This window comes from Yersinia kristensenii (assembly GCF_900460525.1).
Lineage (GTDB): Bacteria > Pseudomonadota > Gammaproteobacteria > Enterobacterales > Enterobacteriaceae > Yersinia > Yersinia kristensenii.
Genome location: NZ_UHIY01000001.1, coordinates 4,435,412 through 4,550,754, shown reverse-complemented (window position 1 = coordinate 4,550,754; position 115,343 = coordinate 4,435,412). Strand labels below are relative to the sequence as shown.

The following is a 115,343-nucleotide window of genomic DNA, read 5'->3' as shown; positions in this document are numbered from 1 at the left end:
ACCCACCAGTACGGTAAGACGCGGGTCATTGTGGTACTGCACCGGAATGCAGGTGCGGATCAGGTCGGCGGCCATGGCATCCAGTCCCAGATAATCCCCCCCTTCACCCAAGGTGACGGCGTCCGTCAGAATGCGGGAGGTGTTACCTTCCTGTTCGCCCCACTGTCTGGCGATTTCATGCCAGCCGATATTGACATCTTCGCCGTTCGGGTTTGTTTCCGGGTCAGAGTTTTCTGCCGCTTTCTTACCGTTGAAGCCGATGCGCAGCATGTCCAGCGCAAAGTTGGTGACAGCGGCGGAGTTCATCAGGTTAAAGAATTCCTGTGGGCTGCCCGCATTTGCCCAGATGGCAAGTTGTTCCCAGGTGATCACGCAACAGGAGTCGGTTTCTGCCAGTTTAAATTCGTTACCACTGATGCCGGAGCCCTTTGTAAAGCGTCCGCTTTTGACGCGACCAGTACGCAGCGTGGACTCGCCCACGATAACGACCTGCCCCTGCGGGTGGGGAACGTCAAGGCAGCTCAGGAACCCCAGCAGTTCCACGCTTTCCAGCATCGCTTTGCGCAGGGCGGTGGTTTTGGGTTCTGTCAGCGAGTAATACCTGTCTTGAGATACCTGGCAGTCACTGAATGCTTTTTGTAGTGCGCCGATATATTGATTAACCAGCTTCTGCGCTTCTGGTGTCATGTTCATTGTGTACTCCCCTCATTACACCAAGTTAAAGGTTTCGCCGCCCGCCGGGTTGTTGCCGGGGAGTTGTGTGGCATCCTGAGTCAGTTCAGTGAACGCCGCTTCCATTTTGTCGACCTTGCCAGCAATGGCGTTTATCGTGGAAAACAGTTTTTCGCCTTGTTCCGTCGTCAGCGTGAAGGTTTTAGTGTCCTTATCGCTATTGTCAGTGGTGTTGCTTTCCGGCGTGTTGTCGCCAGCGCTTTCCGGTTCTTTCTGTTCACTGAACTGCGCGACTTTTTCTTCCATTTTGTCCAGACGTTCGCTGGTTTGGTTGATGGCATCCATCAACTGGTTAAATTGTTTTTCGTTCATGCTGTTGTCGTTTTCCTGTTCGTGGGGAGCAGATGAAAAGAAACGAGAGAAAAATCTGCGTTTTGCCTGTTCGTCGTCAGATTGCAGGGTGAAATTCAGCTCTTCCGTATTGCCCATATGGAGGACTTCGCCTTGCGAAAATTGCAGGCGAGTCGTGTTAATGCTGGCGGGTGTATCAGTCACGGCAATGCCAGACAAAAAGAATTTGCCTGTGCCCATGTAATTTTCCTTCACTTCAATGGAGGTAAAGAGTTTTTGCCCGGCCTTGTTGGCTTCCAGCAGAAAACGATTGGGGATCAGGCGGGCTTTAAGCTGCACTTTGTCACCCACTTTCTCTGCTTTCAGGGCATCAATGAGACCGTAGTTGTTAGTGAAGGCGCGCCACGCGGAATCGGCATGAAACGGCCAGAGCATGGCGGTACGTTCATCCGGGTTGTAAACCTCGGCAGCATCTGTCAGCCACTTTGGGTCAATTTCCCGACCATCAATGGTGGGCCCCGAAGTCGCCACCACCACCCAGTCTGTTTTCTGTTTCGCCATCTGAATTAATCCACTGATAAAAACATCTGGCGTTATTTAACGGCGGGATAAAAACGGCGTCATCCGTTGGGTTTCGGGTACTTTCGGATATCGGGCAATATCCGAAAATAGCCGAAATCTGCCGTTCGTTTTTACTCAAACCTTTGCTGAGAATGAGAGGGGAATCATACAGTAGAGGTTATTTATGGCTTATTCAGATGAGGTGATTGCCGCTGCAAAATCGCTGTACCTGAAAAGGCATACCCCCAAAGAGATACAGAAAAAACTCGGATTAAACAGTCCGCGCATTATTTATTATTGGGCGACCAAATTTGAATGGTACACGCAGCTCAGCACGGAAGGCGTGGAGGAGGTGATAGCCCGGCGCTGTAAAGTGCTGCTGGAGCGTGACCTTAAAACTCAGGAGGAGCGTGACGAACTCGACCGCCTGATTGGGCACCACGTCAAACTGATGTCGGTGAGAAATAAACACACTGAACGCATGGCGGAGATTGAGCGGACAGAGGCCGGTACGTCTGGTTCTGGTCACACCGTTCGAGGTGAAAAAGGGGAGCAGAAAGCGCGCCCTCGCAAGGCAAATGATGTCTCAGGGCTGGCGGCAGAAAGTTTTGAGCCCTTTATCCAAAAACTCTTCAGCTACCAACAACACTTGCGGAACAATAAGTTTCGGCGTGTGCGTAATCTGCTTAAATCTCGTCAGATCGGGGCCACGTATTATTTCGCATTTGAAGCATTTGAAGATGCGGTATTAAGTGGCGACACACAGATATTTTTATCGGCCTCCAAGCGTCAGGCAGAAGTCTTTCGCACCTATATTGTCAAAATAGCCCAGACGGAATTTGGCATTCCCATCAAGGGCAATCCGATCAAATTAAGTAATTTGGCCGAGCTTTATTTTCTGGCCACAAACAGCAACACCGCACAATCAAACAGCGGTCACCTCTATATCGACGAATACCTGTGGATCCCGAATTTTCGTCGCCTTAATGAAGTGGCTTCCGGGATGGCCACGCATAAGCACTGGCGTATTACCTATTTTTCCACACCGTCAGCTAAAACCCATCAGGGCTATCCGTTCTGGTCAGGTGATGAGTGGCGTAAAGGGGATACCAAACGAAAAGATGTGGTGTTCCCCTCGTTTGATGAGATGCGGGACGGTGGCCGCGAATGCCCGGATGGCCAGTGGCGTTATGTCGTGACACTGGAGGATGCCATTGCCGGTGGTTTCAATCTGGCTGATATCAATGAGCTGCGCGAACGTTACAACGAAAGCGCATTCAATATGCTGTTTATGTGCGTATTTGTGGATGATAAAGAGAGTGTCTTTAAGTTCGGCGATTTGATGCGTTGTGGGGTGGATATTCGGACGTGGGAGGATTTTCACCCTGACGAACCCATGCCGTTTGGTAATCGGGAGGTGTGGGGCGGGTTTGACCCTGCGCGCTCAAATGATAATGCCACTTTTGTGGTGGTCGCACCGCCACTGGTGGCGGCTGAACGTTTCCGGGTGCTGGAAAAGCACCACTGGCGCAGCATGTCATTCCAGTTTATGGCTGAGCGTATCCGTAGTATCAAGGCGCGTTACAACATGACCTATATCGGCATTGATGTGACAGGGCTTGGCTATGGCGTCTTTGAGCTGGTGCAAGGCTTTGCGCATCGTGAAACGGTGGCCATTCACTACAGCGTGGAGTCTAAAAATCGTCTGGTCATGAAAATGCTGGATGTGATTTACGCCAACCGCATTGAATGGGACGAAGAAGCTACCGATATTCCCGCCTCTTTCCTCGCCATTCGTCAGGAAACCACCAACAGCGGTAATAAAGTCACTTTCACCGCAGAGCGTAGCGAGGAAACGGGGCATGCGGATGTGTTTTTTGCTATCGCCCACGCGTTGAGTAATGAGCCGCTGAACTACCAAAACAAACGTAAATCGACATGGATTTTTGCTGATGACTAAGAAAAGAAAATATCCTGTCCAGTTCACTGAAAATAAGCATACCAGTTCCAGCCGGACAACCCTTATTGAGTTTGGTGATCCTGAGCCCGTCGCCGCGTGGGGTTGTTATTACGGCACGCTCTGGAATGGGTATAACGGCTATTATATGCCGCCCATTGAGCGAACTGACCTTGCGGTGCTGGCCAATATTGCTCCGTACCATGGCGCAGTGCTGCGGGCGCGCGTCAATATGATAGTGCAGGGTTTTCGTGGCGGCGGCGGCATGACTCATGCGGCGATGGCCGCTGCGGTCACCAACCTGCTGATATTTGGTGATATGGGGTTACTGAAAGTGCGAAACAGGCTGGGGCAGGTGGTGCGACTCCACACACTGCCGTCGCTGTATCTCAGGCGTAACGGTGATGGCGGTACCGTCATTGTGCAGTCTGCTCTGGAAGACCTCACCTACACGCCTGATGAGGTCATTTTTGTCGCCATTTATGACCCGCAACAGCAGGTCTATGGGGTGCCGGACTATATTCACGGCATGGAGTCGGCCATGCTGAATGTGGATGCCACCCGCTTTCGTCGTAAGTATTTCAAAAATGGCGCACACCTTGGGTACATCCTTTACACCACTGACCCGGATATGACCCCAGACCTTGAAGAGGCATTTCGCAAGAAAATCGAAGGCTCAAAAGGGGCGGGAAATTTCAAATCGATGTTTATCAATATTCCCGGCGGGGATAAAGAAGGGGTGAAAGTTATCCCTATTGGGGACAGTGGCACGAAAGATGAGTTTCTGAATATCAAAAATATCAGTGCTCAGGATCAGCTTGTAGCCCACCGTTTTCCACCGGGGTTGGCTGGTATTATTCCCGCCAATACCGGTGGACTCGGTGACCCGCTAAAATCCCGCGAAGCCTATTATAAAGATGAGGTCATCCCGTTGCGCCGGTTGATTATGGAGGGGATAAATAGCGACCCGGATATTGGGCGGTTGGGGCGTGTGGTATTTGAACTGGGATTCGATGAATCAGCAGAGTAATGCACAAAGATGGCAAAAAATTGGATAAAATCCCCTCACAGGAAGCGAGCTTGTAAGAGGTGGATAGTGCGCAAACAAAAAGCGCGGTGTCATTGCTGTGGTGCGCAAGCCATCATTGAGAAGACCGCCTGGAAAACTGACGACTATGCTGATGTTTACTACCGCTGCACGCGCCTTGAGTGTGGGCATACATGGGTAATGAATCTGGCTTACTCACACACACTGGTTCCCAGCGGCCTACAGAATGGCATGCTGAAATTTTTTATTGAGCGTATGCGGCCAGAGGAAAAACAGTTGGCGCTGGAATTACTACAGGCGCAATAGTCAAGCCCGCCGATGGGGCGGGGTTTTATTCATTTGACCTGACGATATTCTGCTTACCATGTTGCGGGTAATGCGTGTCGGGCGGAAGTTATCGTGCAGTGTTGCTGAGCGTATCATATTTCTTGGCGATTTCACCGGCCGCTTTTTCAATGCCTGGGTAAACAGTGCTTTCGTTTATTCCAAAACGAGCCAACTGCTCCATCAGGGCTTTTTTATTATGAATGCGGAATTTTTTGACTTTGAGTTCGCTGTATCCAGTTTCAGGAAGAACAGCATCTTCCCCAAATATCAGAAATGCGCCGGACTGCGAGTTAATTCGAGGATTTGTCATTCTTCCCTTGACCACGATAAGTCGCTGCAGATCCGCTGGTTCTATGACGTGCTTGAAGTAGGATTTTTCATCCTTAATCAGATGTAGTAGCTGCGCGCAGGAACCGGTTCCGTTGAACTCCTCTTGCTCAAGGGTGAAGTTCAGAGTTTTTTTCAGGTGTTCAGGTAGACGTGACAGATTAGCTATGCAACTGACCGTATCAGAATCAAAGAACTTTATCTGGCTTTTTCGAGTTGTCATAATGATGACGTTTCCCTCCACCTCTGCACCGTTCTCAAACTTTATATTTGAGCAGGCAAAATAGAGTGCAATAAGCGGGTTCGTGGTGACGTCCAGCAATCGGGTTGGCAGGCCGTAGTGCTGCATTCTAACCAGTTTATCGAGCATATACCGGTCACTCATGAACTCGGCGGGTTGAACCGTTAGCAGTTCTGTGATCATCTCAGACTCGTGCTGGCGGTAGCGAAAGTTCCCGTGTGCATTTTTACGGTATAACGATGGAGTAAGCTCATACCGGTAATCGGAGTGTCCACGGTAAAAGACTTCTTCGTCCTTCCCGAATTCATGCTCTAGCACTCTGTTGAGGTATGTACTGACGTCTGAAATGCTTTCCTGTTCGTAATGCTTATCAGGTGGGTTTATGTCTCCGGAAGGCAACCCGTGAACATTATTATTTATACCCATCACTCGTAGGGCATCTAACAATTCAAGCTTCTTAACGGACCAGTGGGTGCGATGGAGACCAAACCCACCTAGCTGGAGGATGCTGGAATATTCCTTTTCATTGGCGAGTCTACAACGTGCAAAATCTTTGCTGATTTTAAATTTAAAGTCGAGAACGGTTTCGTTCTTTTCCTTAGTAATCTTAAGATCAGTAATTGAACCAATCCTGACGTCGGAATAGTCCGCAGTACGCTCATCGTCCTGTTCAGGCTCGGTCATGAATATAACCGGCAGGGTAGCTATATACTGTAACGTTTCAGACGTCAGCGGCAGCAACTTATTCCTGATATCCTCTGCTGTAGATTCAAACAGGCGGGAAATAGGAAAACTCTCCCGTCCTTCTTTCATCTGAAAGAAATTAAACGAGCCGCCTACAACGATAAAATTAAACATGAGTTATCCCTGTCCCTGAGGGACATCAGCGAGAAAGATAGTCCGTACAGCTTTTCTGCAAACCGATGTCAGGTCAACCTCTAAAATATGGTTACCGGTTATTCGGTGTGTCGGTGTCAGATGTTAAGTATTGTCACCGAAACGACCTGTATACGCCTAACCTGCTCCCCAGTGATTAACACACTATGATAAAGGTGTTTTGCCTGTTCGAGAAGTGACCTTAAAAAATCCTCCCCTTTGCGATCATTGCTCGTCTTTTTTATAACATAGTCCCAGAACGCCCAAATATCTGATATTACAATTTTTTAAATTAACTAAAGAGGAAGGTTTTGAGAAAAGAGGAAACCTGTACTTAATTTCTACTTCAGCTAACTCAGTCAACTTATTTCTCCAAATTAATATATATAACTTTTATTTTACGATAAACATTGTAACCTGCAGAAAATCATCCTTCAGCAACATCTTGCTAGCGTCGATTTTCACTTTCCGTCACGGGATGTTCACCCAAATTTTCAGGCAGCTCTTCAAGCATTTCTTTTGAATGATATTGAAGAACTATTTCCCCTTTTGTTAACCTTTCCGTCCAATATCTACCTACTAACTTCAGTTTCGGGCTCTCAATGATTTTGAACACCACGGTTCCATCATGGGGAATGCTTCTCTCATTTAAACTTAGCCTAGGCTTGCTTGCATAAGAGTATGCTACGTCTTTAATTTGTCGTTCAGGGTCGATAAGAAAACCCTCAGAATACGAAGAGCTTTCCATTTCACTCGTTCGCATCATGCAGCTAATGTGGAAGAAAGATTGGTTCACAGTTAGCATTACGGGTATAGGTGGTGGTTTTTCTCCAGTTTGCGGGTTTTTCCAATCTGAATATATAAAACCTACCCAGCTTCCACTCAAGTTTGGAAAAGGAACGAGCCAGCCTCTAAATATCTTAAGTTTCCATCCCCATTTTGCGAACACAGCAACCATCAAAAGGTCAATACTCACCACCTTTGGTATAAGTCCCAAAAAATCTTTTATCTTGGACAGGTCTAGCTCATTAACATAGGCGAGAGAAAACCAAGCGACTGCAGAAAATGCGACTAGCAGGTATAGCGAATTTTTAAATGTCACATTACGCATTACTTGAATTCCAAGTAGTTCCACGCTGCTTTAGCAAACTCGCGGCCATCTTTGCGAGCCCATTTTTGATTTGAGTGAAAAAGGTAAAAACATTCATTCACTTCCACCCAACGCTCAGAAGTTGGCTCATCACCTTGAAGGTTCTCCCAAATATGGATAAGCATAGCACGGAGGCATTTTGTCCATGTTGAATGAGCAAACACAATATCTGGGCAGTTATAAGCTAAGCACTCCATAAAAAAGGATGGCAATTCGCGAAATGTTTCATCTTTCGTCATCACATTTTCAATACGTTTTAACAGGCGTGCCCCCCTTTTGTAGGCATAATTAGTTCGATTGTTCTTTGCTATTCCGTTTTTCAATTGCTGGGCAGGGTAGTTAACAATGTTATTGCCGTCAGTTTTGAATATTTTTGTTCCGTCTCTTGTTTCATTTTCCATGTAATATTTATAACTAAAACATGGAACAACATCAGCATCTACGCGAGCTGAGCTAGAATTAATCTGTATCGCTGTTGACCCCGAAGAATCAACTTGACCGGAAAACTTTGTTTCCATCGCAGTTATAAGCTCGGTTCTCAATTTTGCTGGGGTCCAAATTCCTTTATATGGTTCACCTGGCGTATGAATACTTTCTTCTGTTTTCTCCCAATACAGAACCTCTGTACATTCAACAGCTATATCCACATCACTGTCTGAACGCACATTAGTATTATTGGCGTAAGACCCTTTTGCATAAACTTTTAATGAGCAATTGTTGAATGGCGCGTGTGAATAAATTGCTTCGCGAATCATTCGCTCCGTTCTATCCTGTTTATCCTGTTCGGTGCTACTCGAAGGACCTGTCCATCCAGACAATTTATCTTCTAGGCTCATTGCTTACCCTCAGAAATACAATAATTTAGTAGAAGGTGCAGTTTCTCCAAATCGAACATTTCTCTGCCTTCTTTTGCCATTTTAACTAATGCCAAGCTAACGTTTATATGTCTATAACTCAAAGGGTTTTTCTTGGTTTTGTGTTCTGCCAAGCAACAATATACTGATATGCAAGCTCAGTAATTCTTACTCATTTAACAAAAGTATCAGATCAAGCATGAGTCAGTGCAGTTCTGTTTAGCTTTGAGTTGCCGAAACAGGTGGCGCATTTTCTGGGCAAAGTGCTCCACGTTTCGGGCCTGCTGTTTTTCCTCCGGTGTTGGTTTCGTGGTTGCTGGCTGAATAGCCAGCGGTGCCTGGGTGTGTTTTTGCAGTAAAGCGTTATGTCTGGCTATTTTCTCCGCCAGTGAACCTTCCTGTGACAGCGGTGCAGTGTTGTGCTGTGCCAGTATCTGATTGATGCGTGAGACGCGTTCATTGAACAGTGCCGCTTTTTGCTGGTTATCCGGGCGTGGACGATAGGGCAGGCAAAGCAGTTCCCCGCGTTCGGTCAGGCGATAGCAGCGTGTGGTGGTGTAATAGCTGCCGCCATCGGCCAGAATGGTGCGCGCCAGTGGGGGCAGGTTTTCCCCGATATCTTCCAGATGGGTATTGAGCAGGCGCAGCCTGTGCTGACGGCGTTCGGCAGCCTGATGGCGTTTTTCCTGCGCACGTTGGGCGGCCAGTAATTCGTCTGGTGCGGTGGTAACTGGGGCTTTGGTGCAAATCGGCGGAATTTGTCGCAATCGCTTGAGCAATGCGCGGCGCTGTTTGGGGGTAATGGTGTTGAAGTCGGTGATTTCCTGTTCTTCACCGGTTTTTTGTGTGGTGCAGTTTTCGTCATTTTCTGGCTGTTTTTTCTCCTCTGTCGAGTTATTGACAGGACTCCAAGGTGCGGCGGTGCCGCATGGGGTGCCTAACTTCTCCATAAGGTCGACGGTTTTTGGCTTCTCTTTTTTGCGGATAGTGAAGGTCTTTTGCCGCGTACAGATTTTGGTGTCTTCCCCTTTATTGGGTGACCAGATACCAAAGATTTTGGGGGTGACTTCACCGTAAGCATTGGGTTTGTCGGCAAGCTCATAGGCCAGTGCGACGGTGTAATCCTTGCGGGGAATAAGAACGCCTCCCTGTGCCTTGATGTAGCTGGCAAAACACCCGGCATCGGCTGCGGCCATCACCCTGTCCATCGCGGTATCGGTTAACAAAGATTGTCCGGGCTTCCACCGGCGGGCGTGTTTCAGTTGCGCTTCCATCCGGTTACTGAGTTTGCGCAGTTCACGATAGGGGGTGACCGGTGGTGTCCCCACAAACTGGTATTGCCGGATACGATGAGTGGATGCCCACGCCATGGCGCGGCGGGCGGTTTCTGCCAGCGGGCGGCCGGTTTCGTGGTCGATTTCCCCCTCCAGTGCGTAACCGTCAATATTTTTGCTGATGTATTTGGCTGCGTAGGAAGTGGCCGTCCCCTTGCTGGGTTTGATGTACTCCACCTTAAAGCGCGCTGTCAGGTTTTTACCCAGCTCTTCGCGGTCTTCTGCAATGAAATAGCGACGCAATATTTTGAGTATTTTGGGGCGCAGTGCTTTGGGCATAAACAGGCAACAGTGCAGGTGTGGCGTGCCATCATGATGAGGTTCGATAACCCGGAAACCGTAAGGACGCAGGCCTTGGTTTCTTAACGCGGTAAACGCCAACTCCCACGTATCCATCAGGTAACGGTGCGCCTCTTCCACGGTACTGTGGTTCCATTTGTCATTCATGGCCCCACTGACCTGATAGTTAGCGTGATATTTTGACGGGGTGGTGATGGTTACAAATACCCCGCAATCACTCCGCTCATTAGCCACGGCCTCCACTCCGGAGACCCGCGCCATCAGTTCATGACGGCGCAAGACCGGGTTACTGATGCTGGCCATAGCCATCGCTTCCAGTGAATAAACGTTGCCTTCGTCATCGACCAACTCATGAGTTTGCAGGAACGTCAGATTTTTGCGGCGCTGGTGTAACCACTGTTGCAGGGCGTCACTGCTGATATAGGGGGAGGCGAAACGATGCACCATGCTGACAGCGCGTAACTGCTGTTCGCGCCACTGGGTACGTAAGCGCCACAATTTGCGGCCCCACCATTCCGGGCTACAGAGCCGCGCAGCCGCTGAGAAAAAATCCGGGCGGTTGAACTTGCGCCAGTCACGCAGGTACGGCATGGGGGCGGTGATACGCAGGGCAAACAGCTCAATGACCAGATGACAGTAAATATTATGCAGGTAGTCGTCACTTTTGAGTTCGGGCTGCTGGTCACACTCGGTGTAAATCATCTCGTTGATACGTGCCGCCAGTCCGTTAGCCAAACTGAGAATACTGCGCCGGTCTTTTTCCACCAGACGCGGCCACACGGCATGGTAATAGGCAGATAGCTCCGAGGTGTGAGCGCGGTTGATACAGTGCAGGCGTTTGACGGCCTCCAGACGCAGCAATGCGTTTTTCACGGTATTCATGAAAAAGGCATTGAGGCGTTCCTTATCGCGAAAAGCGGCGATTTTGTTTTGAAAGGTTTGGCGAATAAAAAAGGGCTGGGCATAAAAGCGTTCGCGCACGCCTTCGATGGTTTTATCCCATGAATGCAGCGCTTTCATCCATTCGTCACGCTCCTGCCGGGCGCGGTCGCGTTGTATCCGTGAGGCAATGGACAGTGAACGCGCCTCATGGAGAGCGATTTGCTCCCGCAGGGGCAGGCTTTGTTCGCCGAATGTCAGCCAGACTGAGCGCTGAAAAGCGCGCAGCGGCACACGTTCGGGCGTGGTGGAATTATCACTGTGATGTCTGTTGGCCATGGCAAATTCTCCGTGACGATAACGGATAGCGTGCTTGATAGCGGTTCAGGTCATTTCCCTCGCAAGGGGGGGGTAACACGCCTTGCGAGGGAGTGATATTAGTTTTGAGGTGTATCCGGCAGCAGGCCGAGCTCGTGGGCTTCTTGCACGATGTAGCACAAATCGTCATGCATGTAGCTGGTGAGGTGCGGCAAAAGGAGCTGGAGCATGGTGCTGCTCTGTTCACGGTGTGAATCAACGAACAGATAGGTGGCGATGGCTTGAACGCGATGGAGTTTGCCGCAGGTTTCCGGGCTGAATTGTGGGTGTTCGCCGTTTTGTGGGCGAGTGGAAGTATGGATTGTCGCCATGATGCAACCTCTTTTGTGGTTTGAATTAACTCACCACATTCGAGGCTAATCGAAAGGGTGGTGAGACGTACAGGGTTAGCCTTACCGGACAAAAGAGAAACCGGCGCACCCGAAAGTGCCCCTGCACGCCCCACCATTGTGCGAAAACGTGGTCGTGCTTTGCGCATAAAAAAACCGCTGGCGCGGTTATGCGCTCTTTTGATCTCCGGGAGGCTAATCCCGGCAGCCGATTTTGCGGCTGCGGGGAAAATATAACGCCCGGTTATCGTATTAGGCAAGCGGTTTTTGTCTGTGCACAGCATGGCAGTTTGTCCTGATAACGGTGATTGACTGCATCCCCCTGCCAGTGGTGTGACTGACAGGGGGCTTGTTACTGGTTTTTGGAACTCACGCTTTGCGACATGCACAAATGCGAGGTCATCGCTCCGGCTTTTGGGTGATATAAAAATCAAATACCATGTCTATGCGTCGCAGGAGTGCTTGCTGCATGAGTTCTGGCGCTGTTGACTCAGTCGGTGAACCTAGTCCGGCCATAAAATCAGCAATTTCACTTTTAATAAGCGCTTTGAGCTCAGTGAGCCCCTTTATTTTGGGGCTGCATGAAAAACAGCAACATTGTGGTGAAGGTTTCATTCGGCCTCCTCAATAACCCGGATGAATTCCACCTCACTGGCTGTCATTTGCTTGCCATCGGCCAGAAAGAGATACAGACCATCTGGAATAGATGAGTAGGACTCGGTGTGTACAATCAGGCTGTCGTCGATTTCGTAGCGTTTTCCATTAGAGGTAAAACGGGTGATAAGGCGCTCTTGAAGCATTATTTCGTCTCCTCTTCGTAACCAAATGGCGGGAGATTAAATTCACTGTTGATACGCGTTATGACGGATGAGACGGCCAGTATCTGGTCGTGTACATCGTTCATGGCATGGTGAGTTGGTTTTGCTTTGGCGCGGGGTAGAATGCCAAGCATTTTGCCAATGGCTTCTACGGTGCGAACGTCGCGCTCATCCCAGTATTTCCAGACAACAGCAGTAGAGATGCTGTAACGCACAAAGGCTTCTCTGATGATAGCGAGGTCAAATGAAGGGGATTTCGCCCAGACGTATAGGGGAAAGTTTTCGGGTTTGTGTTTGATGATGAAGTCGTAAAAGTCCGTCAATGCAACACAGGTGTGCTCATTATTGTCTGTGACAATTTCTGCACGCGCCTCACTGGACTGACGTAGCCACCATTTAATTGTGTTGGGGGAAAAGTGACCTCCTTTTTTGATATCTTCTTCCCAGTCAAGGCGTGCGTAGAATTTTGCGCCCACCTCGCCGGAGGTGGGATCGAAAAAAGCGGCAGCGATAGTGGCAATAGCAGCATTCTGTTGCTGGCTGAGAGTTTCGATATCAATCATTAAATTATTCATGGCTTGTTTCCATTTCTTTATTGCCTGCTCATCCCTTGCAGAATGGTTATTGGGATGAGTGAATCTCTCCGCGTAATAAGCGGATTTGTTTTCGGGTTGTGTTTATTTATGAATTAACTAATGTGTTTTCTGCGTCTTTTAATATTTCGCTGTTTATTTGATGTCGATATGAAATCTAATAACCTGACAATAAGAGGTGCGGCTATTATTGATATACCAACAATAATCCATGATTTCAATATGGGGATGACGGCATTCATGCGGCCACCGCAATATCAAATGGGTGAACGGAGTCGCCATTTTCTATTCGTATTATCAGGTGGCTGATTTCCTGAAATGCATCAATGTCATCTGCAAAAAACGCCGCAGTACGCAATGCCTGTAACCCTTGCATCAGTGACTCGGTTGCTATGGGTTCTGTGGCGTGGCCTTTGGTGTACAACGCAAAGTTGTGGCGCTCCAGAAGGTCATTGATGATTTGTTTGTATGGTTTATTCATGTTTCCCACTCCAATAATTCGAATGGATGTCAGAGATTGTCGGATTCATTAATCGACGCATCGCCGCAATATTTACCATGTGTTGAATATCTTTTTTTAAAGCCGCAGGATATTTCTTTGTTTTCTGCGGCATCATCTCGGCAAAATATGGTCATTAACTCAGATGGATGGGATATTGCGTTTTTTTCGGCGTCACGCATAGCACTGACAACCTTTTCGAATGGCAATTCAATCGTTATACGATGACCATTTAAATATACGGTTGTGGCTTTATATTTTTCTTGCGGCGCTATTCCATCAATTGATGAGGCACGCAGAATTAATTCACCGCGAAAGTCGGTGAAGTGAATAAAGATATTCTGCGATGATTTATTCATAATGTTTTGACTCGGTTGCTGTTGTTGATTTATGCCGGGTTTTAGCCATGCCCGGCGCATGGTTTTGTGGTATTTTTCCACCGCCCACAGTCTTGAAGGGGCTGTAAAGGGCTGAATGTACTTAACCACGAGGAAATACAATGAAATTCAATTTATTCATTGAAATGCATCGGGTGTACTGGGTGCTTTCAGATGGTTCGCAACTCATCAAGAGCCCCTTGTTTGGTGCCAAAAAGGAAGCGATCAAAGAAATTGAACGGCTTGTCAATTTAATGAAGTCTCCAGTTTTTGTTGATCTCATGCCTTCTGGGATATCTCCTGACAAGGAATTAGCGACGGTGGTTATTGCAAGAGATAAAGGCTGCTGGGGGTGGATACTATCTACCCCGATAAACGGGCGGCTTTTTGAAGTAGAAAGGCATTTTGCTTCACGCTTCAAAGTCTCTGATGATGCGCGAGTTAATGCGCGTATATTCTGCAATAGCATTGTTGATGCTCCAGTTCTGGATCAGAATGGGGTCGCGATCCCTGCCCTCTGGTTCTCCAGTGAGTTCGCGAAAGAACACAATATCGGTGATATTCACCCATCCGGAAAATGGTTAGAGTGATTTACTGAGTTGTGCTTTTTTCTGTGCGGGACGCAATATTCCGCACAGTTTCCTCAGTAATAATCAATTCATGGATCTGAATTCTATTAGTCTCTTTATTAATGCTATCAATAACAGTAGCGAAAAAACTCATGAACTGCTCATATGTGACATCAACGGGAATAAGATTCCCGGATACAACCAGTTCAGGCGTAATTCCAATATTATTGTCGATATACACTGCCTGCAATTGATCCAGACGGAAAAAGCTGTTACCAACAGGCGTTCTTTCATTTTTAATTCGTATGAATGCTTTCGATAGCGGATTAATCGTGTTTATTAATGGATTTACTTTTGTGCTGTCCATTGTTTTGCCTCGTAAACACTTTTTATCTAACGGTTTTGATATAACTCAGTAATTTCCCATATTTGAAATAACGTCGCCGTATGTGGTTTGTGGGAATCAGAATAATCAGTACTCCTCGACTCATTTATTTAGCTGCGTTTATACTTTGTGTCGATCATGGTTAGTTATTCTCGTAACTTCCGTTTCTTTCTAATCTTGATTTTCTGCCCGTATAAACACGCTTACCTTTAATAAGTTTGCAATCTTCCTTATTTGCAGGAGCGAACCTTCTTTTCTGGCGGTTATATGTCCAGTAGCTTTTCCAGTTGTGCCATTCTGGTAATTCGCACTCCGGTAGCTCGTCTGCCAGTTTGTCCCATGCTTTGACGTTAAACCACCACGTACCATCTGATTCTTCATCTTCAGGATTTTTGCGTGTTTTGTGTCCTGGCATCTGTCCGCGCTGAATGGCTGCGCGTAGTGCTGATTTTGTTAGTCCAACATATGCTGCGCCTTTTTCCAGTGAACAAAGCCCGGCGATTGGCCCATCTAGGCGCAAAGTTATTCCCTTTTTGTAGGTACGTTTTTGTTTATTTTCTTCGTGTTCACAGTCGTTTGCGGCATCCGTTAGTTCAGTTTGCACATTACTTTCCCGAAGCCGTTGGGTGTCGTTGGCGTTCATCACATCTGTTATGTGATTGGCGTCAGATAACTCTTTATCGGCAATGAGCTCCTGCATTTGTTATCCTCTTACGTTGGTGTGCTTGTCGCGCCTTGTGATGGTTTACTCTGATTTGTTTAATGTCGAGATTACGACACTTGAGGGGATTTTAGTGGTATGAATTCGACACTGTCAACAAGTATCGGTGAGAAAATTTTAATGATTAGGAAAAGTGAAGGGCTTACAAGAAAGCAATTCTTTGAACTTACAGGGATTCCGGTTAACACCCAAAGGTATTACGAAACAGGAAGACAAGAGGGGATTGGGAGTGAGATTTTGTTCAAGATTACAAAGAATTTACGGCTTAAAAAGTATGCGCTTTGGTTAACGACAGATGAAACATTTGAAGTCGGAGGGCAAATTGCCCCGGCTCTCTCTCTTGATGGCTCTATTCGGTCGGAGGGCGATCAGGCTTCAATCGGCATTACCCAAAAATCACCCCAATCAGACCACAATGCTGGCTGACGTTACATATTGAGCGAATTGCATCTCGCAAGGAGTATTTAGCTAGTTTATCCGTTGGAGGGGCTGATCATGTCGATTAAGCAACTCAAAGACGGACGTTATCAAGTTGATGTAAGGCCGCAGGGAGCGCAAGGAAAGCGTATTCGTAAGATTTTTGCCCTGAAATCAAAGGCTCAGGAGTTCGAAAAATATATTTTACAGAATTTCCACGACAAGCCATGGCAGGCTAAACCAGCTGATCAGCGGCGATTATCTGAGCTGCTTGATGTGTGGTGGATGCTTAATGGCCGTAATCAGGCTTACGGTGATACTTACAGGGTTAGACTGGAGAAGGTGATTCGTGAAATGGGAGATCCGCGAGCCAGTCAGATGACGCGAAAATTTATGCTTGAATATCGGTCAGATAAATTACAGGCAGGGTTAATGCCGTCCAGTATTAATCGTGACTTGTGCGCTTTATCGGCAATGTTCACTGTATTGATTGATGCTGAAGTCTTTCATAACGAAAATCCTGTCCATGGAATACGTAAGCTGAAAGTTCGGAATACGGAAATGGCTTTTCTTTCTGATGATGAGATCGAACGACTGCTTGAGCGGCTTGAGGGGGATGCGCGGCGTGTTGCTATCTTGTGCCTTTCTACGGGAGCTAGATGGAATGAGGCTGCGGGGTTACGCGGAGAGCATATCGTCGGCAATCGAGTGACGTTCTTTAACACCAAGAACGGGAAATCTCGTTCTGTGCCTGTAGCTAATTCGGTGCTTTCGCTAATAAAAACTCACCGAACCGGGCAACTGTATCGTGTTGACTATCTTCAGTTTCGCGAGATCCTGCGGGAGGTGAAGCCAGACCTACCCAAGGGACAGGCGACACACGTAATGCGTCACACATTCGCTACACACTTCATGATGAATGGTGGAAATATCGTTACGCTGCAACGGATTCTAGGGCATGCAACCATCCAACAAACAATGACTTATGCGCATTTTTCTCCGGACTTTCTGCAGGACGCAGTCAGCTTCAACCCGCTGGCTGACAGTGTCCACAAACTGTCCATCGATTAGTAAAAATTTGCGCTAACTTGTTCCCCCTGTTTTTGCTTATGTGTTGAAAAATAAGTAAATAGCAGGGGGAGCAAGAAAAATTAAATCACCGCGAGGCGCTTTTTTATGGGCAATGATTGATTAAATCATGCCGATTAGAAGGCGTAGTTGAAGTTTACGCCATACAGCAATGCGGTACCTTTAGAATCAAACTGATAGGTTGTTCCGCCCAATGCAGCCGGTGTTTTTTCCGTGATGTGCACGTTCTGGCCATGCATATAGGAAATACCCACGTCAACTGATGCATCTTTGTTGAAGGCGTAGGTGGTACCCGCGCTTATCCAGAAACGGTCTTGGTCTGGAATTGAGATAGTGCGGTTATCTGCTGGAACCGGGCTATCATCGAAAGCAATACCGGTGCGGAAAGTCCAGTTATCATCGTAATAATAGGTGGTACCCAGCGCGATACGGTAAGCATCGTGGAAGCCTTCTTGCTTTTCAAACAGAGTGTTACCGTTGGTTCCGGTGGCTTTCAGCTCTTTGAACTGGCTCCAACTGGTGTAGGCCAGGCTATAGTGAATCGCCCATTGTGGTGCCACTTTATTGTAGCCAGACACTTCCCACACTTCTGGCAGGTTTAGAGTCAGGGCGCCTGGAATCACTGCACCACCGGTGCCACCTGGTGGTGGTAACTGGCTGCTGAAGTCGCCATCAAAGTCGATTTTCACTTTTGAACGATAGGTAAAGCTGTAACGGTTTTCTTTATCCACTTCATACAGCACGCCGGCATTCCAACCATAGCCCCATTTGGTCCCTTCCATACGGGTGACTTCAGTATTGGCCGGGATAACTCCGCGACCAGCTTCACCAATATGGCGCACAATCTTGGCATCGGCATAAACCGCATTGAAGCCCAAACCAAAGCTGAAGTTTTCATTCAGGCGATAAGCTGTGCTCAAGTTCAGGTTGGCGGTTTTCAGGTCAGTTTGCCCCCCCAGAGAACCGGCAATATAGTCATCATTAAATTCAGTGGCCAAACCGTAGTTTGAAGTACCGGAAGCCCCAATCGCCCATTGCTCATTCAGCGGCATAATAAAGTGGATATTTGGGATCCACGCCGATGGCGCGATGTTTTTGGCACTGGTACTTCTGCCCGATAGGGGGGATGTGCCACTGATATCAACGTTTGGGTCGACATACACGAAGCCGCCGGAGAATGAAGGGCGGTCGAACAAAGTCATGGCGGCGGGGTTGCGGCTACCAACAGAAGCATTGTCAGCAACGGCGCCTTCACCAGAGAAAGAGCGGCCCAATGCAGCTGCTGAATATTCATTCAGCTGAAAACCAGCTGCAGAAACGTTCGAAGAAATCAGTGCTACTGCAGCTGCCAGAGCTGATCGGGTAAACAGGTTTTTCTGGTTCATGACCAAAACCTCATTGTTTTATTTAAACTATGTTACATACCGTAACAAGAGAATGCGGGATTGTAGGGTCCGTTATCGGTCAGACAAAGCAGACCAGTGGCTGAAGTATAGGTCCGACCTGTGTGCGTGTTGCAAGTATGTTTTGGGATTTGGTCAAATTTGATTGCAAAAAATAGACGCAGTTAACAAAAAAATCACAATTAGGTAGCAATTTGTACATTATTGATGAGGGAGCGAACAATTTTAGCGTGATTTCCGTCACTTAATAGGCCTATAAACAGTAAGTCCTAGTGCCTTGTGACCTAGGGTAGTAAAATGACGGTAGAGAAAATATTTTTTTGCACTCTGTCTTATCTGCATTAATTGATAGGTGATGTGCGTTTATTTTGAAATATCCGTTGAGGAGAATTGAAGATGTCAGATGCAATCAATCGCTGTAGTGCGGAAGAAACCGCAGCTTGCTGCTGTATAGATGTAGGCACTATCATGGACAATACTGATTGTACCGCGTCCTATAGCTGCGTATTCGACAACCGTGCTGATGCTGAAGCCATGCTGAAAACGCTGACTGAAAAAGCGCGGGCTGTTGAATCTGAACCTTGCCTGATCGAACATAAGTTGGAAGAAACTACAGATGGCGTGCGCTTAACCATTGATTTCACTTTCTCCTGCCAGGCAGAAACCATGATCTTCCAGTTAGGCCTGCGTTAATTCGCACTTTACTGTAAGTTGATTCAGGTAAGCTGAATATCCCTAAAACGCGGAGCTTTTTGCTTCGCGTTTGTTTTTGTACTCTTCTCGCATTTCGTGCTGAATTTATTGCATCAGAAACCTCGGCTTTATATGTCTTATCCATCCGCCAGTTCCTCCCTTTCCTTTCTTTTTATAGTGAAAAGTTGCTCCTGCTCCCACTTTCCTGCTCTATAGGTTTACCAAATGTAAATGTTTGGTTAACAATAATTGGATCAGGTCAGACCTGTTATTTGTTATGCTTTAATAAAAGCCACTTTGACTTATCAGGAGCATGTATGAGTAAGCCATTACCGCTAGTGACGCGCCAGGGCGATCGCATTGCCATAGTCAGCGGACTGCGAACCCCTTTTGCCAAGCAGGCAACTGCTTATCACGGCGTGCCTGCTGTAGATTTAGGCAAAATTGTGGTCAGTGAACTCTTGGCCAGAAGCGGTGTTGCTCCTGAATTCATTGATCAACTGGTGTTTGGTCAAGTCGTCCAAATGCCAGAAGCGCCAAACATCGCGCGGGAAATTGTGCTGGGAACCGGCATGAGTGTGCATACTGATGCTTACAGTGTCTCCCGTGCCTGTGCGACCAGCTTTCAGGCGGTGGCCAATGTGGCGGAAAGTATCATTGCTGGTTCAGTGACTGTGGCGATCGCCGGTGGTGCGGATTCTTCCTCTGTTTTGCCCATCGGTGTCAGCAAAGCATTGGCGCGGACCTTGGTTGACGTCAATAAAGCACGAACTTTATCCCAACGATTGAAATTATTTAGCCGGTTAAAACTGCGCGATTTGCTCCCGGTGGCTCCAGCCGTCGCAGAATACTCAACTGGCCTGCGGATGGGCGATACCGCTGAACAGATGGCAAAAACCTATGGTATTAGCCGCGAGGATCAAGATGCTTTAGCGCTGCGCTCGCACCAAATGGCGGCACAGGCCTGGCAGCAGGGATTATTACAAGATGAGGTGATGACAGCTTATATTCCGCCTTATCGTGATGCTATCACTGAAGATAATAATATCCGCAAAGATTCCACCATGGCGCAATATGCGAAATTACGCCCGGCATTTGATCGCAAGCATGGCAGTGTCACGGCGGCGAACAGTACGCCGCTGACCGACGGTGCGGCTGCCGTCATGATGATGAGTGAATCAAAGGCTAAAGCTTTGGGTTTACAGCCATTAGGCTATCTGCGCAGTTTTGCCTTTTCGGCCATTGATGTCTGGCAAGACATGCTGTTAGGCCCCTCTTATGCCACCCCATTAGCACTTGATCGCGCCGGAATAACACTGGCAGATTTAACCCTCATTGATATGCATGAAGCCTTTGCGGCACAAACACTGGCGAACCTGAAAATGTTTGCCAGTGAGAGCTTCGCACGTGAAAAACTGGGCCGCAGTCAGGCGATTGGTGAGGTTGATATGAGTAAATTCAACGTATTGGGTGGATCAATTGCTTATGGTCATCCTTTCGCCGCCACCGGTGCGCGCATGATCACTCAAACATTGCATGAATTGCGTCGTCGCGGCGGTGGGCTAGGATTAACAACCGCCTGTGCTGCGGGTGGTTTGGGTGCCGCAATGATTTTGGAGGTGGAGTAATGAGCCAGGAAAATACCCTTAATAGCGGAACTGAAACAGTGATGTTGGGCTCTACCGCTCCGGCCCATTCGGTTTTCACCCTCGATGTTCGGCCTGATAATATTGGTATCATCACCGTTGATGTTGTCGGTGATAAAGTTAATACCTTAAAGGCTGAATTCGCAGAGCAAATTGCTGAAATCCTGCAACAAGCGCAGGCTTTGAGTCAATTACAGGGCTTAGTGATTATTTCTGGCAAACCGGGCTCTTTTATCGCCGGTGCTGATATCAGCATGATTGCCGCTTGCCGTACCGCCCAAGATGCGCGTGTTCTGGCTCAGAAAGGGCAATCCATTCTGGCACAAATCGCGGCGTTTCCGGTGCCGGTAGTTGCTGCTATCCACGGAGCTTGCCTCGGCGGCGGTCTGGAACTGGCGCTGGCATGTCATAGCCGCATTTGCTCGCAGGATGATAAAACTGTGCTTGGCTTGCCCGAGGTACAGCTTGGGCTGTTGCCGGGGTCCGGCGGTACCCAACGTTTGCCGCGCCTGGTGGGGGTGAGTAAGGCGCTGGATATGATATTGACGGGTAGGCAGGTTCGTGCCCGTCAGGCACTTAAAATGGGGCTGGTGGACGATGTGGTGCCGCAGGATATCTTGCTTGATGTGGCTATCCAACGGGCTAAAGCTGGTTGGCTTGATAAACCCGTTTTGCCGTGGCAGGAGCGTCTGCTCAGCGGTCCATTAGGTAAGGCATTGTTATTTAATATTGTCCGCAAGAAAACGCTGGCAAAGACAAAAGGCCATTATCCAGCAGCCGAGCGTATTATTGATGTGGTGCGTAAGGGGTTAGACCACGGTGGCCCCGCGGGATATGAAGCCGAAGCGAAAGCATTTGGTGAGCTGGCAATGTCCCCTGAGTCCGCGGCATTACGCAGCTTATTTTTTGCGACCACTGCACTGAAAAAAGAGACTGGCGGTACAGCACAGCCGCGGGATATCCATCGAGTAGGGGTATTAGGTGGGGGGTTGATGGGGGGCGGTATTGCCAATGTTACTGCAACCCGTGCGGGTTTACCGGTTCGGATTAAAGATATCAATCCAACTGGAATTAACCAGGCGCTGAAATATACCTGGGATGCCTTGGGCAAGCGGGTGCGTAGTAAGCGGATGCGCCCAGCAGAGCGGCAACGGCAAATGATGCTGATTTCCGGCAGCACTGATTATTGTGGTTTTAGCAATGTGGATATCGTGATTGAAGCGGTATTTGAAGATTTAACATTGAAGCAGCAAATGGTGGCAGATATTGAGCATTTTGCTGCACCTCATACCATTTTTGCTTCCAATACCTCATCACTGCCGATAAGTGATATTGCGGCACAGGCGCAGCGGCCTGAGCAGGTTATCGGTCTGCATTACTTTAGTCCGGTAGATAAAATGCCGCTGGTGGAGGTTATTCCGCATGCAAAAACGAGCGAAGAAACCATTGCAACGACGGTTGCCTTAGCTCGCAAACAGGGTAAAACAGCGATTGTGGTGGCTGATTGTGCCGGGTTCTATGTAAACCGTATTTTGGCGCCATACATTAATGAAGCAGCTCGCTGTATATTAGACGGCGAACCTATTGATTCAATTGATAAGGCGCTGGTCGATTTCGGCTTTCCAGTAGGCCCGATAACCTTGCTGGATGAAGTTGGGATTGATGTTGGCACCAAAATAATGCCGATCTTGGTGGAGAAACTAGGGGCACGTTTTGCTGCGCCGCCTTCATTTGATGTCATCTTGAAGGATGGGCGGAAAGGGCGTAAAAATGGCCGCGGTTTCTATCTTTATCCGGCTACAAGTCGCGGTTTCAAGTGGAAGAAAAGTCCCGGTAAGCAAGTGGACACTAGCGTTTATACCTTACTCGGTGTCACACCGAAGGCCCATCTCGAATCTGCTGTGATAGCACAACGCTGCGTCATGATGATGCTGAATGAAGCTGCACGTTGTCTGGATGAATCTATTATCCGTAACCCACGCGATGGGGATATTGGTGCGGTGTTCGGGATTGGCTTCCCACCGTTTTTAGGCGGGCCTTTCCGCTATATGGACAGCCTGGGTGCAGAAAAAGTGGTAAAAACACTGAATTTACTCGCGCAGCAGTATGGCGAGCGCTTTGAACCTTGCCCATTATTAGTCACGATGGCCGAGCAGCAACAAAGATTTTATCCCCTGGAAGAGAGTATGACTGAGCGGGCAGTCAATCCCGATAATTAAGAGTGTGAACGGGATCACCACCTGCAATTCTAACCATTCAGGTGGCTGTACACTGGGGGTAACCCGCGCTACTTTAAATCAGAATCACGCAAAGTGACTATTCGTGCCAAAATGAATGAATAGCCATTTATTGTGCAGGTGATAGAGTTTAGATTAAGCTGTTGATATGGTTACTCTGTAACCAATCAAGGTTGGCTGTCGGTGTTACTGGTGTAAAAACAGCCATTTTCTTTACCTTTAGTTTCAGGCAAAATGCCCGGCCGCCATAGAGAGACGGCGCGTTATCGTTATGAAGTTTCTTTGCTTTCAAGCAAAGGTTTCGGCGGTACAGCACGCAAAGCGTTTCTGTATAGCGTTATTTTGTTAACAAAAACGGTGCAATATGCAAGTTTTCATTATGCGTCACGGTGACGCGGCCCTTAACGCACCTAGTGATGCGCAAAGGCCTCTTACTCTGTGTGGTCAGGATGAATCACGCCAGATGGCCAGCTGGTTAAACGACCAGTCAGTCGATATTGAAAGGATTTTGGTTAGCCCATACTTACGCGCAGGGCAAACATTGGCAGTGGTGCGCGAGGTAATGACGCTTCCGGCAGAGCAGGAAGTCATGCCAGAATTAACGCCGGGTGGGGATGCCGCTTTTATTTGTTGCTATTTACAAGCACTGGCAAAAGAAGATTGTGCCGCAGTGTTGGTTATTTCGCACCTGCCGCTGGTTGGGTATTTGGTGGCTGAACTTTGTCCGGGGCAATGCCCGCCAATGTTTGCGACTTCAGCTATCGCGCGTGTTGATTTGAATGACGAAACAGGCAAAGGGACTCTTGACTGGCAGGTTAGCCCAACACAACTTTTAGCGAAAGCTTGTCACGGCTAAGTATCATCTGAGTCAATGTTCAAAGGGTGCGGCATCACTGTCGCGCCTCTCCCCGCCATACTTAAAACTGCATGTGTGTGGCAGAAAAATGCATCCTACCAGCCAATTCGGCTACTGTTCTAACTCGATTAATACCAATAATGCCGCCGTGCCACCCCAATCTTTCGGGGCTTGATGGAATGCCAGCACATCGGGATGTTGTGCCAGCCACAGTGGGGTTTGCTGCTTCAAAACATGTTTGCCATGCCCATGCATAACACAGGCGCAATGCACATGCTCGCGTTTGCAGGCTGCAATCAATGCCCCCAACTCTTGTTTAGCTTGTTTCTGGGTTAATCCGTGTAAATCTAAAAACATATCGGGTGAGTAATCGCCACGCCGCAGCTTTTTGACTTCAAAATGATCAACACCTGGCCGCACATAGCGTGTCGGGCCATCGGTATCTAATTGCGGTTGGAATTCATCAGAAAAATAATAGCTGGCATCAACTTGCTCTTGCAGCAACCGCTCCGGCGCAATTTTTTTGCCGAGTTTGGGGGGCGTACGATGGACAATCGTGTCTTGTTTCAGCCTCTTAGTTCCGGTTATTGACTCTTTAAATAGTTCTAATTCATCTGTTGTCAGGTGATATTTATTTTTCATTCTCTGTTCATCGTACTTATGCAATTTACCCAGTTTACCTGTTGAGATGCATCTGTCTAAATAAATGTAACGGTAGGATTGATGGCTTTAATGTCTATTTCATTATTTCGTTATCATTCAACTGATGTATTGCTGCTGATTTGTGGCGGGCTTCATGGCAAACTAGGGGCATAGATAATGATTTTACGCCCTAGCTGGAGAATACCTTGGACAAGATTTTCGTCGACGAAGCAGTAAATGAGCTGCACACCATTCAGGATATGCTGCGTTGGGCAGTCAGCCGTTTTAACGCGGCCAATATTTTTTATGGTCACGGTACTGATAATCCGTGGGACGAAGCAGTGCAATTGGTTTTTCCCAGCCTATTTTTACCGATAGATATTCCGGAAGATATGCGCAATGCGCGCCTGACATCCAGTGAGCGCCATCGTATTGTCGAGCGAGTTATTCGCCGGGTCAATGAGCGTATTCCTGTTGCTTACCTGACAAATAAAGCCTGGTTCTGTGGCATGGAATATTATGTTGATGAGCGCGTATTGGTGCCACGCTCACCCATTGGCGAGTTGATTAATAACAATTTTGATGGGCTGATTCGTCATCAACCTAAGCATATTTTGGATATGTGTACCGGCAGCGGCTGTATTGCTATTGCTTGCGCGTATGCTTTCCCAGAAGCGGAAGTGGATGCCGTTGATATCTCCAATGACGTGTTGGCAGTCACTGAGCACAATATTCAGCAGCATGGTATGGAGCATCAGGTCACGCCAATTCGCTCCGATCTATTCCGTGATTTACCGCCGATCAAATATGACCTGATTGTCACCAACCCGCCGTATGTTGATGCCGAAGATATGGCCGATTTACCGGATGAGTTCCGCTTTGAACCTGAGCTGGGCTTGGCTGCGGGTAGCGATGGTCTGAAACTAGCCCGCCGCATTCTGGCTTGTGCGCCAGACTTTTTACAAGATGATGGTGTGCTGATTTGCGAAGTGGGCAATAGCATGGTGCATTTAATGGATCAATATCCGGATGTGCCGTTCACTTGGCTGGAGTTTGACAATGGCGGTGACGGCGTCTTTATGCTGACTAAGCAGCAACTGATTGACTGTGCGCCACATTTCAGTATGTATCGCGATTAATCATTCACTTATCAATCTGTCAGGGCGGGGAATACCGGCCCGACAAAGTGCTTATTAGAGAATTCAAGGAGCCGTGATGGCTGGGAACAGTATTGGGCAGTTTTTCCGCGTCACCACTTTTGGTGAGTCTCACGGCATCGCCTTGGGATGTATTATCGATGGTGTTCCACCGGGTATTCCTATCACCGAGGCTGATATCCAGTTGGATCTCGACCGACGTCGCCCTGGCACCTCGCGCTATACCACTCAACGCCGCGAACCGGATCAGGTGCGCATTTTGTCTGGTGTGTTCGAGGGAGTCACTACCGGTACCAGTATCGGCTTGATGATTGAAAATACTGACCAGCGCTCACAAGATTACAGTGCGATTAAAGATGTATTTCGCCCAGGCCACGCCGATTACACCTATGAGCAAAAATACGGTGTACGCGATTATCGCGGCGGTGGTCGCTCTTCTGCTCGTGAAACGGCGATGCGCGTTGCCGCGGGTGCAATCGCGAAAAAATATCTGGCGCAGAAATTTGGTGTACAGGTACGCGGTTATTTAGCACAAATCGGTGATATCAGCTGTGATGTGGTTGATTGGGATCAAGTTGAACAAAACCCATTCTTCTGCCCGGATGTGAGCAAATTGGAGTCACTGGATGCCCTGATGCGCGAGCTAAAAAAGGCCGGTGACTCTATTGGCGCTAAAATTACGGTAGTGGCTGAACATGTCCCAGTCGGTTTAGGCGAGCCAGTATTTGACCGTTTAGATGCAGATTTGGCTCATGCGCTGATGAGCATCAATGCGGTAAAAGGGGTCGAAATTGGTGATGGTTTTGCGGTGGTAACCAAACGCGGCAGTGAAAACCGCGATGAAATTACCCCGCAGGGTTTCCAAAGCAACCATGCAGGCGGCATTTTAGGTGGCATCAGCAGTGGGCAGCCGATTGTGGCGCATATCGCATTGAAACCAACTTCCAGTATCACGGTTCCGGGGCAGACGATTAACCGGCAGGGCGAAGCGGTTGAGATGATCACCAAGGGCCGCCATGACCCTTGCGTCGGTATTCGTGCCGTTCCGATTGCCGAAGCCATGATGGCGATTGTGTTAATGGATCACCTGCTGCGCCAGCGTGCACAGTGTGGTGATGTGGTTTCAGACGTTCCGCGCTGGTAAGCACCATGAAAAAATGGATAACGGGCTTATTGGCTCTGGTGGCCATCAGCCCGGTTATGGCCGCGACGCCATGGCAACAGATTACCCACCCGGTAGCAGGGGCTCCGCAGTCAATTGGTGGTTTTGCCAATGGTTGTGTTATCGGCGCGATGCCGTTACCGCTTGAATCGGCAGATTATCAGGTGATGCGTCCAGATCAACGCCGTTATTTTGGTCATCCGGATTTGCTGAATTTTATCCATCGGCTAAGTGATAAAGCCCAGAAAAGTCAGCTCGGGACAGTGTTGATTGGTGATATGGCGATGCCCGCAGGTGGGCGTTTTAGTAGCGGTCATGCCAGCCATCAGTCGGGGCTGGATGTGGATATTTGGCTACAATTGCCGAAACAGCGTTGGAGCCAGCAGCAATTATTAAAACCGCAACCTATTGATTTGGTAGCTGTTGATGGTAAGCGAGTGGTGCCAGCATTATGGCAGCCACAAGTTGAAAGCCTGATTAAACTGGCCGCCAATGATAATGAAGTGACACGTATTTTCGTCAATCCGGCGATTAAAAAGCAGCTTTGTTTAGATGCTGGTGCGGATCGTAACTGGCTGCATAAAGTGCGCCCGTGGTTTGGCCATCGTGCCCATATGCATGTGCGCTTGCGCTGCCCGGCAGATAGCTTGGAATGTCTGGATCAAGACACACCACCGCCGGGGGATGGGTGTGGTGCAGAGTTAGAAAGCTGGTTCCAGCCCCATCAGCCAAGTGCTAAACCGGGTAAAACCTTACCACCGCCATTGCCGCCTTCCTGTCAGGCTTTGCTGGATAACCATTTCGCTGCGGAATAAATCATGGATTGGTTTGCCCTTGGTCCTGCGGTTTTGGGGATATTGTTTTTAGTCGCTCTATTGGCCGGATTTATTGATTCCATTGCGGGCGGCGGCGGGCTACTGACTGTCCCGGCGCTGCTGGCGGTGGGGTTACCTCCGGCACAGGTTTTGGCAACCAACAAGCTGCAATCGGTCGGTGGATCATTTTCCGCCAGCCTTTATTTTATCCGCCGTGGGGCGGTTAATCTGAAAGAACAAAAGCTTACCATTGCTCTTACTGTGGTGGGATCAATGCTGGGCGCTATTTTAGTCCAGCATATGCGGGCCGATATTCTGCGCCAAATCCTGCCGCTGCTGGTCATAGGTATTGGGGTCTATTTTCTGGTGACCCCTAAGCTCGGTGAAGTTGACCAGCAACGCCGTTTGTCGGCGGTGCCATTTGCTTTGATTGCCGGTGGCGGTGTGGGCTTTTATGATGGTTTCTTTGGCCCCGGTGCCGGTTCTTTCTATGCATTGGCTTTTGTGACTCTGTGCGGTTTTAATCTGGCGAAATCCACGGCACATGCCAAAGTGCTCAATTTTACTTCCAATCTAGGCAGTCTGATTTTCTTCATTGTCGGCGGCAAAGTGGTGTGGAGTATCGGGTTGGTGATGCTGGTGGGGCAAGTTCTGGGCGCACGCCTTGGTGCTCACATGGTATTGACCCAAGGGCAGAAATTGATTCGCCCAATGATTGTCGTGGTGTCATTCGTCATGAGCTGCAAGCTGCTGTACGACAGCCACGGTGCCGAGATCTCCGCCTGGCTAGGATTACACGTTTTCGCCTAATTCATATTTTATACTCTAAATAATTCGAGTTTCAGGAAGGCGGCAATCGAATGAATCCCGATGAGCTTATTCAGGTAAGTGATTCGGGTGACAAATCTGCCGGGAGCAGATTCGAACGCTGCTTGCAGCGGCCTCGTAGAGGTGAGGCCCATGGACGGGCCGAGTAATGAGAACAGCCAACGCACATGCAGCTTGAAGTATGACGAGTATAGTGCTCTTACGGACCCAAGCATGACTCATGATTATCAACAATTAATCGACATTTTTAATACCTGTTTTAGCGAGAAATATAATACCCGGTTGGTGAAAGGCGATGATGAACCTATCTATCTGCCCGCCGATGAGCAGTTTTCTTATCATCGGGTGATTTTCGCCCATGGTTATTACGCCAGCGGGATGCATGAAATTTCCCATTGGTGTATTGCTGGGGAAGAGCGCCGTAAATTGGTGGATTTTGGCTATTGGTACTGTCCTGATGGGCGTGATGCATTAACGCAAAGTCAGTTTGAAGCAGTTGAAATCAAACCTCAGGCACTGGAGTGGATGTTTTGTGTGGCCGCGGGCTTCCCGTTCAATGTCAGTTGCGACAATTTGGAGGGTGATTGTGAGCCAGACCGCGTCACATTCCAGCGCAAAGTCCGCGAACAAGTCCTGTGGCACCTGGAAAACGGAATATCCCCACGACCTGCGGGCTTTATTCAGGCGCTACAATCGTTTTACAATACGCCGCCGTTGGCAGCCGAACTTTTCCCTTACCCGGAAGATCTCGTTTAGTGTCATATATTACATTGATATAAAAGAAAAATTTAGGGAAAAGCAATGATTGCAGAGTTTGAAACGCACATCCTGGCGCAGATCGATGACATGGTAGAGTACGCCAGTGATGATGATTTATTTGCTGGCGGCTACCTGCGCGGGCATCTGACATTGGCTGTTGCTGAATCCGAAGAGTTTGGCGAGCACACTGCCGAGCAGCTACATGCCCGGGTGCAAACCAGTCTGGATAAGGCCATCAAAGCCGGTGAACTTTCCCCACCAGATCAGGTTTTGGTTTTGGGATTGTGGGATCGTTTATTAGAACAAGCCCAAAATCCCCTTCGTCCTTGAAGCCGCAGGGGGTGTTAGCTGCGCTCACGCACCCGAATCACTTACCGGTGTAAGCTCATCGGGGTTTGTTCACTTGCTGCCTACCTGCGACGTCAATGGCTTTGGGGATTCGCATGTTCTTGAAGCCGCAGGGGGTGTTAGCTGCGCTCACGCACCCGAATCACTTACCGGTGTAAGCTCATCGGGGTTTGTTCACTTGCTGCCTACCTGCGACGTCAATGACTTTGGGGATTCGCATGTTCTTGAAGCCGCAGGGGGTGTTAGCTGCGCTCACGCACCCGAATCACTTACCGGTGTAAGCTCATCGGGGTTTGTTCATTTGCTGCCTACCTGCGACGTCAATGACTTTGGGGATTCGTATGTACTTGAAGCCGCAGGTGTCACCCCGCGGGTCCCCGGCTAAGATAAAGTCGCAGGGCGCGCCTGCACCGGCCGGCCTTTCAGTAATTTTCGAATCCAAAACCGGTTAGGATTCAGTGCCGCCAGCGTGGTTACATCTAATGGCTGTGGTTCGCCAAACATTTGTGCGGCCAGAATCTCAGCTACTAATGGCGCACTGCACAAACCGCGTGACCCCAAAGCTCCCACCATAAATAGCTCTGGCCACACCGGCGCGAGGGGAATGTCTTCGCCATGCTGGATTTTACGCGGCAAATCCTGGTATTGCACCAGTGTTGCGTTGTAATCCGGCACTGCGCCGACCATCGGCAAATGATCACGAATAGCACAACGCACACCGCAGCGCGCCTGATTATCACTGATATTCACTTGCTGCGGCCAACTGACATTCGGCAGGCAACGTAACAGGCGATCCCGGTTCTCTTGTTGTTCGTCGGCACGAAAATCAGTATCCACATCACCGCGCTGGTAACTAGCACCAATACAGTGATGCTGATTCGCCAGGTTTACTGGAGTTAGATACCCGTCATAACACAGTACTTGCCGCAACTGGCTGAGTACCGGCGTGGTAGGAATGTGAGAAACTTGCCCGCGCACAGCCGACAGCGGCAGGTGCTGGGTTTGTTGCCATTCGGGTAAGCGGTGACCGGTGGCCAGCACCACCGTAGTATGTTGTTTGTTCACCTGCGGTGATGTGAATATAAGCTGCCATAGCCCGTCAACCGGTTCTAGCTGACACAGTTCATGCTCATAGTGGCAGACCATACCCTGTTGTTGTGCCAGCGCCATGAGGGCAGTGGTGAGGTCTGACGGGCAAAGCCAGCCACCGGCGGGGTAGTGGATACCATCGTGAGCGCAATCTAGCCCGGCCAACGCACTAAGTTGTTCACGGCTCATCGCTTCGGCCAGTTGTTGCGGCCAATCGGTTTGCAGCATTTTATTAATCTTGCCACGGCTTTTTTCGTCAAAGGCCAATTGGCTGACACCGCACCACTGATGATCAAAGTGAATACCTTGATCAAGCAATTGGTCATATTGACGACGGGCAAAAGTAAAAGCGCTGGTGAAGAAGGTTTCCAGCGCATCATTTTTACCGTTCAGCAGTGGGTAGAGCGCGCCTTGCCGGTTACCTGATGCACCTTGGGCGGGTTGTGCATCGGCACAGTAAAGTGTGACTTTGGCACCACGGCGCAGCAAGGCCAATGCGGTCAATGCGCTGACAATTCCTCCACCGATAATGGCGATATCATCACAATGGGTAGCGGAGGGCCGATGATACCAAGGTGCGGATGGGGCATTAAGAAGGCGGTGTGGTAACGTGCCGGTCAACATTTCACGTTTCTGGCCAAAACCTTTGACTTTCGCGACGTCAAATCCTGCTTGTTGCAACCCGCGGCGAACAAATCCGGCAGCAGTAAATGTGGCAAATGTGCCGCCCGGCCTGGCCATACGAGCCATGGCACTAAATAGCGCATCATTCCACATATCAGGGTTTTTAGCTGGCGCAAACCCATCAAGGAACCAGGCATCTACCTGATTATTCAAGCTGTAATCCAGCTGTGGCAGCAGAGTATTCACATCACCAAACCATAGATCCAGTGTGATAGCGCCACCTGCCAGCAAAATACGGTGGCACCCGGCAAGGGGCAATGGCCACTGAGCACGCAGTTGCTCGGCAAAAGGGGCCAACTCCGGCCAATGGTCATGGGCTGCGGTTAAATCAGCGACCTGAAGCGGGTATTTCTCGACACTAATATAGTGAACACGTTGGAGTTTCGCGGTGGGATGTTGCTGGCGAAATTGGGCGAAATCGCGCCATAATGTCAGGAAATTCAACCCTGTGCCAAAACCAGTCTCAGCGAAGATACAGTTATCTCGCGGGTGCTGAACAAAGCGCTCGGGAAAGCCATTTCCCTTAAGAAAAACATGGTGAGTTTCTTCCAGCCCATCTTCATTGGAAAAATAGATGTCACCAAACTGTTCCGATACAGGTGTACCCTGTTCATTCCAGCTTAATGTCGCCGTTTGGATTGGGGAGTGGCTCACGTTTAAAGACTCGTATCTCAAGGGGTAGGGCGATTCTAACTATGTGACCCGCCGCGTGCAAATCGTAAAATTATCTGGGTATATTACGCTGATCGGACTTGTTCGGCGTACAACTGTACGCTAAAGTGCGTTGCAAAATCCCGAATGTAAAATAAGTGGAAGAGGTATTGAATGAAGCGTGCAGTCATTACTGGCTTGGGTATCGTATCCAGCATTGGTAATAACCAGCAGGAAGTTCTGGCATCTTTACAGGAAGGCCGCTCTGGCATTACTTTCTCTCAGGAATTTAAAGACGCAGGTATGCGCAGCCATGTATGGGGCGATGTAAAGCTCGCGCCTGAGACTATTACAGAAAACATCGACCGTAAAGTGCTGCGCTTTATGAGCGACGCCTCTGTTTATGCTTATCTTTCCATGAAACAGGCCATTGAAGATTCTGGTCTGACGGAAGAACAAGTCTCCAATTTCCGCAGTGGGCTGGTGGTCGGCTCTGGTGGCGGTTCACCACGTAACCAGGTTGCTGGTTCTGATGGCATGCGCGCCAAAGGTTTGCGTGGCGTAGGCCCTTATATGGTGACGAAAGCTATGGCATCCGGTGTGTCTGCATGTCTGGCAACACCTTTTAAAATCAAAGGCGTAAATTACTCTATCAGTTCCGCTTGTGCGACTTCCGCTCACTGTATTGGCCATGCGCTGGAACTGATCCAGTTAGGCAAACAGGATGTGGTGTTTGCCGGTGGCGGTGAAGAACTGTGCTGGGAGATGTCCTGCGAGTTCGACGCAATGGGTGCATTGTCTACCAAATACAATGAAACTCCGGCAAAAGCCTCCCGTACTTATGATCAAGACCGCGATGGTTTCGTCATTGCTGGCGGCGGCGGCATGGTTGTGGTTGAAGAGTTGGAGCATGCTCTGGCCCGTGGCGCACATATTTATGCTGAGATTGTTGGCTACGGTGCAACCTCAGATGGCGCAGATATGGTTGCACCATCAGGTGAAGGCGCTGTGCGTTGTATGAAGATGGCAATGGAGGGTGTTGATACACCGATTGATTACATGAATGTACACGGCACTTCTACACCGGTAGGTGATGTGAAAGAGCTGGGCGCGATCCGTGAAGTCTTTGGTGATAACACCCCGGCTATCTCCTCAACCAAAGCGATGACCGGTCACTCACTGGGTGCGGCCGGTGTACATGAAGCTATCTTCAGCTTGTTAATGGTTGAGCACGGCTTTATTGCACCAAGTATTAACATTGAAAATCTGGATGAGAAAGCGGTAGGGATGAATATCGTCACCGAGCCAACTCAACGCGAATTGACCACTGTTATGTCTAACAGCTTCGGTTTCGGCGGGACTAACGCGACATTGGTTATGCGTAAATACCAGAAATAAGATTAAACGCAGATATTTCTGCTAGTTTATCCTTAGTCATTAGGCCTGCGAGAGATCGCAGGCTTTTTTATTCGCTATAAAATAAAATCACCTCTGGAAAATACCTTCATTATCAGATAAACCTATTTTTTGTTAATTTTATCTTTTTCGTACAAAAGAAAGTAGGTTGTTCACTCGCTATTCATAAAAATATCTTATACTAATATCCCATATATATAACATTACAGAAAGTAGGTGATTGAATAATAAGGTATTAAGATAAATCTTACTGGTTCTTAATAAGTTTATATTCTTTTAAAGTCAAATTTAGAGTTAAAAAATCCTTGCTTGCTCAAAAACGTTAATTCACAATATTAGAACAATAATTAAACAAATTTATTTGTGTCTTTTGATTTATCCACACAGCAGGGTAGTTTAATGAACTATAATCAAAGTGATCATAAGCTTAAGATTGCCGATTTAAACGAGCGCGTTGTCCATGAAATTCTCGAAGTGATAAGTGATGGTATCTGGGATTGGAATGCAAACAATGGATTCGTTTATCGGAATACCGGTTGGTATGAAATGCTAGGGTATCCAGCCCATGCTTTTGAAAATACAGTACATACTTGGGAAAAAATTATTCACCCAGAAGATTTTGAAAGGGTTATGTTTCAGTTTGATGCCTATATTAATCAGCAGGCCGAAAAATATCAGATAGAATATCGTTGCCTAACCCATGACGGTGACTATATCTGGATTGAGGATCGCGGTAAGGTGATTGAACGTAATATTGACGGTACAGTATCAAGAATGATTGGTGCGCACCGTAATATTCATGATAGAAAACATCGTCTTGAAAAATTGGAACTAAAAAACAAATCATTGGAAGCCTTAGTCGAAGAACGAACCGCCGAGTTACGTGAAAGTAATTTTCAACTTCAGCAGCAATTAAATATTGAAAAGATACTTTCGGAAACGGATGTATTAACTTCCGCGGCGAATCGTTATTTGCTGGAAAAAGTACTGAAGCATGAATATAACCGTGCTAAGCGTTTTTGCCAGCCGCTATCATTGCTTTCGCTGGATTTAGATAACTTTAAATCAATTAATGACCAATATGGTCATTCGGTTGGAGACTTAACATTGACACATATTGTTGATGTTATTGGGAATAATATTAGAGAAGTTGACGTTTTAGGCCGTTGGGGAGGCGATGAATTTATGATTGTGTTACCTAATACCCAATTAAATGAGGCTAAAAACATCGCGGAGAAAATTAGGCACCTGATTGAGATAATGCCCGTGGATGGCAATATTTATGTCACAATGAGTCTGGGCGTGGTTGAGTTGGAACAAAACGAATCGCAGGAACAGTTATTAATTCGGGCGGATAAAATGCTCTATAACTCAAAAACTGCGGGCAAGAATAGGGTTAGTGGCTAATGTCCTTGGCCCGCGATATCAATATCTTTGAGTATTACTAGAGTTTGAGCGCATATTGGGCCGCTGCTTTGGCATGTATTTCTGTGGTATCAAATACGGGCACAGTGGCATCTTGCGCATTAACCAACAGGGTAATCTCTGTGCAACCAAAGATAATCCCTTGCGCCCCTAACGCCTCTAAATGGCCGATAATACGGCGATATTCCTGACGCGATGTTTCACTGATAATGCCCAGACAAAGTTCTTCATAAATAATACGGTTAATAATTTCGCGATCCTTACTTTCTGGTGTAATAACCTCAATATTGTGCTTTTGGGTTAAGCGACCACGATAGAAATCCTGCTCCATAGTATAACGGGTGCCGAGTAAACCGACTTTACTGATCCCTTGCTGTTTGATTTGTGCAGCAGTGGCGTCGGCAATATGCAATAAAGGCAATCCACTGGCGGCTTCAATTTCATCTGCCACTTTGTGCATGGTATTGGTGCACACGACAATAGCATCTGCCCCAGCAAGTTTTAATGAAACCGCAGCATCAGACAGCACTTGGCCTGCCGTTTGCCAATCTCCCTTGGCCTGTAACTGCTCAATATCATGGAAATCCACACTGTAGAGAATAATCTTGGCGCTGTGCAATCCGCCTAATTGTTCTTTAACTTGCTGGTTGATCATCCGGTAATAGGGAATGGTTGATTCCCAACTCATACCGCCAATAAGGCCCAAAATTTTCATCATTATTATTCCTATTCTTTGCCGATGGCAGGCGAAAGTGCGATTCACATAAATACCAAGATAACAGCCAGATATGCCGTAAGACAATATGAGGTAATGATGGTCAGATGGGATTTTTATTAACGCTATACCTATCATACTTCAAGCTGCATGTGCGTTGACTATGTTCAATCACCCGAATCACTTACTAGAGTAAGCTCATCGGGATTCTCTCTCTTGCCGCCTTCCTGCAACTCGAATTATTTAGGGTATATATAATTCAGGATAACCACCGGAGCGGCTATCCTGAATATGGACTAGAACCAGGCTTCCCACATTGCCCCGATGTTGAAAGAGTCAAGGCGTGTATCTTCGGTGTCAGTGGTGGTGGCAGTATGCTTGTTATCGACTTCCCCGCCGGTGACATAGAAGCGCAGCATTGGTCTGAAGTCCGCACCCATCGCGATAGAGATATTCTGAGAAAGTGTCAACTTCCAGCCTTTGTTATCGCCGCCGGTATCATAATCTACGCGTTGATAACCCGCTTCAAGCCAGGTCGAATGGACATCGTTCCAGAAATGCATCGGGCGAATAATGACACCGTAGTTGCGACGATTGTCCTCATTATGGTGGCTTCTGTCATAATCATGGAATGCCGCGAGGTAAGTGACAGACGTTTGCTGTGTGAACTTATAGGTGCCCTCAAGGCTGGTATAAACAGTGCGAAGATCGTCAGTTTTGTTATAGACGCTGTTATCTGAATTATCGGAATAGCGGGTAACCCACTTGTTTTCGATATTGTCGCCCTTATGACTGAGTACCACCGCAGTTTGCCAGGCTTTTAGTTTCTCTTCACTTTCAATAGCTTTAGAATCAAAACCATAGTTGGTAAACAGCTCAAAGTCGATCGGCCCCAACTTCACGCCATGTATTTTGGAGGTCAGAGCATAATGGCCGTTATCACCGGTTCCTGATCCTCCGGTACAGGTAATGCGTGATGGATTTGATTGGTTTGCGACAACTTCAGGATTACAGGATTGCACTGAGCCGACAGCGGCGGCATCAAGTTGAACCCCACCGAGATCCAGGTTTTTTATCCCGGCACCTTGTCCATCATGGGTCATCCAGAAATAGTCGTTAATACCTTGTTGTGGGCGCTGATGGAAATCGCGACCGGCCCATAAATAGGCATTTGGTTGAGATTCAAATAAATTAGTCACCCCGGCGTACGCTTTTTTCAGGTTAACTTCATCACCCCAATGGTCAAGCATGACCACCACATCCCATATAGCGCCATTATCGCCTTTAAAGGCTTTAGAAAGCTGGAACTCTCCGCCGTTGCCTTCATTACCCAAACGGCCAATAGCTGAAGAGCCATTATAGGAGCCATCAACACCCACGTATTTTTGGTCACCCGCTTGGAACTGTGCGCCATAACGCGCATAAGCATTGAATTTTAGACCGTAAGGGATAGCCATATCCGGGCTTGGCGGAATAGAGGCTTTCTCAACGATATCTACGCTTGGTTTTTGAATAGTAGCGGCTTCTATTTTTTCCTTACGTTCCGCTAGCGCCTTTTCTACTGCGTCGGCCACTATTTTATTAAGTTGCTCAGTGGTAATGGTGGTCACTGTTTCTTGTGCCAGTACAGAAATAGGGCAAAGCGCGGCGATAACCGCCATAGCTAAAGGAAGTTGTTTATATATTTTCATCGCTGTCTCATTTAATAATTTATTATATTAGACGATATTATCCCACCTGAATTTGACAGGATAATATTGCCATCACCAAAGTAAGGTTGTTTTTTATAATGTCATTAGAATAAGGATTATTTAATTTTTTGGCGTAATAATCTCTCCGTTTAAAATGGATAATATATACTCGTTATACTTCAAACTGCATGTGTGTTGGCTGCGCTCAATAACCCAAATCACTTACAATATAGTAAGCTCATCGGGATTGTCTCGTTTGCTGCCTTCTTGCCACTCGAATTATTTAGGGGCTAATATCTTTAATTTTAAAAAATTAACGCTGATAAAGATGAATGATTTCTTCTGATAATTCACGGGCCAGCAAAGAGGTCATTAAATGGTCTTGTGCGTGAACCATAATAAGCGTCATTGGTTGTCTGGCCTCTCCCGCATCCTGTTCTATCAGCTTGGTTTGCATATGGTGCGCCTGACGGGCAAAGCCATCCGCCTCCTGTAGCAAGCTTTTGGCTTTATCAATGTCGCCTTTTCGCGCGGCCTGTAATGCTTCAAAACACAAGCTACGTGATTGCCCCGCATTAACAATAATTTCCATTACTGCTTCTTCTAATTCGACCATGATTTATTCCTACTTTAATCGAAACCATTATTAACAGCAGTAGTGGCAAACCATTCGCCACTCTTTTTGACGGTGCGTTTCTGACTAGCCAAATCTAATTGAATAAAGCCATAGCGGTTTTTATAACCATTACACCAAGACCAGTTATCAATAAATGTCCACATGTGGTAACCAAGACAATTACAGCCTTCACTTATTCCTTGATGTAGCCATTTCAGGTGGTCGGAAACAAAATCTATTCGGTATTGATCGTTAATTTTTCCATCTTGTAAAAAACGTTCTTCATTTTCAACACCCATGCCATTTTCGGAAATAAAGCAGCGAGGGTTACCATAATTAAGTCGTAAATTGGTCAAAATATCGTAAATTCCAGGCTCATAAATTTCCCATCCACGATAAGGATTCATTTTACGGCCAGGCATTTCGTAGGCATCAAATAGCCATTCAGGCATAAAAGGGGCTTGTGGATTCACTGCACTGTCACGGCATTTTACACGCCGGGGCTGATAGTAATTAATACCCAGTAGATCGATTCTACCCTCAGCAATTAGGGCTTTATCCCCTTGCAAGCGTACGGGCATCTGGTCGTAATCACACAATAAATCAATCAGTTCCTGTGGATACTCACCGCGCAATGCTGGATCAAGGAAGCTGCGGTTAAACAATAGATCTGCATATTCGGCCGCTTTTAGATCAGCAGGATTCTGCGAGCGTGGGTATGAAGGTGTTAGGTTCAGCACGATACCGATTTCCCCCTCATACTGACCAGCGCGATAAACTTTAACTGCTGTCGCATGTGCCAGCACCGTATGATATGCCACAGTCGCTGCTCGTCTAAAATCCACTACATTGGGATAGTGGAAGTCGTACAGATAGCCACCTTCAACAGGAACAATCGGTTCATTGAAGGTAAACCAATGCTTAACCCGATCGCCGAACAGTTCAAAACACACTTCGGCATAGTGCTTCCAGGCATCAATCACTTCACGGTTTTCCCAGCCGCCTATCTCTTGCATCGCCATCGGCATATCAAAGTGGAACAGGGTAATAAAGGGCGTAATACCTTGGGCCAGAAGCTCGTCTATCACATTGTTATAAAAGGCAACAGCTTCAGGGTTCACTTCACCAACGCCATTTGGAATCAGGCGGGCCCAACTTAATGATGTCCGAAAGCTGTTGTGATTCAATTGTTTAAGCAACTCAATGTCTTGTCGCCAGTTGCGATAGAATGTTGAGGTATCATTTGGGCCAATTTGTTGGTGAAAGCGCGATGGTTGGCTGGCGTACCAGGCATCCCAAGTTGTGGGACTTTTGCCACCGTGCAGGCTTTCTCCTTCAGTTTGTAGTGCTGAGCTGGCACTGCCCCACCAGAAGTTATCTGGAAATTGGTATTTCATTAATTTGGTCTCTTTATTAATGTGTCGTTATCAGTTGCTACGGACGGTATCTGCAAGGGATGGAGCGTTGTTCAGAGATTTTTCCACTTCGGTTTTCAGCAGTGAACGTTCATAAGCACGCAGGAATGGCAGATAGATCAGGGCGGAAACCATCATGCATATCACACACATCACTACAGGGCTAAAGGCCCAGTTCGCCGCCCAGGATGCACCAATCGGCGCCGGAGTTGTCCACGGAGTTAGAGAGACCACTTGAGCCAACCATCCCAGTTTGGTTGCGGAATAAGCCAGAATGGCATTGATCATGGGTACGCAGACAAATGGTATGAACATTATCGGGTTCATAATGATTGGAGCACCGAACAAAATAGGCTCATTTATATTGAAGAAGCTTGGTACTACGCCCAACTTGCCAATGGTACGTAAATGAGTGACTTTGCTGCGTAACAGCAGGAAAGCCAGTGGCAATGTAGAACCTACGCCACCAATCAGTAAGTAGTGATCCCAAAAACCTTGCAGATAGATATGAGGTAAGGTTGCGCCGACGGCCAGTGCGGCTTGGTTTGCCGCCAGATTAGTCATCCAGAATGGGCTCATGATGCCGGTAACAATCAGTGAGCCGTGAATCCCAGAGAACCAAAAGATCTGGCACAACAAGACTGACAGTAACATTGCCGGCAAGGAGTCTGACGCGGAAACCAATGGAGCCAGTAAATGCATGATAGCTTCTGGAATGATCATGCCGGTCTGCGATTCAATGAATAAATTGAGTGGGTGCAGTGTGGCAATGATAACCAATACCGGGATCAATATTTCAAAAGAGCGCGCGACACCGGTTGGCACCTCTTTCGGCAAGCGAATAGTAATATTGTGTTGCTTCAATGCGGCATAAACACGGGTGGAGTAAATAGCCGTAATCAATGCAGTGAAGATCCCTTGACCAGAAAGATACTGAGTCGAGATTTTGCCATCGGCAAAGGGAGCGGCAACAAGCAAAAATGCCATAAATGCCAGCAAACCGGTCATTACCGGGTCGAGATTAAACTGCCGTCCCAGACTGGCACCTACCCCTACCGAAATGAAAAACGTCATGACCCCCATGCTCAGATTGAATGGCAGCATGAGCTGCGCACGGTAGGTCTGAGAAAAGTCCAGCCATGACCGGGCGAATCCTATGGTGGTATCAGCCGAAAATGGAGGGAAAATAAACACCAGCATAAATGAGCCGATGATCATGAAGGGCAGTGCTGCGGTAAAGCCATCACGGATAGCAATAACATATTTTTGCTGTCCGAGACGCCCGGCTAGCGGAGTAATAGATTGTTCAATAACAGCAACCATCGATTGATAGAGAGAACTCATTTGAACACCTTCTTAGTGGGTCGCGTTAATGAGCGACAGTGCATAGTCCAGGACTTTATCGCCACGCTGCATTCCGTAATCCATCATATCGATGGGCTGAACAGGAATACCGTGAGCAGCGGCCTTTTCTGAGAGCATACCTAACATGTATTTCACTTGCGGCCCGAGGAGTACGACCTGATAGCGCGGAAACTGAGTATCAAATTCAGATACGCCAAAAGCATCAATCTCGACAGGAATCCCTCTTTCATCGGCAACGACCCGCATTTTCTTAACTAACATGCTGGTGGACATCCCGGCAGAGCAACACAACATAATCTTGAACATCTACAACCATCCTCAAAATATAAAAACGAGATGAAAAACGATTTTGACACTCTATGGAAACCGTTTTCCAATTAGGTAATGCGGCTGTTTCGAGAATGATTGGATATCATACGGAAACCGTTTTCCATTAAAAGTGAATAGAACTGTGATAGCCATCAAAGTCCAGTATATAAAGGGATTATTTATTTGATGGCTATCACAGCTTTGAGGTTTGGATAACTATTTTGAAACGTGATGGAAATTCGGTTTCCATGACAAATGGAAACGACTATACTCAGGAAGCTGCAATAGTTGGGCCGAGCTGTATTTAGGAATGACAGGCAAGGATTAAAGTCTGCCGAGGAGAGAATCATGTCTACAATCAACGATGTATCACGTTTGGCTGGGGTTTCTAAAGCCACAGTATCACGGGTGTTGAGTGGTTCACGTGGCGTTAAGGAAGCTAGCCGCCTGGCCGTTTTAAAAGCGGTCGATGAACTCAATTATCGGCCAAATGTTATCGCGCAATCATTATTAAGTCAGTCAACTGGCTGTATTGGTGTTATCTGTGCGCAGGAAAACATAAACCAAACCACAGGTTATCTGTATGCACTTGAAAAACATCTAAGTCAGCATCAAAAGCATTTGCTGTTGCGTTTTGCCAATAACAAATCTGAAGTTATGCAGGCACTGGATGAGTTGACCTGCGGTTTGTGTGATGACGTGTTGATCATTGGTGCCCGTTTCCCGCTTAATCTCGCGGATGAAAGTATCATTCTGGTCGATTGTATGGATGTCGATGCCACTAATAATATCCATTTTGATCATGCTTTTGCCGCAGAAACCGCCTGTAATTATTTAATAAAACAGGGCAGAAGAAAAATTGCCTTAATAAATCCGGATACCAGCGGGTATGTAGACGAGGTGCTATTAGGTTATAAACGAGCACTGGAAAATAACTTTTTACCCTTCAATCGTGACCTGATTTTTATGGATTCATCCTCTTCATCGGTTGCGTTACAAGTGCTGCTTAATAGCAGTGCGACACTCAATTTTAATGCTTTATTAGTCGCTGATGAGCGGGAAGCGCAAAGTGTTATTCCACAGCTTCAGGCGTTTAATAAATCCGTTCCTGATGACATCATGGTATTTAGCCTGGCCGGATCGTTACATTATCCGGGGGTTCCCACCATTCCTGCGATTGAATATTCTATGGATGCGATGGCGGCGAAAATAGTGACATGGCTTAATGAGAAAACCAAAAGCGTGCTGGGTTCCTATGCATTACGTGGGGATTTAATTATTCCAGATATGCCTGCCAGGAAATGATGTCTGTTTAAAATAGCGCTGTGTCAATCTCAGCGCTAAGCAGGGATAAAAGCGCAACCCTACGCTAACATCCAGATTACCCCCAAATACCCTAAACAATTCGTGGAACTGTGATGTGACTCCACTTTTACCTCTTTTCTGTATCTATCATGTCTGTTGTAACAAATCTGTAGCAATTGAAAGTCTACCGATTCTTATACCATCAACTGGATGACGGAGCTTGAGATGATAAAAGTAAAAACGGCGTATACCCTGACCTTATTGGCAATACTCCTACCTGCTTCAACCCATATTATGGCTCAAGAGAAAAGCGATAATTATAAGCTTGAACAGATTTTGGTGATGAGCCGCCATGGTATACGAGCCCCTCTGGTGAATTATGGCGATATGCTTTCCAGTGCAACACCAGATAAATGGCCCACATGGACGACACCCGGCGGTTATCTGACGCCAAAAGGCGCAGAGCTTGAGGCGATGATGGGGGGATATTTCCGCGAGTGGCTGGCAGATACTAAATTATTAAAATCAACCGGATGCCCAGCACCCACCACGGTATTTACCTACGCCAATAGTTTGCCAAGAACGATTGGAACTGCACAACATTTCTTATTTGGTGCTTTCCCCGGTTGTAATGTTCCCGTTACTCACCAAAAAGAAATTGGTAAAATGGACCCGGTATTTAATCCAATTATTACCTTGGACATTACCCCAGAGTTTAAAGAAAAAGCGCTGGCTTCTATTAATCAACATGCCGGGCCAGGCGGAGTTGAGGGCTTAAATAAGCGCTTACAGCCTAATTATGATTTGTTGTCCAAAGTTTTAGATTATAAAAACTCACCTGCGTGCTTGGTAGATAAGAAATGTGATTGGAGCACGCAACCGACAGAGATTGTATTAGTGCAAAATAAAGAACCGGGCATTACCGGCCCATTGAGATTGGGTACCGGTGCATCGGATGCTTTCATGCTGCAATATTATGAAGGTTTCCCCGTCAAAGATGTTGCATGGGGGCGTATCCAGTCATCAGAAGAGTGGCGCAAATTAATCGATATTAAAAACCTCTACCATGAAACCTTATTTGGTTCACCGGCTATAGCAGATAATGCCGCCGAGAAGTTGGTCGGTTTTATCAGTTCAGCCCTTGATCCGGTGGGTGAGAAAACGCCAAATGAATTAGCGGCACAAAAAGCCAAATTGGCGGTATTGGTCGGGCATGACTCTAATATTGCATCATTATTGGCCGCACTCAAAACCAAAGAATATCAACTGCCAGATCAGTATGAGAAAACGCCCATCAGCGGCAAGGTGGTATTTGAACGCTGGAAAGACATTAAACAAAACAAAGAGTTGATGAAGATTGAGTATATCTATTTATCAACCGAGCAAATCCGTAATAAAACACCGCTGTCACTCCAAGCTCCGCCCAAACGCGTCACACTGGAAATTGAAGGTTGTCCGATTGATGCTAAAGGATTCTGTTCTATGGATGATTTTAGAAAGGCAGTAAAACAAAATACTCAAATCTAGTTTGAGATAATGGGTCATAAGTTTGGCCACCAGTAGGGAATAGGGGCTGGCATAAAACAGCAGGCTGCGCTAACGTGGCTTTCTTTGCCAGCACCTACTATTTTTTGATTTCCAGATGACATTATTCGCTACCACCCATCATGCAGTAAAAACAGTATTCAGGCCTTTTTTGCAAGACCGCCTGCTGCATGTTCTATTGATTTTAGGTATCGGCCTCACTGCATTGATGCCAACAAAGATCTCGGCCTTCCCACAGTTTATTGACTGGACTACCATTGCTACTTTATTAGGATTAATGCTACTGACGAAAGGCGTCGAGGTGAGCGGTTACTTCGATTTTATTGGTCGGAAGATTATTAACACATTACAGACAGAGCGGCATCTGGCGCTGTTTTTAGTCTTGTCAGCTGCAATATTGTCCTCATTTCTAACGAATGATGTGGCTCTTTTTATTATTATCCCGCTGATTTTAACACTGAAAAAGATATCTTCTTTACCGGTTTCCCGCCTGATCATTTTTTCTGCGCTGGCGGTGAATGCGGGCTCGCTATTAACGCCAATCGGCAACCCACAAAATATTCTGTTATGGAGCCGTTCTGCGCTGTCGTTTATTGGTTTTACTCGTCAGATGGCCCCGCTGGCAGCAATTATTTTATTGACGTTACTGGCAGTGACTTGGTGGCGTTTCCCTGCACGCAAGATCAACAAACAAGCTTCCAGCCCCGTTTATCCTTACCAATCTCGACTGTTACTGAGTTGTTTGGCGCTATATGTCATTTTTATTATCTGTGTGGATTTCGGCCGGGCGGGTTACGGGCTATTAGCTGTTTTTGCTGGGTTATTATTACTGGCACGGCGAGTTTTACTGGCCATAGATTGGAGCTTGATCCTGGTCTTTATGGCAATGTTTATTGATGTGCGCTTATTGACTGAATTACCTGGCTTGCAGTCACTTTTTAGTGAAATCAAAACTTTGTCGGCAGCTATGGCTTATATATTGGGCATTGGTTTATCCCAGGTTATCAGTAATGTTCCTGCGACCATTTTATTGCTTAATTATCTGCCCTCCAGTGCACTGGTAGCCTACGCGGTTAATATTGGCGGCTTTGGTTTTGCATTGGGCTCTATGGCTAATTTAATTGCACTGAGAATGGCGGGTGAACCGGCTATCTGGTTAAAATTCCATGCTTATTCGCTGCCATTCTTATTCTGGAGTGCGTTTGTTGGCTGGTTGCTATTAGTACTCTGAAATGGTTGTCGTCGGTTTATTGACACAGATAGAAATAAGCGGAGCCAATAAACCGTAACTCAATGCGTTTAAATAAAGATAGCCAGTAAAAAGGCCATAACAATAATCAGCGCGACAAAGGCCAGTGATGGCTTCTGTAATAAAGGTTGTAAGGACTGCGGCAGGGCGGCAATCAGCGGGTTAATCAACGGCTGAAGGGTTTTTTGATCTTCGGCCAAACGCTGGGCGGCATTAGCGCGGTCTAATCGGGCGGTAAACAGAACATTAATAATGTCGTTTAACTGCGCTTGGGTCAGCGGTGTGGTGGGGCTGGCCTGGAAGCGATTCAGACTATAATCAATCAATAGCTGCTGCTCCTGCGCATCGGCGGGTTGCTTGAGTGCAGTTTGTAGATTAATTAATGTCGGGGCCGTTTGCTGGCTGAGGGCCACTTTGGCCTGTAAAAATTGGCTGAGTATCTGAAAATGACGAGCGGGTAGCGGGTCATGACTTTTCACTCCCACCATATCAAATAGTGCTTGCCAAATTTTGGCTGGTTGTTCGCCCGTTGCCGCACTGAGTTTCGCCACCAATGATTGAATATGTTGATGCTCCGCGGGTAACAATGGCCTGTCAGTTATGGTTGTTAACTGAGGTTGTGGAATATTCAGCGTGCCGGATTGCAGTAATACCAAGACCTGTTGCAGCTCCGCATGGCTTAACTGACTCAACACCGTATGACCAAATTGCTGGCGGATAAAATCACTCACTGCCTGGCGATTATTACCTTGGGGCAGTAATTCGGTGAGTTGCTGGCGCAATTGGTGATTGGCGTGGTTTTCCTGAGCTTGCGACAAGCGGGTTTGCAGCAATTGCTCTGCCGGTTGGAAGTGGCGAGCCAGTAAATCGCTGGTGCTGCTAAGGGATAAATCGTGACGCAAGCTCGCCCAAATCTCGGCAGATTTTATTGGGCTGAGCGCGATGATCCGCACAATCAGTTTTTCCAGCGTGGTGCGCTGTGCCGGGGTTAGTGCCCTATCTTCCACTTGGCCCGGAGAGGGTAGTTTAGTCGGTGCGACATTGCTGCCACTCGCAATAGGAACACTTGGGCCGTTCAAAGGTTGCATATAACCCGTCCTTCGCAGTGGGGGCGACAGTGTGGAAGATTTATCGGTGACCCGCGGGTTGATGCAGGTTGCCGGTATAATACCTGTAAATGTGGGCGACCCATACCTTCAGATTATGTTTTTGGCTAAATGCCTTTGTAATTAAATGTCACTTTGACTGATTGTTTAGGTTCAAAGATTGATAATCTTAATTATGCCGCTAAGATGGGCGCTCACCTTGAATGGAACTGATTTAACCATTTAAGGGATAACTCATTCAGCTCGTGGCTGATAATAGTTAAGCATGGATAATGGTCAAATACGGATAATGTTTAAATACAGATAATGTTTAAAAGACAACGCGCTGCAAAATGGTTTCTTTCTCTGGCTTGCCTGGTCATACTGGTTTGTATGACGCAACGCATCGCCAGCTTGCACGCGCTGGAAAAAAGTCTTCTTTTGACGTCATCATCACAAGTTGTTGCCGATGCAAACGACGGCCCAACCTCTTGTGAGTTAAGTGCTAAATCTTTGCTAGCATCCCCCCCCGTTTTGTTCGAATTAGCCATTTTCTCTCTGGGCTTATTGCTCCTGTTGTTGATTCCCATCATACCAGCCAGTATGCGGTTCCCTCCGCCCAGAGTCATATCACCCAGTGGTTTGAGGGTGCATTTGCGATTATGCATTTTCCGGGAATAGCGCAGCAACTCTTTATGTTGTTGTAATTAATCTATTTTTGGAGAAAGACAATGCTCAATTTAAGCAAGACAGCTTTGTTCTGTCTGTTGCTGCTCTGGATGCCTACCCTTTGGGCGGCAGATAGCGGCTGGTTGGTCAGTGCGCAAAATGACCATGCCAAGGTTCGAGTTCGTGCCGAGCCTTCTGCTGGCAATGAAACCCGCATGTTACTTAGCGTCCAGTTGGCAAAAGGTTGGAAAACCTATTGGCGCTCGCCGGGAGAAGGGGGCATTGCACCCACCATTGCCTGGTCTGCGCCGCTCGAGGCTGTAAAATGGTACTGGCCGGTACCCCAACGTTTTGATGTGTCTGGGATTTCTACTCAGGGATATCATGAGCAGGTCAACCTACCGATCGTAATTTCCGGCAAGGTTCCCAACACATTAAGTGGAATACTGACTCTGTCGACCTGCAGTAATGTCTGTATTTTGACCGACTATCCCTTTAGCCTCGATTTGTCCTCTGCCGTCAGCGCGGAAAATCAGCAGCAGTTCGAACACGATTTTGCCCAAGCGATGGGGCAGGTACCGATTGCCAATGCGTTGACTCCGCATATTCAGGCCGGTTTTAGTCAAGGAGAAGTGCAAATCCTTGCTCAGCGTGATGAGGGTTGGCAGAAGCCAGAGTTGTTCTTCGATACTCTGGAAGATGTCGATCTTGGCAAGCCTATCGTCACTGTGCAGGGTAATCAATTGTCGGTGCGGGTACCCGCCACAGATGGTTGGGGGGAGAGCGTGGGAGACCTGCGCGGCAAGCCATTGACTCTGGTGCTGACGGATGGCGGGCTGGCGCAAGAGGCCACGGTGACTATCGGGCAAGCGCTGACGTTACCGCAATCCAATGCCTCATTTTGGTCTTGGGTTCTGATGGCGCTGGCGGGGGGATTAATCCTTAACCTGATGCCATGTGTGCTGCCAGTATTGGCAATGAAGCTGAGTTCGATTCTGCAAACCGAGCAGCAAACTCGCCGTCAGGTGCGGTGGCAGTTTTTGGCTTCATCTGCCGGAATAATCACCTCATTTTGGTTACTGGCTTTGCTGATGACTGCTTTGCGTCTGGGCAACCATGCGCTTGGCTGGGGGATTCAGTTCCAAAATCCGTGGTTCATCGGTTTTATGGTCGTCGTCACCGCACTTTTTACCGCCAATCTGTTCGGATTGTTCGAGATTCAGCTCTCTTCGTCGCTAAATACCCGTATCGCCGCCCCGCGCGTCGAGAAACCGGGCGCACGCGGCATGGTTGGTCACTTTGGGCAAGGTGCTCTGGCGACTTTACTGGCAACACCGTGCTCTGCTCCCTTCCTCGGCACGGCAGTGGCTTTTGCACTGGCGGCCCCGTTACCCGCGCTATGGGGGATATTAACTGCGCTCGGTGTCGGGATGAGCTTGCCGTGGTTGGCGGTGGCCGCGTGGCCCAAACTGGCATTGTGCTTACCGCGCCCCGGTCGTTGGATGAACCATCTGCGCATCGCCATGGGGGTGCTGATGTTGGTGTCCAGTCTGTGGCTCTTGAGCTTGATGGTCAGCCATATCGGCCTACAAGCCGTCATTATCATCGCCGGAATAGTCTTGCTGGCGCTGCTACTGGCGATTGGCTGGCGTTACGGCACTCGCATCGCCGCGATAGTCAGTTTAATCGCGGTGCTGATTGTCGGAGGATTGCTACTGGCAGGGGCGCTCACCGCCGATTTATGGCGCAAGCCGCTGCATGACAATATTCCGTGGCAGCCGTTAACCGAATCCGCCATTCAAAAGGCACTCGCCGAAGATAAAAGAGTGTTTGTTGATGTCACCGCAGATTGGTGTGTGACTTGCAAAGTCAACAAAATACACGTGCTGATGCGCGATGATGTGCAACAAGCTTTGCAAGCGCCGGACGTGGTGGCGTTACGCGGCGACTGGACACGTCCTTCTGCGAATATCACCGCCTTTTTACGCGAACGCGGCAGTGTTGCCATTCCGTTCAATCAAATTTATGGGCCACAGCAGCCGCAGGGAGTCGTGCTTTCTCCACTGCTGGATCGTGACGTTCTATTGAAAGTGTTGGCCGATGCTAAAGGAAATGAAAAATGAGTCTGTTGATTGTAATGAGAAAATTGACTGTATTACTGTTGGTGCTGTTTTCGACGCCTCTCTGGGCGGCGACCCCCTTCACCCCAGAACAGGAAGTCCGCATTAAAGAGCTGATCCGCGAAACATTAATATCTAATCCAGATATCCTGGAGCAATCGGTCAACGCCTGGCAGCAGCAAGCCAATGAAGCACAGGGGCAACAACTGAGCCAGTTTATCGCCGCGAATAAACAAGCCCTATATCAAGACCCCGGTAGCCCGCGTTTTGGCGCGACCACACCGCAACTGACTTTGGTTTCTTTCACCGACTACAATTGCCCATTCTGCAAGACATTTGACCCCTTGCTGGAGAAGTTAGTCAAAGACTACCCACAGGTGGCGGTGGTGATAAAACCATTGCCATTCAAAGGGGAAAGTTCGGTGACCAGTGCACGATTGGCATTAACGCTGTGGCAACAGCATCCTGACCAATGGATGGCTTTTCATCAGCGTTTGATGGCGAAAAAGGGCCTCCATGATGCCAGCAGTATTGCCGCCGCACAGAAAAAAACCGGGGTGACGGCAGTGGAGGCGAGTGAGCAAAGCTTAAATGTGCTGCGTTCCAACCTGAAGCTGGCTGAGCAACTGGGTATTCAGGGCACACCGGCCACCTTGATTGGTGATCAAATGATTCCGGGGGCAATTTCCTATCAAGAACTGGAGGAAATAGTGAAACAACAATTGGCGCAGGCGGGTAAATGAATCGCTTAAAGCGCTGGAGCAAGGAATTGCTGGTTTTAGTGCTGCTGGCGGTGGTGGTTTCATTTGCTATGGATTGGCTGCGTAGCCCGCAAGCACCAGCCGACTGGCCGGATACGCCATGGCAAACGCTGGCGGGAAAGACGGTTTCCTTGCAGGAGATGAGTCAGGAAAAACCGCTGCTTATCTATTTCTGGGCGACATGGTGCGGTGTATGCAAATTCACCACACCCAGTGTCAATCAGTTAGTGCAAGAGGGTGAAAATGTCCTGACGGTGGCGCTAAGGTCAGGAGATCCCGCGCAAGTTGAGACTTGGTTACGCAAAAAAGGCTATCAACTGCCGGTGATAAATGACCCACAAGGGCAATTATCAGCCCAGTGGCAAATTAATGTCACGCCGACAGTGGTTATCCTCTATCAAGGGAAAATGGTGCAACACACGAGCGGTTGGACCAGCTATTGGGGAATGAAACTGCGCCTATGGTTGGCCTCCTTCTAATATAATATTTTCCTCATCACTAGCCCGGTATGATTATGCCGGGCTTTTTTCTGCCTGACACTGCCGAATGGCTGCACTCAACCGAGCAATTCCTTGGATGATAAGCTCCGGGGAGTTGGCGGCAAAATTCAAACGTAGGCTAAACTCTCCGCTTGCTTCTTGGGTATAAAATCCTCCGCCTTTTGCGAAGGTCACGCCCGCTTGCCAGGCCAATGGCATTAATTGTGAAATAGGCGCATTTTCAGGAAGTTGCAGCCAGATAAATAACCCGCCATCCGGTATTTCAAACTGGCAACCCAGCGGCAATGTTTGTGTCAGTGCCTCGGCCATGGCATCGCGGTGCTGGCGATATAAACGGCAAGCCCGGCGCAACTGTTTGTCATAGCGCCCGACCGTCACAAAGGCATCCAGCGCCCGCTGGATGAGATTCGAACTGGTAAAACTATCAACATGTTTTAAGCACGCCAACTGCGTGTAGTGGGGTTGGTCGGCAACCAAATAACCAATACGCATACTGGGCAGCAACATTTTGGAAAACGTGCTGACATAAATAACCTCGCCCGGTGCCGCCAGTGAGCGCAGTGAAGGCAATTTTTGGCCGCTGTAACGCAAGTCACCGACATAATCATCCTCAAGGATGGTGACTCCGGCAGCTCGAGCTATATGCAATAGTTGATGACGGCGGCCTTCACTCATACAGCGACCTGTGGGGTTATTAAAGTTAGGGATGCAATAGATAAGTTTGGGGTGATGCAGCGCTAGCAGCGCGGGCAGGGTATCCAACTGCATGCCCTGTTGGTCACTGGGCAGCGCAATAATATTCACTTTATGCAGGCGAAACAGGGCGAGAGCTTCAGCATAGGTGGGTTCTTCCACCAATACAGTATCACCAGGGGCTAATAGTGATTGGCTAACGAGGCTAATGGCGTGTTGTGAACCATTGGTTATCAGTAATTGCTCTGGCCGCGTCGGGATGCCCTGCGCAGAAAGAATGCGGCTGAGGGTATCGCGCAAGGGATAATAGCCGCAGTAATCACCATAACTGAATGCTTCTTCAGCATGACGCCGCAATATGGATTGCAGAATCTGGCGGAATTCATCCAGTGGAAAAATCTTCGGGCTGCCAATACCCGCTGCGAAATTGATGGTGTCTGGGGGCAGGGGAATATCGGCATAACCGTCTAGCCGTGAGGTGACGGTAGTAAAACGGTCGAGTGGGAATTCCCCTTGTAACAGCGGTAGCGGCTGGCTCGGCGGTGGCGGTAGATAGCGAACATAAGCACCACTGCCGCGTCGTTGCTGCAAAAAGCCTTTCGCTGCCAACTCGGCGTAAGCATTATCCGCCGTCAGGCGGCTGACGGATAATTCTGCTGCCAAAGCACGGGTTGACGGCAATTTATCTCCATCAGCAAAGACCCCACTGAGGATAGCTCGGCGTAGCGCTTCTTCAATTTGCAGATACAGCGGAATGTCATGTTGGCGATCTAAAGGAATATGCATGTGATAGCGCCAAAAGTGGCTCGCGTGAGAAATAATACTTTCACTATACTCAATGCCTGCAAGGCTTCAAGCAAGAAAAAGTGGCCTGTATCAATCAGCAGGAAAGTGGCTCTGGTGGCAAAAAAACGGCGGAGTAAAATCACCTTACATCAAGCAATGTTGTCAATCTAATGAGGCTGTTATGGCAATGCCGGCGGGATTATCCCCATCAGTGGCCCGTTCCTCGAGGGTGGGAAGCGGTTTTTTTACCGGTAAGCGGCAAGGGTATGTGCTGGCTGTTATCAGTGCCATGTTATTGGGTTTTACTGGGATTATTATCCGCATTCTCACCGTACATTATCATTTGCCGACTTCAGTTTTAGCTTTCTGGCGGGCAGGATTGGTCGCGGCAGTGCTGTTACCTATTTTATTGGTGGTCAGGCCTGAATGGGCTAAATTACGCCGCGATCAGGTCAAATTTTATTTGGCTTATGGTCTGTTGCTCGCGGTATTTAATGGCTTATGGACAGAATCCGTCGCATTAAATGGGGCATCGATATCCACTATTCTGGTGTATTGCTCGGTGGGTTTTACGGTTTTTCTTGGTTGGATTTTTTATAACGAATATATGGGGTGGCGTGAGTTAATCGTTATCGTGATCAGTCTGGTGGGCTGTTTTCTGGTCAGTGATGGGCTGAATATCACGGCGGCAAATTTTAATTTTATTGGTTTGTTCATTGGGCTGGCGTCGGGCATTGGTTACAGCTTTTATACTCTGGCAGGGCGAATTGCCACTGATCGCCGTTATCCGGTGTGGAATACTATTTTGTATGTATTTGGTTTCTCGGCTGTCTATCAGCTGATATTTAACCAACTGCTTTTATGGTTTCCAATACAAGGATTACAGCAGATGGTCGGAAATCTGTTTTTCTTGTCCAGAGGGGGGGAGGGTATTCAATGGTCTGGCTGGTGGCTATTACTGATTCTGGCGGCAGGCCCGACATTACTGGGCTTTGGCCTGTTTAATCTGAGTTTGAAGACGCTGCCGCTGGCGGTTGCCAGTTTGATATTAACCTTGGAGTTGATTTTCACCGCGGTGATTGCTTATTTTCTATTGGGAGAAACCTTATCGGCGGCGCAATTACTCGGCAGCGCATTGGTCTTATTGGGCGTATTAATGCTGCACAGATAAAGAGAATGTGACTAATGAGATAGCGGCGCAGAATAACGCTGTTATCTCACCTTGATAATTTATTGCGCCGTTTTTCGGCGTAATGGTATGCGCAGCCGTTGCGCTAATATCACCCCTGCGAGGGTGATACCGCCCCCAATCAGATGGTAACTGTGCAATTGTTCATGCAGGAAAGTCACGGCGATAATGGCGGTAAACACCGGGGTCAGATTCATAAATATTGATGCGGTGTTTGCCCCCAGCCGCATGACACCGTGGATCCATAAATAAGGTGCAATAATAGAGGCCGGAATACCAGCAAATAAGACCAACGGGATATTTTGTGCGGTTAATTGAACATCCGGTGCTAGCAGGAAATTGGGAATTAGCAGCACCACGCCAAAGACAATTTGCATATAAAGTGATTGCCAGTTGGGTAACTGAATCGCCCAGCGCTTGGTTAATACTCCATAGAGAGCATAGGAAGCCGATGCGGCGAACATCATCAACTCGCCTTTGCCAATACCCTGTTGCAGCAATTGCGCCGGGTTACCCGCGCTGACTAACCACACTAACCCCCCTAATGACAATACGCTACCCAGAGCAATCCCGACCGTGGGAGCAACACGCAGCACCACAATACTAATAAGCACGGTGAGTAAGGGGATCAGCGAGCTAAGAATCCCCATAAACAGGGCACTGACACTATGGGCGGCGTAATACGCCAGGCTTTGGTATAGCACCATGCCCAGCAGCCCCAGAATCATCAATTTCCACCAATAGATGCGGATGGCCTGCCAGTTGCGGATAACACCCAGCAGCAAAAATGGCGTGAGAGTCAGCAATGCCAGCACCCAGCGATAGAAAGAAATGGCCGCGGGATCGATAGCCGTGGCGGATATCTTGCTGACCACGGCATTGATTGACCAGATGATCACCGCGAAGAGGGGAAACAACACATTCATGCTTAATAATTCTCATCTAACTCATATTAAGCTAGTGTATCCTTGTCTGATTTATTCCATATACTGATAACCAGACAATCTTTGCTGTGATTAGGACAATTTACCCGTCACTCTTCAAGCCGCATGTGTGTTGGCTGCGTGCTCGCCCCCGAATCATTGACTGACATCAACTCAGCGGGATTATGCACCTCTTCAGAAGTTTACCCTGTGGGCCAGCGCAAGCTAGCGGTGTATTGCCCCGGAGATAAAGAACCATGACAAAACCTAATTTTCCGATGGTAACCACCAGCGCGCCGCAGAATCTCTCTTTTCGCTGCGAGATATACAATGCCCATACTGAATTCCTGCCGCATACCCATTCCTACGGGCAATTGATATGTGTTAAATCGGGTGTGCTGGCAATGAGTATCGGTGGCCAGCGCTTTCTGGCTCCGCCTGAATTTAGTGTTTGGATCCCCGCCGGGGTCGAACATTCCAGCTATAACCGCAAACCGATGCATTTTCGTGCTATTGATATCGCGCTGGAACTCTGTGATGGATTACCCCTGTCTGCTTGCCTTATCAATGTCAGCCCAATTTTTAATGCCATCGTGGAAAATTGCTTCTCCCGTGGTGTGTTAATGCCGGAAAGTGAACCTGATATGCGCTTAGGGTGCGTGCTGATTGACCAGCTCAAAGTCTCGCCGGTGCAGTGCACTTATTTGCCGACCTCACAAGATAAGTTGCTGTCGCCCATTCTAACAGCACTAGAGCGCTGCCCATCAGACAATACCTCACTGGCACTCTGGGCTAAACGGGTTTATACCACTGAACGGACTTTATCGCGCCGTTGCCAGCAAGAGTTAGGTATGGCGTTTAGCGAATGGCGGCAACGATTACGTTTTTTACATGCAATTTCGCTACTGGAACAAGGGCTAACGGTGCAAAGTGTGGCACTGGATGTCGGCTATAGCTCGGCCTCAGCATTTATTGCCATGTTTCAGCAAGTATCAGGGACCACACCGGAGCGTTTCCGCCGAGACAATAGTGGCCTATAATGTCCCCCCCTCCTGTTTTTAGGGCAGTAATTTGCCGGAGAACAAAGTGAAAATTCTGGTTGATGAGAATATGCCGTATGCCGAGGCGCTCTTTCAGCGGTTAGGTGATGTACAGGCGGTGCCGGGGCGGCCTATCCCCCTTGATGCACTGGCGGGTGCAGATGCGCTGATGGTGCGCTCGGTCACCAAAGTGAATGAGGCGCTATTGCAAGGCACGTCCATTCGCTTTGTCGGCACGGCGACCGCCGGTACGGATCATGTTGATGAAAACTGGCTACAGCAACAGGGCATTGGCTTCTCCGCTGCGCCCGGCTGTAATGCTATCGCCGTGGTTGAATATGTTTTTTCCGCGCTGCTGATGATGGCCGAACGCGATGGCTTCCAGTTGCGTGATAAAACTGTCGGTATCATTGGTGTCGGTAATGTGGGGTCGCGGCTGAATGCTCGCCTGCAAGCTCTGGGCGTCAAAACGCTGCTGTGTGACCCACCGCGCGCGGATCGGGGCGATAAAGAGGCGTTCTGGCCACTGGAAAAACTGGTGCGCGAAGCTGACGTTCTCACCTTCCATACACCGCTGAATAAAACCGGCCCTTATCAAAGCTTGCACATGGCGGATGATGAGCTGCTGGCAGCCCTACCGGACGGCCGCATTCTGATTAATGCTTGCCGCGGCGCGGTGGTCGATAACGCCGCCTTGCTCCGTGCGCTGGAGAAAGGTAAAAAGCTCAGTGTGGTGTTGGATGTGTGGGAGCCGGAGCCGGAGTTATCTTTGCCGCTATTGGCCCGCGTTGATATTGGCACCCCACATATTGCCGGATACACCTTAGAGGGCAAGGCGCGCGGTACCACCCAAGTGTTTGAAGCATTTAGTCAATATCTGGGCCAGCCGCAGTCTGTCGAGCTTGCCAGCTTGCTGCCTCCACCGGAATTCAGCCAATTACAGCTAAATGGCGAGCTGGACGAAGGCAAATTAAAACGATTGATGCACTTGGTGTATGATGTGCGCCGCGATGATGCGCCGCTGCGCCGTGTTGCTGGCCTGCCGGGTGAGTTTGACCGCTTGCGCAAGCACTATCAGGAGCGGCGCGAATGGTCATCACTTTGCGTGCAGTGTGATGATGCTGCCAGTGCTGAGTTATTGCAGAAATTAGGCTTTAGCACTCAATTACTCTAAGCCGCTCTATAGATTAATCATGATGGAATATCAGGCAGTATTTTACTGTCTGAGGTTAATGACAAAGCTATTTATCGCTTAGTGAGTGAAGGGGTGACCGTACCTAGGGGCGCTTCGACGGCTTACGCCGTTACGACCCCAACGGCACGTTTCCCCTTCATTTAACTTTGTCAGCAGTTTGAGTCGGTATTTTACCGCCTTTGTCTTTGTATAAATCCTTGTAATTTAATGAACGTTAGTGGAGAAAACCAACATGTCTGACGGCTGGAATATTGCTCTGTTAGGAGCAACGGGCGCAGTAGGTGAAGCTTTGCTGGAGCTATTAAGTGAGCGCCAGTTCCCGGTTGGTGAATTGTATCCGCTGGCCAGCGAGCGCAGCGCCGGTGCGACAGTGCGCTTTAATGGTAAAAGTGTTCTGGTGGAAAACGTTGCAGAATTTGACTGGTCGCAGGCGCAGTTGGCTTTCTTTGTCGCCGGCCGTGAAGCTTCTGCACAATATGCGGAAGAAGCGGGGAATGCGGGTTGTCTGGTCATCGACAGCAGTGGATTATTCGCGATGGAGCCGGATGTGCCGTTGGTGGTGCCGAGTGTGAATCCTCAAGTATTGGCTGATTATCGCAATCGCAATATTGTGGCGGTTGCCGATAGCTTGACCAGCCAACTGTTGACCGCGATTAAACCGCTGACGGAACAAGCCGGTTTATCCCGCCTGCATGTTACCGCGCTACTTTCGGCTTCTGCCCATGGTAAAGCCGCAGTGGATGACCTTGCCGGGCAAAGTGCTAAATTACTCAATGGTATCCCAGCCGAGCCGGGCATCTTCGCCAAGCAATTGGCATTTAACGTTTTACCGCTACTGGCGGATGAAGAGGGCAGTGTGCGCGAAGAGCGCCGTTTAGTGGATCAGGTGCGCAAAGTCTTACAAGATGATGGCTTGCCTATTTCAGTAACCTGCATTCAGTCGCCGGTATTTTATGGCCAGGCTCAGGTGGTTCATCTGGAAGCGTTACGCCCGATCTCCTCAGATGAAGCCCGCAGTGAACTGGAAAGTTGCGAAGATATCCAATTATCTGAAGAAGATGATTACCCGACTCAAGTTAGCGATGCTTCTGGCAGTGATGTCTTAAGTATTGGTTGTATCCGCAATGATTATGGTATTCCCGAGGTGTTGCAGTTCTGGTCGGTGGCCGACAACATTCGTTTTGGTGGTGCATTGATGGCGATTGAAACGGCGGAGCGCCTGTTGCAGGAGCAACTATACTGATGTCCGAACTTGAGTTGACCCAGCCAGAAAGTACCGCGGCTAAGGCTGTGGGTATTAAAATTGCGCTGGGTATTGAATACGATGGTAGCCGCTATTTTGGTTGGCAACGCCAGCAAGAAGTGACCAGCGTGCAAGCCTGCCTGGAGGCTGCGCTCTCGAAGGTCGCCAATGAGCCTATCGGCGTACTTTGTGCTGGGAGGACGGATGCGGGTGTGCACGCAACCGGGCAAGTGGTCCATTTTGTCACCACGGCTGAGCGCAAAGAAGCCGCCTGGACGATGGGCGTCAACAGCCATTTACCCCCCGATATTGCAGTGCGCTGGGTAAAAACGGTTGATGATGATTTTCATGCCCGCTTCAGTGCTACGGCTCGTCGCTACCGTTATATTATTTTTAATCATCGCTACCGCCCTGCGGTATTGGCGCAAGGGGTGACCCATTGCTATCTGCCGCTCGATGCCGAAAAAATGCAACAGGCTGCGCAAAGTTTGCTTGGTGAGCACGATTTTACCTCGTTCCGTGCCGTACAATGCCAGTCCCGTAGCCCGTGGCGAAATGTAAAACATGTCAAAGTGACCCGACATGGCGCGTATATCGTGGTAGATATCAAAGCCAACGCATTTGTTCATCATATGGTGCGTAATATTGTTGGCAGCCTGATGGAGGTCGGTTGTGGCAATCAAGATGTCACTTGGATGGCAGAGTTGCTAGCGCTTAAAGATCGGGCACGTGCGGCGGCAACCGCGAAAGCGGAAGGATTATACTTAGTCGCCGTCGACTATCCTGAACACTTTGCGTTACCGAAAGCGCCGATGGGGCCCCTTTTTTTAGCTGATGACTGATGTTTTAGCCTTATTTTATATCTCTTTATTTTTCGATAATAAGGCAAGTTTGACTGTCTGGGGAGCGGAGGTTAAGGAATCCCTAAGGAAGTTCAGCTAAACTCGCTCAATCAAAGATTAAGCTCGTTTACCTCTCGAGAATATTTATGGAATTTATACGTTTCGTTATTGATTTTATTTTGCATATTGATGTTCATTTAGCGGAGTTGGTGGCGCAGTATGGAATTTGGGTTTATGCCATTTTATTCCTGATTTTATTCTGTGAAACCGGTCTGGTGGTGACGCCATTTTTACCGGGCGATTCTCTGTTGTTTGTGGCCGGAGCGTTGGCCTCCTTGCCCTCCAATGATATCAATGTCCATATTATGGTTGCTTTGATGGTTACGGCGGCCATTCTGGGAGATGCTGTCAACTACGCCATTGGCCGGGTATTCGGGGAAAAACTATTCAGTAACCCGGACTCCAAAATTTTCCGTCGCAGTTATCTGGATAAAACCCATCAGTTTTATGAAAAACATGGCGGAAAAGCCATTATCCTGGCGCGATTTGTCCCGATTATTCGTACTTTTGCGCCGTTTGTCGCGGGTATGGGGAAAATGTCCTATCGTCACTTTGCCGCTTATAACGTGATTGGGGCATTAGTATGGGTGCTGTTATTCACCTATGCTGGCTACTGGTTTGGTAACATGCCGTTTGTTCAGGAAAATCTGAAATTACTGATTGTCGCCATTATTGTGGTGTCAATTTTGCCCGGCGTATTCGAGGTTTGGCGCCATCGGCGTGCGAGTTCTCGTCAGAAAAATCAGTAAAAACGTTACCTGAGCCATGGGTTAGACCAGTTTTTTATCTACACTGTCGAGCCAATATGGTTTAATGAGTAACATTTATGGTCTGTTCCTGTAGATAATCCGAGTTTAGTGCCAGTTTAGTGCCTTGGTTACAGTTACACTGTACCGGCCTATAACATGGGCATTTTTATTGGTTTTTTTCAGGAAGATGGTTAAAGCACGCACAGCGGACTGGCAATAGCCAGGTTCAAACAGAAAGGTCATCGATGAGCTGGATTGAACGAATTCTTAACAAAAGCAATATCACACAAACCCGTAAAGCGAGTATTCCTGAAGGGGTGTGGACGAAATGCGACAGTTGCGGTCAGGTACTCTATCGTGCCGAATTAGAGCGCAATCTGGAAGTGTGTCCTAAGTGTGATCACCACATGCGAATGTCCGCCCGTGCGCGGTTACATATGCTGTTGGATGCAGGCAGTGAAGTCGAATTGGGTAGCGAACTGGAGCCGAAGGACATCCTGAAATTCAGGGATTCCAAAAAGTATAAAGATCGCCTCTCTGCTGCACAAAAAGAGACCGGCGAGAAAGATGCTTTGGTTGCCATGAAAGGGACCTTGCAGGGGATGCCTATTGTGGCGGTTTCATTTGAATTTGCCTTTATGGGCGGTTCAATGGCGTCGGTAGTAGGTGCTCGCTTTGTTCGCGCAGTAGAAAAGGCGCTGGAAGATAATTGTCCACTGGTGTGCTTCTCTTCCAGTGGCGGTGCCCGTATGCAGGAAGCATTGATGTCCCTGATGCAGATGGCAAAAACCAGTGCTGCTCTGGCGAAAATGCAAGAGCGCGGTTTGCCTTACATATCAGTGCTGACGGATCCCACCATGGGCGGTGTTTCTGCCAGTCTGGCGATGTTGGGTGATATCAATATTGCTGAACCGAAAGCATTGATTGGTTTTGCTGGCCCTCGGGTTATCGAACAAACTGTTCGTGAAAAATTGCCACCGGGTTTCCAACGCAGTGAATTCTTAATTGAAAAAGGCGCTATCGACATGATAGTACGCCGTCCGGTTATGCGTCAGACGCTAGCCAGCATCTTGTCGAAATTGACTCATCAACCGCAGCCAAGCGTGGTTGAAGTCAAGGCAGATGCAGCGGTGACTGATAATCAGGCTGATGCCTGATTAACGGAGCGGGCATCGCCCTGATAAGGTGGTGCCCGATTATTGTGCATTGTCGTAGCTTGAACTTTGTAGCTTTCAATAAGAAAAATTATACCTCAAGTCATTGGAGTTGCAGCTAACAACCCTGCGACTTCTAGGATGAAGGATATAAAGGCCAGTGGTGGGACTCATGGACAACAATCAAATTCCCCAAGCCACGTCGCCTTTGGCCGCGTGGCTTTACTATCTTGAGCGTTTGCATTCTCAGCCAATCGAGTTGGGGCTGGAACGTGTTAAACAGGTTGCTGAGCGTTTAGATTTGCTCAAACCTGCTCCTAAAGTATTTACCGTTGCCGGTACTAATGGCAAAGGTACTACCTGTTGCACCTTGGAATCCATTTTACTGGCCGCTGGCCTGCGGGTCGGGGTATATAGCTCGCCTCATCTTCTGCGTTATACCGAGCGAGTTCGTATTCAGGGGCAAGAGCTGCCTGAAGCTGAACATAGCCACTCTTTTGCAAAAATTGAAGCTGGGCGCAAAGATATCTCACTGACTTACTTCGAATTTGGCACCTTATCTGCATTGCAACTGTTTAAGCAGGCTAAGCTTGATGTGGTGATTCTGGAAGTGGGCTTGGGGGGGCGTTTGGATGCAACTAATATTGTTGATTCGGATGTTGCCGCCATCACCAGCATTGCAATAGACCATACTGACTGGCTGGGATTTGACCGTGAAAGCATTGGCCGGGAAAAAGCAGGTGTATTCCGTGCAGGTAAGCCCGCGGTGGTAGGCGAGCCTGATATGCCACAGTCCATTGCAGATGTGGCTGCAAAACTCGGCGCACACTTGTATCAGCGGGATATTGCCTGGCAGTTCAGCCAGCAAGAAAAAAGCTGGGACTGGCAATGCGATGCTCGCCAGTGGAACAATTTGCCGCTGCCGAATGTGCCGCTAGCCAATGCTGCAACGGCGCTGGCGGTGTTGCATTATTCCGGGTTGTCATTGAGCGAAGAGGTGATTCGCCAAGGGTTGCAGACGGCGACTTTACCTGGGCGTTTTCAGAGGGTTAGCGAGAAACCACTGTTGATTTTGGACGTGGCTCATAATCCACATGCAGCGCGTTATCTGGCCGATAAACTGGCTAAATTACCCAAGCAGGGCAAAGTGCGCGCGGTAGTCGGGATGTTATCGGATAAAGATATTGGTGGTACGCTGGCATGCTTATCTGAGCAGGTTGATGAATGGTACTGCGCGCCGCTGGAAGGGCCGCGTGGGGCCAGTGCGGAGCAATTAGCCGAGCATCTGGTGCAATCACGTCAGTTTAGTCATGTCGAAACTGCCTGGCGTCAAGCTATGCAGGATGCAGAACCACAGGATGTGGTCATTGTCTGTGGCTCTTTCCATACAGTTGCTCATGTCATGGCAGCGTTGAATTTGTAACAGCTTGAATTGATAAAGCATTGAGGGGCGAGTGAGTGGCAAGTAAGTTCCAGAACCGTTTAGTCGGGACCATAATTTTGGTGGCTTTGGGCGTGATCGTGCTGCCGGGGTTGCTGGATGGTAAAAAGAAGCATTATGAGGATGAGTTTGCTGCCATTCCATTAGTGCCAAAGCCTGGTGATAGCCAAGAGATTGATGCGGTTCCGCCGATCAGTCAGCCTCTGCCTATTGCGCCGCCGGAAGGTGCCGCGCAAGCCGTGGAAGTCCCTAAAGATGATTCCGTCTCTCAGGCCGCTAATGATGCCGGTAATTTACCGTCTGAACCGACTATCGTGGCACCGCCACCGCTACAAAGTAAGCCGGTTGAAGTGAAACCGGTCGAGAAAAAACCGGCTGAGGTTAAACCAGCAGAAAGCAAGCCAACTGAGGTTAAGCCAGTTCCGGCCGAGAAAAAACCACAGGAAATTAAGCCAAAACCTGAGGTTAAACCGGATGTTCAGCCGGAAAGCAAACAGCCTGCGGAAGAAAAAGCGCCAGTGGGGCAGGCCTATGTTGTCCAACTGGGGGCGCTGAAAAATGCGGCTAAAGTGAATGAAATTGTTGCGACGCTGCGCTTATCAGGTCATCGGGCATTTACCGTGCCTGCAACCCCGGTTCAGGGCCAGATTACCCGGGTATTCGTGGGGCCTGACGCGTCAAAACAAAAGCTGCAATCGGCCTTGCCGGAGCTTAACTCATTAAGTGGTCTGAATGGGCAAGTTAAGCCCTATGGCACCGGGCGTTAATGTTTGAATAAGGGTTAAGACATCAGAGTTTATAGGGGTTTTAACACTAAGTTTGTGCGGCGATTGTTATTTTTAAAATCGCCGCACTTTAATTTGTCGTCGGTCATAATTCCTCTACGCAAACGTTTTCTTTTTCTGTTAGAATTCGCCGCGAACAGGATGCAGCGGCGATTTCGTCATTGGAATAGTCATGGTCTGGATTGATTACGTCATTATAGGAATTATCGGATTTTCTGCTTTAGTCAGCTTAATCCGGGGTTTTGTCCGTGAAGCATTGTCACTTGTAACATGGGGATGTGCGTTTTTTGTTGCCAGTCATTTTTACACTTACCTTGCTGTTTACTTCACCCGCTTTGAGGATGAAGTTGTTCGCAACGGAATTGCTATCGGCATTTTGTTCATCGCGACATTGATCGTCGGGGCTATTGTTAACTATGTGATTAGTTCGCTGGTTGAACGTACGGGATTATCAGGAACTGACAGAGTGCTAGGGATCTGTTTTGGGGCGCTGCGAGGCGTTCTGATTGTCTCTGCCATGTTGTTCTTTCTGGACACGTTTACCGGTTTCTCACAGAGTGTTGACTGGAAGCAGTCGCAATTAATCCCGCAGTTCAGTTATATCATCAGGTGGTTTTTTGACTACCTGCAGAGCACGTCGAGTTTCTTACCGAATCAATTACCGATTCGGAGCGGCTTATGAGGAAAAGACAACATGTGCGGTATTGTCGGTATCGCCGGTTTTGCACCGGTAAACCAGTCGATTTATGATGCGCTGACGGTGCTTCAGCACCGAGGCCAGGATGCTGCGGGCATCGTTACCATTGATGCCCATAATGGGTTCCGGTTGCGCAAAGCAAACGGCTTGGTGAAGGATGTATTTGAAACCCGGCATATGCTGCGCTTACAGGGGAATATGGGGATTGGCCATGTTCGTTACCCAACGGCAGGCAGTTCCAGTGCTTCCGAGGCTCAGCCTTTCTACGTTAACTCACCGTTTGGCATCACTTTGGCTCATAACGGTAATCTGACTAACGCTCACCAGCTGAGAAAGAAATTATTCGAAGTTTCTCGCCGTCATGTGAATACCACTTCTGACTCGGAAATTCTGCTGAATATTTTTGCCAGTGAAATAGACCGTTTCCAGCACTATCCGTTGGAGTCTGACAACATTTTTGCCGCTGTTGCCGCTACGCATCAATTGATTCGTGGTGCCTATGCTTGTGTCGCGATGATTATCGGCCACGGTATGGTTGCTTTCCGTGATCCTAACGGTATTCGTCCGCTGGTGATTGGTAAGCGCACTCTTGCTGATGGCCGTAATGAATACATGGTCGCGTCTGAAAGTGTGGCGCTGGATACCCTTGGTTTCGAATTCCTGCGTGATGTGGCGCCGGGCGAAGCCGTGTATATCACCGAAAAAGGCCAGCTGTTCACCCGCCAGTGTGCGGAGAATCCGAAATATAATCCGTGCTTGTTTGAGTATGTTTATTTTGCCCGTCCAGATTCCTTTATGGATAAAATTTCTGTTTACAGTGCGCGTGTGCGCATGGGCCAGAAATTAGGCGCAAAAATTGCCAAACAGTGGGAAGATTTGGATATCGATGTTGTCATTCCTATTCCGGAAACCTCCTGTGATATCGCGCTGGAAATCGCCCGAATTCTGGATAAACCGTACCGCCAAGGGTTTGTGAAAAACCGCTATGTTGGCCGTACCTTTATCATGCCGGGCCAGCAGGAACGCCGTAAATCAGTGCGCCGTAAACTGAATGCCAACCGCGCAGAATTTCGCGATAAGAATGTATTATTGGTGGATGACTCGATTGTGCGCGGTACCACATCGGAACAAATCGTCGAAATGGCGCGTGAAGCTGGGGCGAAGAAAGTGTATTTCGCCTCTGCCGCTCCGGAGATTCGTTTCCCGAATGTGTATGGCATCGATATGCCAAGTGCTAATGAGTTAATTGCACATGGGCGTGAAGTCGACGAGATTCGCCAGTTGATTGGTGCTGATGCGCTGATTTTCCAAGATCTTACTGACCTTATTGAGGCAGTGCGCGAAGATAACCCAGATATCGCTCAATTTGAGTGCTCAGTCTTTAACGGCGTTTACGTCACTAAAGATGTGGATCAAAGCTATTTGGAGTATCTGGAGTCGTTACGCAACGATGATGCGCAAGCATTGCGTAATCATAACGAAGCAGAGAATCTGGAAATGCATAACGAAGGGTAATCTTTCATGTTATGCCCGTTTACGGCAGATGGCGTAGGCAAGTAAATCAAAAATGAATCAAAAAGGTGCAACCAGCGTTCAAGCGCGGTGCACCTTTTTTTATGTAAGATAGCTTAGCGGCATGACTTGCTAATCCGTACCTGATGCGGCAAAGTTTGGCCTTATTCCGTTATGCTGCGCATAATTATTAGGCGGCTTTAGTTTGAGGTAGTTTTCCATGAAACGACTTATTATTGGCATAAGTGGTGCCAGCGGCGCCATTTATGGTGTTCGCCTGCTACAGGTGTTGCAACAGGTCGAGGGCGTGGAAACTCACTTGATTCTCAGCAATGCGGCGCGGCAGACACTAGCGCTTGAAACGGAGCTGAGTGTTAAGGAAGTGCAGGCGCTTGCGGATGTGGTACACGATTCTCGTGATATCGCCGCGTGTATCTCATCGGGTTCATTTAAGACCAGCGGCATGGTTATTTTACCCTGTTCAATCAAAACGTTATCAGGCATTGTCCATAGTTATACTGATGGCTTATTAACTCGCGCAGCTGATGTAATATTGAAAGAGCGCCGCCCATTGGTGCTATGCGTGCGTGAGACTCCACTGCACTTGGGCCATCTGCGGCTGATGGTACAGGCTGCTGAGTTGGGTGCGGTCATTATGCCGCCGATGCCTGCGTTTTATCACCGTCCGGAAACCATCGAGGATATTATTGATCAGACCGTTAATCGGATTATTGATCAATTTGATATTGAGTTACCTAAAGATCTGTTCACTCGTTGGCAAGGTGATAATTAACATTTACTCCCTAAATTGATACATTTGTGCAACATCGCACTGAAATGGGGCGCATTATGCACCACAATAATGCTGTTTCAGAATGTGCACTGTTGCATAGATTGCGTATTCAGCTTTTGTCTACAACCCCTATGCCTACATTGAGTGGTTTTTATGCCAATAAAGCAGTGATGGAATGAGCTTTCTCTCCTGATAATTACTGGCACGATTACTGCACATCGATTTATGGAAACTCGTTGTTAGGAACGCTAAGGGTTGTAGAGAAAACTAACGTGCTTTGGGCATCGAAAATCAATTTGAGGATTATGTATGAATAAGAAGATTTTGGTTCTGCCTTTAATATTAGCGTTGGCTGCTGCCAGCAATGCTTTTGCTGCCATTCCTAAAGATATCAAAATTGGTACAGATCCAACTTATGCTCCTTTCGAATCGAAAAATGCCAGTGGTGAATTGGTAGGTTTTGATATTGATATAGCAAAAGAGCTATGCAACCGTATTGATACCAAATGTACTTTTGTTGAAAGTGATTTTGATGCACTTATTCCCTCGCTGAAAGCTAAAAAAATTGATGCGATTATCTCTTCACTCTCTATTACTGAAAAACGCCAAAAAGAGATTGCCTTTACCGACAAACTTTTCGCGGCTAATGCCCGTTTAATCGCCCCGAAAGGCAGTAAAATTGAACCCACTTTGGTTGCTTTGAAAGGTAAGCGTGTTGGGGTATTACAAGGTTCTACTCAAGAAGCATTCGCCAATGCTGAATGGCAACCAAAAGGTATTGATGTTGTTGCCTACCAAAATCAGGATCTGATCTACTCTGATTTGGCTTCTGGTCGCATTGACGCAGCTTTCCAGGATGAAGTAGCAGCCAGTGAAGGTTTCCTGAAACAAGAGGCTGGTAAAGATTATGCCTTCGCCGGGCCATCAGTCAAAAATGATCAATTCTTTGGCATCGGTACCGGTATGGGTTTGCGTAAAGATGATGTGGAACTGAAAGCGGCACTGGATAAAGCCTTTGCAGAAATGCGCAAAGATGGCACCTACGACAAACTCGCGAAAAAATATTTCGATTTTGATGTTTACGGCGGTTAATTCCGCTGGCTGAAATAGCCCTTGCCCTAATTAGGGTGGGGGCTGTTATTAACCCAAAATCATTGACCAGACTCCTTACTCAGTAAAATAGGATAACCCAGATGCTGGATGGATATTCCAAACTGATATTTGAAGGTGCGCTGGTGACGCTGGAGTTGGCATTGTGTTCTGTGCTGCTGTCAGTGATTATCGGCTTAATAGGCGCCGGTGGGAAATTATCGTCAAATCGCCTTTTATCTGGCTTATTTGAATGCTACACCACGCTGATACGTGGTGTACCTGATTTAGTTTTAATGCTGCTGATTTTTTACGGTCTACAAATAGTCCTAAATAGCATTACTGAATCCCTCGGTTTTGAACAAATTAATATTGACCCTCTTTCCGCTGGGATTATCACTCTTGGGTTTATCTACGGAGCTTATTTCACTGAAACTTTCCGTGGCGCTTATATGGCGGTTCCTGTAGGCCAAATTGAAGCCGCAAGAGCATTTGGTTTCTCCTCTAGCCAGATTTTCCGCAGAATTATGTTTCCTGCCATGATGCGCTACGCGCTGCCAGGTATCGGTAATAACTGGCAAGTGATCCTCAAGGCCACGGCATTGGTCTCTATTCTGGGGTTGAATGATGTGGTCAAAGCCACTCAGTTAGCAGGGAAAGGCACTTATCAGCCATTCTTCTTCGCGTTGGTGGCTGGTGTGGTTTATCTGATTTTCACCACCATCTCGAATGGTGTTTTGCTGTGGTTGGAACGGCGCTATTCCCACGGAGTGAAGAGGGCCGAACTATGATAGAAATCCTACATCAATATTGGCAAGCCCTGCTTTGGAGCGATGGCTATCGATTTACCGGCATGGCTGTTACTCTGTGGCTATTAATTAGTTCAGTCGTGATGGGTGGGTTACTGGCAATTCCGTTGGCAGTCGCGCGGGTAGCCGAGCGGCGCTGGATTCGCTTGCCGGTATGGATCTTCACCTATATCTTTCGTGGTACGCCGTTATATGTGCAATTACTGATATTTTATTCTGGAATGTACAGCTTGGAGATAGTCCGAGGTAACGATCTACTTAATGCATTTTTTCGCAGCGGGTTGAATTGCACTATTTTGGCACTAACGCTAAATACTTGTGCTTACACCACGGAGATTTTCGCGGGCGCGATTCGTTCTGTGCCACATGGCGAAATAGAGGCTGCCAGGGCCTACGGTTTCTCACGTTTTAAAATGTATCGCTGTATTATTTTACCCTCCGCGCTACGCATCGCTTTACCAGCCTACAGTAATGAAGTGATTTTAATGCTGCATTCTACAGCATTGGCTTTTACGGCCACAGTGCCAGATATACTGAAAATAGCACGTGATATTAATGCTGCGACGTATCAACCATTTTATGCTTTTGGTATTGCTGCCGTACTTTATCTGATTATCTCTTTTACGCTAATTAGCCTGTTCCGCCAGGCGGAAAAACGTTGGCTGGCACATATAAAACCTCAGGCATCGCATTAAGTACGGAGAATTTTATGACTGATACATTAGAAACTAAAATAGTTGAAACCAAGTTGTCTGTGACGGAATTGCATAAACACTATGGCGAACATGAGGTCTTAAAAGGCGTTTCACTTTCGGCTAAAGCTGGAGATGTTATTTCCATTATCGGTTCCTCTGGTTCGGGGAAAAGTACTTTTTTACGTTGCATCAATTTCTTGGAAAAGCCCAGCGAAGGGTCGATCAGCGTCAATAACCAAAATATCCGACTGGTGAGAGATAAAGACGGGCAACTAAAAGTTTTTGATAAGAAGGAGCTACAATTACTTCGCACTCGTCTGACGATGGTATTCCAGCATTTCAACTTATGGAGCCATATGACGGTGCTGGAAAATGTGATGGAAGCCCCTGTACAAGTCTTGGGGTTAAGTAAATCCGTGGCGAAAGAGCGTGCGATTCGCTATTTGGATAAAGTTGGGATTGATGAGCGTGCGCGCGCTAAATATCCAGTGCATCTTTCTGGCGGTCAGCAGCAACGTGTTTCCATTGCTCGGGCATTGGCGATGGAGCCTGATGTACTTTTATTTGATGAGCCAACCTCTGCATTGGATCCTGAATTAGTTGGTGAGGTTTTGCGGATAATGCAAAAGCTGGCAGAAGAGGGGAAAACTATGGTGGTGGTGACTCATGAAATGGAGTTTGCACGTCACGTTTCCAGTCATGTTATCTTTCTGCACAAAGGCGTCATTGAAGAAGAAGGCCCGCCGACCGAGCTCTTTGGTAACCCCAAAAGCCCTCGTTTGCAGCAATTCCTGTCTGGTGCATTGAAGTAAGTAAGGGCTAGGCGGGATAGTTATTTTATCTATCCCGCGTTAATTCAATTAGGCGATTGGTTTATTCAGTACATTACGCAGGGCATCTTCTAACTCGAAATAACGGAAAGCAAAACCGGCTGCTTCTAAGCGTTTAGGTATCGCTCGCTGCCCACCTAATACCAGCGCTGCAGATTCTCCTAGTAATAAGCGAATAGCTGTCGCCGGGGTGCGAATAACCGCTGGGCGGTCGAGCACGTCAGCCAAAGTGGCAATAAATTGTTCATTATGTACCGGATAAGGGGAAACCATATTGAATGGGCCATTAAGTCCATCGGTCGTCAGTAAATAATAAATACCATGAACCATGTCATCAATATGTATCCATGGCAGATATTGACGGCCATCACCGATCGGCCCTCCTAACCCAAGGCGCAATAATGGTACCATTTTAGCTAACGCCCCACCGTGAGGGGCTAATACAATGCCGGTTCGTAGTAGGCAAACTCGAGTGTGTGCGCTCTCAGCTGCTCGAGCAAGGCTCTCCCAGCGTTCACATAACATATGGGTAAATTCATTCTGTGGTGCTTCATCTTCGGTGACCACTGCTTGCCCCTGATCGCCATAAAATCCGACCGCAGATCCTGAAATAAACACGGCGGGTGGCTGACTACTGGCCTTAATTAATGTCGTCAGTCTTTCGGTTATCTGCCAACGGCTTTGACACAAAATCTCTTTCTGTTGTGGCGTCCAGCGTTTTTCAGCAATAGGCTCGCCCGCGAGATTAATGACGGCATCAAAATCATTAAGGTCATGTTGGTCATTTAACGTTGACCAGCAGGTGACTTGTGAGCCAAGCACTTTATTTGCTCGTTGCGGATCGCGGGTTAGCACTGTTATTTGATGAGCTTGCGACAAAAGAAATGCGGTCAGACTGCGCCCGATGAGCCCTGTAGCCCCAGTGATTAAAATACGCATAGCTAATCTCCGTTTATACCCTTTTTACTTGTTACCTACCTGCAATTCCAAATTCTTTGGGGATAGCGGCAGTCTGGTTTCTTTTCAGCATAGGTTATCTCGCACTCTTCTCCTACGACACTGAGCACACCTTGAGTGAAATTTTTAACAAAATAAAAAATAATAACTAAATAAATTCCCCAATCGATCCGATAAATACAGTTATTACCAGGTTAGCTGTCAAGCCATCGGCGTTATGCGCTTTATGGCTTCTGACCGCAAACAATGGTTATAAGCCATATCGGTGACTTTAAGGCTGAGTTCGCGATTTTCTGCTAGAGTCAATATACTCATCGGAATGAAAAAGAGGCCATCAGTCTCTTTTGTCTTGTCATATTGAATGTTTTTATAAAAAAAATTTGAGTATTTCATGAAAACTGCCAGTGGCTTATAAAGCCTCCGGCTGAGGGGCAGGCTGCTGCTTTATTATTGTCCATACACTTTTCAGGTGCGCATGAAGCTAAACATTGAAGTTAATTGTTCTTATGTATGTGAACCTATATATAAGCAAGACGGTAGCTTATTAGCAGTCGAGCTATTAAGCCGATTTTCAGCCAAATCGGTAGATTTACCCATCGATGTTGAAAATTTTATTAATAAATTGGATATCAATGGAAAGACCGACTTATTCCAGGATCAACTAGGTGCTGTGAAAGCTTATAGCGAGTGGTTTATCACGCATAATGTCCTGCTTTCAATTAATATCGATTTTGACTTAGCGAGTGTGATTGTTGCTGATGAGCCGACTCGCCGGATGCTTGATGAACTGCCTTTTCTGCGACTGGAAATTATGGAGACATTCTCCAATTTATCTGATGGAATGAATAATCCACTGTTACGCGATTTGGCTGAGCGATATCCACTATGGCTGGATGACCTGGGTAGCGGAGGGTGCACCTTAAATGCAGTGACTGCTAATATTTTCGAATATGTGAAAATTGATAAGCATTTCTTCTGGCAGCACAACAAACATACTTTCCCGATTTTGATCAATAATATTAAGAAATATTGTCTCGGGGTGATTGTGGTTGGCGTAGAAAATGAGGATGAAGCGGAGCAACTCAAAGGCAGTAATATTGATGCAATGCAGGGGTACTTATTCAATCAGCTGACGCTGGATGAGTTGGTATCGCCGCCTTCTCTATAACGATCTTCCCCCTTTTGATCCCATACAACGCTGACAGTACTCTTTCATGTTGGCATTGTTTTTTACAATAACAGTTTTTTACGATAAAAGTTTTTTACGATAAAATTTTCTTATGGTGGATCGTGGCTTTTCTCGGATTAATCTGACTGATTGGATGATAGAATGAAGCCTTATTCAGTTCTCACTATGTATATCGGTGGTCGGTGCCACCTGATTTACTGAGAGTAGACCTAAGAGAAGACGATATCATGAAGTTAATGTTTGCTTCTGATCTGCATGGGTCGCTATCGGCCACTGAAAAAGTTCTGGAGATATTTGATCGGAGTGAAGCGCAATGGCTGGTGTTATTGGGGGATTTACTCAACCATGGGCCCCGGAATGCGTTACCTACGGGTTATCAACCCGCCGCGGTTGCAGAATGTCTTAATCCCTATAAAAACAAGATTATTGCTGTGCGCGGTAATTGCGACAGTGAAGTCGATCAAATGCTATTGCAATTTCCTATTATGTCCAGTTGGCAGCAGATTATAATGCCAGAAACACGTTTATTTTTGACGCATGGTCACCTTTATCATCCGGGGGCGCTTCCTCCATTGCGTAAGGGGGATGTCTTAGTCTATGGTCATACACATCTACCACAGGCAGAATGGCAAGATGACGTCATATGCTTTAATCCCGGCTCAGTTAGTATCCCGAAAGGGGGATATCCAGCGAGTTATGGCATGCTGGATGAGGGGGTTTTACAGGTTCTGACCCTACAAAATGATGAGCCAGTCACCCAGTTGGCACTAAAAACCATATAATATAATGAGTTGAAAACTCTTTGTTAACAATTGCGCGCGTATCACCGCGCCCAGATAGAAGGTTTCAGAGGATGGTGGAGCAAAATCCAGCAGCAGTCATCGAGTGGGTTGATATTGTTGATGAGCAAAATGAAGTCATTGCTCAATCCAGTCGTCAACAAATGAGAGCTCAACGACTACGCCACCGTGCTACCTATATTGTGGTGCACGACGGAATGGGAAAAATACTGGTACAACGCCGTACTGAGAGCAAAGATTTCTATCCCGGAAAACTGGATGCGACGGCGGGTGGCGTGGTGCAAAGTGGTGAAAACTACCTTGAATCAGCCCGGCGCGAGGCGGAAGAGGAGTTAGGGATTGCAGGAGTGCCTTTTGCTGAGCATGGTCAGTTCTACTTTGAAGAAGAGTGCTGCCGCGTGTGGGGGGCCTTATTCAGCTGTGTTTCCCATGGCCCATTCGCATTGCAGGCGGAAGAAATAGATGAAGTCCGTTGGATGCAGCCAGAAGAAATCACTGCACGTTGCGACGAGTTCACGCCGGATTCTCTGAAAGCCTTATCTCTGTGGTTAACCCGTAATAATGAACAAGATTACGGTAAAATTACCCCGCGCGAAGATTAATTTTGCTTAGTCATACGAAAGCCCCTTTTCAGGGGCTTTCGTATTTATGGTGCTTATCTCACTGTTTATCGGACAATCATTAACGAACGATAATACCCAGCAAAATACCCAGCGCACCGAAGTCAGCATCACTGAACGTGGTGTTAGCGAACCCGATATCACCTAATACTGGCAGCAGGAATACTGGCAGGAAGGTAATTAACAAGCCTTGAGCAAAGGCACCAAGAATAGCACCACGACGCCCACCTGTAGCATTACCAAACACCCCTGCGGCAGCGCCGACGAAGAAGTGCGGCACAACACCGGGAATAATCACTGTCATGTTCATCAAGTACAGGGCGAACATACCGATAAGACCAGCGGCAAAGCTGCTCAGGAAGCCAACCAATACCGCATTTGGTGCGTAAGGGAACACTACCGGGCAATCCAGTGCAGGTTTAGCATTGGGCACGAGTTTGTCGGAAATCCCTTTGAAAGCCGGTACGATTTCAGCAATAACCATACGCACACCTTGCAAGATGATGTATACACCTGCGGCGAAAGTAATGGATTGCATCAGTGAGAACATGAACCAGTTTTTACCGCCACTCAGGCTTTTCACCACTTCCGGCCCAGCAAATAAGCAGGTTACGACGAAAATGATACACATAGTAAAGGAGATAGCGACTGGCGTATCGCGCAAGAACAGCAGACTTTTCGGCACATTCATGTCTTCAGTCGAATGTTCTTTATTACCAAATTTACTGCCGATAAAACCCGCTAAGACATAAGACAGGGTAGAGAAGTGACCAATTGCCACGTCATCTGAACCTGTGACTTTCTTCATATAAGGGTGGGCAATGGCTGGGAAGAACACCATCGCAACCCCCACGACCAGGGAGCCGATAACAATCAGAGTCACACCACTAATGCCAGCAGTAGCCAGGATCACTGCTACCATCATCGACATAAACAACGTGTGGTGACCAGTCAGGAAGATAAATTTCCACGGCGTAAAGCGAGCAATCAGGATATTGATAACCATAGCGAAGAACATAATCATCGCCATTTCTTTACCGAAGCTCTTTTGCGCTACAGACACAATGGCTTCGTTATTTGGCACCACGCCCTGAATACCGAATGCATGTTGGAAGATGTTGGCGAAATCACCCAGAGATGACACTACCAAACCTGCGCCCGCACCTAAAATCACAAAACCCATAATGGTTTTTACGGTGCCTTTAATGCACTCCGTAACTGGTTTTTTCTGTGCAATCAGGCCGATCAAAGCAATCAGACCGACCAGCACTGCCGGTTCGGAAAGCACATCACTCATTAAGAAACGAAAGAAATCCATGCCAGCCCCCGCTTATAAAGCGCCTAATTCGGTTAATGCCACAGACAAACGCTCTTTCATGGCTTTTTTGTCGATCATGTTATCCAACGCTACAATTTTGCCGCCCACGGCTTGAGCCACTAATTGTTCGGCAATATCTTTGGTACCGATGAAAATGTCACTGGGTGTCCCTTTGGCGGAACCCAAATCGACATGATCCACTTCTGCCGTGACCGCCAATTCTTTCAGAATATTTTTGATGCTGATTTCCATCATTAGGCTGGTGCCTAAACCGTTACCGCAAACCACTGTAATTTTCATTTTCTTTCCCCTTAAAATTATTATCCGAACTTAATACTGAGATTAATAACGCGCAATTACGGACAAAATATCCTGCTGCGTTTTGGCATTAAGTAAGGCTTGTACATCGTTATCGTTATCGAACAACTGAGCGAGTTGAGAAATAGCCTCAATGTGGCTAGTACTGTCTGTCGCCGCTAACACTATGAGCAGTTTTACCGGATCGTTCCCTTCAGCATTGAAAGTGACGCCCTCGGTGATGACGGTTAAGGCCAGAGAGAGTTTATTCGCCCCTTCTTCCGGGCGGGCATGTGGCATGGCAATCCCCGGCCCAACCACGTAATAAGGGCCAATGGCCTCATGGGAGCGATAAATTGCCTCGACATAACGAGCTTCAATGGAACCATTATCAATCAATGGTTGGCATGAAATCGCGATGGCATCACGCCAATCTTTGGCCTGACTGACCACCTGAATGACGTCTGGCGTTAACAGTGTTTTTAACATGATATATATGACTCCCGATGACTGTTAACGTGAGAGTAGATATTTATCGTCGTCATTAATGTGATGAATATCTCATTTGATAGCGCTACCTGATAGCGCTATCAAAATTTGTGATAGCGCTATCATTTGTCACACCATGGGCTTTGGCTATCTCTAAATAAGCCATATACAATGCAATGTATTGTCGAGGGCCAGTGTGGGAAGGTTTTACTCAGGCAAGAATTTTAATTAGGCAGGAAATCAGCATGGAAAAAACGCGCAAGCGCCGTAATACCGGGCGGGTCACTCTATCCGATGTGGCGAATTACGCCGGGGTGGGGTCGATGACTGTTTCCAGAGCGCTGCGAACGCCGGAGCAGGTTTCAGATAAATTACGTGAAAAAATAGAACAAGCGGTTGAAACTCTTGGCTATATTCCTAACCGTACCGCTGGGGCATTGGCATCCGGTCATAGCGATACTGTGGCTGTTTTAATTCCGTCATTAACGGATAAAGCCAGTTCCCGATTTATGCAGGCGCTGCAACAGATTCTGAATAAAAATGAGTTCCAGCTATTGCTGGGTTGTCATGAATATAACCAGCGCAAAGAAGCTGAAATATTGATGACCTTGCTGCAAAGTAACCCTGCGGCGGTGGTGATATTTGGCTCACAGCTGGCAGATAAAACCTATCAATTACTCGAGCGCGCAAACATCCCCACCGTCAACGTCGTCGGTTCTTATTTCAAAGGGGCCCAAATTACTCTTGAGGCGGCTTTTTTTGAGTCGGCCTATGAATTAAGCCGTCATTTATTGGCGCGCGGCTACCATAATATTGGTTTTATCGGCGCGCATATGGATAACCGTCTGCAACGCCAGCAATTGAATGGTTGGCACAAGGCGATGCTGGAGCATTATAAAAATGCCGATCAAACGGTCACCACGCCCGAAACGGCCAGTTTACAGTTTGGCCGCTATGCTCTGACCGAAATACTCCAGCGTCAGCCGGAATTGGATGCGGTGATATGCAGTCATGAAGATATTGCGCTCGGCGTATTATTTGAATGCCAGCGGCGGCTTTTGAAAATTCCCAGTGGTATTGCGGTGGCGTGTTTAGACGGATCTGACAGCTGTGATCAAACTTACCCGACTCTAACTTCAATGCGTATTGATTACAAAAAGATGGGGAAAGAAGCCGGTAAGATGTTGATTGATTTGCTGGATAATGACGAACATGGCGAGGCACAAGAGCCCGTAAGCCAAAGTTTTAGCTATAAATTTGAACTGCGGCAAAGTACCTAAAAAAGCTAACCCAGTATTTTAGCCACCCAACAAAAACGCCAGCACAAGGCTGGCGTTTACTTTGAGCAACTTAACCCGAAGATTAAGAGGCGCTCGCGTCAGCCTGAGCTGATTGAATGGCGGTCAATGCCACGGTATAGACGATATCGTCTACCAGCGCACCACGGGACAAGTCGTTAACTGGCTTGCGCATGCCTTGCAGCATCGGCCCGATAGAGATCAGGTCGGCAGAACGTTGTACCGCTTTATAGGTGGTGTTACCGGTGTTCAGGTCTGGGAAGATGAACACCGTCGCTTTACCTGCAACCGGTGAGTTCGGCGCTTTGGATTTAGCCACATCAGCCATGATTGCCGCGTCATACTGCAACGGGCCATCGATGATCAAATCTGGGCGTTTTTCCTGTGCCAAACGGGTTGCTTCGCGAACTTTTTCTACATCGCTGCCTGCACCTGAGTTACCGGTGGAGTAAGAGATCATCGCCACACGCGGTTCGATACCGAATGCCGCCGCAGAATCAGCTGATTGGATAGCAATTTCTGACAATTGCTCAGCCGTTGGATCTGGGTTAATCGCACAGTCACCGTAAACCAGAACTTGGTCAGGCAGCAGCATGAAGAACACGGAAGACACCAGCGAACTGCCTGGGGCGGTTTTGATCAACTGTAATGGTGGGCGGATGGTGTTCGCGGTGGTATGAACCGCACCAGACACCAGACCGTCAACTTCGCCTTTCTCTAGCATCAGGGTGCCGAGAACCACGTTGTCTTCCAGTTGTTCACGAGCGACCACTTCGGTCATGCCCTTGCTCTTACGCAGCTCCACCAGACGTGGAACATACAGCTCACGCACAGCAACCGGGTCGATAATTTCAACGCCTTTACCTAGCTCAACACCTTGAGCCGCAGCAACACGTTGAATCTCTTCTGGATTACCCAGTAGCACGCAAGTCGCAATGCCGCGCTCAGCACAGATAGCCGCCGCTTTAACGGTACGTGGCTCATCGCCTTCTGGCAGCACGATACGTTTGCCCGCTTTACGCGCCAACTCAGTCAGCTCATAACGGAATGCTGGTGGAGACAGGCGACGTGAGCGCTCAGACGTGGCGCTCAGAGAGTCGATCCACTCACTGCTGATATGGCTGGCAACATAGTTTTGCAGCTTCTCAACACGCTCATGGTCATCTGCCGGAACTTCCAGATTGAAGCTTTGCAGGCTCAGGGATGTCTGCCAGGTGTTGGTATCAACCATAAATACTGGCAGGCCAGTTGCAAAAGCGCGCTCACACAGTTTTTCGATTGGCTTATCAATTGCGTAACCGCCGGTCAGCAGAATGGCACCGATTTCAACGCCATTCATCGCCGCCAAACAAGCAGAAACCAACACGTCTGGGCGGTCTGCTGAGGTTACCAGCAGAGAACCCGGACGGAAGTGTTCCAGCATGTGCGGGATACTACGGGCACAGAATGTCACCGATTTAACGCGGCGGGTTCTGATGTCGCCTTCGTTAATAATGCGTGCATTCAGGTGATTACACATATCAATCGCACGGGTCGCAATCAGCTCGAAGCTCCATGGCACGCAACCCAGAACCGGCAGCGGGCTATTGGCAAACAGCTGTTTTGGATCGATGCTTGCCACACTGGCCTTGGTGGAATCATCAAAGATTTCAGACAGGTCAGGGCGGGTACGGCCTTGCTCATCAACGGGTGCATTCAGTTTGTTGATGATAACGCCGGTGATGTTTTTGTTTTTGCTGCCACCGAAGCTGGAACGAGCCAGTTCGATACGCTCTTTCAATTGGTCTGGTGAATCATTACCCAGCGCAATTACAAACACGATTTCCGCGTTCAGCGTTTTGGCGATTTCGTAGTTCAGCGCATTAGCAAACTGATGTTTGCGCGTTGGCACTAAACCTTCAACCAGAACCACTTCGGCGTCTTTGGTGTTTTCGTGGTAACGGGCAACAATCTCTTCCATCAACACATCTTGCTGGTTAGAACTCAACAAGGTTTCCACATGGTTCATATTCAGCGGCTCAGCAGCAGTGATGCTGGAGTTCGCGCGAATGATAGTGGTGGTTTGGTCAGGTGCATCGTTACCAGCACGTGGTTGCGCAATGGGCTTGAATACGCTCAGGCGCACACCTTTTTGTTCCATGGAACGGATGACACCCAAGCTGACGCTGGTTAAACCAACGCTGGTGCCGGTAGGGATCAACATTATTGTACGGGACACGGCTAAACCTCTTTACGGTTATGCCCTTCGTCCTTGAAGCCGCAGGGTTGTTGGCTACGCTCATGCACCCGAATCACTGACTAGTCGTTGACCTTACAGTCAATAAGCTCATCGGGATTTATTCGCTTGCCGCCTACCTGCAACTCCAATGACTTTGGGGACATCCTTCGTCCTTGAAGCCGCAGGGTTGTTGGTTACGCTCATACACCCGAATCACTGACTAGTCGTTGACCTTACAGTCAATAAGCTTATCGGGATTTATTCGCTTGCCGCCTACCTGCAACTCCAATAACTTTGGGGATATGTCGAAAATGCTTACGCGGTCAGACGGGCTGCGTCTTGCGCGATGACCAACTCTTCGTTGGTTGGGATAACCAGAGCCAGGCGGCTGCTATCTTTGGTGATGGTGCCAGATTTGCCAAAGCGTGCTGCCATGTTGCGTTCGTGGTCAATTTCAAAGCCCAGTAAGCCCAGTTTGTCCAGGGTCAATTCACGCACCATAGCTGCGTTCTCACCGATACCGCCAGTGAACACAACGGCATCCAAACGGCCATCCATCAGCGCAGTGTAAGCACCGATATATTTTGCCAAGCGGTGGCAGAATACATCCATTGCACGTTTGGCATCTGCTTTGGTGTCATAGTTGTCTTCAACATAACGGCAGTCACTGGTCACTTCAGTCAGACCCAACAGGCCAGATTCTTTGGTCAACAATTTGCTGATCTGTTCCATGCTCATACCCATGGCATCATACAGATGGAAAATGATTGCTGGGTCGATATCACCACTACGGGTGCCCATGACCAGGCCTTCTAGTGGTGTCAGGCCCATAGAAGTATCAACACATTTGCCGTTACGCACCGCAGTGACAGAGCCGCCGTTGCCCAAATGGCAAGTAATGACATTCAGCTCTTCCAGTGGTTTGTTCAGAGTTTTTGCTGCTTCCTGGCTCACATAGAAGTGGCTGGTGCCGTGTGCGCCATAGCGACGGATACCGTTTTCTTTGTATAAGCTGTACGGCAGGGCGTAGAGATAAGATTCTTCCGGCATAGTCTGGTGGAAGGCAGTGTCAAAGACTGCAACATTTTTATCAGCCAGATTCGGGAAAGATTTCAATGCTTCAGCGATACCGATCAGGTGCGCTGGGTTATGCAGAGGTGCAAACGGGATGGAATCTTTGATACCCTGAATAACTTCTTCGGTAACGATAGCTGAAGCAGTGAATTTCTCGCCACCATGTACAATACGGTGACCGATAGCTGTCAGCTGAGCAGAAAGCTCTGGTTTTTGTGCCAGAATAGTATTAACAATGAAATTCAGTGCTTCGCTGTGTGCTGCACCAGCACCCAATGCTGCTTCCTGTTTGCCACCATCAAGTTTCCATTTGATGCGGGCTTCTGGCAAATGGAAACATTCGGCTAAACCAGAGAGGTGCTCTTCACCGTTGGTCGCATCGATGATAGCAAATTTCAGGGAAGAGCTACCGCAGTTAAGAACCAGTACTAGCTTACTCGACATGGAAGTACCTATTTATAGTCGTGTTCGATGTTTGTTTTTGACATGACTGATGCTATTAATGCATCAAGGGGACAAAAACAGCGAAAAACACATGGTTAATAAAACGTCAATCTATCCAAAAGCGTAGCGCATATTGGTGTCGACATTAATGATTAACATCATGCGATAGCAAAAAAGCATGATGATAGAAAAATCGCGTAGTAAACGTTAAGTACAAACGTTAATGCCTGGTGGTAAAACCTGCGCGATTTAACAAAATTGATTTAAATGCCGCAAAAAATTGACATATTTAGTGTCATCTTCTAGCGGCCAAAAGGCCGGACTAGGATACCGATAGCGCCGCCTAAAAACAAAATATATTTAACAGACTAATTTTTAGTTTGTGGATTGCAAAAAAAATTTAATCTTTGCTTGTGAAGTTGAGGTGAGCTATGACAACAAAACCTTCTGATACTGTAAGTTGGTTTCAGGTACTCCAGCGCGGTCAGCACTACATGAAGACCTGGCCCGGCGATAAACGCCTTGCTCCGATGTTTCCAGAAAATCGTGTGGCGACGGCGACCCGCTTTGGTGTTCGCTTTATGCCGCCGCTGGCTATCTTTACGCTAACCTGGCAGATAGCTCTGGGTGGGCAATTAGGGCCTGCCATCGCCACGGCATTATTCGCCTGCGGTTTACCCCTACAAGGATTATGGTGGTTAGGTAAACGTGCTATTACACCGCTACCGCCAACATTATTGCAATGGTTCCACGAAGTGCGGAACAAGCTGGCTGAAGCAGGGCAGGCTGTCGCGCCGATCGAACAAACGCCGACTTATCAATCTCTGGCGGACGTGCTCAAGCGCGCTTTTAAGCAGTTGGACAAAACGTTTCTTGATGATTTGTAAAACGAATGACGGGCTATTGTCTTTTATGATGTGTCGTGCGGCATTGTCGGGGAAATAGAGACCGGGGCTTTATTCGCTGCCGGGGCTTTTTATGCTCAGGCTAAACAGCAGCGCAAAATCCCTTGTCAAATCAAAGTATGGCCCAACTCTGTGTGCGATGATTTCCTCATTATTTATGTCTTAGGAGTTTAGTGATGGATATGACAAACGCCCAACGGCTGATTCTGTCGAATCAGTACAAAATGATGACCATGCTGGATCCAGAAAATGCTGAGCGCTATCGCCGTCAGCAAACTATCGTCGAACGTGGCTTTGGTTTGCAGATGCGTGAACTGGACCGCGATTTTGGTGAGATGAGCGAAGATACTTGCCGTACTATCATTAATATCATGGAGATGCATCACGCCCTGCAAGTCTCTTGGGGGAACCTGAAAGACCAGCAAGATTTGGATGAACGCCGTATTGCGTTTCTTGGTTTTGATGCGGCTACCGAATCCCGTTACCTGAGTTATGTGCGCTTTATGGTCAATACCGAGGGCCGCTACACCCATTTTGATTCAGGGACACACGGTTTTAACTCCCAAACCCCGATGTGGGACAAATACCAACGAATGCTGGCTATCTGGCAATCATGCCCGCGCCAATATCATTTGAGTGCCGTTGAGATTTCGCAAATTATTAATGCCTAAAATTATTAATGACTGATAGCGCGTAATGATCGCGACAGAGGTTGACTGACGAGGATGTGCTTGTGGAGTGTAAAGGTTTTCTTTTTGATTTGGACGGGACTCTGGTTGATTCATTACCTGCTGTTGAAAGAGCCTGGATTGGCTGGGCGCAAAATCGCGGGATAGACCCCGTAGAAGTGCTGGAATTTATCCATGGTAAACAAGCTATTACCTCTCTTCGCCATTTTATGCCAGGTGCAAGTGATGCCGAACTTCAAGCAGAGTATTTGGCATTGGAACATATTGAAACCCATGATACTGATGGCGTGACTGCGCTACCGGGAGCAGTATCGCTGCTGGAGCGGCTGAACAGCTTGTCTATCCCGTGGGCTATCGTTACTTCCGGCTCGGTACCGGTTGCCTCTGCTCGCCGTGCTGCGGGCCATTTGCCGGTGCCGGAAGTTTTTGTGACGGCCGAACAGGTGAAACATGGCAAACCGATGCCGGATGCATACTTGCTTGGCGCTGAACGTTTAGGGCTGGCACCGGCGGATTGCATCGTGGTGGAAGATGCCCCTGCGGGGATTTTGTCAGGGCTGGCAGCGGGTTGCCAAGTGATAGCCGTGAATGCACCTGCGAACACACCTAAACTGGATCAAGTCGATTTAGTCCTTAGTTCGCTTGAACAAATTGAGGTCGAAAAGACAGCGAATGGTGCCGTCGTTCGCCGGGTGAAATAATCAGCTTGCTGATATGGGTTCAGTTGATTAATAGGTGCCTTGATGGCACCTTTTTTATGCCGCCTAAATAGAAGTCTGTAGATAGTTAGCCAAAGCTGAAACCTTTCATTATAAAATATCTCACTATTAATGCAGTGACAGGATGGTAAGCGCATAAATTTACAGTCATTATTGATCTCAAACAGCGGTGCCGACTTTATTTAATGTTTTACTGTCAGAGCCGGATATTCCCTTGCACTTTTTGCCAACGAGGCCATTTTGAACAGCGAACTATTGTGGGTGTTGACGCTACTTCTGATAGCTATTGTGCTGTTTACCACCAATAAACTGCGAATGGATGTCGTGGCATTGTTGGTGATTATTGCCTTTGTGATGAGCGGTACGCTGTCGTTGGGTGAGGCCACCAGCGGGTTCAGTGACCCCAATGTGATATTGATCGCGGCGTTGTTTGTAATTGGGGAGGGGTTAGTCAGAACCGGCGTTGCTTATCAAGTGGGTGATTGGTTGGTGAAAGTGGCTGGCCACAGTGAAACTAAAATGTTGGCATTGCTCATGGTTACTGTCGCCGGTTTGGGGGCTTTTATGAGCTCAACCGGGGTGGTGGCGATTTTTATCCCAGTGGTATTGAGTGTTGCTAACCGCATGAAGATTTCGCCGGGGCGGTTGATGATGCCGCTGAGTTTTGCCGGGTTGATCAGTGGCATGATGACACTGGTCGCGACCCCGCCAAACATGGTGGTTAACAGTGAATTACTGCGCGAGGGCATCAAAGGTTTTGGTTTCTTCGGTGTCACACCAATCGGCCTTATCATTCTGTTGATGGGGGTCGGCTACATGTTAGTCGCCCGCCACTGGCTGGGCGGGAAACCGGAAAGTTCAGAAAAAGAGCAGCAATGGAAGCGCCGTACTTTCCGTGATCTTATCCGTGATTATAAACTCACTGGCCGCGCCCGCCGTCTGGCAATCCGCCACGATTCCCCTTTAATTGGCCGTTCTCTCGATGAGCTACATCTTCGCGCCCGCTATGGAGCCAATGTGGTCGGGATTGAGCGCTGGAAACGTTTTCGGCGGGTTATGGTCAGTGCGACCGGCTCGTCTGAACTGCGCGAAAATGATGTTTTGTTGATTGATATGTCTGATTGCGACATAGATTTACGCGAGTTTTGCACCGAGCAGATGTTAGAGCCGATGGTGCTGCGCGGCGAATATTTCTCTGAACAAGCGCGTAACGTCGGGATGGCCGAAGTTTCTCTTATTCCAGATTCCTCTCTGCTGGGAAAAAGTTTGCGCGAAGTGACCTTCCGTACCCGCTATGGTTTGAATGTGGTGGGTATACGCCGCAACGGTAAGACATTGGAAGGTAAACTGGTTGATGACAAATTGCAGTTTGGCGACATCTTATTAGTGATCGGCGACTGGAAACTTATCCGACAATTGCAGCAAAAAACGCGTGATTTTATCGTGCTAAATTTACCTGCTGAAGTTGATGAAGTGGCACCGGCTATCTCACAAGCCCCCCATGCTTTGTTCTGTCTGGCGCTGATGGTGGCGATGATGCTGACCGACGAAGTGCCAAATGTGATTGCGGCGCTGGTGGCGTGTTTGCTGATGGGGCAGTTCCGCTGTATTGATATGGAAAGTGCTTACCGCTCAATCCATTGGCCGAGTTTGATTCTGATTATCGGGATGATGCCGTTTGCACAAGCGTTACAAAAAACCGGCGGGGTAGATTTGATTGTCCGAGGTTTGATGGATGTTGCCGGTGGGATGGGGCCAAGGGTGATGTTGTTGTGCTTATTTGTGCTGTGCGCCACTATCGGACTATTTATCTCTAATACGGCGACGGCGGTGTTGATGGCACCGATTGCCATCGCGGCGGCCCGTGAGATGTCAGTTTCCCCGTATCCATTCGCGATGATTATCGGTATTGCTGCATCTGCGGCCTTTATGACACCAGTTTCATCGCCGGTGAATACCTTGGTATTAGGCCCCGGTGGCTATAAATTTGGTGATTTTATCCGAATAGGGGTGCCATTTACCCTGTTGGTGATGATAGTGAGTGTGATGGTAGTGCCATTATTATTCCCCTTCTAATTTATCCTTCGGCCTTGCCGCTACAGGGGGGTTAGCTGCGCTTACTCACCCGAATCACTGACAAAAATGTCAGTGATTCGGGATTCTTGCGCTGGCTGCCTACCTGTAACGGCAATGACTTTGGATAATTTTATTCGGCAGCTCAAATGTGCTTTTAAAAATCGACTTCAATCCAGTGAATCAAGGCTGATTTCGTCCAGCGACAAGCTAAAGCTGGGGACGAAGACTTCCATAAAGTAATCCATTTCCGGGCTTTGGCGCATGGCGAGGGTTTTCTCTAACCGCGCTTTAGCTTGAATAAACTCATTATTACCGGCGGATAATTCTTCCAAGCATTTTAGATAAGCGCATAGCGCATCAGCTTGTTTAACCAATGCTTTTTCCTCTTCGCTATAATAATGCTCATCCAGCAGACAGCGAAAATCGTGTTGTAACTCGACCGGCAGCATTTCAATCAGTTTTTGTTGAGCAACTTTTTCTATCTTCTTGTATTCATGGGCAATCTGAGGATTGTAATACTTGATAGGGGTGGGTAAATCACCGGTTATCACTTCACTGGCATCGTGATACATCGCCAGCAGCGCAATACGGTCGGCATTGAGATTGCCATTAAATTTTCGGTTCTTGATGATAGCCAATGCATGAGCAACAAAAGCCACCTGCAAACTGTGCTCAGAAACATTCTCAGTGCGGACATTGCGCATCAGCGGCCAGCGGTTGATGAGTTTTAAGCGGGATAGGTGAGCGAAGAAGTGACTCATAGTTTTCTCTCTTTTTTACTTTTTAAAGGTAGAACTGGGGGATAGCATATCAGATTGGGTTTGGGTTGATGTTTGATTTGATCGGATCAGGTTTCGGTTGATATTCGTTCAGTTATCACCTTACCTTCGCGGCCTCAACCGAGCAGAAGGGCAGGCCGGCCCTCCTGCACCTGCGGCTTGCGCGAAATATTACTGCTGTCGCAGTGCCCTCCGGCAGCTTGCCGGCTGTTCGAACCGGGGCTGACTCGCTCCCAGCTCGACAGCCCCTTTCGCCGCGTCCATGCGGCTCATTCGGCCTGCAATCTTTGTCGGTAATATTCCTGATTGCGCTCAAGGTCAAAAAACAATTCAAAACCAAACCCACTTTTAGATTTTGATGTTAAAAGCACATTTGAGCTGCCGAGTGAAGAGCGAGGGCCGCTTGAACAGGAGTGAATCGGCCCGGTCCGTCAGCCGGAACGATGATTGAGGGCACCCACGAAGTGGCAAGCGATACGTGCGCTAGCGCAGGGGATCCAAGGGGGTTACGCGCTTGTAACCCCTTTGGCGATTGAAGCTTCAGAGACAAGGTGATCGCTGATCTTATGTCAACCGAATCAGTCACCAAGGCTACTAACCAAATAAAAAACTAAACCCTACTGGTGGTAGGTCTCCAAAAACCGCCCCAGTTTCCCAACAGCCATCTCCAACTCATCTACGCGTGGCAAGGTGACAATCCGCACATGATCGGGATACGGCCAGTTAAAGGCGCTGCCTTGCACCAACAATACTTTCTCCTGCAACAGCAGATCCAATACCAACTTCTGATCGTCTTTCAGATTGAATTTTTTCTGATCAATGCGCGGGAACATATACAGCGCGCCCTGAGGTTTCACGCAGGAAACACCGGGGATCTGGTTGATGAGCTCCCAGGCGCGATCACGTTGTTCATATAAACGTCCACCCGGTTGGATAAATTCGCTGATGCTTTGATATCCGCCCAGTGCTGTTTGGATGGCATGCTGCATTGGCACGTTGGCGCACAAGCGCATAGATGCCAGCATTTCCAAACCTTCAATATAACCTTTAGCATGCTTCTTCGGCCCGTTCAGCACCATCCAGCCCTGACGGAAACCGGCAACGCGATAAGTTTTGGACAAACCATTGAACGTTACCGTCAGTAAATCAGGTGCCAGAGCGGCAATAGAATGATGCTGAGCTTCGTCATATAAAATCTTATCGTAGATTTCATCGGCGAAAATAATCAGGTCATTCTGACGGGCGATTTCGACAATCTCCAGCAGCAGCTCTTTGCTGTAGACCGCGCCAGTTGGGTTGTTCGGGTTGATAATCACTATCCCACGGGTACGGGGGGTGATTTTACTGCGGATATCATCCAAATCAGGGAACCAACCTGATTCCTCATCACACATATAATGCACGGCCTTACCGCTGGAAAGCGATACTGCCGCTGTCCATAACGGATAGTCGGGGGCCGGTACCAGCATTTCATCGCCAAGGTTTAGCAATGCTTGCATGGATTGCACGATCAGCTCAGAAACACCGTTCCCAATGTAGATATCCTCTACCGTCAGGTCACGCATGTCGCGGGCCTGATAGTGCTGCATAATGGCTTTGCGTGCCGAAAATAGGCCTTTGGAGTCGCAATAGCCTTGGGCAGTCGGCAAATTACGGATCACATCCACCAGAATTTCATCTGGCGCATCGAAACCAAACGGGGCCGGGTTGCCGATGTTCAGTTTCAGAACCTTGTTACCTTCTTCTTCAAGACGCTTAGCTTCTTTTAGCACTGGGCCACGAATGTCATAACAGACGTTGTCCAGTTTGCTGGATTTCTCAATGGGGGACATAAAAAATTGCGCCTTTTGCTGGTAAAAGCGTGTCCTCAGCGTAGAACACGGCAAGGTGTTCAATGTACTCCGACACCGCTGATTTTTGAAGTTCTATGCACATATTTACTGCAAATGACCGCTGGGTGAAAAGCGCTGGGGGGCTTGCGAGTATTTTTTGCTGTTAAACCCGCCAGGTAATGTTCGATTGATGAGTTTGTCTGAAGCTTTTTCTGACATATTTGGGTATCTGCGGGGGTTAACAAAAAATAGGTATCGAGAAAATAAGGCCCTTTTTTTTGCAGCATAAAGATAGAAAAACAGGGTAAATATTGGTGTCCAATCACGCTGAGTTTTAATGGCTCGGATCTGAATTCAACAGTTTATATCATCATACATATATAGCAGGGCGAAAAATGCCAAATTTGTAAATAGGAAAACTATTAAGAAAATCTAATGATAGCCTTACAATGGCTTATCAGTTATCAAATGTTAATAGTTGAAATTACTCAATTAGATAAAAAACCAGATAGAAAAACATTGATATTTTTTAATATTTATCCACTTGCTCGTCTGGATGATTTATTTAAAATGGAATGTTGCCCCCTTATAAATGCCGCCAAAAATCAGCGTTTCTAAAGGAAAAAATCTTCATTTATCGAAGATTTAGCGGTTTCTTATGACCTTATTTACAAACACACACAATTTCGCCAATAGTTTTTTTTAAAAAGAGATAGCGGTAACGAAATATAAGTAAATTTTTTGCCCTACTCGAATGAGTGGGGTACTGTCATACTTAGCGTTGTTCCTTATTGATAGCGCTAATACTTAAACACCAGGGTAGTTTGTAATTAGAATTCAAAAAAGTGAAGAATACACTATGACAAATGCAAATCGTCCGATAATTAATCTCGACCTCGATCTGCTTAGAACCTTTGTAGCTGTTGCTGACTTGAATACTTTTGCCTCTGCTGCGGCAGCGGTTTGTCGAACTCAATCAGCAGTTAGCCAACAAATGCAACGGTTAGAACAGTTAGTGGGTAAGGAGTTATTTGCCCGTCACGGGCGTAACAAATTACTTACCGAACATGGTCTCCAGTTACTTGGCTATGCCAGAAAAATATTGCGTTTCAACGATGAAGCTTGTACGTCACTGATGTATAGCAATGTAGAAGGGTCACTCATTATCGGCGCATCTGATGATACTGCCGATACACTGTTACCTTTCTTGCTAAACCGAGTGGCGACGCTATATCCTCGGCTGGCTATCGATGTGCGGGTAAAACGTAGCCCACTCATTGCTGACATGCTGAGTCAGGGCGAAGTGGATCTGGCGATTACCACAGCCAAGGTCGACACCCATCCTCATGTGATTTTAAGAACATCACCGACACTTTGGTATTGTTCTGCCGATTATCAGTTCCAACCCGGCGAATCAGTACCTTTAGTTGTCATGGATGAGCCAAGCCCATTCCGTGATATGGCAATAGAGTATCTGACCAGGGCTGGTATAGCATGGCGTATTGCTTATGTTGCCTCTTCGCTTTCTGCCATCCGTGCAGCAGTGAGGGCAGGGCTGGGTGTGACCGCCAGACCGATAGAGATGATGAGTCCTGATTTGCGCGTATTGGGTGAAATAGAAGGGCTACCTCGCTTGCCTGAAACCCATTATTCATTATGCAAAGTCAGTGAGTGCGGCAATGAATTGGCTTTGGCTATTTTCGATGCTATGCAGACTGGTCATCAACATGGTGTGCCGTCCGGTGTGGATTTAATGCTAGATTCTGATTATGTAATAAACGATTAAAATTAAGTGTTTGTTTACATAAATAATCATAAGCCCCTTATTTTTGGGGCTTTTTTATTTTCATTTTGACGAAAAACTCTTTTTTATCACGTTCAATTTAATTTCATCAGTAAAACGTCGTTTTATTTTACTTATAGAGATTTCTCTACCGCGTGCAGTAATCCTAAACTTTCTTAAATTGGTGGTTAATATCGCTTTTTTATTAAAATTTATTTTTTATTAAAACTATGTTTCATTATTTTTAAATAAAAAAATACAACCTTTCGTGCCGAATAATTATGAAATAACACTAAAAACGTGTTCTGGATCAAAAAAATACCCCTAGCTAGTGAGTGGAAGAGCCGGTTATTCCTGAGACAATGGTATAGTTATAACGAAACATCCACATTGGTTTATAGGTGTATGTTCTGACTTAACAAATTACTGACTCGATTTAGCTTGCAGGTTCGCACCAATTGTTAAGTAAGATCGTGCACTTGTAAATTAATCTGTAGTTACTTTTGTCAAAGTTGACAAAAGGTTACTGAAAGGAGTAAAAAGCCCACAGTAAAACACTGGCTAAACAGTTGTTAAAACAGTGTGTTTTGTGTGGTTTTTATCCTTCCCTTTGAATCGATGTGGTGCACTAACTGCCAACACAAGAGCAGGATGTCCGACGCCACTTTTGATGAGTAAGCAATGAGTATGTCAACAACCACTGAAGTTATCGCTCATCATTGGGCGTTTGCTGTATTCCTGATCGGCGCTATCGGGCTGTGCGGTTTGATGCTGCTAGGTGCGTTCTTTCTGGGCGGGAGAGCTCGGGCCCGTGCCAAAAACGTCCCTTATGAGTCGGGTATTGATTCAGTAGGCTCCGCGCGTATGCGCCTGTCTGCCAAATTCTACCTGGTCGCCATGTTCTTTGTTATTTTCGATGTCGAAGCCTTGTACCTGTATGCGTGGTCAATCTCTATCCGGGAGAGTGGCTGGATAGGCTTTATCGAAGCAACCATTTTCATTTTGGTGCTCTTGGCTGGTTTGGTTTATCTGGTGCGTATTGGCGCTCTGGATTGGACTCCTGGGCGTTCTAATCGCCGCGTGAGCAAACCGAGCATAGTCAAATACGCCAGCAGTCATCCAGATATACCCAAGAGCTAGGTGTTGTCAGTCGGCAGCAAGCGGATGAATTCCGATAAACTTATCAATAAGTAAGATTGACTACAGGTAAGTGATTCGGGTTAGTACGCACAGCTAACAACCCTGCGGCTTTAAGTACAAAGGGTATAGTGGTCAATAAATACAGCGAGGCATTAACATGGACTATACGCTCACCCGCATAGACCCTAACGGTGAAAATGACCGTTACCCCCTGCAAACTCAGGAAACCGTCAGCGGCGATCCTCTCGAGCAACATGTCCACCGTAGTGTTTACATGGGTAAACTTGAGAATGCCATGCATGACATGGTGAACTGGGGGCGTAAGAACTCTCTTTGGCCGTATAACTTCGGTCTTTCCTGCTGTTATGTCGAGATGGTGACTTCCTTCACTGCCGTACATGACGTGGCGCGTTTCGGTGCAGAAGTATTACGTGCCTCCCCACGCCAGGCTGATTTCATGGTCGTGGCTGGCACCTGCTTTACCAAAATGGCCCCAGTTATTCAGCGTTTGTATGAACAAATGCTGGAACCAAAATGGGTTATTTCCATGGGAGCCTGTGCCAACTCCGGCGGCATGTACGATATCTATTCTGTCGTACAAGGCGTGGATAAATTCCTGCCGGTAGATGTGTATATCCCGGGCTGCCCACCGCGGCCGGAAGCCTATATGCAAGCCTTGTTGCTGCTACAGGAATCTATCGGTAAAGAGCGCCGTCCTCTCTCTTGGGTTGTGGGTGATCAAGGTGTTTACCGCGCCAATATGCAGCCAGAAAGAGAACGTAAGCATGCTGAACGAATTGCAGTAACTAACCTGCGTACCCCTGACGAAATCTAATATTGCCTTTAGGCGTAAGATTTTGGTGCGTAAGTGATTTGTTTTTGGAGAGACCCGTTTTCTTCCAGAACATGTGTGCGGCAAATAACCACAAAATGACACATTCAGTGTGGTGAAAAAACAGTGTGGTGAATAAATAATGACCGATTTAACGACGTCCGATAGCACCCAGCCTGCATGGCAGACCCGCGATCATCTTGATGACCCGGTGATTGGTGAACTGTCGAACCGTTTTGGGCCAGAGGCCTTTGTTGTTCAAGCGACTCGTACCGGTATGCCCGTGGTATGGGTGAAGCGTGAACAATTACTGGAAGTAATGACGTTCCTGAGAAAACAACCGAAGCCGTATGTCATGCTGTTCGACCTGCATGGTGTAGATGAGCGCCTTCGAACCCACCGCCAGGGCCTCCCTGCTGCGGATTTTTCTGTTTTCTATCATCTGCTTTCCATCGAGCGCAACCGCGACATCATGCTGAAAGTGGCACTGTCTGAAAAAGACTTGCACGTGTCCACAGCGACCAAGATTTTCCCTAATGCCAACTGGTATGAGCGCGAAACTTGGGAAATGTTCGGTATTACCTTTGATGGTCATCCTCATCTGACGCGCATCATGATGCCGCAGACTTGGGAAGGCCACCCGCTGCGTAAAGATTACCCAGCTCGTGCAACAGAGTTCGATCCCTTTGTGCTGACCAAGCAGAAAGAGGATTTGGAGATGGAATCTCTGACCTTCAAACCTGAAGATTGGGGTATGAAGCGCGGGACCGAGAATGAGGACTTTATGTTCCTTAACCTCGGGCCGAACCACCCCTCCTCACACGGTGCGTTCCGCATTGTGTTGCAGTTGGATGGTGAAGAGATTGTCGACTGCGTGCCAGATGTGGGTTACCACCACCGTGGTGCGGAGAAGATGGGCGAGCGCCAGTCTTGGCACAGCTACATCCCTTATACCGACCGTATTGAATATCTTGGCGGCTGCGTTAACGAAATGCCTTACGTGCTGGCAGTTGAAAAACTGGCGGGCATTGAAGTGCCGGATCGCGTTAAAACCATCCGCGTCATGCTGTCTGAGTTATTCCGCATCAACAGTCACTTACTGTACATCAGTACCTTTATCCAAGACGTCGGTGCAATGACGCCAGTGTTCTTTGCCTTTACCGATCGGCAGAAAGTATACGATTTGGTGGAAGCAATCACTGGTTTCCGTATGCACCCGGCCTGGTTCCGTATTGGTGGTGTTGCACATGACTTGCCGCGTGGCTGGGAGCGCTTGTTACGTGACTTCCTCGACTGGATGCCAAAACGTTTGGAGTCCTACGTCAAAGCCGCTTTAGAGAACAGCATTCTGAAAGGGCGTTCTATCGGCGTGGCGGCTTACAATTCCAAAGAAGCATTGGAATGGGGTGTGACTGGTGCTGGCCTGCGTGCTACTGGGGTTGAGTTTGACGTGCGTAAATGGCGTCCATACTCCGGTTATGAAAACTTCGATTTCGAAGTGCCCGTCGGTAACAACGGCGACTGTTATGACCGCGTGATGCTGAAAGTGGAAGAATTGCGTCAAAGCCTGCGCATTCTGGAGCAATGTTATAAAAACATGCCAGAAGGCCCATTCAAGGCCGACCACCCACTGACGACGCCACCGCCGAAAGAACGTACGCTGCAACATATCGAAACGCTGATCACTCACTTCCTGCAAGTTTCATGGGGCCCTGTGATGCCAGCTAACGAATCATTCCAGATGGTTGAAGCGACCAAAGGGATCAACAGCTATTATCTGACCAGTGATGCCAGCACCATGAGCTATCGCACTCGGATACGCACTCCAAGCTATGCCCATTTGCAGCAGATCCCATCGGTTATCCGTGGCAGCCTGGTATCTGACCTGATCGTCTATCTGGGCAGTATCGATTTTGTAATGTCTGATGTGGACCGCTAATTATGAGTGATCAAAAAGAGACTCAGGTGAGTAACGAAAGCCAAAATGTGGCAAATCTGGCAGTCAATGCGGCTGAACCGGCAGCCACAATTGAAGCTTTTGAATTGAGTGCTGAAGAACGTGATGCTATCGAGCATGAAAAGCACCATTACGAAGATGCCCGCGCCGCGTCGATAGAAGCACTGAAAATTGTGCAGAAACAACGCGGTTGGGTGCCGGATGGGGCAATTCACGCCATTGCTGAAGTGCTGGGTATCCCGGCCAGTGATGTTGAAGGTGTTGCGACATTCTACAGCCAGATCTTCCGCCAACCTGTTGGGCGTCATGTGATCCGTTACTGTGACAGCGTGGTGTGCCACATCACTGGTTACCAAGGGATCCAGGCCGCGATTTCGAAAAAACTCAGTATTCAGCCCGGTCAAACCACCTTTGATGGCCGCTTTACACTGCTGCCGACCTGCTGCTTGGGGAACTGTGATCGTGGCCCGACCATGATGATCGACGACGATACCCACAGTTACCTGAAACCTGAAGATATTGAGAAGTTACTGGAGCAATATCCATGACAATTCATTCAGGTTTTACCAAAGAGATTGTGCGCACGCCGGAAATGCACCCGCTGACCTGGCGTTTGCGCGATGACAAACAGCCGGTATGGCTGGATGAATATCGCAGCAAAAACGGTTATTTGGGTGCTGAAAAAGCCTTAAAAGGCATGGCACCACCTGATGTTGTTAGCTTAGTCAAAGACGCGGGCCTGAAAGGGCGTGGCGGTGCTGGCTTCTCCACCGGTTTGAAGTGGAGCTTGATGCCAAAAGACGAAAGCATGAACATCCGGTATTTGCTGTGCAATGCTGATGAGATGGAACCGGGTACCTATAAAGACCGCCTGCTGATGGAGCAATTGCCGCATCTGCTGGTGGAAGGGATGCTGATCAGTGCGTTTGCGCTGAAAGCTTACCGCGGTTACATCTTCCTGCGTGGCGAATATATCGAAGCCGCCGTGCACTTGCGCCGTGCGATTGCTGAGGCGACTGAAGCCGGAATGCTTGGCAAAAACATCATGGGCAGCGGCTTTGATTTTGAGCTGATTGTCCATACCGGCGCTGGCCGTTATATCTGCGGTGAAGAAACTGCGCTGATTAACTCGCTGGAAGGCCGCCGTGCTAACCCACGTTCCAAGCCGCCTTTCCCTGCATCTTCCGGTGTTTGGGGTAAACCGACTTGCGTCAATAACGTAGAGACTCTGTGTAACGTTCCGGCCATTCTTGAGCATGGTGTGGAGTGGTATCAGGGGATCACTGCCGGTAAGAGTAACGATGCCGGTACCAAACTGATGGGCTTCTCGGGCCGGGTGAAAAATCCGGGTCTGTGGGAATTGCCGTTTGGTATCAGTGCCCGTGAAATTCTGGAAGATTACGCCGGTGGTATGCGCGATGGCTTGAAATTCAAAGCCTGGCAGCCGGGCGGGGCAGGGACTGACTTCCTGACCGCCGACCACCTTGATTTGCCGATGGACTTCGAAAACATTGCTAAAGCGGGCAGCCGTTTAGGCACTGCATTGGCAATGGCAGTCGACCATGAAATTGGTATGGTGCCGCTGGTGCGTAATCTGGAAGAGTTTTTCTCCCGCGAATCCTGTGGCTGGTGTACACCTTGCCGCGATGGGTTGCCGTGGAGCGTGAAGATCCTGCGTGCACTGGAGCGCGGCGAAGGTCAGCCGGGCGACATCGAGACGCTGGAGCAGCTTTGCCGCTTCTTGGGGCCGGGGAAAACCTTCTGTGCTCATGCGCCGGGCGCGGTTGAACCACTACAAAGCGCGATCAAATATTTCCGGGAAGAATTCGAAGCCGGGATCGCAGCGAAAGACTATGGTAACACCCGAACCATAGCCGGTATTCAACCGAATAACCTATTGAAGCAACGTTGGTAGCCCTGATGAATGCCCCGGCCCGTTTATCCGGAACCGGTCATTCATCCCGCCAGAATTTTTGATTAACGCTTGCCTTATGGCAAGCCACTTGGAAGCATGCTGACTATGGCTACGATTCATGTAGACGGCAAAGAATACGACGTAAACGGGGCCGACAACCTGTTACAAGCTTGTCTCTCCCTGGGACTCGATATTCCTTACTTTTGCTGGCATCCGGCGCTGGGAAGCGTCGGCGCTTGCCGCCAATGTGCGGTAAAGCAATACCAAAACGCGGACGACACTCGTGGGCGTTTGGTGATGTCCTGTATGACGCCAGCCACTGATGGAACCTTTATTTCCATTGATGACGGCGAAGCCAAAGCGTTCCGTGAGAGTGTGGTTGAATGGTTGATGACAAACCATCCACACGATTGCCCGGTCTGTGAAGAAGGGGGGAACTGTCATCTGCAAGATATGACAGTGATGACCGGCCACAGTTTCCGCCGCTATCGCTTTAGCAAACGGACACACCAAAATCAGGATCTCGGCCCGTTCATCTCCCATGAAATGAACCGCTGTATCGCCTGTTATCGCTGTGTGCGTTATTACAAAGATTATGCTGATGGCACTGACTTAGGTGTCTACGGGGCCCATGATAACGTCTACTTTGGCCGCACCGAGAGCGGCACGCTGGAAAGCGAGTTCTCGGGTAACCTGGTAGAAGTGTGCCCGACTGGCGTATTCACCGATAAAACGCATTCCGAGCGTTATAACCGTAAATGGGATATGCAGTTCGCGCCTAGTATCTGCCAACAGTGTAGCGTGGGGTGTAACACCAGCCCGGGCGAACGCTATGGTGAATTGCGCCGTATCGAAAACCGTTACAACGGCAGCGTGAACCACTACTTTATGTGTGACCGCGGCCGCTTTGGTTATGGTTACGTCAACCGCAAAGACCGCCCACGTCAGCCGCAGCAATTGCGTGGCAATGACTGGATCCACCTCAACGCCGAGCAGGCGATGCAAGGTGCGGCGGATATTCTGCGTCAGGCGAAGAAAACCATTGGTATCGGTTCACCTCGCGCCAGTTTGGAAAGCAACTTTGCGTTGCGTGAACTGGTGGGTGCGGAAAACTTCTATACCGGTATCGCCGCAAGCGAGCAACAACGCCTGCAATTGATGCTGAAAGTCCTGCAAGAAGGCGGAGTTTATACGCCGTCACTGCGCGAAATTGAAAGCTACGATGCGGTGCTGATTCTGGGTGAAGATTTGACTCAGACCGGTGCGCGTATCGCGCTGTCTGTTCGCCAGGCGGTGAAAGGTAAAGCCCGTGAAATGGCTGCCGCACAGAAAGTGGCTGACTGGCAGATTGCCGCCATCATGAACATCGGCCAACATGCTAAACATCCGCTGTTTATCACTAACGTTGATAACACCCGTATGGATGATATCGCGGCATGGAACTATCGTGCGCCGGTAGATGACCAGGCTCGCTTAGGTTTTGCCATTGCTCATGCATTGGATGAATCCGCGCCAGCGGTGGATGATTTAGCGAAAGAGCTGAAAGGCAAAGTGGATATCATCGTGCAGGCGCTAGCCGGTGCCAAGAAACCACTGATTATTACCGGTAGCAATGCGGGTAGCGATGCCATCATCGAGGCCGCAGCTAACGTGGCGAAAGCCCTGAAAGGCCGTGGTTCAGACGTCGGTATTACTTTCGTTGCTAGTGCCGCCAACAGCATTGGTCTGACTATGATCGGCGGCGGTTCTCTGGATCAAGCATTGGCGTCATTGACCCAAGGCGATGCAGACAGCGTTATCGTGATGGAAAACGATCTTTATCGCCATGCAGCGCAAGACAAAGTTGATGCAGCATTGGATAAAGTCGCCAACCTGATAGTGGTTGATCATCAGCGCACCGCCATCATGGATAAAGCGAACTTGATTCTGTCAGCCGCCAGTTTTGCTGAAAGTGATGGGACGCTGGTCAATCAGGAGGGCCGCGCTCAGCGCTTCTTCCAGGTTTATGATCCCACCTATTATGACGACCCGAAAAAGCCGGAAAACAACAGCATCATGCTGGAAAGCTGGCGTTGGCTGCACTCCCTGCACTCAACTTATACCAGCCGTCATGTGGACTGGACGCAGCTGGATCACGTGATTGCGGCCTGTGTCGCGGCATTGCCACAGTTGGAAGGTATTGTTGAAGCCGCACCAGATGCCAGCTTCCGTATCCGTGGTCAAAAACTGGCGCGTTCCCCAATCCGCTACAGTGGCCGTACCGCGATGCGCGCAGACATCAGTGTGCACGAACCGCGTCAGCCGCAGGATATCGACACGCCGTTTGCCTTCTCAATGGAAGGGAACAACAGCCCATTGGCTGACCGTCAGCAGATCCCATTTGCCTGGGCACCGGGCTGGAACTCACCGCAAGCATGGAACAAATTCCAGGCGGAAGTGGGTGGCAGTCTGCGCTTTGGTGATCCGGGTGTGCGCCTGATTGAAGCCGGAGAGGGAACACTGGGTTACTTTGATTCGGTACCGGCGGCCTTTACCGCTCAGGCTGACGGCTGGCAGATTGCCCCTTACTACCACCTGTTTGGTAGTGAAGAGATGTCTCAGCGTTCAGATGTGATCCAGCAGCGCATGCCAGCACCTTATGTGATGGTTAATCCTGCTGATGCAGCCCGTCTCGGGGTTAACCTCGGTACGCTGGTGGAATTCAACTGCGCCGGTCAGACTTTGCGTCTGCCAGTGCGTTTGAGTGAAACCTTGGCTCAGGGTCAGGTCGGCTTGCCGCTTGGCTTACCGGGTATTCCGCCGATTATGGTGGGTGCACGCGTTGAGAATCTGCGGGAGGCAGTACTATGAGCTGGTTTACCCCTGAATTGATTGAGATTTTAATCTCTGTCCTGAAAGCGGTAGTGATTCTGCTGGTCGTGGTGACTTGCGGTGCATTTATGAGCTTCGGCGAGCGCCGCTTGCTGGGCTTGTTCCAGAACCGTTACGGGCCAAACCGTGTGGGCTGGGGCGGGTCATTGCAGCTAGTGGCTGACATGATCAAAATGTTCTTCAAAGAAGACTGGGTACCGAAGTTCTCCGACAAAGCCATCTTTACTCTGGCCCCGGTGATTGCTTTTACCTCGCTGCTGCTCTCTTTCGCCATCGTCCCGGTCAGCCCGACCTGGGCGGTTGCGGATCTTAATATCGGTATTTTGTTCTTCCTGATGATGGCGGGGCTGGCGGTATACGCTGTGCTGTTCGCCGGTTGGTCCAGTAATAACAAATATTCTCTGTTAGGGGCGATGCGTGCATCAGCACAAACCCTGAGTTACGAAGTGTTCCTCGGCCTGTCTTTGATGGGCGTGGTGGCACAGGCTGGCTCATTTAACATGCAGGATATTGTTAACTCTCAGGAACACGTCTGGAATGTTATTCCGCAATTCTTTGGTTTCCTGACCTTTGCCATTGCGGGGGTGGCAGTTTGTCACCGTCATCCCTTTGACCAGCCAGAAGCTGAACAAGAACTGGCCGATGGTTACCACATTGAATATTCCGGTATGAAATTCGGTCTGTTCTTCGTCGGTGAATACATCGGTATCGTGACTGTCTCTGCACTGATAGTCACCTTGTTCTTCGGTGGTTGGCAAGGCCCGTTTTTGCCGCCATTTATCTGGTTTGCGCTGAAAACGGCTTTCTTCATGGTGATGTTCATTCTGATCCGTGCATCCTTGCCGCGCCCACGTTATGACCAAGTGATGTCATTCGGCTGGAAAGTTTGCTTGCCGTTGACCCTGCTGAATCTGCTGGCGACTGCCGCGGTCATTTTGTACAACGCTCAATAAGGGGTGAATGAACCATGACGTTGAAAGAGTTAGTGGTTGGTTTCGGCACCCAAGTGCGCAGCCTGTGGATGATTGGCCTTCATGCCTTCCACAAGCGCGAAACCCAAATGTATCCGGAAGAGCCGGTTTACCTGCCGCCGCGCTATCGTGGCCGCATCGTGCTGACGCGTGACCCTGATGGTGAAGAGCGCTGTGTTGCTTGTAACCTGTGTGCCGTCGCCTGCCCGGTTGGCTGTATTTCATTACAGAAAGCTGAGCATAAAGATGGGCGCTGGTATCCGGAGTTCTTCCGTATCAACTTCTCCCGCTGCATTTTCTGTGGCCTGTGTGAAGAAGCTTGCCCGACGACTGCTATCCAGCTGACGCCGGATTTCGAAATGGGTGAGTTCAAACGCCAGGATCTGGTGTATGAGAAAGAAGACTTGTTGATCTCGGGGCCGGGTAAATATCCGGAATATAACTTCTACCGGATGTCCGGTATGGCGGTTGACGGCAAGCCGAAAGGCGAAGCTGAAAATGAAGCCAAACCGATCGACGTTAAAGGTCTGATGCCTTAGGAGCCAGCGTCCATGGAATTTGCATTTTATATTGCAGCATTGGTGGCAGTGGTGGCGACTATTCGCGTTATCACTCACACCAACCCGGTACATGCGCTGCTGTACCTGATTATCTCTTTGTTGGCTATCTCGGCGGTGTTTTTCTCGCTGGGGGCTTACTTTGCCGGTGCGTTAGAAATCATTGTTTACGCCGGTGCCATTATGGTGCTGTTCGTGTTTGTGGTGATGATGCTGAATTTGGGCAATGTCGAGCAACAAGAGCGCGATTGGTTGAAACCGAGCTTGTGGATTGGCCCCGGTTTACTGGCCTTGGTGCTGTTGTCGGTACTGATTTATGCCATTAGCTCGTTAACTCATCAGGGTATCACTGGCGAAATGGTCGATGCCAAAGCGGTGGGTATCAGCTTGTTTGGCCCTTATGTGCTGGCGGTTGAATTGGCGTCAATGCTGCTGTTGGCCGGTCTGGTGGTTGCCTTCCATATCGGGCGTGAACACAAGCCAGGCGAAGTGCTGGGCGCAAGCGATAGCGCGAACGCGAAAAGAAAAACGGAGGAACAAGCATGATCCCTCTACAACATGGCCTGATTTTAGCGGCCATCCTGTTTGTGCTGGGGCTGACGGGGTTGATTATTCGTCGCAACCTGCTGTTTATGCTGATAAGCCTTGAAGTGATGATCAACGCAGCGGCGCTCGCCTTTGTGGTGGCGGGCAGTTTTTGGGGGCAGGCTGACGGTCAGGTGATGTATATCCTGGCGATCACGCTGGCAGCAGCCGAGGCCAGTATTGGCCTGGCATTGCTGTTACAGCTGTATCGTCGCCGTCATACTCTGAATATCGACACAGTCAGTGAGATGCGCGGATGAACCTATTATATTTAACAATTCTGCTGCCACTGCTGGGTTTCTTGCTGTTGGCATTCTCCCGTGGCCGTTGGTCTGAAAATACCTCTGCCACTGTCGGGGTGGGGTCGATTGGTCTGACGGCGCTAGTCACACTGTATGTCGCTGTGGACTTCCTCAGTCAGAAAGCTACCGGGGTTCAGGTATTTAACCAAACCCTGTGGAACTGGATGTCAGTGGGCACTTTCAACATTCCGTTGACCCTGACCCTGGACGGCTTGTCGCTGACCATGTTGTCTGTGGTCACCGGTGTGGGCTTCCTGATCCACATGTATGCCTCTTGGTATATGCGTGGGGAAGAGGGCTATTCTCGCTTCTTCGCCTACACCAACCTGTTTATCGCCAGTATGGTGGTTTTGGTGCTGGCCGATAACCTGATGCTGATGTATCTGGGTTGGGAAGGCGTGGGCCTGTGCAGTTACCTGCTGATTGGTTTCTACTATACCAATCCGGCTAATGGCGCGGCGGCGATGAAAGCCTTTATCGTGACCCGCGTCGGTGACGTGTTCCTGGCTATTGCGCTGTTCATTCTTTACCAAGAGCTGGGTACGCTGAACATTCGTGAGCTGATGGTATTGGCACCGCAGAAACTGGAAATGGGCTCTACCGCCATTACCTGGGCGACGCTAATGCTACTCGGTGGTGCAGTGGGTAAATCGGCGCAGTTGCCATTACAAACGTGGTTGGCCGATGCAATGGCTGGCCCGACCCCGGTTTCCGCGCTTATCCATGCGGCTACCATGGTGACTGCCGGTGTGTATCTGATTGCGCGTACTCACGGCCTGTTCCTGATGGCACCAGAAGTCTTGCATCTGGTGGGTATTATCGGGGCAGTGACCTTGGTGTTGGCGGGCTTCGCGGCATTGGTGCAAACCGATATCAAGCGGGTGCTGGCCTATTCCACCATGAGCCAGATTGGCTACATGTTCCTGGCGCTCGGCGTTCAGGCGTGGGATGCCGCTATCTTCCACCTGATGACCCATGCCTTCTTTAAAGCGTTACTGTTCCTCTCCTCGGGTTCAGTGATTCTGGCCTGTCACCACGAGCAAAACATCTTCAAAATGGGCGGTCTGCGTAAGACTATTCCATTGGTGTATATCTGCTTCCTGGTGGGCGGCGCGGCGCTGGCAGCATTGCCAATCGTCACCGCAGGCTTCTACAGTAAAGACGAAATTCTGTGGGGCGCATTGGCCAGTGGCCATATCAATCTGATGGTCGCCGGGCTGGTTGGGGCATTCCTCACCGCGCTGTATACCTTCCGGATGATTTTCATTGTGTTCCATGGCGAGCCAAAAACCAAAGCGCATCCAGTCAAAGGGATCACTCACAGCCTGCCGCTGATAGTGTTGCTGGTGCTGTCGACATTTGTTGGCGCACTAATAACCCCCCCACTGGCGGGTGTATTGCCAGAGCTTCACTTCGGTGAAGAGGGCAAAATGCCGCTGGAAATCTTCTCCGGCGTGCTGGTGGTGATTGGCATTGCACTGGCCGCGTTCCTGTATTTGGGCAAACGTCAGTTGGTCAACAGCATCGCGCAAAGTGCATTGGGCCGCTTCTTTACGGTCTGGTGGTTCCACGCGTGGGGCTTCGACTGGCTGTACCATAACGTGTTTGTCCGCCCGTATCTGTGGATTGCAAAACTGTTGCAACGTGATCCGCTGAACTCACTGATGAATACCCCGGCGGTGCTTGCGCGCTGGAGTAATCGCGGTTTGACCGTCAGTGAAAATGGGCAGGTGCGTTGGTATGTCGCGTCTATAGGTTTGGGTGCAGTCGTCGTACTGGCTCTGTTGCTTTTCGTTTAATTAGGGACACAAAACGCCATGCTATTACCTTGGCTAATTCTTATCCCCTTTATCGGCGGCTTACTGTCTTGGCAGTGTGAACGCTTCGGTACCAGAGTACCGCGTTGGATAGCGTTACTCGCGATGGGGCTGACATTGGTGCTCTCCCTGCAACTGTGGGTACAGGGCAACTATTCACTGATGAACCCGGCGGGCATCCCGCAGTGGCAGTCAGAATTCACCTTGCCGTGGATCCCACGGTTTGGCATTTCATTCCATCTGGCTTTAGATGGTTTGTCTTTGCTGATGGTGGTGTTGACCGGCTTGCTGGGCGTGCTGGCTATCCTCTGTTCGTGGCGTGAAATTCAGCGCAATCAGGGTTTCTTCTACCTGAATCTATTATGGATTCTGGGTGGGGTCATCGGCGTGTTCCTTGCCATCGACATGTTCCTGTTCTTCTTCTTCTGGGAAATGATGTTGGTGCCGATGTACTTCCTGATTGCCTTGTGGGGTCACAAAGCATCAGACGGTAAAACACGCATCGCGGCGGCGACCAAGTTCTTCATCTATACCCAGGCCAGCGGTCTTATCATGCTGATTGCCATTCTGGGGCTGGTGTTTGTGCACTACAACGCCACCGGTATCTGGACTTTCAACTATGAAGATTTGTTGAAAACCCCGATGTCCCACAATGTGGAATGGTTGCTGATGCTGGGCTTCTTTATCGCGTTTGCGGTAAAAATGCCGGTGGTGCCATTGCACGGCTGGTTGCCGGATGCACACAGTCAGGCACCGACGGCGGGTTCTGTCGACCTGGCGGGGATTTTGCTGAAAACCGCGGCCTATGGTTTGCTACGTTTTAGCTTGCCATTGTTCCCGACGGCCTCGCAAGAGTTCGCACCAATCGCCATGTGGTTGGGTGTTATCGGTATTTTCTACGGTGCGTGGATGGCGTTCTGCCAGACCGATATCAAGCGCCTGATTGCTTATACCAGCGTATCGCACATGGGCTTTGTGTTGATTGCCATCTATACCGGCAGCCAACTGGCTTACCAAGGTGCGGTTATCCAGATGATTGCCCACGGCTTGTCAGCCGCCGGTATGTTCATCATCTGCGGCCAGTTGTATGAGCGCTTGCACACCCGTGATATGCGCCAGATGGGCGGTTTGTGGGGGCGAATCAAGTACTTGCCTGCACTGTCACTGTTCTTCGCGGTGGCCACATTGGGGATGCCGGGTACCGGTAACTTCGTGGGCGAATTTATGATCCTGTTTGGCAGCTTCCAGGTGGTTCCGGTGATTACCGTGATCTCTACTTTTGGGCTGGTTTTTGCTTCGGTTTACTCGCTGATTATGATGCAACGTGCTTATTACGGCGCACCAAAATCAGAAGAGCCATTACCGGGTATGAGTGCAAGGGAACTGTCTATCATCCTGCTGTTAGTGGTGCTGTTAGTGTTGCTGGGGGTTTATCCGCAGCCCATTCTCGACACCTCCCATGCGGCGATGAGTAATGTACAGCAGTGGTTCAATGCTTCATCTATTATTCCAACAACAAGGCCGTAATTCGCCATGACAATAACTCCTCAACAACTGATCGCAATGCTACCGCTGTTGATCGTCGGATTGACGGTGGTGGTTGTGATGCTGTCCATTGCGTGGCGACGCGATCATTTTATTAACGCCACTCTGACGGTCATCGGGCTTAAACTGGCGCTGCTGTCACTTTATTTTGTCGGTCAGGTCGGGCCACTGGATGTCACGCCGCTGATGCGGGTTGACGGCTACTCGATGTTCTACACCGGGCTGGTGATTGTTGCCAGTCTGGCGACCAGTACCTTTGCTTATCCGTGGCTGAACGGCTATCCGGATAACCGCGAAGAGTTCTACCTGCTGGTGCTGATTGCGACCATGGGCGGCATTTTGTTAGCCAGTGCTAACCATCTGGCGTCGCTGTTCTTGGGCATTGAACTGATTTCCTTGCCGCTGTTTGGTCTGATTGGTTATGCCTATCGCCAGAAGCGCTCACTGGAAGCCAGTATCAAATACATGCTGCTGTCTGCGGCGGCATCGTCATTCCTGCTGTTCGGCATGGCGCTGTTGTATGCGGAATCCGGTAACTTGTCTTTCGCCGGTCTCGGTAAAAGCTTGAGTGACTCCATGGTCCACAAACCGCTGATTCTGGCCGGTTTGGGGATGATGATTGTCGGCCTCGGCTTTAAATTGTCACTGGTGCCATTCCAACTGTGGACGCCGGATGTGTATCAGGGCGCACCTGCTCCGGTATCGACCTTCCTGGCGACTGCCAGTAAGATTGCTATCTTTGCGGTAGTGATGCGCTTGTTCCTGTATGCGCCAGCCGCCGACAGTGAAGCGGTGCGTTTGGTGCTGTCACTGATTGCGGTGGCATCAATTCTGTTTGGTAACCTGATGGCTATCAGCCAGACCAACATCAAGCGTCTGTTGGGTTATTCCTCTATCGCGCACCTGGGGTATTTGCTGATTGCGTTGGTGGCGGTACAAACCCACCAGTTGGCACTGGAAACCGTCGGCGTCTATCTGGCCGGTTACCTGTTCAGCAGCTTGGGTGCTTTCGGTGTGGTCAGCCTGATGTCCAGCCCGTACAAAGGCCCGGATGCAGAGTCACTGTTCTCTTATCGCGGGTTGTTCTGGCACAAGCCAATTCTGTCTGCGGTGATGACGGTGATGATGCTGTCACTGGCGGGTATCCCAATGACCTTGGGCTTCATTGGTAAGTTCTTTGTGGTGGCAATGGGTGTGAGCGCCAATCTGTGGTGGCTGACCGGTGCCGTGGTATTGGGCAGCGCCATCGGCCTGTACTACTATCTGCGCGTGACTGTCAGTTTGTTCCTCAGTGCGCCGGAAACATTAGTCCGCGACACACCAAGCAACTGGGCACTGACTGCCGGTGGTGTGGTGGTACTGATTTCCGCGATTCTGGTGCTGTTCTTGGGGGTCTACCCGCAGCCGTTGATTTCGCTGGTGCAGTTGGCTCAACCGCTGATGTAATTCATTGTTAAGTCACTCTAAAAACCCCCTGTTAGCTGAAACGCGCAGGGGGTTTTGTTTTATGGGTGACGGGCACCGCTAAAACTTATCTCAAGCGCACTGATGACCGCCCGCACTCTGGCCGCCCGTTGTACATCCGGGTGAACCACCAGCCAGATATCCACCCAATCTTGTTGCTCTGGCCAGATGCGCACCAGCTCGTCGTCATTATTAGCCAAAAAGCACGACAGCAAGCCAATACCCACCCCTTTACGTGCTGCAGCCCGCAACAATTGCTGAGAATTACTCTCCAGCACCACATGGGGATTTTCCAAGGTTTCACCGCACAAATCTTGCCAGTGGCGCGGCACGGATTGCCGCGGAAACAGCAGCAGTTCGTGACCACGAAAATGTTCACCCCGTTGTGGCTCGCCGCAGCGGGCCAAATAATCACGGCTGGCATACAGGCCCATCTCGATAGTTGCCAACCGCTTGATAACCAGCTCATTATCATCAGGGCGGACACCGCGAATGGCCAGATCGACACTGTTATAAGCAATATCAGAAATATCAATGCCGGTCAGCACCCGCAGAGTAATCTCGGGATAATGCTGGTGTAGCTGCTTGAGGGCGGGCAGCACAAAGGCCTCAGCGATAGTGTCGGTGGCAGCGAGACTCACCATACCTTGTAAGCGGCTATCACTGTTGGCGGCTTTGCGGCCAATACTTTGCGCGGCATTTTCCATCACCATAACTTCAGCCAGCACCTGTTCTCCTAGCGGGCTGAGGGTAAAGGCTTTTGGTGTGCGGATAAACAGCTTCGCGCCCAGAACCTGTTCCAAGGTGGTGATTCGACGGCCGACAGTGGCCTGATCCACCTGTAGCTCATGGGCTGCCTGGCGCAAGCTGCCCTTACGCGCGACGGCAAGGAAGAATCTGGCATCATCCCAATTCATTGATAGCGTCTCTGAGTTGTTGGGTGGGATAGGGGAGGATTATAGCTAACGGCGATTCGGCTGAGAAATAAATGCATCACTCTGATGCATTCTTGCAGATACTGACTTGCCGATGCCCTCCGTATAATGCCCTGTTTTCAATTTGTCGTACTGACAATATCTTGTACTTATCGCGCAGTTTCAGGAGCCAATGATGACTGAGGCATTAACCCGCACCGCACCCGCTAGCCACACGGCGACTACCTATTTTTCGGTGCTATTTTTCATTGCACTGGCATTGACCGCGGCACTACTTAACAGCAGCGCGCCAACACCGCTTTATCCGCTGTATCAGCAACAACTGGCCTTAACCTCGGTCAGTTTGACTATGATCTATGGCGCTTATGCTGCGGGGGTGTTGATTTCACTGTTTGCGGTAGGGAATCTGGCCGGGAAAGTGACAGACCTGCGGCTGATGATTCTGCCCGCGCTGGGCGCGGTGCTGGGGGGCGCATGGTTATTCGCCGTTGCTGGTTCTTTCAGCCTAATGTTTATGGCGCGATTATTAGCGGGGATTGGAACCGGGGCGCTGACTGGCGCAGCAAATCTGGCCTTGATTCGTTTTTGCCCGCCTGATGGCGGTAAACGCGCGGCATTGATTGCCACCTTATCTTTTACCGTCGGACTGGCGTTGGGGCCGGTATTTAGCAGTTTGTCACTGCAAGCCAATTTCCACCCGACAGTGGTGCCGTTTGTTTTAATTATTGTGATGGCTATGACGGCCGCGCTGGGAGTGGCATTTTTCTGGCCCAAGCACGTTGCTGTGGTTATCCCACACTCTACTAGTGGGCCGCGCTCGCAAGATAGCCGCTTGCTCATTGGCCTACGGCTGACCGGCAGTAAATTCTTCCTTTGTGCGGCGGCACTGTTTGTCTCTTGGGCCGTTGCTGCCAGTATTCTGGCGATCGGGCCGGCCATTGCAGAGCAGTTGTTATCAGTCCAAAGCAAAGGGTTATTTGGCTATGTCATCGCGTTATATCTGGTGATTGCCGGTATCTGCCAATTAGTCAGTCGCAATTTGGATAGCCGTTTCTCACTGTACTCCGGCTGTCTGGCTCAAGGGGGTGCTGTGATGGCTTTTGCGGCTGCGGTTCACTTCCATTCATTGCTTTTGGCGGGGATGGGCATGGTGGTGACGGGCTATGCGTTCGGCTCTATCTTTGTTGGCAGTGCCGCACTGGTGAATTTGATTTCACCGCAAGCCAGTCATGCGTGTTTGTTGTCGCTGTTTTATGTCATTGCCTACACCGCCAACTGGGTTCCGGTGTTACTGGGGGTGATAATTGACCGCAGTAGTTTGTTGGTGGCCACCAATACCTTATTTATTGTGGCTGCACCGGTGTGTTTATTCTTGTTCGTCTTTATTGCCCGTGCAGATTTTCCGCGAAATTAAGGCTGTTTAAGGTTGGGGTGGGGTTAATAGTGGATGCGATGACATGCTGAATTTACATAAAATAGAGGCTTATAGATAGCCTCATTAATGGGGCTCATGGTGGCAATGTTATTAAGGTGATATTTATGGGTGTAGTGAGTTATGTTTATCGAGGTATTCATGCTGCCAAAGAGTTAATTAATAATGATCCTAACGATAAGTCTTTTTTAAAGGCAAAGCCGGAAGTATTTAGTGAGAATGAAAGCGTTGTAATTAATAATCTAATTAGTCGTTTAAATAAGGAAGAAAAAGATAAAACTGTCAGTGATAAACTTTCCGTTCCAATAGAAATAGATAAAATGGTGAATAAAAGCAAAGAACACCTTGATTTTTTTCTTTTAAAAGCACAAAAGGATGAAGATTCATGTAGTTATCTTATTGAAAGATCACAGTGTGACTTTGTCGGTGGCATATTAAAAGAACAGCCTGAAATGAGACTGGAACTGGTTAACTTCATTAATAATCATGTTGTTAATGAAGTTATTGGGAAGATTGATTTAACGTATGAGAGAGAGGCTTCTTCATGTTCAAAATCTATAGATCTTGGAAGCCTAATAATAAATGAACTAAAAGACAGTATATCTACATTGGGAGAAACAAATGAAAAAATCAAGTTGCTGGATTCTGTCAGTGGCAATGAACATATTTCTTCTGATTTGACTGCTCATATAAATAAGCATGCTAGCTACAGCGTAGAGCCCGAAATATTTTATCCTCTGATAGTAAAATATTATGAGCACAAAGCCGAAAGTCTGTTTTTACCGTCAATGAAAGAGTTAGAAACTCTCATTCATAGCGTTGTGAATAGAGTCGTCGGACAATTAGAATATACCAAATCACTATCTGATAGCGAGTTGGAAAAAGTGTTGAACCGGCCTACTGGTGCGCGTAATGCAATATATTTCTCTCATTTAGTGTGAATCATGTCACAAAACAAATGTATTGAATGTTGTTCATTCAGTATTTTTGAGATTTAAATCTCAAAAAACACTTTGGATTCAGGTAAACTGCGCAACTTTCACGCAATACACTTTCTCTTTTAACCTTTGTTGCGCAGGTCAATGCTGATGAACATTATTCTGATGATTGCCATTACCACCGGCATTCTCTCTGGTCTCTGGGGGTGGGTTGCGGTCAGCCTGGGCCTAATCAGCTGGGCGGGTTTCCTCGGCTGTACCGCCTATTTTGCCTGCCCACAAGGCGGCTTGAAAGGTTTGCTGATCACGCTGTTAACCTGCATGAGCGGGGTATTTTGGGCAATGATGATTATTCAGGGCAGCCCCTTGCAGCCTGAATGGGCCATCCTTGGCTATGTTCTGACTGGCATTGTAGCGTTTTTGATGTGCATCCAAGCTTGCCAGCAGTGGCTAGCATTTGTTCCCGGCACCTTTATCGGTGCGTGTGCCACTTTCGCCGGTAATGGTGATTGGAAACTCGTCATTGTCTCGCTGTTAGTCGGGGTGGTATTTGGCTATGTCATGAAGAACAGTGGATTGTGGTTGGCGGCCCGGCGGGAGCAGCAAGGGAGGAGTCCTTTGGAGCCTGGGGTTGATATTGATTAGTGATCTAGTTCGGTTGATATGTCCCGAAACCTGATCCGGTATCTATCAACCGAAATAACACCGAATCACAAAAGATGATTTGCTACTTTAACCACAATCTTACGCAGCGGGGCAACCTCTCCCAACGTTCCCATTGGGCGATGTAACTCACCAGGGAACAGCAGGGCGATATCACCGGGAGCCAGTGTTAACAAGGTTTCGGTGGTAATTCCTTCAAACAAACCATAATCTCGCTCGGTATCAAAATCCATCGTCGGGCGCTGGCCTTGCGCTGACGGTGAAGCACCAATCACCTCGCTCCCTTCCAACAGAATATGAATATCAATATAATAACGATGTAATTCAGGGGCTTGCTCATACAAGGGTTTGGACGCGGCAATAATGTGATTTAGGTAAATCTCGCGGCCTTCAATATCTTGCTCGCCTGCGGGCAGATTGACTAAATCCATCTTGCTGATGGCGGCCAGGGTGCGGCGGATAGCATCCGGGTAAAGTGGGTTATTCACCGCGCTTTTCAGTTCATCAAGTATCATAACTATTCCTATATTATTGCGTGTCCATCATGCCGGGCACTTAAGCACAATGGTTGATATTATTTTCTGCTGATGTTGTTTCTTGCTCTAGCGCGGCAATGCAGTGTTCAACAACACCGGCAATGTCTGGCGAGATATCAATGGGAATGATGTCCGGCTCTTGGGCATCTGGTGTTTCTAGGGTCGCGAACTGGCTCTTTAGCAAACTCTCTGGCATAAAATGCCCCGCCCGCCGCTGCATTCTGCTCAACACCAAATCGTAATCACCCGTCAACCACAGAAAGCGAATACTCTGATTGCCTTCACGCAGACGGTCGCGATATTGCTTTTTTAGTGCCGAACACACTAAAAAACCCACTTCATTTTTTTGTTGCAAGCTATACGCCACATCACTTAACCGCTCCAGCCAAGGGGCGCGGTCGCTGTCATTCAGTGGCTGCCCCGATGCCATCTTTTGGATATTGGCGCGCGGGTGTAGATCGTCGCCATCAATAAATTTGGCGTTAAGTGCCAACGCTAGCGCCTGCCCCACACAGGATTTACCGGTGCCGGATACGCCCATCACAATAATGCATTTACCAGACATAACTTTCCTCGGCCGCCGATCAAACTGCAACTAACATCCCACCATCGACAAACAACAGATGACCATTAACAAAATCAGATGCTTTGGAGGACAGATACACTGCCGCACCAATCAACTCTTCCGGGTCACCCCAACGGGCGGCTGGCGTGCGTTTGCATAGCCAATCAGTGAAGGCTTTATCATCCACCAGCGCTTTTGTCATATCAGTTTTGAAATAACCCGGTGCGATGCCATTGACCTGAATGTTGTAACGGGCCAGTTCAACACACATCCCACGAGTTAACATTTTCACTGCCCCTTTAGAGGCGGCATATGGTGTGATAGTGTCACGGCCTAATTCGCTTTGCATTGAGCAAATATTAATAATCTTACCGCGTTGGCGTTTAACCATATAACGGGAGACCGCTTGTGAAACCAAGAATACCGATTTCTGGTTTACCGCAATGACATCATCCCAATCTTTTTCTGGGAATTCGGTAAAGGCATGGCGGCGCTGAATACCGGCATTATTAATTAAGATGTCAATGGCACCAATACTATTTTCTATTTGTGTAATCGCGTCATTAACAGCATCATGGTCAGTCACATTAAATGCGGCTGCATAAGCCACAAAGCCACTGTCGCGTAATTCGGCGACGGCTTTTTCTGCTCGTTCTGCGGTAATATCATTAATTATTATTTCTGCGCCAAATTCGGCCAGACCTTTAGCTAATAAAAAACCAATACCTTGAGCAGAACCGGTAATTAATACTTTGCGGTTTTCTAACGAAAATAAATTCTTCATAGTGAATTCCTGATGGAAATGGCGCTGATTAAGCGACATTATAAAATCAATATTATTGAATAATGACTGCGTGAAAACATGTGCCTATCAAACCGTTTTCCGCCTCACCAAACTGTGACGCAGATCACTTTAAATCATGTTACGGCAAGCTGTTACCACTTACGTGAGCGACATCGCCTTGAAAGCAGCAAAATGCGACTATTTGTGGGGGCTTTGTTCATCTATGGAGGAAAATGCAGATTAACTTATTGATAATAATAGAACTAAATAATAGAAATCATGATTGTTATTGTATTTTAAATCAGTAACATGCTTTTCATTATCTCCGCTAACAGTGCATAATTACTTTTTGCTCTAAATAATTCGAGTTGCAGGAAGGCGGCAAGGGAGAGAATCCCGATGAGCTTACTGTGTTGTAAGTGATTCGGGTTATTGAGTGCCGCCAACGCACATGCAGCTTGAAGTATGACGAGTATATTCTTCCCACACTCTTGTTCCAGGGATATGCCATGAAAAACCAGCGTGTTACGTTACAGGATATTGCGCTACTAGCAGGCGTGACTAAAATGACTGTCAGCCGCTACTTACGCACGCCGGAAAAAGTGGCCCCAGAAACCGGTGAGCGTATTGCTCAAGTGATGGCTGAAGTCAATTACAGTGTTGATTCAGAAGGGGAAACCAGCCTCAATCAAAAAAGTCCAAGAATTGGTATTTTGGTGCCGTCCTTTAATAACCAAATTTTCTCCGATTTACTGGCTGGTATTGAGTCGGTCACTGCCGCCAGTAGCTATCAAACACTGGTGGTTAACTATAATTACAATAAAGAACGTGAAGAAGAACAAATAGTTAATCTGTTGTCTTGCCAGATTTCCGGGCTAATACTTACCGATTCTGAACATACTTTACGTGCGGATAAGTACCTGAATGCTTCGGAACTTCCCGTCGCGCAAGTGATGGATCTGGAGCCACAGTTCAACCGCATTACCGTCGGTTTTAATAATTATCAGGCGGCCTATGATATGACGTCGACACTGCTGGCGAGCGGCAAACAGCATGTTGTTTATTTTGGTTCGATGTCTGATGTACGGGATCGTAAACGTTATCAAGGATATAGCCAGGCAATGATTGATGCCGGGTTTGCGCCGCTCCATATTACGCCCAACAAAGTCTCATCCGTCTCAATTGGTGCAGGAATGTTGGCATTAGCACGACAAATGTATCCGCAAGTCGATGCTATTTTCTGTACCAATGATGATATGGCCGTGGGCGTGTTACAAGAATGCTTGAAATTGGGCATGGCGGTACCAGCAGAGATAGCGATTTCCGGTTTTCATGGGCTGGATATCGGCCAGGCGACCACGCCGGTGCTTGCCAGTGTTACCACTCCGCGCTTTGAAATGGGCAAAGTGGCCGCTGAAATCTTGATTAAGAAAATCAAAAAAATCCCGACAATTGAACAGGTTGACCTGCATTATCGTATTTCACTCGGTGGCACTATTTAATATTTCCATCGCGGCTGAAAGACAGACAAATTATCTATAACTGCCATTGTGTTCTTGAATGGCAGGGATCTTTCCTGGCGATAGCCCGCCATAATACTCTTCCTGGCCATAACAAATAATGCCAATCAATAACATTTTGATTAAGCCATTACATTAATCATTAACGCCAATTTGATTAGCTGAAACAATTCAGCAGGAACAATGATAGGTCGATCACGTTACCGGTAACATGTTTTCTTAACATGATTTACAGTGACCTGCGTCACAAAATAAAACATTGAAAACAGGTCTCATAACGACATTCGCTGAATGGCTCAATCATCCGATATGACTTATCGCCATTCTGGTTTTGATTTATTGACATAATCAGGTACTCGTTATGAAAAACAGCAAGCCATCCTCCTTCAAACAAGCCGTATTGATTATTGCCCCGGTAATGGATTATTTGACGGAGAAGTTGGAACAGAACTTTATTGTTCACAAACTCTTCCAAGTTACGGATACTGCTGAGTTTTTTGCGGCGCAGGGCGTGAATATTAAAGGCATCGTGACCCGGGGGGATATCGGTGTAACCAACGAGGTGCTGGCGTTATTACCCGAAGTACAGATTATCTCAATCTTCGGTGTTGGCACCGACGCTGTGGATCTGGATACCACCCGTGAGCGCAATATCATTGTGACCACCACTCCCGGCGTATTGACCGATGATGTCGCGGACACTGCTCTGGGGCTGATTATCGCTACCTCGCGGCGTATTTGTCAGGCCGATAAATTCCTCCGTGCCGGTCAGTGGCCACACAGCAGCTTGCCATTGGCCTCTAAAGTGACCGGTAAACGTCTGGGGGTGTTTGGTATGGGCCGTATTGGTCAAGCCATTGCCCGTCGCGCAGCGGGCTTTGATATGCAAATTGCCTATACCGATACTGTGCACATCGAAAGTCTGCCCTATCAATATGTGACGGACTTAATCAGCCTTGCCAAACAAAGTGATATTCTGGTAGTGGCGATTTCGGGCGGAAAAGACAGCATTGGCCTGATTGATAAAACTATTTTCGCCGCTATGCCAAATCATGCACTATTGATCAATATTGCCCGTGGCAGTATGGTCAATCAGGATGATTTAATCCGTGCACTGCAACAGAAAGAAATTGGCGGGGCAGGTTTGGATGTTTTTGCAGATGAGCCTAATGTGCCGCAAACATTAATCGAAATGGACAATGTGGTATTACTACCGCATATCGCCAGTGCCACTATAGAAACCCGAATTCAAATGAGTGATATTGTATTCTCAAATATTTATGCTCATTTCTCTGGTGAGAAAGCACCCACCGCCATTAATTACTAATTAAGAAAAATATGAGGGTTAATTAAATTAATCCTCAACTTATTATAATAAAAATAAAAGACTACATCGTGTATTTTAAATAACTGGCAAATTATTCTAATTTGTTAGCGGCATTTCCTACGCTATTTTATGAATAGTATAAGAATTATTCAGCTAGAGAAAGAGGCGTGTTGATATGGACAGTAAGATCCCTAATGCCCGTTGGTTCCGCGTTATTGTGCCAATAATGATTGCTTGTATTATTTCTTTTATGGACCGGGTTAATATTAGTTTTGCGTTACCGGGTGGCATGGAAAACGATCTGGCTATTACCAGCCAAATGGCCGGTTTAGCGGGTGGTATTTTCTTTATTGGCTATTTATTTTTACAAGTACCGGGTGGTCGTATTGCCGTTCATGGCAGTGGTAGAAAATTCATTGCTTATTCCCTTGCCGTTTGGGCTGTCGTTTCGATTCTGACCGGTTTTGTCACTAACCATTATCAATTGTTATTCCTACGCTTTGTGTTGGGGGTCTCTGAGGGCGGCATGTTACCTGTGGTGTTGACCATGGTGAGCAACTGGTTCCCGGAACGTGAGATTGGCCGCGCCAATGCGTTCGTGATGATGTTCGCACCTATCGGCGGTATGTTCACGGCACCTTTATCTGGCTTTATTATCAATGCGTTAGACTGGCGTTGGCTGTTTTTCCTCGAAGGTTCGCTGTCCGCCGTGGTGTTGATAATGTGGTGGTTTGTTATCAGTGACAGACCGGAAGAGGCCAAATGGCTGTCAACCAAAGAACGCGATTATCTGGTGACTGAGTTGGCACGCGAACGGGCGGAACGGATGCTGGATGCGCCAGTGACCAATGCGCCGCTCAAAGCCGTTTTCCTGAATAAAGGTTTGATGAAATTAGTCGCCCTGAACTTCTTTTATCAGACTGGGGATTATGGCTACACCTTGTGGTTGCCGACCATTTTGAAAAACCTGACCGGCGGTAATATGGCCTCGGTCGGCATTCTGGCTATTTTGCCGTTTATTGCTACCACCGCCGGTATTTATGTCATTTCTTCGTTATCAGATAAAACCGGCAAACGCCGTCTGCTGATAATGATTTCTCTGTTCTGCTTTGCGGCCGGTTTGGTGACCTCGGTTATTTTCCGCCACAACGTATTGATCTCTTATCTGGCTTTAGTGGTATGCGGGTTCTTCCTCAAAGCTGCGACCAGCCCATTCTGGTCTATTCCGGGCCGTATTGCGGTGCCAGAAGTGGCCGGTGGCGCACGTGGCGTGATTAACGGATTAGGTAACTTAGGCGGTTTCTGTGGCCCTTATTTGGTCGGCGTGATGATCTTCTTCTACGGCCAAAGTGCAGCAGTTTGTATGTTAGCGGGCTCATTGATTATTGCCGGGCTGATTACCTTAACCTTGCCAAAAGAGTGTGATGTTGAAGTCGCGGCAAAAGGAAAAGTTATTGCTGACAAAGGCTTAGAGAAAGTAAAACGCGCTTAAGCCGGGCAGGTGGTCTTGGCTGGTAACAGCATGGCCGCCTGTGCCTTATCACTGGAGAATCTCATGAATTTACAACAGCAACTCACCCACTGCCAACAGCACCAACACTTGCTGCAACTGATGCATTTTAATCATGAAACCGCCTGGCAGTTGGGCGAAAAAATAAAGCAACAGGCCGAATTACAAGGGGTGGCACTGGCGATTAATATCACAGTGAATGGGCAAACTTTATTCAGCTACGCCATGCCGGGCACCAGCGCAGAAAATGGTGATTGGCTGCGGCGAAAACGCAATGTGGTGGAGTTATTGGGCACCAGCTCCTATGCCGCTGGGCTTATGCTGCAACAGCGCCAAACCTCCCTTGAAGAGCGCTATGGTGTCAGTTTGCGCGACTACGCCGCACTCGGTGGCGGCTTCCCATTGCAAGTTAAGCGGGCCGGCATTATTGGCAGCGTAAATGTGTCCGGCGCGCCACATTTGGATGATCACAATTTGCTGCTACAGGTGCTGGCTGACTTCATGGGCCTTCCGGCGGGCAGTATTGAACTTTTAGCTCCTCTGAGCGAATAAGGAATGGCGATGAACCCGACCCTCACCCGCGTGACCCAGCGTATTATTGCGCGTTCTGCGGCGACCCGTACCCCCTATCTGCAACGAATCAGTGCGGCCAAAGAAAATACGGTTCACCGCTCACAATTGGCCTGTGGCAATTTGGCCCACGGTTTCGCTGCTTGCCAACCGGACGATAAAGTCTCATTGAAAAATATGGTGCGCAGCGATATTGCCATCATCACCTCTTACAATGACATGCTATCAGCCCATCAGCCTTACGAACATTACCCACAACAACTGAAAGATGCGCTGCATGAAGTGGGCGCGGTCGGGCAGGTGGCGGGGGGCGTTCCTGCCATGTGCGATGGCGTGACGCAAGGGCAGGATGGGATGGAGCTGTCACTGATGAGTCGTGATGTGATT

The 115,343-nt window shown here is 48.4% G+C and carries 109 protein-coding genes and 2 pseudogenes (2 of these 111 running past the window's edge); 72 read left to right on the top strand and 39 right to left on the bottom strand.

The features are described 5' to 3' along the window. Positions 1–693: the 5' portion of a phage major capsid protein, P2 family gene (locus tag DX162_RS21160; protein WP_004392832.1), read on the bottom strand. It extends 396 nt beyond the left edge of the window; only the first 693 of its 1,089 coding nucleotides appear in the window; it begins with the start codon at positions 691–693; its stop codon lies off the left edge, out of view. A gap of 15 nt (positions 694–708) precedes the next feature. Further along, entirely contained in the window at positions 709–1,584 is an 876-nt protein-coding gene (locus DX162_RS21155) for a GPO family capsid scaffolding protein (RefSeq protein WP_004392830.1), read from the bottom strand. Between the two features lie 184 nt (positions 1,585–1,768). Here DX162_RS21155 and DX162_RS21150 point away from each other — a divergent pair, with 184 nt between their 5' ends. The 3 genes from DX162_RS21150 to DX162_RS21140 all read left to right on the top strand — a co-directional run bounded on the left by DX162_RS21150 (position 1,769) and on the right by DX162_RS21140 (position 4,895). After that, the gene (locus DX162_RS21150; RefSeq protein ID WP_004392828.1) at positions 1,769–3,544 is read left to right on the top strand and encodes a terminase large subunit domain-containing protein; all 1,776 of its coding nucleotides are present in this window, start codon (positions 1,769–1,771) and stop codon (positions 3,542–3,544) included. Further along, positions 3,537–4,571, top strand: coding sequence for a phage portal protein (locus tag DX162_RS21145; protein WP_032820997.1), 1,035 nt, complete (start codon positions 3,537–3,539; stop codon positions 4,569–4,571). Before DX162_RS21150 ends, DX162_RS21145 begins: the two co-directional genes overlap by 8 nt. Positions 4,572–4,637: 66 nt before the next feature. Next, positions 4,638–4,895, top strand: coding sequence for an ogr/Delta-like zinc finger family protein (locus DX162_RS21140; protein WP_004392826.1), 258 nt, complete (start codon positions 4,638–4,640; stop codon positions 4,893–4,895). Between the two features lie 88 nt (positions 4,896–4,983). Here the strand turns inward: DX162_RS21140 and DX162_RS21135 are convergent, their stop codons facing one another. From DX162_RS21135 to DX162_RS22720, 11 genes and pseudogenes are all read right to left on the bottom strand, one after another. Further along, positions 4,984–6,342, bottom strand: coding sequence for an FRG domain-containing protein (locus DX162_RS21135; RefSeq protein ID WP_004392825.1), 1,359 nt, complete (start codon positions 6,340–6,342; stop codon positions 4,984–4,986). Between the two features lie 466 nt (positions 6,343–6,808). Beyond that, on the bottom strand, positions 6,809–7,471 hold the full coding sequence (locus DX162_RS21130) for a Cap15 family cyclic dinucleotide receptor domain-containing protein (RefSeq protein WP_032820995.1): 663 nt from the start codon (positions 7,469–7,471) through the stop codon (positions 6,809–6,811). Then, complete coding sequence (locus DX162_RS21125; protein ID WP_004392818.1) at positions 7,471–8,346, bottom strand: nucleotidyltransferase domain-containing protein; 876 nt, start codon at positions 8,344–8,346, stop codon at positions 7,471–7,473. The genes DX162_RS21130 and DX162_RS21125 overlap by 1 nt, the downstream gene beginning before the upstream one ends. A 206-nt stretch (positions 8,347–8,552) precedes the next feature. Further along, positions 8,553–11,216 (bottom strand): replication endonuclease, encoded by a 2,664-nt coding sequence (locus tag DX162_RS21120; RefSeq protein WP_098080930.1) that lies wholly within the window; start codon positions 11,214–11,216, stop codon positions 8,553–8,555. A gap of 98 nt (positions 11,217–11,314) precedes the next feature. Next, positions 11,315–11,566, bottom strand: coding sequence for a derepression protein (locus DX162_RS22730; RefSeq protein WP_032820993.1), 252 nt, complete (start codon positions 11,564–11,566; stop codon positions 11,315–11,317). A 47-nt stretch (positions 11,567–11,613) separates the two neighbouring features. Continuing rightward, a pseudogene (locus DX162_RS22725) lies at positions 11,614–11,868 on the bottom strand (ash family protein); the annotation flags it as partial. Positions 11,869–11,983: 115 nt separating this feature from the next. Next, on the bottom strand, positions 11,984–12,199 hold the full coding sequence (locus tag DX162_RS21110) for a hypothetical protein (protein WP_032820990.1): 216 nt from the start codon (positions 12,197–12,199) through the stop codon (positions 11,984–11,986). After that, complete coding sequence (locus tag DX162_RS21105) at positions 12,196–12,384, bottom strand: hypothetical protein (protein ID WP_032820989.1); 189 nt, start codon at positions 12,382–12,384, stop codon at positions 12,196–12,198. The genes DX162_RS21110 and DX162_RS21105 overlap by 4 nt, the downstream gene beginning before the upstream one ends. Next, positions 12,384–12,977, bottom strand: coding sequence for a 3'-5' exonuclease (locus DX162_RS21100; protein WP_004392806.1), 594 nt, complete (start codon positions 12,975–12,977; stop codon positions 12,384–12,386). Before DX162_RS21100 ends, DX162_RS21105 begins: the two co-directional genes overlap by 1 nt. Positions 12,978–13,233: 256 nt before the next feature. After that, entirely contained in the window at positions 13,234–13,476 is a 243-nt protein-coding gene (locus DX162_RS21095; RefSeq protein WP_004392804.1) for a DUF4754 family protein, read from the bottom strand. 29 nt (positions 13,477–13,505) lie between these two features. Continuing rightward, the gene (locus DX162_RS22720) at positions 13,506–13,982 is read right to left on the bottom strand and encodes a hypothetical protein (protein ID WP_227744184.1); all 477 of its coding nucleotides are present in this window, start codon (positions 13,980–13,982) and stop codon (positions 13,506–13,508) included. An 11-nt stretch (positions 13,983–13,993) separates the two neighbouring features. On the opposite strand from DX162_RS22720, the gene DX162_RS21085 reads away from it, so the two are divergent. Further along, on the top strand, positions 13,994–14,461 hold the full coding sequence (locus tag DX162_RS21085; protein ID WP_004392800.1) for a hypothetical protein: 468 nt from the start codon (positions 13,994–13,996) through the stop codon (positions 14,459–14,461). Between the two features lies 1 nt (position 14,462). Here DX162_RS21085 and DX162_RS21080 read toward each other — a convergent pair whose 3' ends face one another. Both DX162_RS21080 and DX162_RS21075 read right to left on the bottom strand, forming a co-directional pair. Then, complete coding sequence (locus DX162_RS21080) at positions 14,463–14,807, bottom strand: hypothetical protein (RefSeq protein ID WP_032820986.1); 345 nt, start codon at positions 14,805–14,807, stop codon at positions 14,463–14,465. A gap of 160 nt (positions 14,808–14,967) precedes the next feature. Beyond that, positions 14,968–15,525, bottom strand: coding sequence for a Cox family DNA-binding protein (locus tag DX162_RS21075; protein ID WP_004392789.1), 558 nt, complete (start codon positions 15,523–15,525; stop codon positions 14,968–14,970). A 99-nt stretch (positions 15,526–15,624) separates the two neighbouring features. Here DX162_RS21075 and DX162_RS22385 point away from each other — a divergent pair, with 99 nt between their 5' ends. Both DX162_RS22385 and DX162_RS21065 read left to right on the top strand, forming a co-directional pair. Continuing rightward, positions 15,625–15,972, top strand: a complete 348-nt coding sequence (locus DX162_RS22385; RefSeq protein ID WP_032820985.1) for a helix-turn-helix domain-containing protein — start codon at positions 15,625–15,627, stop codon at positions 15,970–15,972. 69 nt (positions 15,973–16,041) lie between these two features. Continuing rightward, positions 16,042–17,034, top strand: coding sequence for a phage integrase (locus tag DX162_RS21065; RefSeq protein ID WP_004392786.1), 993 nt, complete (start codon positions 16,042–16,044; stop codon positions 17,032–17,034). A gap of 134 nt (positions 17,035–17,168) precedes the next feature. Here DX162_RS21065 and fadL read toward each other — a convergent pair whose 3' ends face one another. Further along, positions 17,169–18,437 (bottom strand): long-chain fatty acid transporter FadL, encoded by a 1,269-nt coding sequence (fadL, locus tag DX162_RS21060; RefSeq protein ID WP_004392784.1) that lies wholly within the window; start codon positions 18,435–18,437, stop codon positions 17,169–17,171. Positions 18,438–18,851: 414 nt separating this feature from the next. Here fadL and DX162_RS21055 point away from each other — a divergent pair, with 414 nt between their 5' ends. The 4 genes from DX162_RS21055 (at position 18,852) to sixA (ending at position 23,887) form a co-directional block, all read left to right on the top strand. Continuing rightward, positions 18,852–19,148, top strand: a complete 297-nt coding sequence (locus DX162_RS21055) for a YfcZ/YiiS family protein (RefSeq protein ID WP_072076414.1) — start codon at positions 18,852–18,854, stop codon at positions 19,146–19,148. Between the two features lie 317 nt (positions 19,149–19,465). Further along, complete coding sequence (gene fadI / locus DX162_RS21050; RefSeq protein WP_032820983.1) at positions 19,466–20,776, top strand: acetyl-CoA C-acyltransferase FadI; 1,311 nt, start codon at positions 19,466–19,468, stop codon at positions 20,774–20,776. 41 nt (positions 20,777–20,817) lie between these two features. Beyond that, positions 20,818–23,013 carry a fatty acid oxidation complex subunit alpha FadJ gene (fadJ, locus tag DX162_RS21045; protein ID WP_080548379.1) on the top strand — a complete coding sequence of 732 codons (2,196 nt, stop codon included), beginning with the start codon at positions 20,818–20,820 and terminating at the stop codon, positions 23,011–23,013. 382 nt (positions 23,014–23,395) lie between these two features. Next, positions 23,396–23,887, top strand: coding sequence for a phosphohistidine phosphatase SixA (gene sixA, locus DX162_RS21035; RefSeq protein WP_004392781.1), 492 nt, complete (start codon positions 23,396–23,398; stop codon positions 23,885–23,887). Between the two features lie 111 nt (positions 23,888–23,998). Here sixA and smrB read toward each other — a convergent pair whose 3' ends face one another. Then, positions 23,999–24,529, bottom strand: a complete 531-nt coding sequence (gene smrB / locus DX162_RS21030; protein ID WP_004392780.1) for an endonuclease SmrB — start codon at positions 24,527–24,529, stop codon at positions 23,999–24,001. A 206-nt stretch (positions 24,530–24,735) separates the two neighbouring features. Between smrB and prmB the strand changes: the two genes are divergently transcribed. From prmB to DX162_RS20995, 6 genes are all read left to right on the top strand, one after another. Beyond that, positions 24,736–25,668, top strand: a complete 933-nt coding sequence (prmB, locus tag DX162_RS21025; RefSeq protein ID WP_004392772.1) for a 50S ribosomal protein L3 N(5)-glutamine methyltransferase — start codon at positions 24,736–24,738, stop codon at positions 25,666–25,668. 76 nt (positions 25,669–25,744) lie between these two features. After that, on the top strand, positions 25,745–26,830 hold the full coding sequence (aroC, locus tag DX162_RS21020) for a chorismate synthase (protein ID WP_004392771.1): 1,086 nt from the start codon (positions 25,745–25,747) through the stop codon (positions 26,828–26,830). 5 nt (positions 26,831–26,835) lie between these two features. Then, positions 26,836–27,663: a penicillin-insensitive murein endopeptidase gene (gene mepA, locus DX162_RS21015; RefSeq protein WP_004392770.1), complete on the top strand. Its 828-nt coding sequence runs from the start codon at positions 26,836–26,838 to the stop codon at positions 27,661–27,663. A 3-nt stretch (positions 27,664–27,666) separates the two neighbouring features. Next, on the top strand, positions 27,667–28,473 hold the full coding sequence (locus DX162_RS21010) for a sulfite exporter TauE/SafE family protein (protein ID WP_004392769.1): 807 nt from the start codon (positions 27,667–27,669) through the stop codon (positions 28,471–28,473). Positions 28,474–28,704: 231 nt separating this feature from the next. After that, on the top strand, positions 28,705–29,247 hold the full coding sequence (locus DX162_RS21000) for an elongation factor P hydroxylase (protein ID WP_004392768.1): 543 nt from the start codon (positions 28,705–28,707) through the stop codon (positions 29,245–29,247). Between the two features lie 45 nt (positions 29,248–29,292). After that, on the top strand, positions 29,293–29,580 hold the full coding sequence (locus tag DX162_RS20995) for a YfcL family protein (RefSeq protein ID WP_049562644.1): 288 nt from the start codon (positions 29,293–29,295) through the stop codon (positions 29,578–29,580). Positions 29,581–29,979: 399 nt separating this feature from the next. Here the strand turns inward: DX162_RS20995 and mnmC are convergent, their stop codons facing one another. Beyond that, positions 29,980–32,025, bottom strand: coding sequence for a bifunctional tRNA (5-methylaminomethyl-2-thiouridine)(34)-methyltransferase MnmC2/FAD-dependent 5-carboxymethylaminomethyl-2-thiouridine(34) oxidoreductase MnmC1 (gene mnmC, locus DX162_RS20990; RefSeq protein ID WP_004391575.1), 2,046 nt, complete (start codon positions 32,023–32,025; stop codon positions 29,980–29,982). A gap of 171 nt (positions 32,026–32,196) precedes the next feature. Here mnmC and fabB point away from each other — a divergent pair, with 171 nt between their 5' ends. Further along, a complete protein-coding gene (fabB, locus tag DX162_RS20985; RefSeq protein WP_004391576.1) occupies positions 32,197–33,420 on the top strand; it encodes a beta-ketoacyl-ACP synthase I in 1,224 nt (407 codons plus the stop codon). A gap of 417 nt (positions 33,421–33,837) precedes the next feature. After that, on the top strand, positions 33,838–34,845 hold the full coding sequence (locus DX162_RS20980) for a sensor domain-containing diguanylate cyclase (protein WP_032820307.1): 1,008 nt from the start codon (positions 33,838–33,840) through the stop codon (positions 34,843–34,845). 37 nt (positions 34,846–34,882) lie between these two features. On the opposite strand, the gene DX162_RS20975 is transcribed toward DX162_RS20980, so the two are convergent. The 6 genes from DX162_RS20975 to DX162_RS20950 all read right to left on the bottom strand — a co-directional run bounded on the left by DX162_RS20975 (position 34,883) and on the right by DX162_RS20950 (position 40,971). Continuing rightward, complete coding sequence (locus tag DX162_RS20975) at positions 34,883–35,578, bottom strand: aspartate/glutamate racemase family protein (RefSeq protein ID WP_169311119.1); 696 nt, start codon at positions 35,576–35,578, stop codon at positions 34,883–34,885. 296 nt (positions 35,579–35,874) lie between these two features. After that, positions 35,875–37,269, bottom strand: coding sequence for a carbohydrate porin (locus DX162_RS20970; protein WP_004391579.1), 1,395 nt, complete (start codon positions 37,267–37,269; stop codon positions 35,875–35,877). Positions 37,270–37,582: 313 nt separating this feature from the next. Beyond that, complete coding sequence (locus tag DX162_RS20965; RefSeq protein ID WP_004391580.1) at positions 37,583–37,885, bottom strand: PTS lactose/cellobiose transporter subunit IIA; 303 nt, start codon at positions 37,883–37,885, stop codon at positions 37,583–37,585. Between the two features lie 14 nt (positions 37,886–37,899). After that, positions 37,900–39,282: a glycoside hydrolase family 1 protein gene (locus tag DX162_RS20960; protein WP_004391581.1), complete on the bottom strand. Its 1,383-nt coding sequence runs from the start codon at positions 39,280–39,282 to the stop codon at positions 37,900–37,902. A gap of 30 nt (positions 39,283–39,312) precedes the next feature. After that, positions 39,313–40,644 (bottom strand): PTS cellobiose transporter subunit IIC, encoded by a 1,332-nt coding sequence (locus DX162_RS20955; protein WP_004391584.1) that lies wholly within the window; start codon positions 40,642–40,644, stop codon positions 39,313–39,315. A 12-nt stretch (positions 40,645–40,656) separates the two neighbouring features. Next, entirely contained in the window at positions 40,657–40,971 is a 315-nt protein-coding gene (locus tag DX162_RS20950) for a PTS sugar transporter subunit IIB (protein WP_005158553.1), read from the bottom strand. A gap of 351 nt (positions 40,972–41,322) precedes the next feature. On the opposite strand from DX162_RS20950, the gene DX162_RS20945 reads away from it, so the two are divergent. The 3 genes from DX162_RS20945 (at position 41,323) to DX162_RS20935 (ending at position 45,055) form a co-directional block, all read left to right on the top strand. After that, on the top strand, positions 41,323–42,279 hold the full coding sequence (locus tag DX162_RS20945) for a LacI family DNA-binding transcriptional regulator (RefSeq protein WP_004391587.1): 957 nt from the start codon (positions 41,323–41,325) through the stop codon (positions 42,277–42,279). A gap of 225 nt (positions 42,280–42,504) precedes the next feature. After that, on the top strand, positions 42,505–43,806 hold the full coding sequence (gene agp, locus DX162_RS20940; RefSeq protein WP_004391589.1) for a bifunctional glucose-1-phosphatase/inositol phosphatase: 1,302 nt from the start codon (positions 42,505–42,507) through the stop codon (positions 43,804–43,806). 115 nt (positions 43,807–43,921) lie between these two features. Beyond that, on the top strand, positions 43,922–45,055 hold the full coding sequence (locus DX162_RS20935; protein WP_004391591.1) for an SLC13 family permease: 1,134 nt from the start codon (positions 43,922–43,924) through the stop codon (positions 45,053–45,055). A 68-nt stretch (positions 45,056–45,123) separates the two neighbouring features. Here the strand turns inward: DX162_RS20935 and flk are convergent, their stop codons facing one another. Next, positions 45,124–46,161 (bottom strand): flagella biosynthesis regulator Flk, encoded by a 1,038-nt coding sequence (flk, locus tag DX162_RS20930; protein WP_004391592.1) that lies wholly within the window; start codon positions 46,159–46,161, stop codon positions 45,124–45,126. 324 nt (positions 46,162–46,485) lie between these two features. Here flk and DX162_RS22715 point away from each other — a divergent pair, with 324 nt between their 5' ends. Genes DX162_RS22715 through DX162_RS20910 form a run of 4 tightly spaced genes read left to right on the top strand, consistent with a single transcriptional unit; the run spans position 46,486 to position 50,187 of the window. Beyond that, positions 46,486–46,839: a hypothetical protein gene (locus tag DX162_RS22715; RefSeq protein WP_032820311.1), complete on the top strand. Its 354-nt coding sequence runs from the start codon at positions 46,486–46,488 to the stop codon at positions 46,837–46,839. A gap of 50 nt (positions 46,840–46,889) precedes the next feature. Beyond that, a complete protein-coding gene (locus tag DX162_RS20920) occupies positions 46,890–48,950 on the top strand; it encodes a protein-disulfide reductase DsbD family protein (RefSeq protein ID WP_032820312.1) in 2,061 nt (686 codons plus the stop codon). 14 nt (positions 48,951–48,964) lie between these two features. Then, a complete protein-coding gene (locus tag DX162_RS20915; RefSeq protein WP_004391594.1) occupies positions 48,965–49,690 on the top strand; it encodes a DsbA family protein in 726 nt (241 codons plus the stop codon). Continuing rightward, positions 49,687–50,187, top strand: coding sequence for a protein disulfide oxidoreductase (locus tag DX162_RS20910; protein WP_032820315.1), 501 nt, complete (start codon positions 49,687–49,689; stop codon positions 50,185–50,187). Before DX162_RS20915 ends, DX162_RS20910 begins: the two co-directional genes overlap by 4 nt. A 33-nt stretch (positions 50,188–50,220) precedes the next feature. On the opposite strand, the gene pdxR is transcribed toward DX162_RS20910, so the two are convergent. Then, the gene (pdxR, locus tag DX162_RS20905; RefSeq protein WP_004391596.1) at positions 50,221–51,687 is read right to left on the bottom strand and encodes a MocR-like pyridoxine biosynthesis transcription factor PdxR; all 1,467 of its coding nucleotides are present in this window, start codon (positions 51,685–51,687) and stop codon (positions 50,221–50,223) included. Positions 51,688–51,868: 181 nt separating this feature from the next. Between pdxR and DX162_RS20900 the strand changes: the two genes are divergently transcribed. Next, a complete protein-coding gene (locus DX162_RS20900; protein ID WP_098080927.1) occupies positions 51,869–52,858 on the top strand; it encodes a DMT family transporter in 990 nt (329 codons plus the stop codon). Between the two features lie 59 nt (positions 52,859–52,917). On the opposite strand, the gene DX162_RS20895 is transcribed toward DX162_RS20900, so the two are convergent. Next, a complete protein-coding gene (locus DX162_RS20895) occupies positions 52,918–53,802 on the bottom strand; it encodes a DMT family transporter (RefSeq protein ID WP_032820317.1) in 885 nt (294 codons plus the stop codon). 254 nt (positions 53,803–54,056) lie between these two features. Here DX162_RS20895 and DX162_RS20890 point away from each other — a divergent pair, with 254 nt between their 5' ends. The 15 genes from DX162_RS20890 to hisP all read left to right on the top strand — a co-directional run bounded on the left by DX162_RS20890 (position 54,057) and on the right by hisP (position 68,715). Next, positions 54,057–54,839, top strand: a complete 783-nt coding sequence (locus tag DX162_RS20890) for an AraC family transcriptional regulator (RefSeq protein WP_032820319.1) — start codon at positions 54,057–54,059, stop codon at positions 54,837–54,839. Between the two features lie 46 nt (positions 54,840–54,885). Continuing rightward, positions 54,886–56,013: a 4-phosphoerythronate dehydrogenase PdxB gene (gene pdxB, locus DX162_RS20885; RefSeq protein ID WP_004391602.1), complete on the top strand. Its 1,128-nt coding sequence runs from the start codon at positions 54,886–54,888 to the stop codon at positions 56,011–56,013. A gap of 253 nt (positions 56,014–56,266) precedes the next feature. Further along, positions 56,267–57,277 carry an aspartate-semialdehyde dehydrogenase gene (locus DX162_RS20880; protein WP_032820321.1) on the top strand — a complete coding sequence of 337 codons (1,011 nt, stop codon included), beginning with the start codon at positions 56,267–56,269 and terminating at the stop codon, positions 57,275–57,277. Continuing rightward, a complete protein-coding gene (gene truA / locus DX162_RS20875) occupies positions 57,277–58,119 on the top strand; it encodes a tRNA pseudouridine(38-40) synthase TruA (protein WP_050413817.1) in 843 nt (280 codons plus the stop codon). The genes DX162_RS20880 and truA overlap by 1 nt, the downstream gene beginning before the upstream one ends. 146 nt (positions 58,120–58,265) lie before the next feature. Beyond that, positions 58,266–58,928 carry a DedA family protein gene (locus DX162_RS20870; protein ID WP_004391606.1) on the top strand — a complete coding sequence of 221 codons (663 nt, stop codon included), beginning with the start codon at positions 58,266–58,268 and terminating at the stop codon, positions 58,926–58,928. 245 nt (positions 58,929–59,173) lie between these two features. After that, positions 59,174–60,085, top strand: a complete 912-nt coding sequence (gene accD / locus DX162_RS20865) for an acetyl-CoA carboxylase, carboxyltransferase subunit beta (RefSeq protein WP_004391607.1) — start codon at positions 59,174–59,176, stop codon at positions 60,083–60,085. Positions 60,086–60,254: 169 nt separating this feature from the next. After that, the gene (gene folC, locus DX162_RS20860; protein ID WP_004391608.1) at positions 60,255–61,505 is read left to right on the top strand and encodes a bifunctional tetrahydrofolate synthase/dihydrofolate synthase; all 1,251 of its coding nucleotides are present in this window, start codon (positions 60,255–60,257) and stop codon (positions 61,503–61,505) included. 35 nt (positions 61,506–61,540) lie between these two features. Next, positions 61,541–62,290 (top strand): cell division protein DedD, encoded by a 750-nt coding sequence (gene dedD / locus DX162_RS20855; protein WP_098080924.1) that lies wholly within the window; start codon positions 61,541–61,543, stop codon positions 62,288–62,290. A gap of 190 nt (positions 62,291–62,480) precedes the next feature. After that, positions 62,481–62,990 carry a colicin V production protein gene (gene cvpA, locus DX162_RS20850; protein WP_004391612.1) on the top strand — a complete coding sequence of 170 codons (510 nt, stop codon included), beginning with the start codon at positions 62,481–62,483 and terminating at the stop codon, positions 62,988–62,990. Between the two features lie 12 nt (positions 62,991–63,002). Continuing rightward, positions 63,003–64,520, top strand: a complete 1,518-nt coding sequence (purF, locus tag DX162_RS20845) for an amidophosphoribosyltransferase (RefSeq protein ID WP_004391613.1) — start codon at positions 63,003–63,005, stop codon at positions 64,518–64,520. Positions 64,521–64,737: 217 nt separating this feature from the next. Continuing rightward, a complete protein-coding gene (locus DX162_RS20840; RefSeq protein WP_004391614.1) occupies positions 64,738–65,310 on the top strand; it encodes a UbiX family flavin prenyltransferase in 573 nt (190 codons plus the stop codon). Between the two features lie 309 nt (positions 65,311–65,619). After that, positions 65,620–66,402, top strand: coding sequence for a histidine ABC transporter substrate-binding protein HisJ (gene hisJ, locus DX162_RS20835; protein WP_098080921.1), 783 nt, complete (start codon positions 65,620–65,622; stop codon positions 66,400–66,402). Positions 66,403–66,503: 101 nt separating this feature from the next. Continuing rightward, positions 66,504–67,190, top strand: a complete 687-nt coding sequence (locus DX162_RS20830; RefSeq protein WP_004391618.1) for a histidine ABC transporter permease HisQ — start codon at positions 66,504–66,506, stop codon at positions 67,188–67,190. Then, complete coding sequence (locus DX162_RS20825) at positions 67,187–67,903, top strand: ABC transporter permease (protein ID WP_032820323.1); 717 nt, start codon at positions 67,187–67,189, stop codon at positions 67,901–67,903. Before DX162_RS20830 ends, DX162_RS20825 begins: the two co-directional genes overlap by 4 nt. Before the next feature lie 14 nt (positions 67,904–67,917). Next, on the top strand, positions 67,918–68,715 hold the full coding sequence (gene hisP / locus DX162_RS20820) for a histidine ABC transporter ATP-binding protein HisP (RefSeq protein WP_004391622.1): 798 nt from the start codon (positions 67,918–67,920) through the stop codon (positions 68,713–68,715). 48 nt (positions 68,716–68,763) lie between these two features. Here hisP and DX162_RS20815 read toward each other — a convergent pair whose 3' ends face one another. After that, positions 68,764–69,672, bottom strand: coding sequence for a TIGR01777 family oxidoreductase (locus DX162_RS20815; RefSeq protein ID WP_004391623.1), 909 nt, complete (start codon positions 69,670–69,672; stop codon positions 68,764–68,766). A 493-nt stretch (positions 69,673–70,165) separates the two neighbouring features. On the opposite strand from DX162_RS20815, the gene DX162_RS20805 reads away from it, so the two are divergent. From DX162_RS20805 to yfcD, 3 genes are all read left to right on the top strand, one after another. Beyond that, positions 70,166–70,858 (top strand): EAL domain-containing protein, encoded by a 693-nt coding sequence (locus tag DX162_RS20805; RefSeq protein ID WP_004391625.1) that lies wholly within the window; start codon positions 70,166–70,168, stop codon positions 70,856–70,858. A gap of 248 nt (positions 70,859–71,106) precedes the next feature. After that, on the top strand, positions 71,107–71,661 hold the full coding sequence (gene yfcE / locus DX162_RS20800) for a phosphodiesterase (protein WP_032820325.1): 555 nt from the start codon (positions 71,107–71,109) through the stop codon (positions 71,659–71,661). Between the two features lie 71 nt (positions 71,662–71,732). Further along, the gene (yfcD, locus tag DX162_RS20795) at positions 71,733–72,281 is read left to right on the top strand and encodes an NUDIX hydrolase YfcD (RefSeq protein ID WP_004391627.1); all 549 of its coding nucleotides are present in this window, start codon (positions 71,733–71,735) and stop codon (positions 72,279–72,281) included. Between the two features lie 79 nt (positions 72,282–72,360). Here the strand turns inward: yfcD and DX162_RS20790 are convergent, their stop codons facing one another. The 3 genes from DX162_RS20790 to DX162_RS20780 are packed head-to-tail and all read right to left on the bottom strand — an operon-like array spanning position 72,361 to position 74,403. Then, positions 72,361–73,617, bottom strand: coding sequence for a PTS ascorbate transporter subunit IIC (locus DX162_RS20790; protein ID WP_004391628.1), 1,257 nt, complete (start codon positions 73,615–73,617; stop codon positions 72,361–72,363). A gap of 12 nt (positions 73,618–73,629) precedes the next feature. Then, positions 73,630–73,917, bottom strand: a complete 288-nt coding sequence (locus tag DX162_RS20785) for a PTS sugar transporter subunit IIB (protein ID WP_004391630.1) — start codon at positions 73,915–73,917, stop codon at positions 73,630–73,632. Between the two features lie 42 nt (positions 73,918–73,959). Next, the gene (locus tag DX162_RS20780; protein WP_004391631.1) at positions 73,960–74,403 is read right to left on the bottom strand and encodes a PTS sugar transporter subunit IIA; all 444 of its coding nucleotides are present in this window, start codon (positions 74,401–74,403) and stop codon (positions 73,960–73,962) included. 245 nt (positions 74,404–74,648) lie between these two features. Here DX162_RS20780 and DX162_RS20775 point away from each other — a divergent pair, with 245 nt between their 5' ends. Continuing rightward, a complete protein-coding gene (locus DX162_RS20775; RefSeq protein WP_032820326.1) occupies positions 74,649–75,683 on the top strand; it encodes a LacI family DNA-binding transcriptional regulator in 1,035 nt (344 codons plus the stop codon). Positions 75,684–75,765: 82 nt separating this feature from the next. Here DX162_RS20775 and pta read toward each other — a convergent pair whose 3' ends face one another. Continuing rightward, the gene (gene pta, locus DX162_RS20770; protein ID WP_004391633.1) at positions 75,766–77,904 is read right to left on the bottom strand and encodes a phosphate acetyltransferase; all 2,139 of its coding nucleotides are present in this window, start codon (positions 77,902–77,904) and stop codon (positions 75,766–75,768) included. Between the two features lie 330 nt (positions 77,905–78,234). Further along, positions 78,235–79,437, bottom strand: coding sequence for an acetate kinase (gene ackA / locus DX162_RS20765; protein ID WP_004391634.1), 1,203 nt, complete (start codon positions 79,435–79,437; stop codon positions 78,235–78,237). 431 nt (positions 79,438–79,868) lie between these two features. On the opposite strand from ackA, the gene yfbV reads away from it, so the two are divergent. The 4 genes from yfbV to DX162_RS20740 all read left to right on the top strand — a co-directional run bounded on the left by yfbV (position 79,869) and on the right by DX162_RS20740 (position 83,826). Next, positions 79,869–80,324: a terminus macrodomain insulation protein YfbV gene (gene yfbV, locus DX162_RS20755; protein WP_032820327.1), complete on the top strand. Its 456-nt coding sequence runs from the start codon at positions 79,869–79,871 to the stop codon at positions 80,322–80,324. A 194-nt stretch (positions 80,325–80,518) separates the two neighbouring features. After that, on the top strand, positions 80,519–81,013 hold the full coding sequence (locus tag DX162_RS20750) for a YfbU family protein (RefSeq protein WP_004391637.1): 495 nt from the start codon (positions 80,519–80,521) through the stop codon (positions 81,011–81,013). 62 nt (positions 81,014–81,075) lie between these two features. Further along, positions 81,076–81,732, top strand: coding sequence for a sugar phosphatase (locus DX162_RS20745; protein ID WP_004391639.1), 657 nt, complete (start codon positions 81,076–81,078; stop codon positions 81,730–81,732). A gap of 258 nt (positions 81,733–81,990) precedes the next feature. Continuing rightward, positions 81,991–83,826 (top strand): SLC13 family permease, encoded by a 1,836-nt coding sequence (locus tag DX162_RS20740; RefSeq protein ID WP_032820328.1) that lies wholly within the window; start codon positions 81,991–81,993, stop codon positions 83,824–83,826. Between the two features lie 167 nt (positions 83,827–83,993). Here the strand turns inward: DX162_RS20740 and yfbR are convergent, their stop codons facing one another. Further along, positions 83,994–84,587: a 5'-deoxynucleotidase gene (gene yfbR / locus DX162_RS20735; protein WP_004391643.1), complete on the bottom strand. Its 594-nt coding sequence runs from the start codon at positions 84,585–84,587 to the stop codon at positions 83,994–83,996. Positions 84,588–85,222: 635 nt separating this feature from the next. Continuing rightward, positions 85,223–86,437: a pyridoxal phosphate-dependent aminotransferase gene (locus DX162_RS20730; RefSeq protein ID WP_004391644.1), complete on the bottom strand. Its 1,215-nt coding sequence runs from the start codon at positions 86,435–86,437 to the stop codon at positions 85,223–85,225. A gap of 435 nt (positions 86,438–86,872) precedes the next feature. Between DX162_RS20730 and DX162_RS20725 the strand changes: the two genes are divergently transcribed. The 15 genes and pseudogenes from DX162_RS20725 to nuoN all read left to right on the top strand — a co-directional run bounded on the left by DX162_RS20725 (position 86,873) and on the right by nuoN (position 104,158). After that, entirely contained in the window at positions 86,873–87,055 is a 183-nt protein-coding gene (locus DX162_RS20725; protein WP_004391646.1) for a hypothetical protein, read from the top strand. A gap of 241 nt (positions 87,056–87,296) precedes the next feature. Continuing rightward, positions 87,297–88,223, top strand: coding sequence for a virulence transcriptional regulator RovM (gene rovM / locus DX162_RS20720; RefSeq protein WP_004391647.1), 927 nt, complete (start codon positions 87,297–87,299; stop codon positions 88,221–88,223). Positions 88,224–88,901: 678 nt separating this feature from the next. Next, entirely contained in the window at positions 88,902–89,360 is a 459-nt protein-coding gene (gene nuoA / locus DX162_RS20715) for an NADH-quinone oxidoreductase subunit NuoA (protein WP_004391650.1), read from the top strand. Between the two features lie 157 nt (positions 89,361–89,517). Then, a complete protein-coding gene (locus DX162_RS20710) occupies positions 89,518–90,195 on the top strand; it encodes a NuoB/complex I 20 kDa subunit family protein (RefSeq protein ID WP_002210278.1) in 678 nt (225 codons plus the stop codon). A 139-nt stretch (positions 90,196–90,334) separates the two neighbouring features. After that, positions 90,335–92,131 (top strand): NADH-quinone oxidoreductase subunit C/D, encoded by a 1,797-nt coding sequence (gene nuoC / locus DX162_RS20705; RefSeq protein WP_004391651.1) that lies wholly within the window; start codon positions 90,335–90,337, stop codon positions 92,129–92,131. Between the two features lie 66 nt (positions 92,132–92,197). After that, positions 92,198–92,697: pseudogene (gene nuoE / locus DX162_RS20700) on the top strand (NADH-quinone oxidoreductase subunit NuoE). Further along, positions 92,694–94,064 (top strand): NADH-quinone oxidoreductase subunit NuoF, encoded by a 1,371-nt coding sequence (nuoF, locus tag DX162_RS20695; RefSeq protein ID WP_032820329.1) that lies wholly within the window; start codon positions 92,694–92,696, stop codon positions 94,062–94,064. The pseudogene nuoE and the gene nuoF overlap by 4 nt, the downstream one beginning before the upstream one ends. Before the next feature lie 105 nt (positions 94,065–94,169). Then, a complete protein-coding gene (gene nuoG, locus DX162_RS20690; protein ID WP_032820339.1) occupies positions 94,170–96,914 on the top strand; it encodes an NADH-quinone oxidoreductase subunit NuoG in 2,745 nt (914 codons plus the stop codon). Next, entirely contained in the window at positions 96,911–97,888 is a 978-nt protein-coding gene (gene nuoH / locus DX162_RS20685) for an NADH-quinone oxidoreductase subunit NuoH (RefSeq protein ID WP_032820330.1), read from the top strand. Before nuoG ends, nuoH begins: the two co-directional genes overlap by 4 nt. 14 nt (positions 97,889–97,902) lie before the next feature. Beyond that, positions 97,903–98,445, top strand: a complete 543-nt coding sequence (gene nuoI / locus DX162_RS20680) for an NADH-quinone oxidoreductase subunit NuoI (protein WP_004391656.1) — start codon at positions 97,903–97,905, stop codon at positions 98,443–98,445. A gap of 12 nt (positions 98,446–98,457) precedes the next feature. Continuing rightward, positions 98,458–99,009, top strand: a complete 552-nt coding sequence (gene nuoJ / locus DX162_RS20675; RefSeq protein WP_004391657.1) for an NADH-quinone oxidoreductase subunit J — start codon at positions 98,458–98,460, stop codon at positions 99,007–99,009. After that, complete coding sequence (gene nuoK, locus DX162_RS20670; RefSeq protein WP_032820332.1) at positions 99,006–99,308, top strand: NADH-quinone oxidoreductase subunit NuoK; 303 nt, start codon at positions 99,006–99,008, stop codon at positions 99,306–99,308. The genes nuoJ and nuoK overlap by 4 nt, the downstream gene beginning before the upstream one ends. Further along, positions 99,305–101,149 (top strand): NADH-quinone oxidoreductase subunit L, encoded by a 1,845-nt coding sequence (nuoL, locus tag DX162_RS20665; RefSeq protein WP_032820333.1) that lies wholly within the window; start codon positions 99,305–99,307, stop codon positions 101,147–101,149. Before nuoK ends, nuoL begins: the two co-directional genes overlap by 4 nt. 18 nt (positions 101,150–101,167) lie before the next feature. Beyond that, the gene (gene nuoM / locus DX162_RS20660) at positions 101,168–102,694 is read left to right on the top strand and encodes an NADH-quinone oxidoreductase subunit M (RefSeq protein WP_004391660.1); all 1,527 of its coding nucleotides are present in this window, start codon (positions 101,168–101,170) and stop codon (positions 102,692–102,694) included. A 6-nt stretch (positions 102,695–102,700) separates the two neighbouring features. Continuing rightward, positions 102,701–104,158: an NADH-quinone oxidoreductase subunit NuoN gene (gene nuoN / locus DX162_RS20655; protein WP_004391661.1), complete on the top strand. Its 1,458-nt coding sequence runs from the start codon at positions 102,701–102,703 to the stop codon at positions 104,156–104,158. A 59-nt stretch (positions 104,159–104,217) separates the two neighbouring features. On the opposite strand, the gene DX162_RS20650 is transcribed toward nuoN, so the two are convergent. Further along, complete coding sequence (locus DX162_RS20650; RefSeq protein WP_004391662.1) at positions 104,218–105,093, bottom strand: LysR family transcriptional regulator; 876 nt, start codon at positions 105,091–105,093, stop codon at positions 104,218–104,220. A 190-nt stretch (positions 105,094–105,283) separates the two neighbouring features. Between DX162_RS20650 and DX162_RS20645 the strand changes: the two genes are divergently transcribed. The 3 genes from DX162_RS20645 (at position 105,284) to DX162_RS20635 (ending at position 108,126) form a co-directional block, all read left to right on the top strand. After that, positions 105,284–106,525, top strand: a complete 1,242-nt coding sequence (locus DX162_RS20645) for an MFS transporter (protein WP_004391663.1) — start codon at positions 105,284–105,286, stop codon at positions 106,523–106,525. A 125-nt stretch (positions 106,526–106,650) separates the two neighbouring features. After that, positions 106,651–107,484: a hypothetical protein gene (locus tag DX162_RS20640; RefSeq protein WP_098080918.1), complete on the top strand. Its 834-nt coding sequence runs from the start codon at positions 106,651–106,653 to the stop codon at positions 107,482–107,484. A 147-nt stretch (positions 107,485–107,631) separates the two neighbouring features. After that, entirely contained in the window at positions 107,632–108,126 is a 495-nt protein-coding gene (locus DX162_RS20635) for a DUF1097 domain-containing protein (protein ID WP_032820341.1), read from the top strand. Positions 108,127–108,191: 65 nt separating this feature from the next. Here the strand turns inward: DX162_RS20635 and DX162_RS20630 are convergent, their stop codons facing one another. Genes DX162_RS20630 through idnO form a run of 3 tightly spaced genes read right to left on the bottom strand, consistent with a single transcriptional unit; the run spans position 108,192 to position 110,029 of the window. Then, positions 108,192–108,659 (bottom strand): NanQ anomerase/TabA/YiaL family protein, encoded by a 468-nt coding sequence (locus tag DX162_RS20630; protein ID WP_004391667.1) that lies wholly within the window; start codon positions 108,657–108,659, stop codon positions 108,192–108,194. Between the two features lie 40 nt (positions 108,660–108,699). Next, entirely contained in the window at positions 108,700–109,245 is a 546-nt protein-coding gene (locus DX162_RS20625) for a gluconokinase (protein ID WP_004391668.1), read from the bottom strand. A gap of 19 nt (positions 109,246–109,264) precedes the next feature. After that, entirely contained in the window at positions 109,265–110,029 is a 765-nt protein-coding gene (gene idnO, locus DX162_RS20620; protein WP_032820335.1) for a gluconate 5-dehydrogenase, read from the bottom strand. 509 nt (positions 110,030–110,538) lie between these two features. Between idnO and DX162_RS20615 the strand changes: the two genes are divergently transcribed. From DX162_RS20615 to edd, 5 genes are all read left to right on the top strand, one after another. Beyond that, positions 110,539–111,531: a substrate-binding domain-containing protein gene (locus DX162_RS20615; protein WP_004389408.1), complete on the top strand. Its 993-nt coding sequence runs from the start codon at positions 110,539–110,541 to the stop codon at positions 111,529–111,531. 379 nt (positions 111,532–111,910) lie between these two features. Next, positions 111,911–112,876, top strand: a complete 966-nt coding sequence (locus DX162_RS20610) for a 2-hydroxyacid dehydrogenase (RefSeq protein WP_004389409.1) — start codon at positions 111,911–111,913, stop codon at positions 112,874–112,876. Between the two features lie 175 nt (positions 112,877–113,051). Then, on the top strand, positions 113,052–114,368 hold the full coding sequence (locus DX162_RS20605) for an MFS transporter (RefSeq protein ID WP_004389410.1): 1,317 nt from the start codon (positions 113,052–113,054) through the stop codon (positions 114,366–114,368). Between the two features lie 63 nt (positions 114,369–114,431). Then, a complete protein-coding gene (locus DX162_RS20600; protein WP_032819373.1) occupies positions 114,432–114,938 on the top strand; it encodes a heme-degrading domain-containing protein in 507 nt (168 codons plus the stop codon). Between the two features lie 9 nt (positions 114,939–114,947). Further along, positions 114,948–115,343, top strand: the 5' portion of a protein-coding gene (gene edd / locus DX162_RS20595) for a phosphogluconate dehydratase (RefSeq protein WP_172460439.1). 1,416 nt of this gene lie beyond the right edge of the window; only the first 396 of its 1,812 coding nucleotides appear in the window; it begins with the start codon at positions 114,948–114,950; its stop codon lies off the right edge, out of view.

Excerpts from the sequence above, each read along its gene's own strand:
- DX162_RS21155 (WP_004392830.1), bottom strand. The coding sequence starts at position 1,584 with ATGGCGAAACAGAAAACAGACTGGGTGGTGGTGGCGACTTCGGGGCCC.
- DX162_RS21150 (WP_004392828.1), top strand. The coding sequence starts at position 1,769 with ATGGCTTATTCAGATGAGGTGATTGCCGCTGCAAAATCGCTGTACCTG.
- DX162_RS21145 (WP_032820997.1), top strand. The coding sequence starts at position 3,537 with ATGACTAAGAAAAGAAAATATCCTGTCCAGTTCACTGAAAATAAGCAT.
- DX162_RS21135 (WP_004392825.1), bottom strand. The coding sequence starts at position 6,342 with ATGTTTAATTTTATCGTTGTAGGCGGCTCGTTTAATTTCTTTCAGATG.
- DX162_RS21130 (WP_032820995.1), bottom strand. The coding sequence starts at position 7,471 with ATGCGTAATGTGACATTTAAAAATTCGCTATACCTGCTAGTCGCATTT.
- DX162_RS21125 (WP_004392818.1), bottom strand. The coding sequence starts at position 8,346 with ATGAGCCTAGAAGATAAATTGTCTGGATGGACAGGTCCTTCGAGTAGC.
- DX162_RS21120 (WP_098080930.1), bottom strand. The coding sequence starts at position 11,216 with ATGGCCAACAGACATCACAGTGATAATTCCACCACGCCCGAACGTGTG.
- DX162_RS22730 (WP_032820993.1), bottom strand. The coding sequence starts at position 11,566 with ATGGCGACAATCCATACTTCCACTCGCCCACAAAACGGCGAACACCCA.
- DX162_RS21110 (WP_032820990.1), bottom strand. The coding sequence starts at position 12,199 with ATGAAACCTTCACCACAATGTTGCTGTTTTTCATGCAGCCCCAAAATA.
- DX162_RS21105 (WP_032820989.1), bottom strand. The coding sequence starts at position 12,384 with ATGCTTCAAGAGCGCCTTATCACCCGTTTTACCTCTAATGGAAAACGC.
- DX162_RS21100 (WP_004392806.1), bottom strand. The coding sequence starts at position 12,977 with ATGAATAATTTAATGATTGATATCGAAACTCTCAGCCAGCAACAGAAT.
- DX162_RS21095 (WP_004392804.1), bottom strand. The coding sequence starts at position 13,476 with ATGAATAAACCATACAAACAAATCATCAATGACCTTCTGGAGCGCCAC.
- DX162_RS21085 (WP_004392800.1), top strand. The coding sequence starts at position 13,994 with ATGAAATTCAATTTATTCATTGAAATGCATCGGGTGTACTGGGTGCTT.
- DX162_RS21080 (WP_032820986.1), bottom strand. The coding sequence starts at position 14,807 with ATGGACAGCACAAAAGTAAATCCATTAATAAACACGATTAATCCGCTA.
- DX162_RS21075 (WP_004392789.1), bottom strand. The coding sequence starts at position 15,525 with ATGCAGGAGCTCATTGCCGATAAAGAGTTATCTGACGCCAATCACATA.
- DX162_RS22385 (WP_032820985.1), top strand. The coding sequence starts at position 15,625 with ATGAATTCGACACTGTCAACAAGTATCGGTGAGAAAATTTTAATGATT.
- DX162_RS21065 (WP_004392786.1), top strand. The coding sequence starts at position 16,042 with ATGTCGATTAAGCAACTCAAAGACGGACGTTATCAAGTTGATGTAAGG.
- fadL (WP_004392784.1), bottom strand. The coding sequence starts at position 18,437 with ATGAACCAGAAAAACCTGTTTACCCGATCAGCTCTGGCAGCTGCAGTA.
- DX162_RS21055 (WP_072076414.1), top strand. The coding sequence starts at position 18,852 with ATGTCAGATGCAATCAATCGCTGTAGTGCGGAAGAAACCGCAGCTTGC.
- fadI (WP_032820983.1), top strand. The coding sequence starts at position 19,466 with ATGAGTAAGCCATTACCGCTAGTGACGCGCCAGGGCGATCGCATTGCC.
- fadJ (WP_080548379.1), top strand. The coding sequence starts at position 20,818 with ATGTTGGGCTCTACCGCTCCGGCCCATTCGGTTTTCACCCTCGATGTT.
- sixA (WP_004392781.1), top strand. The coding sequence starts at position 23,396 with ATGCAAGTTTTCATTATGCGTCACGGTGACGCGGCCCTTAACGCACCT.
- smrB (WP_004392780.1), bottom strand. The coding sequence starts at position 24,529 with ATGAAAAATAAATATCACCTGACAACAGATGAATTAGAACTATTTAAA.
- aroC (WP_004392771.1), top strand. The coding sequence starts at position 25,745 with ATGGCTGGGAACAGTATTGGGCAGTTTTTCCGCGTCACCACTTTTGGT.
- mepA (WP_004392770.1), top strand. The coding sequence starts at position 26,836 with ATGAAAAAATGGATAACGGGCTTATTGGCTCTGGTGGCCATCAGCCCG.
- DX162_RS21010 (WP_004392769.1), top strand. The coding sequence starts at position 27,667 with ATGGATTGGTTTGCCCTTGGTCCTGCGGTTTTGGGGATATTGTTTTTA.
- DX162_RS21000 (WP_004392768.1), top strand. The coding sequence starts at position 28,705 with ATGACTCATGATTATCAACAATTAATCGACATTTTTAATACCTGTTTT.
- DX162_RS20995 (WP_049562644.1), top strand. The coding sequence starts at position 29,293 with ATGATTGCAGAGTTTGAAACGCACATCCTGGCGCAGATCGATGACATG.
- fabB (WP_004391576.1), top strand. The coding sequence starts at position 32,197 with ATGAAGCGTGCAGTCATTACTGGCTTGGGTATCGTATCCAGCATTGGT.
- DX162_RS20980 (WP_032820307.1), top strand. The coding sequence starts at position 33,838 with ATGAACTATAATCAAAGTGATCATAAGCTTAAGATTGCCGATTTAAAC.
- DX162_RS20975 (WP_169311119.1), bottom strand. The coding sequence starts at position 35,578 with ATGAAAATTTTGGGCCTTATTGGCGGTATGAGTTGGGAATCAACCATT.
- DX162_RS20970 (WP_004391579.1), bottom strand. The coding sequence starts at position 37,269 with ATGAAAATATATAAACAACTTCCTTTAGCTATGGCGGTTATCGCCGCG.
- DX162_RS20965 (WP_004391580.1), bottom strand. The coding sequence starts at position 37,885 with ATGGTCGAATTAGAAGAAGCAGTAATGGAAATTATTGTTAATGCGGGG.
- DX162_RS20960 (WP_004391581.1), bottom strand. The coding sequence starts at position 39,282 with ATGAAATACCAATTTCCAGATAACTTCTGGTGGGGCAGTGCCAGCTCA.
- DX162_RS20955 (WP_004391584.1), bottom strand. The coding sequence starts at position 40,644 with ATGAGTTCTCTCTATCAATCGATGGTTGCTGTTATTGAACAATCTATT.
- DX162_RS20950 (WP_005158553.1), bottom strand. The coding sequence starts at position 40,971 with ATGTTCAAGATTATGTTGTGTTGCTCTGCCGGGATGTCCACCAGCATG.
- DX162_RS20945 (WP_004391587.1), top strand. The coding sequence starts at position 41,323 with ATGTCTACAATCAACGATGTATCACGTTTGGCTGGGGTTTCTAAAGCC.
- agp (WP_004391589.1), top strand. The coding sequence starts at position 42,505 with ATGATAAAAGTAAAAACGGCGTATACCCTGACCTTATTGGCAATACTC.
- DX162_RS20935 (WP_004391591.1), top strand. The coding sequence starts at position 43,922 with ATGACATTATTCGCTACCACCCATCATGCAGTAAAAACAGTATTCAGG.
- flk (WP_004391592.1), bottom strand. The coding sequence starts at position 46,161 with ATGCAACCTTTGAACGGCCCAAGTGTTCCTATTGCGAGTGGCAGCAAT.
- DX162_RS22715 (WP_032820311.1), top strand. The coding sequence starts at position 46,486 with ATGTTTAAAAGACAACGCGCTGCAAAATGGTTTCTTTCTCTGGCTTGC.
- DX162_RS20920 (WP_032820312.1), top strand. The coding sequence starts at position 46,890 with ATGCTCAATTTAAGCAAGACAGCTTTGTTCTGTCTGTTGCTGCTCTGG.
- DX162_RS20915 (WP_004391594.1), top strand. The coding sequence starts at position 48,965 with ATGAGAAAATTGACTGTATTACTGTTGGTGCTGTTTTCGACGCCTCTC.
- DX162_RS20910 (WP_032820315.1), top strand. The coding sequence starts at position 49,687 with ATGAATCGCTTAAAGCGCTGGAGCAAGGAATTGCTGGTTTTAGTGCTG.
- pdxR (WP_004391596.1), bottom strand. The coding sequence starts at position 51,687 with ATGCATATTCCTTTAGATCGCCAACATGACATTCCGCTGTATCTGCAA.
- DX162_RS20900 (WP_098080927.1), top strand. The coding sequence starts at position 51,869 with ATGGCAATGCCGGCGGGATTATCCCCATCAGTGGCCCGTTCCTCGAGG.
- DX162_RS20895 (WP_032820317.1), bottom strand. The coding sequence starts at position 53,802 with ATGAATGTGTTGTTTCCCCTCTTCGCGGTGATCATCTGGTCAATCAAT.
- DX162_RS20890 (WP_032820319.1), top strand. The coding sequence starts at position 54,057 with ATGACAAAACCTAATTTTCCGATGGTAACCACCAGCGCGCCGCAGAAT.
- DX162_RS20880 (WP_032820321.1), top strand. The coding sequence starts at position 56,267 with ATGTCTGACGGCTGGAATATTGCTCTGTTAGGAGCAACGGGCGCAGTA.
- truA (WP_050413817.1), top strand. The coding sequence starts at position 57,277 with ATGTCCGAACTTGAGTTGACCCAGCCAGAAAGTACCGCGGCTAAGGCT.
- DX162_RS20870 (WP_004391606.1), top strand. The coding sequence starts at position 58,266 with ATGGAATTTATACGTTTCGTTATTGATTTTATTTTGCATATTGATGTT.
- accD (WP_004391607.1), top strand. The coding sequence starts at position 59,174 with ATGAGCTGGATTGAACGAATTCTTAACAAAAGCAATATCACACAAACC.
- folC (WP_004391608.1), top strand. The coding sequence starts at position 60,255 with ATGGACAACAATCAAATTCCCCAAGCCACGTCGCCTTTGGCCGCGTGG.
- cvpA (WP_004391612.1), top strand. The coding sequence starts at position 62,481 with ATGGTCTGGATTGATTACGTCATTATAGGAATTATCGGATTTTCTGCT.
- purF (WP_004391613.1), top strand. The coding sequence starts at position 63,003 with ATGTGCGGTATTGTCGGTATCGCCGGTTTTGCACCGGTAAACCAGTCG.
- DX162_RS20840 (WP_004391614.1), top strand. The coding sequence starts at position 64,738 with ATGAAACGACTTATTATTGGCATAAGTGGTGCCAGCGGCGCCATTTAT.
- hisJ (WP_098080921.1), top strand. The coding sequence starts at position 65,620 with ATGAATAAGAAGATTTTGGTTCTGCCTTTAATATTAGCGTTGGCTGCT.
- DX162_RS20830 (WP_004391618.1), top strand. The coding sequence starts at position 66,504 with ATGCTGGATGGATATTCCAAACTGATATTTGAAGGTGCGCTGGTGACG.
- DX162_RS20825 (WP_032820323.1), top strand. The coding sequence starts at position 67,187 with ATGATAGAAATCCTACATCAATATTGGCAAGCCCTGCTTTGGAGCGAT.
- hisP (WP_004391622.1), top strand. The coding sequence starts at position 67,918 with ATGACTGATACATTAGAAACTAAAATAGTTGAAACCAAGTTGTCTGTG.
- DX162_RS20815 (WP_004391623.1), bottom strand. The coding sequence starts at position 69,672 with ATGCGTATTTTAATCACTGGGGCTACAGGGCTCATCGGGCGCAGTCTG.
- DX162_RS20805 (WP_004391625.1), top strand. The coding sequence starts at position 70,166 with ATGAAGCTAAACATTGAAGTTAATTGTTCTTATGTATGTGAACCTATA.
- yfcE (WP_032820325.1), top strand. The coding sequence starts at position 71,107 with ATGAAGTTAATGTTTGCTTCTGATCTGCATGGGTCGCTATCGGCCACT.
- yfcD (WP_004391627.1), top strand. The coding sequence starts at position 71,733 with ATGGTGGAGCAAAATCCAGCAGCAGTCATCGAGTGGGTTGATATTGTT.
- DX162_RS20790 (WP_004391628.1), bottom strand. The coding sequence starts at position 73,617 with ATGGATTTCTTTCGTTTCTTAATGAGTGATGTGCTTTCCGAACCGGCA.
- DX162_RS20785 (WP_004391630.1), bottom strand. The coding sequence starts at position 73,917 with ATGAAAATTACAGTGGTTTGCGGTAACGGTTTAGGCACCAGCCTAATG.
- DX162_RS20780 (WP_004391631.1), bottom strand. The coding sequence starts at position 74,403 with ATGTTAAAAACACTGTTAACGCCAGACGTCATTCAGGTGGTCAGTCAG.
- DX162_RS20775 (WP_032820326.1), top strand. The coding sequence starts at position 74,649 with ATGGAAAAAACGCGCAAGCGCCGTAATACCGGGCGGGTCACTCTATCC.
- pta (WP_004391633.1), bottom strand. The coding sequence starts at position 77,904 with ATGTTGATCCCTACCGGCACCAGCGTTGGTTTAACCAGCGTCAGCTTG.
- ackA (WP_004391634.1), bottom strand. The coding sequence starts at position 79,437 with ATGTCGAGTAAGCTAGTACTGGTTCTTAACTGCGGTAGCTCTTCCCTG.
- yfbV (WP_032820327.1), top strand. The coding sequence starts at position 79,869 with ATGACAACAAAACCTTCTGATACTGTAAGTTGGTTTCAGGTACTCCAG.
- DX162_RS20750 (WP_004391637.1), top strand. The coding sequence starts at position 80,519 with ATGGATATGACAAACGCCCAACGGCTGATTCTGTCGAATCAGTACAAA.
- yfbR (WP_004391643.1), bottom strand. The coding sequence starts at position 84,587 with ATGAGTCACTTCTTCGCTCACCTATCCCGCTTAAAACTCATCAACCGC.
- DX162_RS20730 (WP_004391644.1), bottom strand. The coding sequence starts at position 86,437 with ATGTCCCCCATTGAGAAATCCAGCAAACTGGACAACGTCTGTTATGAC.
- DX162_RS20725 (WP_004391646.1), top strand. The coding sequence starts at position 86,873 with ATGATAGCCTTACAATGGCTTATCAGTTATCAAATGTTAATAGTTGAA.
- rovM (WP_004391647.1), top strand. The coding sequence starts at position 87,297 with ATGACAAATGCAAATCGTCCGATAATTAATCTCGACCTCGATCTGCTT.
- nuoA (WP_004391650.1), top strand. The coding sequence starts at position 88,902 with ATGAGTATGTCAACAACCACTGAAGTTATCGCTCATCATTGGGCGTTT.
- DX162_RS20710 (WP_002210278.1), top strand. The coding sequence starts at position 89,518 with ATGGACTATACGCTCACCCGCATAGACCCTAACGGTGAAAATGACCGT.
- nuoC (WP_004391651.1), top strand. The coding sequence starts at position 90,335 with ATGACCGATTTAACGACGTCCGATAGCACCCAGCCTGCATGGCAGACC.
- nuoF (WP_032820329.1), top strand. The coding sequence starts at position 92,694 with ATGACAATTCATTCAGGTTTTACCAAAGAGATTGTGCGCACGCCGGAA.
- nuoG (WP_032820339.1), top strand. The coding sequence starts at position 94,170 with ATGGCTACGATTCATGTAGACGGCAAAGAATACGACGTAAACGGGGCC.
- nuoH (WP_032820330.1), top strand. The coding sequence starts at position 96,911 with ATGAGCTGGTTTACCCCTGAATTGATTGAGATTTTAATCTCTGTCCTG.
- nuoI (WP_004391656.1), top strand. The coding sequence starts at position 97,903 with ATGACGTTGAAAGAGTTAGTGGTTGGTTTCGGCACCCAAGTGCGCAGC.
- nuoJ (WP_004391657.1), top strand. The coding sequence starts at position 98,458 with ATGGAATTTGCATTTTATATTGCAGCATTGGTGGCAGTGGTGGCGACT.
- nuoK (WP_032820332.1), top strand. The coding sequence starts at position 99,006 with ATGATCCCTCTACAACATGGCCTGATTTTAGCGGCCATCCTGTTTGTG.
- nuoL (WP_032820333.1), top strand. The coding sequence starts at position 99,305 with ATGAACCTATTATATTTAACAATTCTGCTGCCACTGCTGGGTTTCTTG.
- nuoM (WP_004391660.1), top strand. The coding sequence starts at position 101,168 with ATGCTATTACCTTGGCTAATTCTTATCCCCTTTATCGGCGGCTTACTG.
- nuoN (WP_004391661.1), top strand. The coding sequence starts at position 102,701 with ATGACAATAACTCCTCAACAACTGATCGCAATGCTACCGCTGTTGATC.
- DX162_RS20650 (WP_004391662.1), bottom strand. The coding sequence starts at position 105,093 with ATGAATTGGGATGATGCCAGATTCTTCCTTGCCGTCGCGCGTAAGGGC.
- DX162_RS20645 (WP_004391663.1), top strand. The coding sequence starts at position 105,284 with ATGATGACTGAGGCATTAACCCGCACCGCACCCGCTAGCCACACGGCG.
- DX162_RS20640 (WP_098080918.1), top strand. The coding sequence starts at position 106,651 with ATGGGTGTAGTGAGTTATGTTTATCGAGGTATTCATGCTGCCAAAGAG.
- DX162_RS20635 (WP_032820341.1), top strand. The coding sequence starts at position 107,632 with ATGAACATTATTCTGATGATTGCCATTACCACCGGCATTCTCTCTGGT.
- DX162_RS20630 (WP_004391667.1), bottom strand. The coding sequence starts at position 108,659 with ATGATACTTGATGAACTGAAAAGCGCGGTGAATAACCCACTTTACCCG.
- DX162_RS20625 (WP_004391668.1), bottom strand. The coding sequence starts at position 109,245 with ATGTCTGGTAAATGCATTATTGTGATGGGCGTATCCGGCACCGGTAAA.
- idnO (WP_032820335.1), bottom strand. The coding sequence starts at position 110,029 with ATGAAGAATTTATTTTCGTTAGAAAACCGCAAAGTATTAATTACCGGT.
- DX162_RS20615 (WP_004389408.1), top strand. The coding sequence starts at position 110,539 with ATGAAAAACCAGCGTGTTACGTTACAGGATATTGCGCTACTAGCAGGC.
- DX162_RS20610 (WP_004389409.1), top strand. The coding sequence starts at position 111,911 with ATGAAAAACAGCAAGCCATCCTCCTTCAAACAAGCCGTATTGATTATT.
- DX162_RS20605 (WP_004389410.1), top strand. The coding sequence starts at position 113,052 with ATGGACAGTAAGATCCCTAATGCCCGTTGGTTCCGCGTTATTGTGCCA.
- DX162_RS20600 (WP_032819373.1), top strand. The coding sequence starts at position 114,432 with ATGAATTTACAACAGCAACTCACCCACTGCCAACAGCACCAACACTTG.